106 protein-coding genes, 2 tRNA genes and 1 pseudogene (2 of these 109 only partly in view) are annotated in these 114385 nt (G+C 61.8%); 51 read left to right on the top strand and 58 right to left on the bottom strand.

Going from position 1 to position 114385, the window contains the following annotated elements; translation table 11 throughout:
* The 15 genes from AC54AF_RS07790 to eutC form a co-directional block, all read left to right on the top strand.
* Window positions 1-352 carry the final stretch of a metal-dependent hydrolase gene (locus AC54AF_RS07790; protein ID WP_496636086.1) on the top strand. The gene continues 893 nt to the left of window position 1, outside the view, so 352 of the gene's 1245 nt are visible here — the last part of the coding sequence; its start codon lies off the left edge, out of view; the stop codon is at window positions 350-352.
* A gap of 137 nt (window positions 353-489) precedes the next feature.
* A complete protein-coding gene (locus AC54AF_RS07785) occupies window positions 490-2214 on the top strand; it encodes a cation:proton antiporter domain-containing protein (protein ID WP_496636085.1) in 1725 nt (574 codons plus the stop codon).
* Between the two features lie 69 nt (window positions 2215-2283).
* Complete coding sequence (locus AC54AF_RS07780; RefSeq protein WP_496636084.1) at window positions 2284-3192, top strand: ion transporter; 909 nt, start codon at window positions 2284-2286, stop codon at window positions 3190-3192.
* A gap of 39 nt (window positions 3193-3231) precedes the next feature.
* Window positions 3232-4212 carry a 3-oxoacyl-[acyl-carrier-protein] synthase III C-terminal domain-containing protein gene (locus tag AC54AF_RS07775; RefSeq protein ID WP_131685418.1) on the top strand — a complete coding sequence of 327 codons (981 nt, stop codon included), beginning with the start codon at window positions 3232-3234 and terminating at the stop codon, window positions 4210-4212.
* Between the two features lie 10 nt (window positions 4213-4222).
* Window positions 4223-5260: an NAD-dependent epimerase/dehydratase family protein gene (locus AC54AF_RS07770; RefSeq protein ID WP_496636083.1), complete on the top strand. Its 1038-nt coding sequence runs from the start codon at window positions 4223-4225 to the stop codon at window positions 5258-5260.
* The gene (locus AC54AF_RS07765; RefSeq protein ID WP_496636082.1) at window positions 5253-6083 is read left to right on the top strand and encodes an MBL fold metallo-hydrolase; all 831 of its coding nucleotides are present in this window, start codon (window positions 5253-5255) and stop codon (window positions 6081-6083) included. Before AC54AF_RS07770 ends, AC54AF_RS07765 begins: the two co-directional genes overlap by 8 nt.
* Window positions 6080-7375, top strand: a complete 1296-nt coding sequence (locus AC54AF_RS07760; RefSeq protein WP_496636081.1) for a F390 synthetase-related protein — start codon at window positions 6080-6082, stop codon at window positions 7373-7375. Before AC54AF_RS07765 ends, AC54AF_RS07760 begins: the two co-directional genes overlap by 4 nt.
* Entirely contained in the window at window positions 7372-8013 is a 642-nt protein-coding gene (locus AC54AF_RS07755; protein ID WP_496636080.1) for a phosphatase PAP2 family protein, read from the top strand. Before AC54AF_RS07760 ends, AC54AF_RS07755 begins: the two co-directional genes overlap by 4 nt.
* Window positions 8010-9122 (top strand): sterol desaturase family protein, encoded by a 1113-nt coding sequence (locus AC54AF_RS07750; protein WP_496636079.1) that lies wholly within the window; start codon window positions 8010-8012, stop codon window positions 9120-9122. The genes AC54AF_RS07755 and AC54AF_RS07750 overlap by 4 nt, the downstream gene beginning before the upstream one ends.
* Complete coding sequence (locus AC54AF_RS07745; protein ID WP_496636078.1) at window positions 9119-10234, top strand: fatty acid desaturase family protein; 1116 nt, start codon at window positions 9119-9121, stop codon at window positions 10232-10234. Before AC54AF_RS07750 ends, AC54AF_RS07745 begins: the two co-directional genes overlap by 4 nt.
* Window positions 10235-10301: 67 nt before the next feature.
* A complete protein-coding gene (locus AC54AF_RS07740) occupies window positions 10302-10856 on the top strand; it encodes a GbsR/MarR family transcriptional regulator (RefSeq protein ID WP_496636077.1) in 555 nt (184 codons plus the stop codon).
* Window positions 10853-11497, top strand: a complete 645-nt coding sequence (locus tag AC54AF_RS07735) for a DUF4166 domain-containing protein (protein ID WP_496636076.1) — start codon at window positions 10853-10855, stop codon at window positions 11495-11497. The genes AC54AF_RS07740 and AC54AF_RS07735 overlap by 4 nt, the downstream gene beginning before the upstream one ends.
* On the top strand, window positions 11494-12957 hold the full coding sequence (locus AC54AF_RS07730) for a TIGR01777 family oxidoreductase (protein ID WP_496636075.1): 1464 nt from the start codon (window positions 11494-11496) through the stop codon (window positions 12955-12957). Before AC54AF_RS07735 ends, AC54AF_RS07730 begins: the two co-directional genes overlap by 4 nt.
* Window positions 12958-12991: 34 nt before the next feature.
* Window positions 12992-14380, top strand: a complete 1389-nt coding sequence (locus tag AC54AF_RS07725; RefSeq protein ID WP_496636074.1) for an ethanolamine ammonia-lyase subunit EutB — start codon at window positions 12992-12994, stop codon at window positions 14378-14380.
* Between the two features lie 9 nt (window positions 14381-14389).
* Window positions 14390-15163: an ethanolamine ammonia-lyase subunit EutC gene (gene eutC / locus AC54AF_RS07720; RefSeq protein WP_496636073.1), complete on the top strand. Its 774-nt coding sequence runs from the start codon at window positions 14390-14392 to the stop codon at window positions 15161-15163.
* On the opposite strand, the gene tsaD is transcribed toward eutC, so the two are convergent.
* Window positions 15164-16204 (bottom strand): tRNA (adenosine(37)-N6)-threonylcarbamoyltransferase complex transferase subunit TsaD, encoded by a 1041-nt coding sequence (tsaD, locus tag AC54AF_RS07715; RefSeq protein ID WP_034779881.1) that lies wholly within the window; start codon window positions 16202-16204, stop codon window positions 15164-15166.
* A 209-nt stretch (window positions 16205-16413) separates the two neighbouring features.
* On the opposite strand from tsaD, the gene AC54AF_RS07710 reads away from it, so the two are divergent.
* Window positions 16414-16821 (top strand): nitrite reductase (NAD(P)H) small subunit, encoded by a 408-nt coding sequence (locus AC54AF_RS07710; protein ID WP_496636072.1) that lies wholly within the window; start codon window positions 16414-16416, stop codon window positions 16819-16821.
* Window positions 16822-16947: 126 nt separating this feature from the next.
* Here the strand turns inward: AC54AF_RS07710 and AC54AF_RS07705 are convergent, their stop codons facing one another.
* Both AC54AF_RS07705 and AC54AF_RS07700 read right to left on the bottom strand, forming a co-directional pair.
* The gene (locus tag AC54AF_RS07705) at window positions 16948-18009 is read right to left on the bottom strand and encodes a 3-deoxy-7-phosphoheptulonate synthase (protein WP_496636071.1); all 1062 of its coding nucleotides are present in this window, start codon (window positions 18007-18009) and stop codon (window positions 16948-16950) included.
* Complete coding sequence (locus tag AC54AF_RS07700) at window positions 18006-18716, bottom strand: hypothetical protein (protein WP_496636070.1); 711 nt, start codon at window positions 18714-18716, stop codon at window positions 18006-18008. The genes AC54AF_RS07705 and AC54AF_RS07700 overlap by 4 nt, the downstream gene beginning before the upstream one ends.
* Window positions 18717-18874: 158 nt before the next feature.
* On the opposite strand from AC54AF_RS07700, the gene ybiB reads away from it, so the two are divergent.
* The 8 genes from ybiB (at window position 18875) to AC54AF_RS07660 (ending at window position 27451) form a co-directional block, all read left to right on the top strand.
* Window positions 18875-19867 (top strand): DNA-binding protein YbiB, encoded by a 993-nt coding sequence (gene ybiB, locus AC54AF_RS07695; protein WP_496636069.1) that lies wholly within the window; start codon window positions 18875-18877, stop codon window positions 19865-19867.
* A 56-nt stretch (window positions 19868-19923) separates the two neighbouring features.
* Window positions 19924-21138 carry a BaiN/RdsA family NAD(P)/FAD-dependent oxidoreductase gene (locus tag AC54AF_RS07690; RefSeq protein ID WP_496636068.1) on the top strand — a complete coding sequence of 405 codons (1215 nt, stop codon included), beginning with the start codon at window positions 19924-19926 and terminating at the stop codon, window positions 21136-21138.
* A 183-nt stretch (window positions 21139-21321) separates the two neighbouring features.
* A complete protein-coding gene (gene rpsU, locus AC54AF_RS07685) occupies window positions 21322-21534 on the top strand; it encodes a 30S ribosomal protein S21 (RefSeq protein ID WP_008451879.1) in 213 nt (70 codons plus the stop codon).
* 211 nt (window positions 21535-21745) lie between these two features.
* Window positions 21746-22198: a GatB/YqeY domain-containing protein gene (locus AC54AF_RS07680; protein WP_034746974.1), complete on the top strand. Its 453-nt coding sequence runs from the start codon at window positions 21746-21748 to the stop codon at window positions 22196-22198.
* A gap of 129 nt (window positions 22199-22327) precedes the next feature.
* On the top strand, window positions 22328-24124 hold the full coding sequence (gene dnaG, locus AC54AF_RS07675; protein WP_131685402.1) for a DNA primase: 1797 nt from the start codon (window positions 22328-22330) through the stop codon (window positions 24122-24124).
* Window positions 24125-24588: 464 nt separating this feature from the next.
* Window positions 24589-26829, top strand: a complete 2241-nt coding sequence (rpoD, locus tag AC54AF_RS07670) for an RNA polymerase sigma factor RpoD (RefSeq protein ID WP_496636067.1) — start codon at window positions 24589-24591, stop codon at window positions 26827-26829.
* A 108-nt stretch (window positions 26830-26937) separates the two neighbouring features.
* A tRNA-Ile gene (locus AC54AF_RS07665) sits at window positions 26938-27016 on the top strand.
* Window positions 27017-27115: 99 nt separating this feature from the next.
* Window positions 27116-27451: an FKBP-type peptidyl-prolyl cis-trans isomerase gene (locus AC54AF_RS07660; protein WP_496636066.1), complete on the top strand. Its 336-nt coding sequence runs from the start codon at window positions 27116-27118 to the stop codon at window positions 27449-27451.
* A 15-nt stretch (window positions 27452-27466) separates the two neighbouring features.
* Here the strand turns inward: AC54AF_RS07660 and AC54AF_RS07655 are convergent, their stop codons facing one another.
* The 5 genes from AC54AF_RS07655 to AC54AF_RS07635 all read right to left on the bottom strand — a co-directional run bounded on the left by AC54AF_RS07655 (window position 27467) and on the right by AC54AF_RS07635 (window position 29849).
* Window positions 27467-27766, bottom strand: a complete 300-nt coding sequence (locus AC54AF_RS07655; RefSeq protein ID WP_496636065.1) for a DUF2726 domain-containing protein — start codon at window positions 27764-27766, stop codon at window positions 27467-27469.
* Window positions 27767-27783: 17 nt separating this feature from the next.
* A complete protein-coding gene (locus tag AC54AF_RS07650) occupies window positions 27784-27942 on the bottom strand; it encodes a hypothetical protein (protein WP_496636064.1) in 159 nt (52 codons plus the stop codon).
* 97 nt (window positions 27943-28039) lie between these two features.
* Window positions 28040-28753, bottom strand: coding sequence for a YjjG family noncanonical pyrimidine nucleotidase (locus AC54AF_RS07645; RefSeq protein ID WP_496636063.1), 714 nt, complete (start codon window positions 28751-28753; stop codon window positions 28040-28042).
* 160 nt (window positions 28754-28913) lie between these two features.
* Entirely contained in the window at window positions 28914-29309 is a 396-nt protein-coding gene (locus AC54AF_RS07640) for an STY0301 family protein (RefSeq protein WP_496636062.1), read from the bottom strand.
* Between the two features lie 48 nt (window positions 29310-29357).
* Window positions 29358-29849: a DUF4265 domain-containing protein gene (locus AC54AF_RS07635; protein ID WP_496636061.1), complete on the bottom strand. Its 492-nt coding sequence runs from the start codon at window positions 29847-29849 to the stop codon at window positions 29358-29360.
* A 125-nt stretch (window positions 29850-29974) separates the two neighbouring features.
* Here AC54AF_RS07635 and AC54AF_RS07630 point away from each other — a divergent pair, with 125 nt between their 5' ends.
* Window positions 29975-30391 (top strand): GFA family protein, encoded by a 417-nt coding sequence (locus tag AC54AF_RS07630; RefSeq protein WP_496636060.1) that lies wholly within the window; start codon window positions 29975-29977, stop codon window positions 30389-30391.
* Window positions 30392-30401: 10 nt separating this feature from the next.
* Here AC54AF_RS07630 and AC54AF_RS07625 read toward each other — a convergent pair whose 3' ends face one another.
* A complete protein-coding gene (locus AC54AF_RS07625) occupies window positions 30402-31007 on the bottom strand; it encodes a glutathione S-transferase (RefSeq protein WP_496636059.1) in 606 nt (201 codons plus the stop codon).
* A gap of 68 nt (window positions 31008-31075) precedes the next feature.
* Complete coding sequence (locus tag AC54AF_RS07620; RefSeq protein ID WP_035828139.1) at window positions 31076-31795, bottom strand: Crp/Fnr family transcriptional regulator; 720 nt, start codon at window positions 31793-31795, stop codon at window positions 31076-31078.
* A gap of 561 nt (window positions 31796-32356) precedes the next feature.
* Between AC54AF_RS07620 and AC54AF_RS07615 the strand changes: the two genes are divergently transcribed.
* The gene (locus tag AC54AF_RS07615) at window positions 32357-34045 is read left to right on the top strand and encodes a methyl-accepting chemotaxis protein (protein ID WP_496636058.1); all 1689 of its coding nucleotides are present in this window, start codon (window positions 32357-32359) and stop codon (window positions 34043-34045) included.
* 10 nt (window positions 34046-34055) lie between these two features.
* Here the strand turns inward: AC54AF_RS07615 and AC54AF_RS07610 are convergent, their stop codons facing one another.
* Complete coding sequence (locus AC54AF_RS07610; RefSeq protein ID WP_496636057.1) at window positions 34056-34319, bottom strand: oxidoreductase-like domain-containing protein; 264 nt, start codon at window positions 34317-34319, stop codon at window positions 34056-34058.
* 318 nt (window positions 34320-34637) lie between these two features.
* Here AC54AF_RS07610 and AC54AF_RS07605 point away from each other — a divergent pair, with 318 nt between their 5' ends.
* A complete protein-coding gene (locus AC54AF_RS07605) occupies window positions 34638-36191 on the top strand; it encodes a DEAD/DEAH box helicase (protein ID WP_496636056.1) in 1554 nt (517 codons plus the stop codon).
* 268 nt (window positions 36192-36459) lie between these two features.
* Here AC54AF_RS07605 and AC54AF_RS07600 read toward each other — a convergent pair whose 3' ends face one another.
* From AC54AF_RS07600 to AC54AF_RS07520, 17 genes are all read right to left on the bottom strand, one after another.
* The gene (locus AC54AF_RS07600; protein WP_496636055.1) at window positions 36460-37698 is read right to left on the bottom strand and encodes a lipopolysaccharide biosynthesis protein; all 1239 of its coding nucleotides are present in this window, start codon (window positions 37696-37698) and stop codon (window positions 36460-36462) included.
* Window positions 37699-38098: 400 nt separating this feature from the next.
* Window positions 38099-40045, bottom strand: a complete 1947-nt coding sequence (locus AC54AF_RS07595; RefSeq protein ID WP_496636054.1) for a polysaccharide biosynthesis protein — start codon at window positions 40043-40045, stop codon at window positions 38099-38101.
* 100 nt (window positions 40046-40145) lie between these two features.
* On the bottom strand, window positions 40146-40706 hold the full coding sequence (locus AC54AF_RS07590; RefSeq protein ID WP_496636053.1) for a sugar transferase: 561 nt from the start codon (window positions 40704-40706) through the stop codon (window positions 40146-40148).
* Between the two features lie 10 nt (window positions 40707-40716).
* Window positions 40717-41694, bottom strand: coding sequence for a UDP-glucose 4-epimerase family protein (locus AC54AF_RS07585; protein ID WP_496636052.1), 978 nt, complete (start codon window positions 41692-41694; stop codon window positions 40717-40719).
* The gene (locus tag AC54AF_RS07580) at window positions 41678-42751 is read right to left on the bottom strand and encodes a DUF1972 domain-containing protein (protein ID WP_496636051.1); all 1074 of its coding nucleotides are present in this window, start codon (window positions 42749-42751) and stop codon (window positions 41678-41680) included. The genes AC54AF_RS07585 and AC54AF_RS07580 overlap by 17 nt, the downstream gene beginning before the upstream one ends.
* Window position 42752: 1 nt before the next feature.
* On the bottom strand, window positions 42753-43964 hold the full coding sequence (locus AC54AF_RS07575) for an O-antigen ligase family protein (RefSeq protein WP_496636050.1): 1212 nt from the start codon (window positions 43962-43964) through the stop codon (window positions 42753-42755).
* Between the two features lie 62 nt (window positions 43965-44026).
* Complete coding sequence (locus AC54AF_RS07570; RefSeq protein ID WP_496636049.1) at window positions 44027-45166, bottom strand: glycosyltransferase family 4 protein; 1140 nt, start codon at window positions 45164-45166, stop codon at window positions 44027-44029.
* The gene (locus tag AC54AF_RS07565) at window positions 45163-45855 is read right to left on the bottom strand and encodes an acyltransferase (RefSeq protein WP_496636048.1); all 693 of its coding nucleotides are present in this window, start codon (window positions 45853-45855) and stop codon (window positions 45163-45165) included. Before AC54AF_RS07565 ends, AC54AF_RS07570 begins: the two co-directional genes overlap by 4 nt.
* Entirely contained in the window at window positions 45848-47110 is a 1263-nt protein-coding gene (locus tag AC54AF_RS07560) for a glycosyltransferase family 4 protein (protein ID WP_496636047.1), read from the bottom strand. The genes AC54AF_RS07565 and AC54AF_RS07560 overlap by 8 nt, the downstream gene beginning before the upstream one ends.
* Before the next feature lie 45 nt (window positions 47111-47155).
* Entirely contained in the window at window positions 47156-48190 is a 1035-nt protein-coding gene (locus AC54AF_RS07555) for a glycosyltransferase family 2 protein (RefSeq protein ID WP_496636046.1), read from the bottom strand.
* 3 nt (window positions 48191-48193) lie between these two features.
* Window positions 48194-49570 (bottom strand): O-unit flippase-like protein, encoded by a 1377-nt coding sequence (gene wzx, locus AC54AF_RS07550; protein WP_496636045.1) that lies wholly within the window; start codon window positions 49568-49570, stop codon window positions 48194-48196.
* Window positions 49567-50484 carry an NAD-dependent epimerase/dehydratase family protein gene (locus AC54AF_RS07545; RefSeq protein WP_496636044.1) on the bottom strand — a complete coding sequence of 306 codons (918 nt, stop codon included), beginning with the start codon at window positions 50482-50484 and terminating at the stop codon, window positions 49567-49569. The genes wzx and AC54AF_RS07545 overlap by 4 nt, the downstream gene beginning before the upstream one ends.
* 13 nt (window positions 50485-50497) lie before the next feature.
* Window positions 50498-51031: a dTDP-4-dehydrorhamnose 3,5-epimerase family protein gene (locus AC54AF_RS07540; protein WP_496636043.1), complete on the bottom strand. Its 534-nt coding sequence runs from the start codon at window positions 51029-51031 to the stop codon at window positions 50498-50500.
* A gap of 8 nt (window positions 51032-51039) precedes the next feature.
* Complete coding sequence (gene rfbH, locus AC54AF_RS07535; protein ID WP_496636042.1) at window positions 51040-52365, bottom strand: lipopolysaccharide biosynthesis protein RfbH; 1326 nt, start codon at window positions 52363-52365, stop codon at window positions 51040-51042.
* Window positions 52366-52395: 30 nt separating this feature from the next.
* Window positions 52396-53463: a CDP-glucose 4,6-dehydratase gene (gene rfbG / locus AC54AF_RS07530; RefSeq protein ID WP_496636121.1), complete on the bottom strand. Its 1068-nt coding sequence runs from the start codon at window positions 53461-53463 to the stop codon at window positions 52396-52398.
* The gene (rfbF, locus tag AC54AF_RS07525; protein ID WP_496636041.1) at window positions 53463-54233 is read right to left on the bottom strand and encodes a glucose-1-phosphate cytidylyltransferase; all 771 of its coding nucleotides are present in this window, start codon (window positions 54231-54233) and stop codon (window positions 53463-53465) included. The genes rfbG and rfbF overlap by 1 nt, the downstream gene beginning before the upstream one ends.
* A gap of 958 nt (window positions 54234-55191) precedes the next feature.
* Window positions 55192-56091 (bottom strand): sulfurtransferase, encoded by a 900-nt coding sequence (locus AC54AF_RS07520; protein WP_496636040.1) that lies wholly within the window; start codon window positions 56089-56091, stop codon window positions 55192-55194.
* Between the two features lie 137 nt (window positions 56092-56228).
* On the opposite strand from AC54AF_RS07520, the gene dnaE reads away from it, so the two are divergent.
* Window positions 56229-59768: a DNA polymerase III subunit alpha gene (dnaE, locus tag AC54AF_RS07515; protein WP_496636039.1), complete on the top strand. Its 3540-nt coding sequence runs from the start codon at window positions 56229-56231 to the stop codon at window positions 59766-59768.
* 63 nt (window positions 59769-59831) lie between these two features.
* On the opposite strand, the gene AC54AF_RS07510 is transcribed toward dnaE, so the two are convergent.
* The 3 genes from AC54AF_RS07510 to AC54AF_RS07500 form a co-directional block, all read right to left on the bottom strand.
* Entirely contained in the window at window positions 59832-60062 is a 231-nt protein-coding gene (locus AC54AF_RS07510; RefSeq protein ID WP_131685369.1) for a DUF6139 family protein, read from the bottom strand.
* A gap of 117 nt (window positions 60063-60179) precedes the next feature.
* Window positions 60180-60329, bottom strand: coding sequence for a hypothetical protein (locus AC54AF_RS07505; protein WP_496636038.1), 150 nt, complete (start codon window positions 60327-60329; stop codon window positions 60180-60182).
* Window positions 60330-60387: 58 nt separating this feature from the next.
* Window positions 60388-61209, bottom strand: a complete 822-nt coding sequence (locus tag AC54AF_RS07500; RefSeq protein ID WP_496636037.1) for a MipA/OmpV family protein — start codon at window positions 61207-61209, stop codon at window positions 60388-60390.
* 157 nt (window positions 61210-61366) lie between these two features.
* Between AC54AF_RS07500 and AC54AF_RS07495 the strand changes: the two genes are divergently transcribed.
* From AC54AF_RS07495 to AC54AF_RS07485, 3 genes are read left to right on the top strand one after another with little or no spacing between them, the layout of a single operon-like run.
* Complete coding sequence (locus tag AC54AF_RS07495) at window positions 61367-62053, top strand: response regulator (protein ID WP_152250475.1); 687 nt, start codon at window positions 61367-61369, stop codon at window positions 62051-62053.
* Window positions 62050-63438 (top strand): ATP-binding protein, encoded by a 1389-nt coding sequence (locus AC54AF_RS07490; protein WP_496636036.1) that lies wholly within the window; start codon window positions 62050-62052, stop codon window positions 63436-63438. The genes AC54AF_RS07495 and AC54AF_RS07490 overlap by 4 nt, the downstream gene beginning before the upstream one ends.
* 43 nt (window positions 63439-63481) lie before the next feature.
* Window positions 63482-63814: a hypothetical protein gene (locus AC54AF_RS07485; protein ID WP_496636035.1), complete on the top strand. Its 333-nt coding sequence runs from the start codon at window positions 63482-63484 to the stop codon at window positions 63812-63814.
* Here AC54AF_RS07485 and AC54AF_RS07480 read toward each other — a convergent pair.
* From AC54AF_RS07480 to AC54AF_RS07465, 4 genes and pseudogenes are all read right to left on the bottom strand, one after another.
* Window positions 63811-64911, bottom strand: coding sequence for a glycosyltransferase family 9 protein (locus AC54AF_RS07480; RefSeq protein WP_496636034.1), 1101 nt, complete (start codon window positions 64909-64911; stop codon window positions 63811-63813). The genes AC54AF_RS07485 and AC54AF_RS07480 overlap by 4 nt on opposite strands.
* Before the next feature lie 35 nt (window positions 64912-64946).
* Window positions 64947-66680, bottom strand: a complete 1734-nt coding sequence (gene msbA / locus AC54AF_RS07475) for a lipid A export permease/ATP-binding protein MsbA (protein ID WP_496636033.1) — start codon at window positions 66678-66680, stop codon at window positions 64947-64949.
* Window positions 66681-66731: 51 nt separating this feature from the next.
* On the bottom strand, window positions 66732-67943 hold the full coding sequence (locus AC54AF_RS07470) for an O-antigen ligase family protein (protein ID WP_496636032.1): 1212 nt from the start codon (window positions 67941-67943) through the stop codon (window positions 66732-66734).
* A gap of 254 nt (window positions 67944-68197) precedes the next feature.
* Window positions 68198-69436 (bottom strand): annotated as a pseudogene (locus AC54AF_RS07465) (malic enzyme-like NAD(P)-binding protein); the annotation flags it as partial.
* A 207-nt stretch (window positions 69437-69643) separates the two neighbouring features.
* Here AC54AF_RS07465 and AC54AF_RS07460 point away from each other — a divergent pair.
* Window positions 69644-70669 (top strand): LacI family DNA-binding transcriptional regulator, encoded by a 1026-nt coding sequence (locus AC54AF_RS07460; protein ID WP_496636031.1) that lies wholly within the window; start codon window positions 69644-69646, stop codon window positions 70667-70669.
* Window positions 70670-70742: 73 nt separating this feature from the next.
* Window positions 70743-71282, top strand: coding sequence for a hypothetical protein (locus AC54AF_RS07455; protein WP_496636030.1), 540 nt, complete (start codon window positions 70743-70745; stop codon window positions 71280-71282).
* Here the strand turns inward: AC54AF_RS07455 and AC54AF_RS07450 are convergent.
* The 14 genes from AC54AF_RS07450 to AC54AF_RS07385 form a co-directional block, all read right to left on the bottom strand.
* A complete protein-coding gene (locus tag AC54AF_RS07450; RefSeq protein ID WP_496636029.1) occupies window positions 71258-71884 on the bottom strand; it encodes a LysE family translocator in 627 nt (208 codons plus the stop codon). The two genes, AC54AF_RS07455 and AC54AF_RS07450, sit on opposite strands and share 25 nt — an antisense overlap.
* 79 nt (window positions 71885-71963) lie before the next feature.
* The gene (locus AC54AF_RS07445) at window positions 71964-72752 is read right to left on the bottom strand and encodes an AraC family transcriptional regulator (RefSeq protein WP_496636028.1); all 789 of its coding nucleotides are present in this window, start codon (window positions 72750-72752) and stop codon (window positions 71964-71966) included.
* A 2-nt stretch (window positions 72753-72754) separates the two neighbouring features.
* Window positions 72755-74218, bottom strand: coding sequence for a ribonuclease G (rng, locus tag AC54AF_RS07440; protein WP_034747098.1), 1464 nt, complete (start codon window positions 74216-74218; stop codon window positions 72755-72757).
* A 43-nt stretch (window positions 74219-74261) separates the two neighbouring features.
* Entirely contained in the window at window positions 74262-74882 is a 621-nt protein-coding gene (locus AC54AF_RS07435) for a Maf family protein (RefSeq protein WP_496636027.1), read from the bottom strand.
* A gap of 8 nt (window positions 74883-74890) precedes the next feature.
* The gene (gene rlmH, locus AC54AF_RS07430) at window positions 74891-75361 is read right to left on the bottom strand and encodes a 23S rRNA (pseudouridine(1915)-N(3))-methyltransferase RlmH (protein WP_034747108.1); all 471 of its coding nucleotides are present in this window, start codon (window positions 75359-75361) and stop codon (window positions 74891-74893) included.
* 6 nt (window positions 75362-75367) lie between these two features.
* On the bottom strand, window positions 75368-76057 hold the full coding sequence (rsfS, locus tag AC54AF_RS07425) for a ribosome silencing factor (RefSeq protein WP_131685356.1): 690 nt from the start codon (window positions 76055-76057) through the stop codon (window positions 75368-75370).
* On the bottom strand, window positions 76058-76741 hold the full coding sequence (locus AC54AF_RS07420; protein ID WP_496636026.1) for a nicotinate-nucleotide adenylyltransferase: 684 nt from the start codon (window positions 76739-76741) through the stop codon (window positions 76058-76060). It abuts the gene before it with no gap.
* Complete coding sequence (gene hemF / locus AC54AF_RS07415; RefSeq protein WP_496636025.1) at window positions 76738-77652, bottom strand: oxygen-dependent coproporphyrinogen oxidase; 915 nt, start codon at window positions 77650-77652, stop codon at window positions 76738-76740. Before hemF ends, AC54AF_RS07420 begins: the two co-directional genes overlap by 4 nt.
* 101 nt (window positions 77653-77753) lie before the next feature.
* The gene (locus AC54AF_RS07410) at window positions 77754-78557 is read right to left on the bottom strand and encodes a hypothetical protein (RefSeq protein ID WP_496636024.1); all 804 of its coding nucleotides are present in this window, start codon (window positions 78555-78557) and stop codon (window positions 77754-77756) included.
* Window positions 78554-79201: a hypothetical protein gene (locus tag AC54AF_RS07405; RefSeq protein ID WP_496636023.1), complete on the bottom strand. Its 648-nt coding sequence runs from the start codon at window positions 79199-79201 to the stop codon at window positions 78554-78556. The genes AC54AF_RS07410 and AC54AF_RS07405 overlap by 4 nt, the downstream gene beginning before the upstream one ends.
* Window positions 79202-79205: 4 nt before the next feature.
* Window positions 79206-79343, bottom strand: a complete 138-nt coding sequence (locus AC54AF_RS07400; protein WP_496636022.1) for a hypothetical protein — start codon at window positions 79341-79343, stop codon at window positions 79206-79208.
* 82 nt (window positions 79344-79425) lie between these two features.
* Window positions 79426-79614: a hypothetical protein gene (locus AC54AF_RS07395; RefSeq protein WP_496636021.1), complete on the bottom strand. Its 189-nt coding sequence runs from the start codon at window positions 79612-79614 to the stop codon at window positions 79426-79428.
* 102 nt (window positions 79615-79716) lie between these two features.
* Window positions 79717-80985: a phosphoribosylamine--glycine ligase gene (gene purD, locus AC54AF_RS07390; protein ID WP_496636020.1), complete on the bottom strand. Its 1269-nt coding sequence runs from the start codon at window positions 80983-80985 to the stop codon at window positions 79717-79719.
* Window positions 80986-81055: 70 nt separating this feature from the next.
* Window positions 81056-81781, bottom strand: a complete 726-nt coding sequence (locus tag AC54AF_RS07385) for a YebC/PmpR family DNA-binding transcriptional regulator (RefSeq protein WP_077408206.1) — start codon at window positions 81779-81781, stop codon at window positions 81056-81058.
* Between the two features lie 143 nt (window positions 81782-81924).
* On the opposite strand from AC54AF_RS07385, the gene AC54AF_RS07380 reads away from it, so the two are divergent.
* The 4 genes from AC54AF_RS07380 to AC54AF_RS07365 all read left to right on the top strand — a co-directional run bounded on the left by AC54AF_RS07380 (window position 81925) and on the right by AC54AF_RS07365 (window position 86879).
* On the top strand, window positions 81925-84408 hold the full coding sequence (locus tag AC54AF_RS07380) for an alkaline phosphatase D family protein (protein WP_496636019.1): 2484 nt from the start codon (window positions 81925-81927) through the stop codon (window positions 84406-84408).
* Window positions 84409-84526: 118 nt separating this feature from the next.
* Window positions 84527-85447, top strand: a complete 921-nt coding sequence (locus AC54AF_RS07375; RefSeq protein ID WP_496636018.1) for a DMT family transporter — start codon at window positions 84527-84529, stop codon at window positions 85445-85447.
* Between the two features lie 29 nt (window positions 85448-85476).
* Window positions 85477-85866 (top strand): methylglyoxal synthase, encoded by a 390-nt coding sequence (locus tag AC54AF_RS07370; protein ID WP_141170563.1) that lies wholly within the window; start codon window positions 85477-85479, stop codon window positions 85864-85866.
* A gap of 23 nt (window positions 85867-85889) precedes the next feature.
* Window positions 85890-86879 (top strand): quinone oxidoreductase family protein, encoded by a 990-nt coding sequence (locus AC54AF_RS07365; RefSeq protein ID WP_496636017.1) that lies wholly within the window; start codon window positions 85890-85892, stop codon window positions 86877-86879.
* Between the two features lie 174 nt (window positions 86880-87053).
* Here AC54AF_RS07365 and AC54AF_RS07360 read toward each other — a convergent pair whose 3' ends face one another.
* Window positions 87054-87683, bottom strand: coding sequence for a DUF4136 domain-containing protein (locus AC54AF_RS07360; RefSeq protein ID WP_496636016.1), 630 nt, complete (start codon window positions 87681-87683; stop codon window positions 87054-87056).
* A gap of 197 nt (window positions 87684-87880) precedes the next feature.
* Here AC54AF_RS07360 and pepN point away from each other — a divergent pair, with 197 nt between their 5' ends.
* The 3 genes from pepN to AC54AF_RS07345 all read left to right on the top strand — a co-directional run bounded on the left by pepN (window position 87881) and on the right by AC54AF_RS07345 (window position 91873).
* A complete protein-coding gene (gene pepN / locus AC54AF_RS07355; protein ID WP_496636015.1) occupies window positions 87881-90535 on the top strand; it encodes an aminopeptidase N in 2655 nt (884 codons plus the stop codon).
* 143 nt (window positions 90536-90678) lie between these two features.
* Complete coding sequence (locus AC54AF_RS07350) at window positions 90679-91680, top strand: class 1 fructose-bisphosphatase (RefSeq protein ID WP_131685345.1); 1002 nt, start codon at window positions 90679-90681, stop codon at window positions 91678-91680.
* Window positions 91681-91797: 117 nt separating this feature from the next.
* Window positions 91798-91873: transfer RNA gene (locus tag AC54AF_RS07345), tRNA-Thr, on the top strand.
* A 69-nt stretch (window positions 91874-91942) separates the two neighbouring features.
* Here the strand turns inward: AC54AF_RS07345 and AC54AF_RS07340 are convergent.
* The 4 genes from AC54AF_RS07340 to AC54AF_RS07325 form a co-directional block, all read right to left on the bottom strand.
* A complete protein-coding gene (locus AC54AF_RS07340) occupies window positions 91943-92356 on the bottom strand; it encodes a cupin domain-containing protein (RefSeq protein ID WP_496636014.1) in 414 nt (137 codons plus the stop codon).
* 77 nt (window positions 92357-92433) lie between these two features.
* Entirely contained in the window at window positions 92434-93261 is an 828-nt protein-coding gene (locus tag AC54AF_RS07335; protein WP_496636013.1) for an AraC family transcriptional regulator, read from the bottom strand.
* A gap of 98 nt (window positions 93262-93359) precedes the next feature.
* Window positions 93360-94469: a porin gene (locus tag AC54AF_RS07330; protein WP_496636012.1), complete on the bottom strand. Its 1110-nt coding sequence runs from the start codon at window positions 94467-94469 to the stop codon at window positions 93360-93362.
* Complete coding sequence (locus AC54AF_RS07325) at window positions 94459-96333, bottom strand: amidohydrolase (protein WP_496636011.1); 1875 nt, start codon at window positions 96331-96333, stop codon at window positions 94459-94461. The genes AC54AF_RS07330 and AC54AF_RS07325 overlap by 11 nt, the downstream gene beginning before the upstream one ends.
* Window positions 96334-96568: 235 nt before the next feature.
* On the opposite strand from AC54AF_RS07325, the gene AC54AF_RS07320 reads away from it, so the two are divergent.
* Window positions 96569-97267 carry a YoaK family protein gene (locus AC54AF_RS07320; RefSeq protein ID WP_496636010.1) on the top strand — a complete coding sequence of 233 codons (699 nt, stop codon included), beginning with the start codon at window positions 96569-96571 and terminating at the stop codon, window positions 97265-97267.
* A gap of 8 nt (window positions 97268-97275) precedes the next feature.
* Window positions 97276-100350 carry a sensor histidine kinase gene (locus AC54AF_RS07315; protein ID WP_496636009.1) on the top strand — a complete coding sequence of 1025 codons (3075 nt, stop codon included), beginning with the start codon at window positions 97276-97278 and terminating at the stop codon, window positions 100348-100350.
* Here AC54AF_RS07315 and AC54AF_RS07310 read toward each other — a convergent pair.
* Window positions 100324-100956: a response regulator gene (locus tag AC54AF_RS07310; protein ID WP_496636008.1), complete on the bottom strand. Its 633-nt coding sequence runs from the start codon at window positions 100954-100956 to the stop codon at window positions 100324-100326. The two genes, AC54AF_RS07315 and AC54AF_RS07310, sit on opposite strands and share 27 nt — an antisense overlap.
* Window positions 100957-101154: 198 nt before the next feature.
* On the opposite strand from AC54AF_RS07310, the gene AC54AF_RS07305 reads away from it, so the two are divergent.
* Both AC54AF_RS07305 and AC54AF_RS07300 read left to right on the top strand, forming a co-directional pair.
* A complete protein-coding gene (locus AC54AF_RS07305) occupies window positions 101155-101841 on the top strand; it encodes a hydrolase (RefSeq protein WP_496636007.1) in 687 nt (228 codons plus the stop codon).
* A 73-nt stretch (window positions 101842-101914) separates the two neighbouring features.
* Entirely contained in the window at window positions 101915-102196 is a 282-nt protein-coding gene (locus AC54AF_RS07300) for a XapX domain-containing protein (RefSeq protein WP_496636006.1), read from the top strand.
* Between the two features lie 24 nt (window positions 102197-102220).
* Here the strand turns inward: AC54AF_RS07300 and AC54AF_RS07295 are convergent, their stop codons facing one another.
* The 3 genes from AC54AF_RS07295 to AC54AF_RS07285 all read right to left on the bottom strand — a co-directional run bounded on the left by AC54AF_RS07295 (window position 102221) and on the right by AC54AF_RS07285 (window position 104740).
* Window positions 102221-102868, bottom strand: coding sequence for a response regulator (locus tag AC54AF_RS07295; RefSeq protein ID WP_496636005.1), 648 nt, complete (start codon window positions 102866-102868; stop codon window positions 102221-102223).
* Window positions 102869-102876: 8 nt separating this feature from the next.
* A complete protein-coding gene (locus tag AC54AF_RS07290; RefSeq protein ID WP_496636004.1) occupies window positions 102877-103605 on the bottom strand; it encodes a sensor histidine kinase in 729 nt (242 codons plus the stop codon).
* 160 nt (window positions 103606-103765) lie between these two features.
* Window positions 103766-104740: an alpha/beta fold hydrolase gene (locus AC54AF_RS07285; RefSeq protein ID WP_496636003.1), complete on the bottom strand. Its 975-nt coding sequence runs from the start codon at window positions 104738-104740 to the stop codon at window positions 103766-103768.
* A 164-nt stretch (window positions 104741-104904) separates the two neighbouring features.
* On the opposite strand from AC54AF_RS07285, the gene AC54AF_RS07280 reads away from it, so the two are divergent.
* The 7 genes from AC54AF_RS07280 to AC54AF_RS07250 all read left to right on the top strand — a co-directional run.
* Complete coding sequence (locus AC54AF_RS07280) at window positions 104905-105072, top strand: hypothetical protein (protein WP_496636002.1); 168 nt, start codon at window positions 104905-104907, stop codon at window positions 105070-105072.
* Between the two features lie 264 nt (window positions 105073-105336).
* The gene (locus AC54AF_RS07275) at window positions 105337-105690 is read left to right on the top strand and encodes an ElaB/YgaM/YqjD family protein (protein ID WP_496636001.1); all 354 of its coding nucleotides are present in this window, start codon (window positions 105337-105339) and stop codon (window positions 105688-105690) included.
* Between the two features lie 241 nt (window positions 105691-105931).
* Window positions 105932-108343, top strand: coding sequence for a catalase (locus tag AC54AF_RS07270; protein ID WP_496636000.1), 2412 nt, complete (start codon window positions 105932-105934; stop codon window positions 108341-108343).
* 208 nt (window positions 108344-108551) lie between these two features.
* Window positions 108552-110246, top strand: a complete 1695-nt coding sequence (locus AC54AF_RS07265) for an MFS transporter (RefSeq protein WP_496635999.1) — start codon at window positions 108552-108554, stop codon at window positions 110244-110246.
* Window positions 110233-111396: an HlyD family secretion protein gene (locus AC54AF_RS07260; RefSeq protein WP_496635998.1), complete on the top strand. Its 1164-nt coding sequence runs from the start codon at window positions 110233-110235 to the stop codon at window positions 111394-111396. The genes AC54AF_RS07265 and AC54AF_RS07260 overlap by 14 nt, the downstream gene beginning before the upstream one ends.
* Entirely contained in the window at window positions 111393-112793 is a 1401-nt protein-coding gene (locus AC54AF_RS07255; RefSeq protein ID WP_496635997.1) for an efflux transporter outer membrane subunit, read from the top strand. The genes AC54AF_RS07260 and AC54AF_RS07255 overlap by 4 nt, the downstream gene beginning before the upstream one ends.
* A gap of 899 nt (window positions 112794-113692) precedes the next feature.
* Window positions 113693-114385, top strand: partial view of an SdrD B-like domain-containing protein gene (locus tag AC54AF_RS07250; RefSeq protein ID WP_496635996.1) — the beginning only. 7926 nt of this gene lie beyond the right edge of the window; only the first 693 of its 8619 coding nucleotides appear in the window; it begins with the start codon at window positions 113693-113695; its stop codon lies beyond the right edge, outside the window.

Raw genomic sequence — 114385 nt, 5'->3', positions numbered from 1 at the left:
ATTGAGCTTGCTTCCCGCATCGCTGGCGCCGGCCGCCTGCCCGGCCGGGCTGGCCGAAACGGGCAAGCGGGGACAGCAGCTGGCGCCCGGCATCGCCGTCTCCACCCAGGCGGCGGGCAGCCTGGCCGCCTTGCGCGCGCTGCAACAGGACAATTGCTATGTCGATGCCTGGTTCCGCTTTGCCCGCATGCCCAGGCTGAAGGCGGACAAGCTGACCGACGTGCGTTTCAATCCCGGCATGTTGCCCAACTTTACAACGGTGGAACTGCAGCAGTTCCGCAGCCGGCCGTGTCCCGCCTACGTGCCGGGCTGGGACCGTCCCCGTGCCGACCTGCTGGCGCCGCCGAAATAGAGAACGGATGTGTTGCTCTTAGGTAAAAAATATCGCGTGTGGGCCTGCTTCGCCGTGGCCCCGCATGCGACACTACCAATTCAGCAAGAATGATATTAGTTAGGACTATTTTGGAAGAGCAGCACGCCTTACCTTACTTGCGAGAAACCCTGCTGTTTCTCGCCCTGGCCGGGATTTTTATCCCGCTATTGCAACGCCTGAAGGTCAACCAGGTGCTCGGCTTCCTGGCCGTGGGCGCCCTGTTCGGCCCCTTCGGCTTCGGCCTGTGGGCCGGCGACTTCACGTGGCTGACGTATTTCTCGTTCGTGCGTGCCGAGCAGGTTAGCGGCCTGGCCGAGCTGGGCGTGATGTTTTTGATGTTCATGATCGGCCTGGAACTGTCGACGGAGCGGCTGTGGGCGCTGCGGCGCTGGGTATTCGGCGCGGGCGTGGGGCAGGTGGCTGTCAGCGCCTGCCTGATCGGCGGCGTCGCGTATTACTTTGGCCTGTCGCTGGAAGCATCCATCGTGCTGGGGCTGGTGCTGTCGCTGTCGTCCACGGCCGTGGTGATGCAGTTGCTGACCGATCAGCGCTCCCTGCAAACCCCGGCCGGCCAGGCGGGCTTTTCCATTTTGATGTTCCAGGATCTGATGGTGGTGCCGCTGTTCATCCTGATCGACGTGTTCGCCAGCGGGCGCAGCGACGACCTCGCGTATCTGCTCAGCTTTGCTGCCGTGAAATCGGCCGGCGCCATTTTGCTCATCTATCTGCTGGGACGCAGGGTCATCCGCCCCCTGTTCCAGTTCTTCGTCAAGAAACGCCAGCCCGACGTGTTCATGGCATTGACCCTGCTCAGCACCCTGGGCATCGCGGGCCTGACCTACCTGGCGGGCCTGTCGATGGCGCTGGGCGCCTTGCTGGCCGGCCTGCTGCTGGCGGAAACGGAATTCCGTCACGAAGTGGAAGTGACGATCGAGCCCTTCAAGGGTTTGCTGATGGGCTTGTTCTTCATGTCGGTGGGCATGCAGATCGACGTGCGCGAAATCCTCAAGTCGCCGGTCTTGATTCCGCTGGCCGTGCTGAGCCTGTTTGCCTTGAAAACCCTCGTCATCAGCGTGATTTTCCGCATCGGCGGCTTTCACTGGGGCCGTGCCGTGGAAACGGGCGTGCTGCTGGGGCAGGGCGGCGAATTTGCCTTCATCGTCGTCGCGTATGCACTGGGCACGAAACTGATCGGCCCGCAGGTGGCGCAGTTCGTCATGCTGGTGGTGGGCTTGAGTCTGTTCGCCACGCCCGCGCTGGCCAAGGCGGCGCGCGCTTTCGGCAACTGGTGGGAACAGCGCCACCACCATCAGCTGGCCGACCTGGCGCACGGCGCCCCGCCGCCACAGGGCAGCACCGTCATCATCGCCGGTTTCGGCCGGGTGGGGCAGTTGCTGGCCAAGGTGCTGACGGAGCAGGATATCGCGTACGTGGCGATTGAAAATGATGCACGGCTGGTGACGACGCTGCATCCGCGCGGTTTCCCCGTGTATTTCGGCGATGCGTCGCGCGCGGAGCTGTTGCAAAAGGTCAATGCGGACCGGGCTGCCGCCGTGGTGCTGACCATGGACCACGCGGCCTCCGTGCTGCACGCCGTCAAATCGATCCGCCGCGAATATCCGCAGCTGCCCGTGTATGCGCGCGCGCGCGACGAGGCGCATGCAGTGGCCCTGATACAGGCGGGCGCTACCCTGGTCGTGCCCGAGGCGCTGGAATCGGCGCTGCAGCTGACGGCCACGGTGCTGCACACGGTGGGCCTCTCGGAGGCGCGCACGACGGACATCGTGCAAGCCGAGCGCGACCGGCGCAATGCCGTGTTGCTGGCGAAAAAGCTGTCGTAGTGCAGCCGTGCGTGTCGCCGTGCCTGGTCAATTATCTATACAATAATAGTATATGAGAATACTACCCACATGAAAGCCGCGACGAAGAGCGGCGCTGCGCCCCTGACGCCGCAGCAACTGGCGGCGCAGGAAACGCAGCAAAAATTTGGCAAGCCCGAGCGGGGCTGGCGCGAGCAGGTGTACACCGTCATTTTCGAGGCGGAAACGCGCACGGGCCGCGCCTTCGATTTGCTGCTGATCGCTGCCATCCTGATCAGCGTGACGGTGGTCGTGCTCAGCAGTGTCGCCTCCGTGGCCGAGCGCTATGGCACCTGGCTGACGGCGCTGGAGTGGTTTTTCACCATTTTATTTACCATCGAATATTGCGCCCGCCTGTCGTGCCTGCAGCATCCGGTGCGCTACGCCAAGAGTTTTTTCGGCATCATCGACTTGCTGGCCATCGTGCCGACCTACATCGGCTTGCTGCTGCCGGGCGCGCACGTGCTGATCGACGTGCGTATTTTGCGCCTGCTGCGCATGTTCCGCATCCTCAAGCTGACGTCGTATGTACACGAATACACGGTGCTGGGGCGGGCGCTGCTGGCCAGCCGGCGCAAGATCCTCATTTTCTTGTCTTTCGTCATGATGGTGGTCTTTCTGTTAGGTACTGTGATGTATGTCGTGGAAGGGCCGGAAAACGGTTTCAGCAGTATCCCCACGTCGATATACTGGGCCATCAGCACCATGACCACCGTGGGTTTCGGCGATATCACGCCGAAGACCGACATCGGGCGCACCATCGCTTCGCTGATGATGCTGCTCGGCTGGGGCATCCTGGCAGTGCCTACCGGCATTATCAGCGCGGAAATGACGGTACAGCGCAGTTCCAAGCTGGTCACCACGCGTACCTGCCCCACGTGCCTGAAAGAAGGGCTCGATGACGATGCCAATTTCTGCAAGAACTGCGGTGTCGATCTGCCGCCCCTGGCACGCGATTAATTTCTAGACCGTATTTACTTTACTTTCTTTAAGGCCAACATGATTCCAGTTCGCCTGATCGCGACGGGCAAAGCCGTGCCGTCGCATAGTGTGACTTCCGCCAGCCTGGACCAGAAACTGGGCCATCCGGCCGGCTACACCCTGCGCAAGAGCGGGGTGCTGTCGCGCTTTGTCGCCGCACCCGATGAATCGCAAAGCCAGCTGGGCGCCGCGGCCCTGCTCGACGCGCTGAAGAACGCCAGCCTGCGTCCGGCCGACATCGACCTGCTGATCTGCGCCTGTGGCGTGCCCGAGCAAGCCTTGCCGAATACGGCCTGCTTCGTTGCCGAACATGCGGGCTTGCCGCCAGGCACGCAAAGCTTCGACGTCAACGCCAGCTGCCTCAGTTTCATGGCCGCCTTCCGCGTGGCCGCGTCCATGCTGGCCGGCGGTGCCTACCGGCGCATCGCCATCGTCTCGTCCGACCTCGCCTCGCGCGGGGTTGACTGGAGCGAGCCGGAAGCGTCGATGATCTTTGGCGACGGCGCCGCCGCCGTCATTGTCGAGCGGGGCGACGGCAGCGCCGGCATCCGCGCCTACAAGATGGGCACGTATCCGGAAGGGCGGCGCTACTGCGAAATTCGCGGCGGCGGCACCGAGCGCAACCCGCGCAACGGCTGCGCACCGGGCGACTATCTGTTCCGCATGGATGGCAAGGCCGTGTTCCGCCTGGCCGTCAAGGTGATGCCGGATTTCCTCGCGGAACTCATGCAGGAATCGGGCGCGGGCCTGGATAAAGTCGACGTGGTCGTGCCGCACCAGGCCAGCCCGCTGGGGCTTGCGCATGCGGCGCGCATCCTTGACGTTCCCGATGCTAAAATCATCAAGATCTTTGAAACGCACGGCAACCAGGTGGCCGCGTCCTTGCCCACCGCCCTGCACGAGGCGGTGATGACGGGGCGGGCCGTGGCGGGCCAGCGTTTGCTGATGATGGGCACGGCCGCAGGCCTGACCATCGGCGGCATGATTCTTGACCTGTGAAGGTGGTGTGATGAGGCGGATACTGGTCACGGGAGCGACGGGCGGCTTGGGGCGCAATGCCGTGCGCACCCTGCTGGCGCAGGGCGTGGAAGTGCGCGCCACGGGCCGCAACGCCGCCGTCGGGCGCGAACTTGAACGCATGGGCGCGCAATTCGTCGCGCTTGACCTGGCGCAGGCGTCGCCGCGCCAGGTCGACGAGCTGGTGCGCGGCATGGACACCGTCTGGCACTGCGCCGCGCTGTCGTCGCCGTGGGGCGCGGAGCGCGACTTCATCGCCGCCAACGTCACGGCCACGGCCCAATTGCTGCGCGCGGCCGCCAGCCTGCATGTGGCGCGCTTCGTGCACATCTCCACGCCGGCCATCTATTTCGATTACCGCAACCGCTACGAGGTGCCGGAAACCTTCCGTCCCGATTCTTTTGTCAACGCGTATGCGCGCAGCAAGGCGATGGCGGAAAAACTCGTGCAGGATTGCGTCGACCGCCATCGCGGCATGACGTGCGTGATCCTGCGCCCGCGCGCCATCTTCGGCCCGCACGACCAGGTGCTGATCCCGCGCCTGGCGCGCGTGCTGGAACAGCGCGGCGGCAAGCTGCCGCTGCCCAGGGGCGGCGCGGTCACCATCGATGTCACCTATGTCGACAATGTCGTGCATGCGATGTGGCTGGCCACCGTGCACAAGACCATCGCTTCGGGCGCCGCCTTCAACATCACGAATGGCGAGCCGGCGCGCCTGTGCGACATTTTGCGCGCCCTGTTTTGCGAGCATTTGCAGCAGCCGTTCGAGATTGTCAGCGTGCCGTACCGCGTGCTGGCGCTGGTGGCGCGCCTGATGCAGTTCGCCTCGCGTTTCACGCGCCGCGAACCGGCGCTCACGCCCTACAGCATCGGCGCGCTCAGTTTCGACATGACGCTCGATAACGCCAAGGCGCGCAAGGTGCTCGGCTACCGCCCCATCGTCAGCCTGCAGGAAGGCATCGCCCGCACGGCGCAGTGGATGCGCCAGGAAGCGGCGGCGCACAAGGTGGGCAAGGAGCGCAATGGCTAGCATCACCGCGTTTCGCGTCGGCCACTGCACCCACCCTTCCTGCATGGTCTTGAAAGGCAGCGGGCTGGCCAGCCGCTGCTTCCCTTCGCGCGCCTACCTGATAGCGACGCGCGCGGGCCTGTACCTGTGGGATACCGGTTACGCCGAACACTTCCGCGCCGCCACGTCGAAAGGCGTGTACCGCATGTACGCGTGGGTGACGCCGATTTCGTTTGACGAGAATGAATCCCTGCAGGGCCAGCTGCGCGCGCATGGCGTGTCGCCCGGCGACATCCACACCTTGCTGCTGTCGCACTTCCACGCCGACCATATCGCCGGCCTGCGCGACTTTCCCGGCGCGCGGCTGATGGCGTCAAAAACCGGCTGGGACGCCGTGCGCGGACTGTCCGGCGTGGCCGCCGTGCGCCAGGCCTTCGTGCCCGAGCTGCTGCCGCCCGATATTGCCGACCGCCTGGCTTTTGTCGACAGCGTGCCCGAGACAGCCTTGCCGGCCGCCCTGCTGCCGTTTACGCACGGGCGCGACGTCAGCGGCACGGGCGAAATCTACATCGTCGACCTGCCCGGCCACGCGATCGGCCATCTGGGCGCCTTCGTGCTGCAGGACGAAGGCTGGACCTTGCTGGCGTCGGACGCGGCCTGGGTGCCGGAAAGTTTCCAGCAGCTGCGCGGACCTTCCGAACTGTCGTTCATCATCCAGCACAAGCGCGCGCCGTACTACGCCACCCTGAACCGGCTGCACCAGTTGCACCAGTCGGGCAATGCGCAGATCCGCATCACGCATGAAGATACGCTCGATTATTTGCCTGTGGCGGGCCGCCCGTGAAGCGTATTGTCTGGCTGTTGCTGTCGTACTGGCGCACGCGCCGTCTGCGTTTCGCAAGCCGCGCGCAGCTGGATGCCTATCAGCAGCGGCAACTGGCGCGTTTCATCGACACGCTGTGCGCGCGCAGCCGCTATTTCGCGCCCTATCGCGCGCTGCCCCTGGCGCGGTGGCCGACCATGAACAAGGCGCTGATGCTCGAGCATTTCGACGCCATGAATACCGAAGGGGTGACGTTGGCGCGGGCGATGGACGCGGCCATGGCGGCCGAGCATAGCCGCGACTTCACGCCGGCCGTGGGCGACATCACGGTGGGCCTGTCGTCGGGCACCTCGTCGCGGCGCGCCGTGTTTACCGTCAGCCCACGCGAAAAGGCCCAATGGGCGGGCGTGATGCTGGCCAAGGCACTGCCCGAAGGCCTGTTTTCCGGCGAACGGGTGGCGCTGTTCCTGCGCGCGAACAGCAATCTGTACACCGCCGTGCGCTCGCCGTGGCTGACCTTTGCGTTCTACGATTTGTTCGAGCCGTTCGACAGCCTGTGCGCGCAGCTGGCGCGATATCGCCCCACCGTCATCGTCGCGCCGGCCCAGGTGCTGCGCCAGCTGGCCTTGCGCGTCATCGACGGCAGCCTGGCGCTGGCGCCGAAAAAAGTCATCTCGGTGGCCGAAGTGCTGGAAGCGCAGGACCGCGCGCTGATCGTGCAGGCGTTCGGCGCCGTGCATGAAATCTACCAGGCCACCGAGGGTTTTCTTGCCAGCAGCTGCGAGCACGGCGTGCTGCACCTGAACGAAGAGTACGTGCATATCGAGCCGCAGTGGCTCGATGGGGAACAGCGGCGCTTCGTGCCCGTGATTACGGACTTTACGCGCATCACGCAGCCTATCGTGCGCTACCGCCTCGACGATATCCTGCTCGCGCGCGCCACGCCATGCCCGTGCGGCCGCGCCACGCGCGCCATCGACGGCATCGAAGGGCGCTGCGACGACATGCTGTTCTTGCCATCGGCGAACGGCGGCGCCCCCGTCGCCGTGTTTGCCGACGTGCTGACGCGGGCCTTCGCGCAAGCCTTGCCGCCGGACGCCGATTATCGCCTGGTGCAGTCGGGCGATTGCTCCTTGCAGCTGCACGCGGCCCTGGACGATGCCGGCCTGGCCGCCCTGCGCGCGCACCTGGCAACGGTGCTGCAGGGCCTCGGCGTGGCCGTCGACGGCCTGGCCTGGACGGTGAGCGGCGAACTGCCTCCCTTTGACCCCACCATGAAACGGCGCCGCATCCGGCGCCTTGCCAGCGCATGAACCCTTCTTCCATGAACGTACGCGGCCGCCTGCTGCACCTGCTGGCCGGCTGGGGCAGCGTCGGCCTCGTGTATTTTTCCAGCGATGTGCTGCAAGGGCAGGGCGTGCTGCTGCCCGAGACGGCCATCGACCGCGCCATTCCCTACAGCGACGCCGCCATCTGGCTGTACCTGTCCTTTTTCATCCTGATCCCGTACGCTTACCTGGCGGCCGAGGCGGCGAGGGTGCGCTGGCTGGCGCGCGCCATGGCGCTTGCTGCTCTGGTCTGCGGCGTGGTCTTCCTGCTGTATCCGACCACGCTCGCGTATCCGCCCGTCGGTGAAGGCAGTGCCTGGAGCACGCAGGCGCTGCGCCTGCTGCAGTCGTTTGACTCCGCGCAAAACTGCCTGCCTTCGCTGCATGGCGCCCTGACCTTGCTGTGCGTGTGGGCCTTGTGCGACAAACGCCACCTGGCGCGCTCCGCGCTGGCCGTAGTGCTGGGCGTGGCCATCTGCTACGCCATCATCGCGCTGCGCCGGCACGTGAGCATCGACCTGGCTGCCGGCCTGTTTGTTGGCATCGCCGGCGGCATGCTGGCGAAAATGCAGGTATCCTTGGCTGCCCGCCGCGCCGTTTCCTTGAAAACCGCACCACGATGAATCCTTTTGCCCTGTCGTTCTTGATCATGCTGGCCTTCGTGCTGGCCGAACTGCTGATCCTCAAATGGGTACGCAAGACACCCGTGCCGTGGAAGGACGTGATCTTCAACCTCAATTCGGGCCATATCCTGATGTGGGTGTTCCGCGGCGTGGAAGTGGCGGCTTTTGCCCTGCTGCTGCGCCATGTGAACCTGCACCTCGTCGACCAGTGGCCGGTGGCGGCGCAATGGGTCTTCGCCTTTTTTGCCTGGGATTTGTGCTTTTACTGGATGCACCGGCTGCACCATAAAATCCCCTTGCTGTGGGCCGTGCACGTGGTGCACCACCAGGGCGAGCATTTCAACCTGTCGCTGGGCGTGCGCAACTCCTGGTATTCGTCGCTGACGAATTTCCCCTTCATCGCCATCCTGGCCGTGCTGGGCGTGCCGCTGGAAATCTTCCTCGTCGTCTCGTCCCTGCATTACACGGTGCAGTTCTATAACCACAATGCGCTGGTGAACAAGTCCGGCATCCTGGATCGTTTCATGGTCACGCCCTCGCACCACCGCGTGCACCACGGCACGGATAAACGCTACATCAACCGCAATTTCGGCGGCACCCTGCTGCTGTGGGACCGGCTGTTCGGCAGCTTCCAGCCTGAACTCGAGGGCGTGGAAATGCGCTATGGCGTGAAGGGCATGACACCGACGCACAACCCCCTGCTGGCCAGCAACGGCAAGCTGTTCACATGGCTGCGCGCGCGCTTTCCCCACTGGCAGTCGCGCGGCACGTTCGAAGTGCCCGAACTGTTCATCGGCAGCGGCGGCGTGATCCTGTTTGGCCTGGTGATCTATTACGTCAACCACGAAGCGGTGCTGGCTGGCTCGCAGCAAGCCATCCTGTTCGCGCTGATCTTTGGCGGCACCCTGGCGCTGGGCGGCCTGTCCGATGCGCGACGTTGGGGCGCCATCGCCTGGGTCGCCATCGCCGTGGCCATGCCGCTGCTGTTCCTGGGCTGGTATGGCGCGCGCGATGCGTGGGGCATGGTGTTTTTGGCCGCGCTGCTGGCGCACGGCCTCGACGGCGCGCGCCGCCTGTGGTGGCCGGCCGCGGCGGGGACGCGCGCGTGACGCCTGTGCCACCTCTGCCGCCGCTGCGCTTCCAGCCTGCCCGTGATTCCGCCTTCCGCCGCGAATTGCGCGCGCGCGCCGACGCCTACCTGGCCAGCGAAGGAAAACACCGCTTCGGCGACCTGCGCATGCAGGCGAAAGCCGTGTTCCTGGCCGCGCTGACGGCGGGGCTGTATGCGCTGGCCTTGAATGCCGGCAGCACCTGGCCGTTTGTCGCCAGCTATGTCGCTTGTCTGGTCGCGGCCATGGCGCTAGCCATGAATACCCTGCACGACGCGGCTCATAGCGCCGTCTTCCGCCAGGGAGCCTGGAACCGCGTGCTGATCCGCCTGGTGGGCTTGCCCGTCGGCGTGGACACGGATTTCTGGACCATCCGCCACGTGCACTTCCATCACACGTATGCCAACGTGGAAGGCTATGACCTCGACACGGAACCGAATCCCTTCCTGCGCCAGACACCGTTCCAACGCTGGTCGCCGCAGTACCGCTATCAATACCTGTACTGGCCCGTGGTGGCGGCCCTGTCGCTGCCGTATTTGAACTGGTATGGCGACTGGCTGGACCGCTTCGGCAAGACGCCCGTGGCCGCGCACAGCCGCCTGCAGGGTTGGCGCGGCTGGCTGTCGTTCCTGGGCTGGAAGCTGGGCCACGTGGCGCTGGTGCTGGCGCTGCCCATGTGGGTGCTGTCGCAGCACGGTATCGGCTGGGGCGTGGTGCTGGGCGCGTATTTGTTGGGGCAGATGATCGCCTCGTGCGCGCTGGTGGCGCTGATCCTCGGCACGCACTGGGCCGAAGTGGCGTTTTTCCAGCCGGGCGCAGACGGCACCCTGCCGCACGACTGGTACCAGCACACGTTTTATACGGCCTGCGACTGGACGCCGAGGCCGCGCGCCCTGCGCTGGCTCGGTTACTGGCTCGGCGGCTTGAATCTGCACCTGACGCACCATTTGTTCCCCACCTGGAATCACCGCCACTATCCGGCGCTGGCGCGCATCCTGGCCGAACTGGCGCCACGCCACGGCCTCGTGTACCGCGAACTCGGTTACGGCCAGCTGCACGCCTCACAGCAGCAATTCCTGCGCGCCATGGGCCAGCCGCCCACAAAGTCCTGACGAATCGCGCTTGACTCGGTTTCCTTTCCGTCTTACATTTCTGTAACGACAGAAATAAGAGAACGCCATGGAATTAAGCCCAACTACCCAAAAGTACATCCTCCACTGGGGCGAAATGGGCACCCGCTGGGGCGTCAACCGCACGGTGGCGCAGATCCACGCGCTGCTGTTCCTGGCCAACGAGCCGCTGACGGCGGAAGATATCGCGGCCAGTCTGAACGTGGCCCGCTCGAATGTCAGCAACAGCCTGAAAGAATTGCAAAGCTGGGGCCTGGCGCGCGTTACGCACGTGATGGGGGATCGGCGCGACCATTTCGTGGCCCTGCAGGATGTGTGGGAAATCTTCCGCGTCATCATGGAAGAGCGCAAGCGCCGCGAGATCGATCCCACCCTGACGGTGCTGCGCGAATGCGCGATCGAGGGTGAGCACGATGCGGCGATACCGCCAGAGACGCTGGCGCGCATGGGCGACGTGCTGGCCTTCCTGGAAATGCTCAGCAGCACCTACAGCGACTACAAGAACCTGCCGCCGGCGACCCTGCAGCGCATGCTGTCGATGGGCGGCAAGGTGGCCAAGTTCCTCAGCCCGGAAGACAAACCGGGCAAGCGGGGGAAATCATGAACGGCCCCTCGGAAGGAGAACTGTTCAAGAAGGTCATGGGCGGGCAGTGGCTTACCCTGCACCCGGATATCCGCCGCCGCTTCGAGAAAAATCCCGCGCCGGGCCAGCCCCTGTACTACCGGGGCGAACTGCATGAGCTCACCAGTTCGCGCCTGGGCAAGGTGCTGGGCTGGCTGACGCGGCCCTTCATCGATGGGGCCCTGATTCCGTATGACGACCACGACTTCCCCGTGGATATCGAAGTCTATTCGCGCCCCGACTGCCGCTACATCTTCAAGCAGCGCACCTATCGCCTGCATGGTCGCGCGCCGATCCGCTTCACGTCCTACATGGCCGAAAGCGAAAAAGGCGAAGTGCTCGAATACGTGGGCATGGGGCTAGGCATGAAGCTGCTGCTCCATGTCGAAGATGGCAACCTGCACTTCACCAGCGACGGTTATTTTTGGGACCTTTTCGGCTGGCGCATGCCGTTGCCCGGCGTGCTCACGCCCGGCAAGACCTATCTGTGCCACCGCAACGACACGCCGCAGCAATTCAATATCCGCATCGAGATCCGTCACGCCCTGTTCGGCACCACGTTCACCCAGGTCGGCGTGTTCCGCGAAAGCGCGGCGCCCGCCCTACACAAGGACATACCATGAATACGCATCTGCTGGCCCTGCAACTGATGGCGGCGCAAGGCTGCCTGGGCGCCTTCGACACCATCTATCACCATGAAATCACGGAGGCGCTGCCGCAGAAGGCGTCGGCGCGCCTGGAGTTGACGATCCATGCGACGCGCGCCCTGATTTACAGCCTGTTGTTCGTCGGCCTGGCGGCCTGGGAGTGGCATGGCGCCTGGGCCTGGGTGCTGGTCATCGTGTTTGGCGTGGAAATCGTGCTGACCCTGTGGGATTTCGTCGTGGAAGACCAGACCCGCCTCTTGCCCGCCACGGAGCGGGTCACGCACACGGTGCTGGCGATCAATGCGGGCGCCTTCATCGCGCTGCTGGCACTGAACAGCAGCCAGTGGGCGACGTTGCCGACGGCGCTCGTGTGGCAGCCGTATGGCTGGCTCAGCGTCTTTCTCGCCCTGTGCGGCGTGGGCGTGGGCCTGTCCGGCCTGCGCGACGCGTACGCCGTGTGGCAACTGGGGCGACGCAAGGTGCAAGAGACAGCGGAGCAAGAAGAGCACCTGAGCTTTGCCGCCGCGCCGCAGTCCGTGCTGGTGACGGGCGCCACGGGTTTCATCGGCCAGCAGTTGGTCAGCGCCTTGCTGGCCGACGGCCATGCGGTGACGGTGCTGACGCGCCAGCCGAAACAGGCTGCATGGACATTCGGCGGCCAGGTGCGCTGCATCGAGGCGCTGGACGCATTGTCGGATGCGCAGCGCATCGACATGGTGGTCAACCTGGCCGGCGCGCGCATCGTCGGGCGCCGCTGGACGGATGCGCGCAAGGCGGCCTTGCGCCGCAGCCGGGTCGCGCTGACGCAGGAACTGGTGGCGTGGATCGCCCGCGCGCAGCACAAACCGCGCGTGCTGCTGTCGGCGTCGGCCATCGGCTATTACGGCGTGCAGCCGCAGGGCGATTCGACGGAATTGGCTGAAGACAGCGCGCCGCAAGCCATCTTCATGTCGCAGCTGTGCCAGGAGTGGGAAGCGGCCGCGCGCCAGGCGGAGCGCTACGGCGTGCAGGTGGGCTGCATGCGCTTTGGCCTCGTCTTCGGCCATCAGGGTTCGCTGCCGCAGATGCTGCTTCCTGTCCGCTTCGGCGTGGGCGGCCCGCTGGGCAGCGGCAAGCAGTGGGTCACGTGGGTGCATGTGCGCGACGTGATCCGCGGCATCGCTCATCTGGCGCGCCGCAGCGAAGAAGGTGCGGTGAGCGGCGCGTATAACTTCTGCGCGCCCGAAGCCATCGAGCAGCGCCGCTTCGCCCGGGTGGCGGGCGCGGTGCTGCACCGGCCTTCCTTCGTGCCCACGCCGGCCTTCGTCATGCGCGCCTTGCTGGGCGAGCAGGCGGACTTGCTGGTGGAAGGTCAGCGGGTGGCGCCGCGCCGCTTGCTGGCCGACGGTTTTGTCTTCCGCTATCCGCAACTGGGAGGGGCGCTGCGCAGTTTATAAGTTGGCGTAAGATGGGGATTGGAGGAACCGAACCATGCCCCGCTTCAGCCACACGATAGACCGCCATGTTTACCAGTTCGCCAGCCTGAAGGAGCTGCTGGCGAAGGCCACGCCGCTGCGCTCGGGTGACGTGCTGGCCGGCGTGGCGGCCGCCAGCGCGCGCGAGCGGGTGGCGGCGCAGCTGGCACTGGCCGAGGTGCCGCTGTCGCTGTTCCTCAATGAGGCGCTGGTGCCGTACGAAGACGATGAAGTCACGCGCCTGATCATCGATAGCCACGAGCGCGCCGCGTTTTCCCCCATCGCGCACCTGTGCGTGGGCGATTTCCGCGACTGGCTGCTCGACGACGCGACGGACACGGCGGTGCTGTCCCATGTCGCCGCTGGCATCACGCCGGAAATGGCGGCCGCCGTCTCGAAATTGATGCGCTTGCAGGATCTGGTGCTGGTGGCCCGCAAGTGCAAGGCCGTCACGGTCTTTCGCAATACCCTGGGCCTCGAAAACCGTCTATCCACGCGCTTGCAGCCGAACCACCCGACGGACGACGCCACGGGCATCGCGGCGTCGATGCTCGATGGCCTGCTGCTGGGCAGCGGCGACGCCGTGATCGGCATCAATCCGGCCACCGACAATGTGGCGCAGGTGGTCTCGCTGCTGCACCTGCTCGACGCCGTCATTGATCAATATCAGATTCCCACCCAGTCGTGCGTGCTCACGCACATCACCAATACCCTCGAGGCGATACGCCGCGGTGCGCCCGTCGACCTGGTGTTCCAGTCGGTGGCGGGCACGCAGGCGGCCAACCGCAGCTTCGGCATCGACTTGTCCCTGCTGGCCGAGGGCCAGGCGGCGGCCCTGTCGCTGGGGCGCGGCACGGTGGGCAACAACGTCATGTATTTCGAGACGGGGCAGGGCAGCGCCCTGTCGGCCGGCGCGCACTACGGCATGGACCAGCAGACGTGCGAAGCGCGCGCGTATGCGGTGGCGCGCGCGTATCAGCCGCTGCTGGTCAATTCGGTGGTGGGCTTCATCGGCCCGGAATATCTGTACGACGGCAAGCAGATCATGCGCGCTGGGCTGGAAGACCATTTCTGCGCCAAGTTATTGGGTTTGCCCATGGGCTGCGACGTGTGCTACACCAACCATGCGGAGGCGGACCAGGACGACATGGACGCCTTGCTGACCATGCTGGGCGTGGCTGGCTGCAATTTCATCATGGGCGTGCCGGGCGCGGACGACATCATGCTCGGCTACCAGAGCACCTCGTTCCACGACGCGCTGTATGCGCGCCGCGTGCTGGGCCTGCGCCCCGCGCCCGAATTCGAGGCATGGCTGGCGCGCATGCAGATCATGGATGCGCAGGGCCTTTTGCACACAGCGCTGGCGCCAGCCTTCCAGGCGGCCCTGCTGCGCCTGGAAGGCTAGGGAGGACACATGGACGAGAAAAGCCCGTGGCAGGCGCTGCGCGCGCATACGGCGGCGCGCATCGCGCTGGGTCGCCGCGGCGTGAGCGTGCCGACCAAGGCGCAACTGGCGTTCCAGCTGGCCCACGCGCAGGCGCGCGACGCCGTGCACCAGGCGCTCGATGGCGAGGCTCTGGCGCGCGCCTTGGCCACGCAAGGACAGGACTGCGTGCAGCTGCACAGCGCCGCCGCCACGCGCGCCGAGTACTTGCAGCGGCCGGACCTGGGGCGCCGGCTCGACGACGCTTCACGCGCGCGGCTGTCGGCCGTGCCGCAAGGCGTGGACCTGGCGCTGGTGGCGGCCGACGGCCTGTCGGCGCTGGCCGTGCAGCGCCATGCGGCGCCGTTTCTGGCCGCCCTGCGCGAACGGCTGGCGCTGGAGGCGTGGACGCTGTCGCCGCTACACATCGTGGCGCAGGGACGGGTGGCGGTGGGAGACGAGGTGGGGCAATTGCTGCAAGCGAAGGTTGTGCTGGTGCTGATCGGCGAGCGGCCTGGCTTGAGTTCACCGGACAGCCTGGGCCTGTACCTGACGTGGGCGCCAAAAGTGGGGTTGCTGGACGAGCGCCGCAACTGCATCTCGAACGTGCGCCCCGAGGGGCTGGCGTATGCGCAAGCGGCGTACCGGCTGCACTACCTGCTGTCGCAGGCGTTCAGCCGGCAACTGTCGGGCGTGGACTTGAAGGATGAAACGGTGGGAGAGGGCGCGGCCCTGGCGGGCGCGCGCAACTTCCTGCTGGAGTGATCAGACTTCGCGGATCTCGTCCAGCGGCCAGCGCGGGCGCACGTTGAACGAGTAATCGTGCTTGGCGGCGTCGGGATTGATTTGCAGGCGCATGGCGCCAGCGAAGGCGATCATGGCGCCGTTATCGGTACAGAATTCCAGCTCCGGGTAATACACTTTAAAGCGCTTCTTGGCGGCGGCCGCGTTGAGCGAGGCGCGCAGCTGCGCGTTCGCGCCCACGCCGCCGGCGATCACCAGGCGCTTCAAGCCCGTGTGCTTGAGGGCCGACACGCATTTGGCCGTCAGCACGTCGACGATGGCGTCGACGAAGCCGCGCGCGATATTCGCCTTGTCCTGCTCGCAGATATTGGCGATGACTTTTTCTTCATGGTTCTTCACCACTGTCAGCACGGCCGTCTTCAGGCCGGAAAAGCTGAAATTGAAATCCTTCGAGTGCAGCATGGGGCGCGGCAGTTTATACGCGAGCGGGTCGCCGAATTCGGCCAGGCGCGAAATGGCAGGGCCGCCCGGATAACCGAGGCCCAGCAGCTTGGCCGACTTGTCGAATGCTTCGCCGGCCGCATCATCGAGCGTTTCGCCCAGCATCGTGTACTGGCCCACGCCATCGACGCGCATCAGCTGCGTGTGGCCACCCGACACCAGCAGGGCGATGAAGGGGAATTCCGGCGGCTCGGACGCCAGCAAGGGGGAGAGCAGATGGCCTTCCAGGTGGTGGATGCCCAGCACCGGTTTGTTGATGGCCAGGCCCAGGCTGCAGGCAACGGAGGAACCTACGAGCAGCGCGCCGGCCAGGCCCGGACCTTGGGTGTAGGCGATGGCGTCGATCTCGGGCAGGGTGATGCCAGCCTTGGCCAGGGTTTCTTCGAGCAGCGGGATGGCGCGGCGGATATGGTCGCGCGACGCCAGTTCCGGCACCACGCCGCCATATTGCTCGTGCATGGCTACTTGCGAATAGAGGGCGTGCGAAAGCAGGCCGCGTTGCGTGTCGTACAAGGCCAGGCCGGTTTCGTCACAGGAGGATTCGACGCCAAGAACAATCATGAAGGTGCTAAATAGGGAGGAGTAATCCGCCATTGTAAAGGAAAGCCGGGCATTCCACCGTGCGGCCGGCGCACCATTTCGGCGGCAGTGTGCACTTGCGCAGTGCGGCGTGGGCCGGTCTTGCCCGGGATTCTGGCCGCTTTGCGCCCGTGCGGCACTGGCACTGCTCTTGCTTATGCAAGCGTGTGCCTTTCTCAAGGGAGCTAGCGATGCCGGAACAATGGAAAATGATTTGCCGCCTGAAGGACATGCCGCTGGCGGGCGCGCGCATGGTGCAGCGGGGCCTGGCGTGGCAGGACTTGCCGGGCGTGGCGCTGTTTCGCGCGGCTGACGATACGGTGTACGCGCTGCTCGACACCGTGCCTTGCCTGGGCGGTCCGCTGGCGCACGGGGTGCTGATGGAGAAAAATTTGATGGGACCGAAGAACAGCTGGATCATCGAGCTCGATTCGGGCCGCCTGGTGGCGCCCGTGCAGGGCATGGCGCGTATGTACGCCGTGCGCCTCATGGACGGGCGCATCTACCTGGACGTCAATGAGCTCAATATCCCGGCCAGCAAGGCGGAACAGGCGCTGGCGGGATCGTTCGCCGTGCTGCCGCATGTGCAGATGGCTTGATATGCCACGTGGTGGTGTCGGCTTACGCGCTGCGCGCTAAGCCGACCTACGCATTGACGCGGCCGTCGGGTAGGTCGGATTAGGCCCACAGGGCCGTAATCCGACAACATTGTTGGTCGTAATATTTTACGCCGGGCGATTGAGCAAATGCGCATGCGCGTCGCGCAGCATCGTGGCCGTCGTGTCCCAGTCGATGCAGCCGTCGGTGACGGAGCAGCCGTAGGTCAGTTGCGACAGGTCTTGCGGGATCTTCTGGTTGCCGCTGACGATGTTCGATTCGATCATCACGCCGACCAGCGAGCGGTTGCCCTGGCGGATCTGGTTGACTACGTCGGCCATTACCAGCGGCTGCAGTTCCGGCTTTTTATAGCTGTTCGCGTGCGAGCAGTCGACCACCAGGTTGGCCGGCAGCTTGGCCTTGGCCAGCGCCTGTTCGGCGATGGCGATCGAGACCGAGTCGTAGTTCGGACGGCCGTCGCCGCCGCGCAGCACCACGTGGCCATACGCGTTGCCGCGCGTGCGCACGATGGCCACATTGCCTTCGGCATTGATGCCCAGGAAGGAGTGCGGGTGGGCCGACGACAGGATGGCGTTGACGGCGATGCTGATGTCGCCATCGGTGCCGTTCTTGAAGCCGACGGGCGTCGACAGGCCGGACGACATTTCGCGGTGCGTCTGCGATTCCGTGGTGCGCGCGCCGATGGCCGTCCAGGCGATCAGGTCGCCCAGGTATTGCGGCGAGATGGGGTCCAGCGCTTCGGTGGCGGTGGGCAGGCCCAGTTCGCACACGTCGAGCAGGAACTGGCGCGCCTTTTCCATGCCTTCGTTGACCTTGAAGGAATCGTCCATGTACGGATCGTTGATATAGCCTTTCCAGCCCGTGGTGGTACGCGGTTTTTCGAAATACACGCGCATCACCAGCAGCATCGTGTCCTTGACTTCCTCTTGCAGCGCTTTCAGGCGGCGCGCGTAATCGAGGCCGGCGACGGGGTCGTGGATCGAGCACGGACCGACGACGACGAACAGGCGCTGGTCCTTGCGGTCGATGATGTTGCGCAGCGCTTCGCGGCCGCGGCTGACGGTGTCGAAGGCGCTTTCCGACAGGGGCAGTTTGGCGTGCAGTTCGGCCGGTGTCGGCATGGGCGCGAAAGAGGTGACGTTGATATTTTCGATGTCTGGCGTATTCATGATTCTGGCTCGGCTTTCGCTATTGCGTTCTTTAAGAGGCAATAGTGTAGCGGAAATGCGGCCTGGCGGCGGGAGCGGGACAAAAACGGGAATGGATTGGTTGTTTTTATGGTATGGCCGGCACGCCGCACATGTTCGAGTATCGCTGCTTCGTGCTGGCGTATCGGTGCGTCCAGGCAGGCGATTTGCGGGCATAGCAGGGCGTGCAGCGCATGCTGGCCGGCCCGCAGATACGCATCGAGGCGCGCCGATTCCTGCTGGCGCACGCCCTCCATGGCGTGCAGGCGGCGCAGCCACAGGCGCAGTTCCACGTAGGCGGGCGAGGGCGGCGTCCAGCGCGCGGGGTGATTGTTCTCGCAGTAGTTGGCCAGTACCACGGCGCTGTGCGCCGCATCCTCGGGCAAGCTCAGGCCGCGTAGATAGTCTTTCAGCTGCGCCGGCTGGGCATCGCAGACCAGCATGCCCATGTCAGCCAACGCGCGGGCCGGCGCCTGGCTGTACGGCATATCGAGGCGCATGCAGACGCGCAAGCCCATGACAGGCACGTCGTTCCTTTGCAGCCAGCTGCGCAACCAGCGGTAGCCGGCCACGTCGTTTTCCAGCACCTTGCACAGTACGCCGCCGCCCGAGCGCAGCACGGCTTTCAGCAGCAGCTTGCTCGTTTCGATGCCGACGAAGGCGCTTTCCCCTTTGCTTGCGTGTTCCATGATGAGTCCCCCCTGTGCAGTCTTATACGCAGCGGGGCGCATTTGGATGCAGCCGCGATGCGCATTCATCCAGAAAATAGCTTGAAAGACTGTTGCATTGGCGCCTATTGGGTCTTTCAGCCCCTCTGCAAGGGGAAAAATCCGTGTAAGCTGGCGCCATGACGACTGTTTCCATCCCCCATACCGATGTGGCCGGTGAGCCATTTCCCGCTGCACGTTTTATCAAAGAAATAGGACGCGGCAAGAACGGCGCGCGCAGCATGACGCGTATTGATGCCCGCGCCCTGTATCGCGCCATGCTCGAGGGCCGCGTGTCGGACCTGGAACTGGGCGGCATTTTGTTATCGATGCGCATCAAGGGTGAATCGGTCGACGAGATCGCCGGCTTCCTCGACGCTGCCGAAGCATCGTTCGCCCCGCTGGCCGCGCCGACGGGCGAGTTCGCCCCGATCATCATTCCCAGCTACAACGGCGCGCGCAAGATGGCGAACCTGACGGCCTTGCTGGCGCTGCTGCTGGCGCGCGCGGGCGCCCCCGTGCTTGTGCATGGCGTGACGAGCGACCCGGGTCGCATCACCACGGCCGAAGTGCTGGCCGCGCTGGGCGTGCCGGCTTCGGCTGACCATGCGCAGGCCGAGGCCGCCATGGCGCGCGGGGAAGCCGCCTTCCTGCCCATTGAAGCGCTGGCGCCGCGCCTGGCGCAGATGCTGTCGCTGCGGCGTGTGCTGGGCGTGCGCAATTCCACGCATACCCTGGTGAAAATCATGCAGCCGTTCGCCGGGCCTGCCCTGCGCCTGGTGTCGTACACGCATCCCGAATATCTGGAAATGCTCGGTGAATATTTCCTGACCGCCTCAGATCCCGCGCGCGGCCACGCTTTCCTGATGCGCGGCACGGAGGGAGAAACGGTGGCCAACGCCAACAAGGCGCAGCAGATCGACTGGTTTCACGGGAGCGAACGCACGCTGCTGGTGGAAAAACAGTTGCTGGTGGAAGAGTTGCCGCATTTGCCGGCCGAGCGCGATGCGGCCACCACGGCGGCCTGGATCGGGGCCGTGCTGCGCGGCGAGGTGCCTGTGCCGCCATCGATCGCCGGGCAGGTGGAGCAATGCCTGATGGCATCGCGACAGATTGCAGCACGCCCGCGCTAGCCGCGTCGCCGCAGTTTACAATGGCGTCTTTGTAATCAGCGGTGAGCGGAATTCTTATGGCAAAACAATTTGATGTGGCAGTGATCGGCGCGGGCGCGGCCGGCATGATGTGTGCGGCTGTTGCTGCCCAGCAAGGCAAGCGCGTGGTGCTGATCGATCACGCGGCCAAGCTGGCCGAAAAGATCCGCATCTCGGGTGGTGGACGGTGCAATTTCACCAATATTAACGCCACCCCGCAAAATTTCCTCTCGGAAAACCCGCATTTCTGCAAGAGCGCGCTGTCGCGCTACACGCCGCAGGATTTCCTCGCGCTGGTGAAAAAATACCGGATCGGCTACCACGAGAAGCACAAGGGCCAGCAATTCTGCAATGAATCGGCCGAGCAGATCATCGACATGCTCAAGGACGAGTGCGCCGCTGGCGGCGTGCACTGGCGCATGCCATGCAAGATCGACAATGTTGCCCAGCAAGACGACGGCGGCTTCGTGCTGCAGACGGACAGCGGCGACATCGAGGCGGCCAGCATCGTCATCGCCACGGGCGGCCTGTCGATCCCGAAGATCGGCGCCACCGACTTTGCCTACCGTATCGCCAAGCAATTCGATTTGATGATGGTCGAGCCGCGTCCGGCCCTGGTGCCGCTGACGTTCGATGCGGCCAGCTGGGCGCCGTTCGCGGAATTGTCCGGCATCGCCCTGGAAGTGGATGTGGAAACGGGCAGCCTGAAAGGCCGCAAGGCGACGGGCGCTCGTTTCCGCGAAGATTTGCTGTTCACGCACCGTGGTCTGTCGGGTCCGGCGATTTTGCAGATTTCCAGCTACTGGCTGCCGGGCGAGCCCATCGTCATCAATCTGTTGCCGGAAGCGGACGTGGCGCAGACCTTGATCGAAGGCAAGGGCACCCTGAAGAAGCAACTGGGCAATATCGTCGCGCAATGGCTGCCGCAGCGTCTGGCCGACTGCCTGCTGGCCGTCAACGGCCTGGCGCCGGACGCGCGCATCGCCGACATGCCCGACGCGCAGTTGCGCAAGCTGGGCCAGGCCATCAATGCCTGGTCCATCGTGCCGAACGGTTCCGAAGGCTACCGCAAGGCGGAAGTGACGCGCGGCGGCATCGATACGCGCGAACTGTCGCAGCAGACCATGATGGCCAATAAAGTGCCGGGCCTGTATTTCATCGGCGAAGCGGTCGACGTGACGGGCTGGCTGGGCGGCTACAATTTCCAGTGGGCCTGGGCTTCCGGCGTGGCGGCAGGTATTGCCTTGCAGTAAGCAAGTCTGTAGGATGGGGTTCTGGCGCCCGGTGCGCCGACCCCGGTGCGTGGTTTACGCCACATTCCGGCAGCGACCGCAGGCTGCATGCCGCACGCAAGTGGGGGAGGGGCTTCCCTTTCCGAATAAAAGCTGCTACTATCTATCTCTTCCTATACACCACCTCAACGGTTTGAATTTTACATGACCACTATTCGCCTTAAAGAAAACGAGCCGTTCGAAGTCGCAATGCGTCGCTTCAAACGCACCATCGAAAAAACGGGTCTGCTGACCGAATTGCGCGCACGCGAATTCTACGAAAAGCCAACGGCTGAGCGCAAGCGCAAGCTGGCAGCTGCTGTAAAGCGTCATTACAAACGCATCCGCAGCCAACAACTGCCGAAAAAATTATTCTAAGACTGTTCAGTCAGAACCAACCCGGGTAGTTCGGCGCATTGTTCGCCACGGGTTTTGTTTTGATTCGCCTGGAGTGATACTTCAGATGAGTCGCATACCCGCTCCGGTTCGCCGCAGCGGGTTTTCGCTTTTGTGGCCGTCTGCTTGGAATGTACACGCGAGCGCCGAGCCACACGAGCATCGAGCCCCACTTACCAACACGAGGATTGCCATGAGCTTGAAAGAACAAATTACCGAAGACATGAAAAACGCCATGCGCGCCAAGGAAGCGGGCAAGCTGGGCACGATTCGCCTGTTGCTGGCGGAAATCAAGCGCAAGGAAGTCGACGAGCGCATCGAATTGACGGACGCCCACGTGACGGCCATCGTGGAAAAGATGATCAAGCAGCGCAAGGATTCGATCACCCAGTTCGAAGCCGGTGGCCGCGCCGACCTGGCCGACATCGAAAAAGCCGAGCTGGTGCACCTGACGGGCTATATGCCTGCCGGCCTGTCGGACGAGGAAGTGGCGGCCGAAGTGGCTGCCGCCGTAGCCGCCTCGGGCGCCGCCGGTCCGCAAGACATGGGCAAGGTCATGGCCATCGTCAAGCCGAAGCTGGCTGGCCGCGCCGACATGACGGTGGTGTCCGCGCTGGTCAAGAAAGCCTTGACGCCGGCAGCGTAAGCATACAATAGTAGCAAGGGCTGCCGCCGTCGCGCTGGCAGCCTGTTAACAGCCCACACGTTGACCTGGCTCAACCTCAGGCCACGTGCGGTAGTATAGTCTGACCTATAACAAGACCCGCCCTAGCCAGTGATACCTCAATCCTTCATTTCCGATTTGCTCAACCGCGTCGATATCGTCGATGTCGTGGGCCGCTATGTGCAACTGAAAAAAGGTGGCGCCAATTTCATGGGCTTGTGCCCGTTCCACAGTGAAAAATCGCCCAGCTTTACCGTCAGCCCCACCAAGCAGTTCTATCACTGCTTCGGCTGTGGCGCGCATGGCACCTCGATCGGCTTTTTGATTGAGTACTCGGGCATGGGCTTTGTCGATGCCGTCAAGGACCTGGCGCAGAATGTGGGCATGGTCGTGCCGGAAGCGGACGACAAGATCCCGCCGGCCCAGCGCGCGCAGATCCAGGCGCAAAGCATGGCCTTGTCCGACGCCATGACGCAGGCGTGCGATTATTACCGCGGGCAACTGCGCCACGCGCCGGAAGCTATCGCCTACCTCAAAAACCGGGGCTTGACGGGCGAAGTGGCCGCTCGCTTCGGCATGGGCTTTGCGCCCGGCGGCTGGGACAATTTACGTTCCGTCTTCCCCGATTACGACGTGGTGGCCCTGGCCGAGGCCGGTCTCGTGATCGACAAGGTCGATGAAGAGGGCAACAACCGCAAGCGCTACGACCGTTTCCGCGAACGCATCATGTTCCCGATCCGCAATACCAAGGGGCAAGTCATCGCCTTTGGCGGCCGCGTGCTCGACCATGGCGAACCGAAATACCTGAACTCGCCGGAAACCCCCTTGTTTTCCAAGGGTTTCGAACTATATGGCTTGTTCGAGGCGCGCCAGGCCATCCGCGACGCCGGCTACGTGCTGGTGACGGAGGGTTACATGGACGTGGTGGCGCTGGCGCAGATGGGTTTCCCGCAGGCGGTGGCGACCCTGGGCACGGCGTGCACGCCCACCCACGTGCAAAAACTGCTGCGCCAGACGGACAACGTGATTTTCAGCTTCGACGGCGACAAGGCTGGCCGCCGCGCCGCCCGCCGCGCGCTCGAAGCGAGCCTGGCCCATGTGTCGGACAATAAAACCATCAAATTCCTGTTCTTGCCGTCGGAACACGATCCAGACAGCTATATCCGCGAGTTCGGCGCCGAAGGTTTTGAGCAGCAAGTGCATGAAGCGATGCCGCTGTCGCAATTTTTGCTGAAAGAAGTGTCGGGCGAGCATGATTTGTCGGAGCCGGAAGGGCGCGCCCGCGTGCAGTTCGACGCCAAGCCCCTGCTGCAGCTGATGGCGCCGTCCTCCCTGCGCCTGCAGATCGTGCGCGGCCTGGCGCAACTGACACAGTCCACGCCGGCCGAGATCGAAGCCCTGTTCGAGCTGGCGAAACCCGTTGCCGTGGCGCGCCGCGCGCCGCCGAAATCGGGCCGTCCCGTGCCTGTCGGCCTGGAATTGAAGATCATGCGCATGCTGGTGGCGCATCCACCTCTGACCATGCGCATCGACGAGGCCGCCCTGACCGCCTTCCAGCACCTGGGGCCCGATGCCGCCCACAGCCTGGGGCAGTTGGTGGCCGTGGGCCAGGCGCTGGGCGAGCATGGCAGTTTCGCCGCCTTGGCGCAGCAGTTGAAGGAGCTGGGCAGCGAATACGACGAGATCATCGGCGAGATCGCGGCCGGCACGGAATCCGATTACGACAGCGAATTGTCGTGGCTGGTGAGCACCATCCGCGAGATCAAATTGAATGCCTTGAAGGCGGAATTGCAGCAATTGTTTGCGTCGGGTTTGCCATCCGAGAAAATTGGTGTACGCTACCGCGAAATCATGCAGGAGCAAGGCGAGCTGGAGCGCGAGCGCGACGCCGAGTTGGTTAATCGATAACCTTGCTCTGAGGGTATGTCGCGCACTGGAAAAACATTTTTCGCGTGCTATAATTAAATGCTAAGTATTGTGTGCTTTGGCAAGCTAGTTCTGTTTCGTAAATAGTATTTGTTTTCAGTAAGTTAGGCTCTTGATCGGCGCGGTGGATCGTGTCGGCAGCCAGGGCCAACTGGCGTTTTCGGCGTTGCGGGCATGGCTTGCAGACGCTGGCAAGCCGCGCCAGGCTCTCGCTCCCAACGCGGTCGATGCAGGAATTTTTGCCGAGGCGGCTGGCAACAGCCGGTGGACAGGAATTGCTGCGCTTCCCGCGGATCGTGGCCGATGAGGTGTAAGTAACGTAACAGTGTCGAATTTGCGTAGTCGGCAGGTTCGAAGATGGTGGTTCCCGCAGGTAGACAGGGAACTGGCAGCAAACTTTATCCTAATCCACCGTAAAGCAAGTCGTTGTGTAATCGAAAGCGCCTGTGCCAATCAAGAAACCCGAATCCAAAGCGGCTGCAAAGCCTACTAAAGTTACCACGAAAGCCGAAAAGGCGCTCGACCGGCCAGAAGCGCGCGTGACCAGCGCGCCCGTGGTCAGCCAGACTACCGACGCTGCCACCCTGGCGGCCATCGATACGTCCGGGTATGTCTTGCCATCGGTAAAAGTGCCGGGCCGCCGCGGCCGCAAGCCCAAAGAATTCCAGCCAGAAAATGATGAAGTCGCCGCCCTGAACGCTGTCGAGCGGGCCGAACTGAAGGCCGTCGACAAGGCCAAGGCCAAGGACCGCAAGGCGAAAGAGCGCGCGCTGTTGAAGGACGCGTTCTCGTCCGACACGGAAGCGAGCGAGGAAGAACTCGAGCGCCGGCGCCAGAAACTCAAGACCCTGATCAAGTTCGGCAAGGAACGCGGTTTCCTGACCTACGCGGAAATCAACGATCACTTGCCCGAAAACATCGTCGATCCGGAAGCCATCGAAGGCATCATCGGTACCTTCAATGACATGGGTATCGCCGTCTACGAACATGCGCCCGATGCGGAAACGTTGTTGCTGTCCGATAACGTTGCCGTCGTCACCAGTGATGACGAGGCGGAAGCTGCGGCCGAGGCCGCATTGTCGACCGTCGATTCCGATTTCGGCCGCACCACCGACCCCGTGCGCATGTACATGCGTGAGATGGGTTCGGTCGAGCTGCTGACGCGCGAAGGCGAGATCGAGATTGCCAAGCGCATTGAAGATGGCTTGAAAGACATGATCCAGGCCATTTCTGCCTGTCCCGTGACGATCGCCGAGATCATCGCCGCCGCCGACCGCATTTCCAACGAAGAGATCAAGATCGACGAAATCGTCGACGGTCTCGTCGATGAAAACGAACCGGTCGCCGCCGCTCCTGTCGTCGCTGCTCCCGTCGAAGAAGACGAGGAAGAAGGCGAAGCGGAAGAAGAGGAAGTCGAAGAAGAGGAAGAGGCGAGCGCTTCCGGCGCGGCCGGCTTCTCGGCCGAGCAGCTGGAAACCCTGAAACGCACGGCGCTGGAAAAATTTGCCGTCATTTCGCAGCAGTTCGACAAGATGCGCCGCGCCTTCGAGAAAGAAGGCTACAACTCCAAGCCCTACGCCAAGGCGCAGGAAGCCATTTCGCAAGAGTTGCTGGGCATCCGCTTCACGGCCAAGGTCGTGGAAAAGCTGTGCGACACCCTGCGCGGCCAGGTCGACGAAGTGCGCCATATTGAGAAGCAGATTCTCGACGTGGCCGTGAACCGCTGCGGCATGCCGCGCGCCCACTTCATCAAGGTCTTCCCGGGCAATGAAACCAACCTCGACTGGGTCGATGGCGAAGTCAATGCAGGACACGCCTACAGCGCCATCCTGGGCCGCAACATTCCGACCGTCAAGGAACTGCAGCAGCGTCTGATCGACCTGCAGGCGCGCGTCGTCTTGCCGCTGCCGGACTTGCGCAACATCAACCGCCAGATGGCGGCCGGTGAAATGAAGGCGCGCAAGGCCAAGCGCGAAATGACGGAGGCCAACTTGCGCCTGGTCATCTCGATCGCCAAGAAATACACGAACCGCGGCCTGCAATTTCTCGACCTGATCCAGGAAGGCAATATCGGCCTGATGAAGGCCGTCGACAAGTTCGAGTACCGCCGCGGCTACAAGTTCTCGACGTATGCGACCTGGTGGATCCGCCAGGCCATCACGCGCTCGATCGCCGACCAGGCGCGCACGATCCGTATTCCCGTGCACATGATCGAGACGATCAACAAGATGAACCGGATTTCCCGCCAGATCCTGCAGGAAACGGGCGCGGAACCCGATCCGGCCACCCTGGCGATCAAGATGGAAATGCCCGAGGACAAGATCCGCAAGATCATGAAAATCGCCAAGGAACCGATCTCGATGGAAACGCCGATCGGCGACGACGACGATTCCCACCTGGGCGACTTCATCGAGGACAACAACACCCTGGCGCCGGCCGACGCGGCCCTGCACGCGTCCATGCGCGGCGTGGTCAAGGACGTGCTCGACTCCCTGACGCCACGCGAAGCGAAAGTGCTGCGCATGCGTTTCGGCATCGAGATGTCCACCGACCACACCTTGGAAGAAGTGGGCAAGCAATTTGACGTGACGCGCGAGCGCATCCGCCAGATCGAAGCGAAGGCGCTGCGCAAGCTGCGCCACCCATCGCGCTCCGACAAGCTGAAAAGCTTCTTGGAAGGCAACTAGAAGCCAATAGGGCTTGACGTGCGCCCCTGATACCCCTATCCTCGCGTGTCCGTTTCCAAAACGGCCGCGCGAGGCGGGCATCAACAGCGCCGCCACGCCGCAGTCCCCGGGCCTCTAGCTCATGCTTGGTTAGAGCAGCGGACTCATAATCCGTTGGTGCCGTGTTCGACTCACGGGAGGCCCACCAGAATTTGCAGCAATAGACGAGCCCCGGCGGGTGACTGCCGGGGCTTTTTTCGTGCTGTCGTACAATCGCGGCTTGGCGATTGATGAAGGATGAAACGAGATGACGGCTGAAGTGAAGATGGACGATATCGTGGTGGGCGATGGCAAGGCGGCTGCGCGCGGTGCGCTGGTGACGGCCCATTACCGTGGCTGGCTGGAAGATGGCATGGAATTCGACTCGTCGCACAAGCGGGGCGAGCCTTTCCGCTGTGTGTTGAGCAATAACAAGGTGATCCAGGGCTGGATTTTGGGTTTGCACGGCATGCAGGTCGGTGGCAAGCGCAAGCTGTGGGTGCCGGCGGCGCTGGCGTATGGCGAGCGGCAGGTGGGCTTGATCCCGCCAAACTCCAATTTGGTCTTCGAGATTGAGTTGCTGGAAGTGCTGACGCGCGATTGACACGCGATGGTGCAATCAGGCTGGAACGACGTCGCCGCTTTGCAGCAACAGTTGCTCGACATCGGCGCGCAGCGCCTGCTGCGTGGGGAAGGTGGTATAGCGCAAGGTCACATAGCCGGCCAGCCTGAGCATGGCGTCGCGCTCCTTGTCCTGGCGTTCGCGGCCGGCGTGGCTGCGGTCGTCGAGCTCGATGACGGCGATGACGTACAGTTGCTGGCTGCACAGGACAAAATCGGCCACCTTGCGGTCGAAACGGTTTCTGTTGGCCCATCCCTTCGCCGTCACCAGCGCAGAAAACGCCACTTGCGCCAGCACCGTGCATTCCGGTAGCGCTACTTGCAGCAGGTGTACATTTGCTGTTCGCGCGCCGTCATGACAGGTTTTCTGTGCAGCCGCAGCGTCCTGCGGGATTTGGCCGCCTGGCGCGTGGCCAGCATTGCAAAGAACAGGATCAAGGCCGCGATGGCGAGCAGGACGGTGTAGGAAGACATGCGCTGGCACCTGAATGGACGAGTCCTGATGGTACGCTATGGGCGGCGTGTTTTCGTGCCGCTGCCAGCGTATTTCAGGTGGTGCGCTTGTGGAAGATCAAGCCTGTTTCAGCTTGACTTGCATCATGTCCAGCATTGGCACGATGTCATGCAGGCTGGCCACTTCGCAGGTGGGGATGGCGGCCGAGGTATTGGCCATGCTGTCCGGATTGAACCAACAACTGTCGATGCCGTAGCGGTTGGCGCCCAGGATGTCGGCATCCAGCCGGTCGCCGATGATGACGGTCGCATCCTTGCGGAATGCGCGCGCCATGTTGGCGGCATATTCGAAGAAGCGCACGTCCGGCTTGGCGTGGCCGCACGCTTCGGAGGTGGCGACGAAGGAAAGGTAGTCGCTCAGGCCGGAGGCGGCGATACGGCGGTTCTGGATGGATTCGACGCCGTTGGTGATGATGCCCACTTCGCCGATGCGCGACAGCGTTTCGCACACTTGCTTGGCACCATCGATGAGCACGACCGTGTCCGGCAGCGAGTCCAGATACAAACGGCTGGCCAGTTCCGGGTCGATGGCGATACCGTTCAGCGCAAACGTCTTGCGGAAGCGCTCCACCTTCAGGAAATCCTTGCTCACGTCGCCCGTTTCGAAACGTTTCCACAGGTCGATGTTGATCGCCTGGTATTGGGAAAACAAGCCGTCGATGCCGTCGCGCAAGCCCAGTTCATGCATGGTGTGCAGGAACGAGCGTTTCTCGGACGCCCTGAAATCGAGCAGGGTATCGTCGAGGTCAAACAGGAATAGCTGGTAGGTCATGGTATGTATTGAAAGCGTGGAACTTGTCTTGCATCGTAGCACGTAGTGCTGAGTTCGGTTGGCCGTGTCCTGTGCGGGCGATCCGCTGCCATCGCGGCCAAACTTGTCGCACGCACTCCGTTTTTCCCATGAGCATGCATGAGAAATTCCGCCGAGCACACTATTTGCACTGAAACCTGACTGTTTTCGTTCGCTGTTTAACGGCGGCGACGCACTGTTTGATGCCTGGCAAAGCCATGCGCACGTAGCGCTCGGTACCGGCATACAGGCAGTTCACCTGAAACAGATATTGGGGCGCATCAAAATTGATGTCCCAGTGTTGATACAAGGTGCCGGCGCGTGTCCATTCCCTGACCGGGGCCAGGATGGGCAAGGCTTCACCGTCTGCCGGCGGCTGATCCGCCGGGTAGGACAGCACGCGCACGCTGTCGAGCCTGGCGGTTGGCAGGTTCCAGTTCGATGGGGCTGCGTGCGGGCAAGAAACGGGGGCAATGGGGGCAGCGGCAGCGATGAACAATGCCAGCGGTGCGAGCGGGCTTGATGTGTACCAGAGCAATACGGAGCATTGACACGTGTCATGGCCCTGTCTGGCGCGCGGGCATGCTTACCTATCTACCCACCAGTTGAGCAAGGTTTCATCATCGTCGTCATCGAGGTTGGCGTAGATATTGGCGAAGTACCATTCCACGCCCGTCGCTGTGCGGAAGGCGTCGAAGGGGCCATTGACGCTGTAGATGCCGTGGTGCCCCGGCACGCTGAAGGCGAGGTTGCCCTTGTATTGGCCGTCGAGCGTGCCTCCCAATTGCTCCTGCACGTCACGCTCGAGCTGGTCGACGGCTGCCTGGTCGATGGCATCGGCGTAGATCTGGATGCAGAAGTTGCCGCCGCGCTTGAGAACTTCGGCAGGGGCCAGCGGGTCGGCGATGCTGACGATGTCGCCGCGCGCCAGGTTCAGGGTCAGGCCTGGCGAGGCCAGCAGTTCGTAGACGTGCTCGTCAATCTGACGCGCCGGCAGGGTTTCATACACGGGGCCGTTGGTGTTTTCGCCTGCCAGTACGCGGATGTGCGGCAAGCCTTCGCAATTGATGTCTTCCATTCGTTCTTTCATAGTGCCGACGCGATGCGATGCGCTGCGGGCCGCGCCAGGGTGGGGTTGTGGCAATATTGTACCGGGTACGTGCCAGCTGGCAGGGTACGCAACGGTGCAAACGAGGAGAGGCAATGGAGAATGGGGCGCGGGCAGGCGGCTGTTTATGTGGCGCTGTGCGCTTTGAAGTGACGGGCGAGGGCAGCAATCCGCACAGCTGTTCCTGCCGTAATTGCCAGCAGCACACGGGCGCGCCGACTGTGGCGTGGGTGGAGTTTGCGCGCGATCAAGTACGCTGGACGGGTGCGGCCGGCGTGCCAGCCACCTACCGTTCGTCCGACTATTCCAGCCGGGCCTTTTGCTCCGCTTGCGGCAGTTCCATCGGCGCCATCGACGATGCGCCGACGGTGGCCTTGCTGGTGGGCAGTTTTGATGATCCTGCCCAGGCGGCCTTTGCGCCCGCATACCACTCGTTTGACGATGCCAGACCGGGCTGGTGGCACTTCGATCCGGCCGCTGCTGCACCAGATTCGGTCAGCGCTGGCAAGTAGTCCCGGCGCGTCAGACTTGCGGCGTGGCCAGGAAGGCGGGCAGGGTTTCCGCCGAACGCGCGTAGGCGTGCACGGCCGGGTAGTCGGCCGGCTTGACGATATCGGGCGTTTCCAGTTGGGCGAAGCTCCAGCCGACGGCGATGGTCACGCCCGTCTGGTCGATACTGCCTGTTTCGCCAGGCAGGGGCAGGTGCGCGCATTCCTGTTCCAGCGCGTTCCAGGCGGCATGCAGCTGCATGCTGACCCGTTCCAGCCACGGCGCGTGTTGTTTGTCGAGTGGACGCAGCTTGCGTTCGTAGACGATCTGCACGGCTTTTTCATAGGCGGCCAAGGCTAGGCCCGTCAGGCGCAGTGTGCGCACGCTGTCGGCGAGAAGGCGGTCGGACGTGTCGGGGCGCAGCAGCGACAGATATTGCAGGATCAAGGTGGAATCCATCAGCACTTGCCCATCGTCCAGGACCAGCGTCGGCACCTTGATGACGGGATTGATCTCGCGCACGGCATCCATGTTGCGGAACACGGACAGCGGCAAGTGCTCGTAGCGAATACCCTGCAATTGCAAACAGATGGCGACCCTGCGCACATAGGGCGAGTCGAGCATGCCGATCAGTTTCATGGCCAGTCTCCGGGGTAGTCAGGATTTCCTACGATACCCGATTGCCTGCCCGCTGGCCAGCGTGGTGCTCAATTGTGTGCGCTGATGCCGCTGCGGAACTGTTCAAAACCGGCGCGCGCTGCCTTGTAGCAATTGCCGGCGGCCGCTTCCAGGCCTTCGCGGTCCAGCACTTCGACCGTGCCGCGGCGGTACTGGATCAAGCCTTCGTCCTGCAGCTTGCGCGCCGTGACGGTGACGCTTTCGCGGCGCACGCCGAGCATGTTGGCCATGGTGTCTTGCGTCACCTTCAACTCGTTCGACAGCGAACGGTCGAGGCGGTCCAGCAGCCAGCGGCACAGTTTCTGTTCGATGCTGCAATGACGGCCGCCCACCACGTTCTGTGCCATTTGCGCAAACATGGCGCTGGTATAGCGCATCAGCAATTGCGCCAGCGCGCCGCCTTCGTTGAACACTTCGCGCAGGAAGGCCGTTTTCAGGCGGTAGCCGTAGCCGGCCGTTTGCACGATGGCGGTGCAGGTGGCGCGCTCGGCTTCGTACAGTACCACGCCGGCCACGCCTTCGCGGCCGATGACGGCGATCTCGGTGGTGGCGCCGTCTTCCATCACATACAGCAGGGAAACGATGGCGTTGGTGGGGAAGTAGGTGTATTCAATCTTGCCGCCGCAATCGAACAGGTGCTTGCCGGCAGGCAAAGCGACCAGTTCCAACTGGCAAAACAGGCGCTCCAGATCGGCGCGCGACAAGGCGCGCAGCAATTCGTTCTGTTGCGCGCCCGTGATGCTGATCATGGGTGTGGCGGGAGCGGCTTGCCAGTTGTGCTGGGCGGCGGCGTGGCTATTCGTTGCTGGGGTCAGGTTGCTATAAGCTTTGTACATGGTAGGGCCTCGTCTTTTGATTTTGTGGGATGGCGCTGCTTTTCTGGCTTGCTAGCGTTGTGCTGAATCTTGCATCCACTATAGAACCTGGGACTGCGGGAGGGCATCGGATGAGCCGACGCGCTTATGTAGGCTAGGAACATTGCCTCGTGTCATCCGACTCCTACGCCTGCTGCAACGCCTGCTGCAGCATTTTTCCCTGTGGAAACAACCGTGCTGGGGCAAAAATCCGCCACGCTGTCTGCTGCCCGCGAACTTTGGCCGCATGCAGTGATCAAACCACTCTGCGCTGTTGTACGACGGTGATAAAATGTTGCACTGCGGAAATTTGATTTGTGTATCGGAATGAGCTGCTGTTCTTGCTCTCCATCGCCGCTCACTTCCGCCGCAGCCTGCCCTCACTGCCCGCGCCGTGCATTTGCTGGCGCGCGGCCATCTTGTCCCGTTTACACGTTTAATGAAGGAAAGCAACGCATGAAATGGTTTTTTGATTTGAAAATTGCCACCAAGCTGATCTTGTCGTTTGGCGCCGTGCTGCTGTTGACGGCGGCGCTGGGCGTGTCGGCGATCTTTTCCATGGCGCGCATCAACACCGCGTCGACGGATCTGTCCGACAACTGGATGCCCAGCGTGCTGGCGGCCATGTCCATACGCAGCGATGTCAGCGATTTCCGCCGCTGGGAACTGGCGCACATGTTGGCCGCGCAGGATGCCGACATGGCGCTGAACGAAACGCGCATGGCGGAAACCCAGGCCAAGCTGAAGGCCGATGGCGACAACTACCGCCGCCTGATTTCCGAGCCGGGCGAGCAGGAAGTGTTCGAGCGCTTCCTGGCGCTCAACGATGAATTCATGCGCCTGCACGCAACCATGCTGGGCCTGTCGCGCGAGATGAAAAAGGAAGAGGCGCGCGCGCTGGCCGTGGGGCCTTCCGCCAAGGTCATGACGGACATGATGCTGGCCCTGGATAAACTGGTGTCGATTAACACGGATGGCGGCGTGCGCTCGAGCGCCAGCGCCGATGCAACCTATGCGGCCTCGCGTGCCAGCCTGATCGGCTTGCTGGTGGGTACCGTCGCTATCGGCATGCTGCTGGCGCTGTGGGTGGCGCGCAGCGTGGCGCGTCCGCTGATCGCGGCCGTCGGCGTGGCGCGCCAGGTGGCGGCCGGCGACTTGACGGCGCATATCGTTGTGCAATCGCAAGACGAAACGGGGCAATTGATGCAGGCCCTGAAAGACATGAATGCCAGCCTGCAGAAACTGGTGGGCCAGGTGCGCAGCGGCACCGATACCATCGCCACGGCGTCGAGCCAGATCGCGGCCGGCAACCAGGATTTGTCGTCGCGCACGGAAGAGCAGGCCAGTTCGCTGGAAGAAACTGCCTCGTCAATGGAAGAGCTGACCTCGACCGTGAAGCAAAATGCGGACAATGCGCGCCAGGCCAACACCATGGCGCTGACCTCGTCGAGCATCGCCATCGAGGGCGGCAAGGTCGTCGGCGAAGTGGTGGGCACGATGGCCTCGATCAATGCATCGTCGCGCAAGATCGTCGACATCATCGCCGTCATCGACGGCATTGCTTTCCAGACCAATATCCTGGCCCTGAATGCGGCCGTCGAGGCCGCGCGCGCAGGCGAGCAGGGACGCGGTTTTGCCGTCGTGGCCACGGAAGTGCGCAACCTGGCGCAACGCTCGGCTGCGGCGGCCAAGGATATCAAGGTCCTGATCGGCGATTCGGTCGAGAAAGTCGAGGCGGGATCGAAACTGGTGGACCAGGCAGGCCGCACAATGGATGACATCGTTGCCAGCATCACCCGCGTGACGGACATCATGAGCGAGATCACGGCCGCCAGCAGCGAGCAGAGCGCCGGTATCGAGCAGGTTAACCAGGCCATCGCCCAGATGGATCAGGTGACGCAGCAAAATGCGGCCTTGGTGGAAGAGGCGGCGGCAGCGGCCGAATCGATGCAGGAGCAGGCCGTCAGCCTGAGCGAAGTGGTCAGCATCTTCAAACTCGATGTGGCCAGTGTCGCCGCGCCCCGGCCGCGCGTGCCCGTCACCGTCAAGGCGCCGGCAGCCGTGACGCCGGCCGCGGCCCCGCGTCAACTGGTCAGCACGGCGCGCCGCGCGGCGGCGCCAATTGATGAGTGGGAAAGCTTTTGATTGAATGAAGTTAAGCGCGCTTGCGCGCCTTCTTGATGCCTGGGGGAGTGGGTGCGGCAGCGGCTTGCTGGCGCTGTTGCCACGCCCTCAGGGCCTCTTCGTAGGCGGCCAGGTCTTCCTGGTACATTTCCAGCACGCAAAAAGTGCAACCGCTGTGGCAGCACTCGTCATTGCCCGGTTTGCTGGGCGCTTGCGGTGGCGGATCGTGGAGTAAAGGCGGCGTGGGCATGGTGCGGGCAGGGAGCGGCGGAGGAGGCATCGAAGTTGGCATCATACGGTATCCCGGCGTGCCGTTGCTGGAACGCTTTTTGCTCAAAAATCACGGTTTCCGTGTACAGTTGCGGTGAATTAGGGTATCGTTTACAGCACTGATATTGTATCTTCTGCGCGCGATGTTCCGCCGGCGCGATCTCCGCCGCCATCGCAGCACATCTCTTCGACGCTCCCGCATACGCCATACAGCATGTCCCGGAGCACGGAGGTGCCGCAAGAACAATGATCCATGGCTTGCAAGACGGAGCTGCCTGTGCCCCGAAATGTTGTTTATTGAGAAAGCATGGCTTCCGCAGTGCGGAGGCACACCAGAAAATTTATGTCTGAAACCGAATCGACTCCTACGCCCAGCCCGGCGATTGCCCCTGAGGCGGCGCCCGTCGCCGCTGCGCCTGCACCAGCACCTGCCGCATCCGCTGCTCCCAGCCTGACCTTTGCCGACTTTGGCCTCGCGCCTGAAATCCAGCGCGCACTGACCGATCAAGGCTACACCCATCCGACACCGATCCAGGAACAAGCGATTCCCGTGGTGCTGCAAGGCCGCGATGTGATGGGTGCCGCGCAAACGGGCACCGGCAAGACGGCCGGTTTTTCCTTGCCGATCATCCAGTTGCTGATGGCGCATGCCAGCAGCAGCATGTCGCCGGCACGCCACCCGGTGCGCGCGCTGATCCTGACGCCGACCCGTGAACTGGCGGTGCAAGTAGCCGAAAACGTCAAGGCCTACGCCAAGCACACGCCGCTGCGTTCGACCGTTGTCTTCGGCGGCATGGACATGAAGCCGCAAACCGTCATCCTGCGTGGTGGTGTGGAAATCGTCATCGCCACGCCGGGCCGCTTGCTCGACCATATCGAGCAAAAGAACATCAGCCTGAGCCAGGTACAGATGCTGGTCATGGATGAGGCCGACCGCATGCTGGACATGGGCTTCCTGCCGGACTTGCAGCGCATCATCAACTTGCTGCCGAAGCAGCGCCAGAACCTGATGTTCTCGGCCACGTTCTCGCCAGAAATCAAGAAGCTGGCCGCCACTTTCCTCAACGATCCGCTGACGATCGAAGTAGCGCGCAGTAACCAGACGGCCGACAAGGTCACGCAGGTGGTGTACAAGGTAACGGAAGACCAGAAGCATGCCCTGGTAGCCCATCTGTTGCGCCAGCGCGACCTGAAGCAGGTTATCGTATTCTCGAATACCAAGATCGGCGCCTCGCGCCTGGCCCGCGTGCTGGAGCAGGAAGGCATGAGCGCCACCGCGATTCATGGCGACAAGAGCCAGCAGGAGCGCATGGCGGCGCTGGAAGCGTTCAAGAAGGGCGAGATCGATGTGCTGGTGGCCACCGACGTGGCGGCGCGCGGCCTGGACATTTCCGACCTGCCTTGCGTCATCAACTTCGACTTGCCGTACAACGCGGAAGACTATGTCCACCGCATCGGCCGCACGGGCCGCGCCGGCGCCTCGGGCGACGCCATCTCGATCTACTCGGACAAAGACGAGCGCTTGCTGGCCGATATCGAGAAACTCATCAAGCAAAGCATCAAGCGCGGTGAATTGACGGGCTTCAATCCCGCTCCAGCCCGCAGCAGCGACAGCGAGCGCCGTCCACCGCGCCGTACCGAAGGTGGCGAGGCGCGTCCCGCGCGCGCCCCGGAGAGCCGCCATGCCGGCGACAGCAGCCGCGACAGCCGCTCCGCCGAGCGCGGTGCGCGTCCCGCCTTCGGTCCCGGCGCCCGCCGCGAAAAGGCCGATCCCTGGTTCCTGAAGCCATATGAGCCCGCCAAGGCAGCAGCCCCGGCTGCGGCCAGCATGGCGCCTGTCGCGGCCAAGCCGAAGCAGAAGGTGGCCGCGTTGCTGGGTGGGTTGTTGAAAAGCTGATGCTTTTTGTTGCGACTGACTGCTACCCGTTGTTGTTCGGGTAGTAACAGTGCCAGAATTGATGAATGAAACCCACAAAGTTCAATGTGCACTTTTTGGGTTTTTTTTATGATGAAGAGGCGGAGAAGCTCCCACCGCTATGATATGGTCGTGACAGTCGGGCGCTAGGAAATTGAGATGCAGTGAGCCGACACTGGCCGGATCTGACAGCCGGATATGCACGGCTGTCGAACCAGGTGGCGCCAGCCCGTGTGTTGTACTATCGCAATCAGCCTTGCAGCTGTTGACGGTTATTCTGCCACCAACGACGCCCCAGCACGAAAAAGATGGAGATGCCCAAGCCTGCCAGCAGGCTGCCTAACAGGGCAACTGACGTGCGGGTGGTCCGATTCTTGGGCAAGCTGGGACCGGCAATAAACCGTGTTTTTTCCAGATAGAGACTAATGGCCGAACTATTGTCGACACTGATCTTGTTATAGACTTCCTTGATCGTTTCGTCTTCCATATCCTTGTTGCTAAAAACCGTGTTCTTGATTGGTTCCAGTCCTCGCAGAATGGCTTCGCCAGATTTTGTGCTCTCAGCCAATGCTTTTGCACGATCATAATACTCGGCGAGTATCATATACTGTTTCTGTTCCCGCTTTGCCTTGTAGATGGCTTCATTCGCTTCAGTAATCTCGACTTCGCTAGTCATCAGTTGGCTCATCGGCGACAGGTAGCGTGCCGTATCTTCGGTTATTGATACAAGCTGGCGGGAAGCCTGGCTGGCAGCGTCCGGATAGCGCGTAACGATTTGCTTGAGCTTGACGCCCTTGCGCTGATACGAGTCGATTTTTTCCTTGTTTTCAATGATTTTATTATCCAGCTTGGTAATGGCAGCGGAAATTTCGGAATTCTTAAAGCGTAAAATATCCGTATAAATCATGTAGACAATGGTGTCGACTGTATACCGGCCAAGCAAGCTCACCGCTTGTTGCGCGCTTTCCGGTGTCTTGGCCGCGTAGCTGATGGAAACGGCGATGACATTGTTGTCGGCATCCTTGGTGCCGCTCATCAATTCTTTGGCATCAAGCTTGGTGAACGGAAAGATCGGTTCGATCACCTTGGCAATCCCCCCGCGCGCGGCAAATGTCTGGCTCAACGCGATGACAGTAGGGTCATTTTCGAGATTGTTTTGCCTGATAAATTCATTAAAGCGTTCGCTGGTGTTTAATGGCGATGAAAAGCGCTTGTAGTCAGCCAAAGCGATACCGGGCGCCTGTTCTTTGACTTCCTTGCCATCTTTCTCTACTTTTTTCTCGGGAATAGCGCCGCCGAATTGTAAAAAACCTTCACTTTGGTATTTGCCAAGGAATAAGGCACTCGAAGTGCCGAGTATCGCCACCAAGGCCGTTCCCGCCAGAATAACGCCACGCGATTTCCATAAGATGGTGAGGAAATTTGTCAAATTGAAGTCATCATCTTCAACGTAAACTTCCGATTCATTCAATTCGTGATGCTTTTCCATAAGTTCTCTTTTTTAATTTTCCAGCTCGCCATTTCAACATAGGAATGGCGAGGATGTTTCAAAGGGCTAGTCTGCCATATCGCTCAGTCCTGTCTGGGGATGCCGGGCGAATATGATTTCGCGATATGTATTACCTGAAGGGGATGAGTTCTCTACGGTTACTCTTGATGAAAAATTTGATTGCTATTGAGTGAAAAAATGTGCCAAGGACAATAGTCGATGTTGATTTTTATATTGCGAGCTTCATTTTTTCGGAGAGCAGATTTTTTCAAAAAATATTATAGGGGAATAATGGGAGACGTGAAAATAGGTATTTGTTACAATTTGTTAGCTTTCTTGTCTCGTTATCCATATACTCCCCCTATTTTTATTTGAGGCAGGCTTCAGTCGGTCATTCGGATCATGTTAAAAAATTACTATCCTTGAGCGGTGGCGATTTATCTTCTGCAGTAGCCTGTTGACGCCTCTGCTCTGTCCATATCAGGTCTTCGATACCACATTGCGGTACATATTCGTGAACTGCCCGTAGCAGCAGATTACGTAGCGCCTCGAAATTGAAGTCATTGCATGCAAGATCCATATCCGCCAAGATCTTTTTCAAATCTTGCCAAGGCACTTCCGATTCCTCTGCCCGCATGATGAGGGGATGCTCGGTGCCTTCAACATTGCCCCCAATTAATAGCTCTTCATAGAGCTTTTCTCCGGGGCGCAGACCCACATGCTGTATTTCAATACCGTCCGGTGCCGACTTGCTCTTCACTTCCAGGCCACTCAAATGGATCATGCGTTCAGCCAGATCCATGATCTTCACGGGTTCGCCCATGTCAAGAACGAATACGTCGCCGCCAGTTCCCATGGCGCCGGCTTGCAGGACAAGTTGGGCGGCCTCAGGAATGGTCATGAAATAGCGTGTGATTTCCGGATGTGTCAGGGTGATGGGGCCACCGGCCTCGATCTGCCGACGGAATAGGGGAACGACCGAACCAGACGAACCCAGGACATTACCAAAACGTACCATGCAAAAGCGCGTGTGGCTCTGTTCGCGTGTAAATGCCTGCAAAATGAGTTCCGCGAGGCGCTTGGTTGTGCCCATCACATTGGTTGGGCGTACCGCCTTGTCCGTGGAAATCAGGACAAAATATTTGACATGGGCCGCCATCGCCGCCTTGGCAATGCTGAGCGTGCCGAAGACATTGTTGCGGACCCCCTCGATGGGGTTATGTTCCACCAACGGCACGTGTTTATAGGCTGCCGCATGATACAGCGTTTCCACTGAGAAGGACTGCAAGATACGCTGACATTTATCAGTATCGAGCACGCTACCGAGGAAGGGCAGTATCTCGACGCCTAACTCATATCCTTCATTAATGCCTCTTAACTCCTGCTTGATGGAATATAGAGCAAATTCGGACATGTCCAGCAAGACGAGGCGCGCAGGTTTCAATCGGATGATCTGGCGACACAGTTCGGAACCGATCGAGCCACCAGCGCCCGTGACCATGACGGATTTGCCGACAATGCAACTGGATATCAGCGACAGATCGGGCGATACCTGGTCACGGCCCAGCAAATCTTCAATTTCGATGTCGCGGACATCTTGCACGCGTAACTCACCACTGACCAGGCTTTCCACCGGCGGGGTAACCTTGATCTTTACTTTCAGGTGTTCAAGGCTATTGAGAATTTTTTTCTGTTCTGCCTTGTTCAGGGCAGGCATGGCCAGCAGTATCTCGTTCACCCCATATTTCTCGATCACATCGGCCAGCGCATTGGATGGATGGACTTTAATGCCAGAAATAGTTGCATCACGCAATTCTTTCATATCATCGATGAACGCCACCGGCATGTACTCGCGGCCGGCACGCAAGGCACTGGCCAGTTGCACGCCAGCTTTGCCCGCGCCATAGATGGCGACGCGAGTATAGCGACGTCCCATCTGGTGGAGTAGTACTCCCCGTGCGAGAAAGCGGCTGGCCACTACATAGGTCAAGGCACTCACCCAATAAATGCCGAATACGCCGCGTGAGAGTCCTGCCATATGCGTCAATAGCCCCGCCAGTGCCAGTAAAACAGCGACCGACAGGGTGACACCGAAGAGGACCACATACACGATTTTCTGATCGATGAAGCGGATGACGGCGCGGTACAGGCCAATTTTGATAAAGATGGGAATGGCGACGATGGGGGCCGCAACAATGATCCAAAAATAGCTGAGGAACAAGTTCAGGTTAACGACATCGTAGCGCAAAATAATCGCCAGACAAAAGGTCAACGGCAAGAATATCAAATCAGCAGTAACAGCAATGAGCTGTTTCTTGAATCGTGATAAATCAATAATTAATTTCATTTTGACGAATAATTACTTTAGAAAGGATAAGAGCAGCGATGGTTTCGCTGCAAACCGTTGGGATATTGTAAAAACAATACTGTTTCCAATGTAAAACTCATCAATGCGTGACGCCATCGCGGCGTACTACCTTGAGTGCCGTCAGGAGGATAATTTTTAAGTCGAAGAAGAACGATTGCTGCTGCATATAGGTCAGATCGAGTTTGACCTTTTCCGGAATCGGCAATTCATCGCGGCCATTGATCTGTGCCCAGCCGGTCAGACCTGGCAGTATGCGGTCGATGCCGTATTCTGTCCTTAGTGCGATCAAATCCTGCTGGTTGAACAGGGCGGGACGGGGGCCGACAAAGCTCATGTCGCCGCTCAGGATGCTCCACAATTGCGGTAACTCGTCAAGGCTGGACTTGCGCAGGAAGGAACCTATCGGCGTGAGAAACTGCCCGGGATTAGTGAGCAAGTGCGTTGCCACGGCTGGTGTGTCTATACGCATCGTACGGAACTTTGGCATGCGGAAAATCTTGTTGCGCACCCCGACCCTGTCCGACCAGTAAATGGCAGGCCCTGGTGAGGTGAGCTTGACAAGTAGGGCGACGATGAGAATCGGGATGGCAAAGACGAGCAGCAATACGGAAGAAAGGGCGAAATCAAATAATCTTTTCATTGGAGTATTTTTATTGTTTTGAAGTAAAAGAAGTCACGGTCTTGTTGATGGCGTCCTGCATCGCATGGGCGGGCTGCCAGTTCAGCATACGTTTGGTCTCGCTAATATCAACCTGCAATGAGTCAAGTAAGCGGCTCGCATCCATCGATTTTCCTGCCAGGCGCGCCAACGCCACAAGCAGGCCGGGAGGAACGGGTATGAGCCAAATATGTTTCTTCATGCCGCTTGCCAACATGCGCAGTAACTGTGCAATGCTGACATCGTGGTCATCTGACACAAGGAATATTTTTCCTGGTGCTTGTGCATGCCATGTACTGAGCGCAATCAAATCAACAAAATTCTCCAGTGCAACCATACTGCGGACATTGTGTACGGCGCCGAATGGTAATGGTACACCGCGCTGTACCAAACGCATCAATCTTTCAAAATTGGCGCGTACGCCAGGTCCATAGATCAACGGTGGGCGCAGGATAACGATTTCCATGCCCGTTTCGCGTCCAATGGCCAGCAGCGCCTGTTCGGCTTCGTGTTTGGACATGCCGTAGGGGTCTTGTGGATTCGCCGCATCACTGGCCTGGAACGGGCGACCAGGAAGCGTCTGCTCGCCATTCACCTTTAACGAACTGATGAAGATGAATCTGCGGATGCCGGAAGCCGCTGCCTGGCGCGCCAGATTGATGCTACCTTGCACGTTGATACGACGAAATTCGTCCATAGGAGACGCTGCCGTATCTCGCATGACGTGGACCCTGGCCGCAAGATGAATGACCACCTCCACACCATTGAGCGCCGCGCGCCAATCCTGTGTTTCGAGCGCATCGTTGCATTGGAAGAACGTCATGTTGGGTGCTGCGCATGGGATGTGGCTACGCGCGGCGCACACCACGCGCGCCCCGGCCTGGACGCCAAGACGCTGTGTCAGCCCCCGGCCGACAAAGCCCGAGGCGCCCGTCACGAGAAAACTATGGGGATTAAAAGATGTGTGCATAGCCGCTCGAAATTCTGTCCCATGTGTACAATTGATCCGCCAATTGTTTCATCTGATGTCCCAAGAGCGTCAGCTTGGCCTCGGTCAGGCTGTTCAGCAATTCAGTTAATTCTGCAGACGTGTCAAAAAAATACGCCTGCTGGTTGGTCGTTTCGCGGTTGAAGATGCAGCCATAGGCAAGCACTGGCAAGCCCAGGCTCATCGCTTCGACCAGTGAAGGATTGGTTCCGCCAGCGCTGTGGCCGTGGACATACACTTGGCAGGCAGCGCGTAGCTGATTCAGGATAGTGTGATCGTAGATTGGGTCGAGCAAATGCAAATGGGAAATTCCCGCATATTTTTGCCTTAATTGCTTGCCATATTCGCTATTATCCCAGTTGCCCACGATGACAAGATCCATCGTGGGCGCGCTGGCGAATGCCTCGATAATCATGTCGATATTGTTTTCAGGCTCGATGCGGCATACTTTAAATGCGTATTTCACGCGATCGAGTTCATATTTTGCCAATATGACATCATCCCGTTGTGGACGTACAGCATGGTCGCCCCCATAGGCGATCAGTGCGCTATCGCGTCCATATTGCGTTTTGACATAGTCCTGGATTGCTTTGTTGTCTGTCACGACCTGGTCGGCATAGCGTACGGCGGCCGATTCCGATAGTTTCAGGAACCATTTGGCAAAGCCACTCCATTTGGCCCGGCGCCACTCGAGGCCATCAATATTGATGACAAATTTTTTGCGCGATATGAGCTTCAGCACAGGCATGAAGATACAACCGGACACCCCCAAGACCACGATCGTATCGGCATAACGGATGGCTTTCAACATCGACCACAGATCATAGATGATGCTTTGCATGCCATTGGCATCGAGGTTGATGTAGACCAGCTTGGCGCCATTATAGGTTGCCAGTTTCTCCGGGTATTTTTCAGCGCAGCAATATACGGTGAAATCGAAGGAAGTGGACAAGTGCGTCGTCAGGTGGTCGACAAGTGTTTCCCATCCTCCATATTTGGCTGGCAATCCGACGGAACCTACGATAGCGATTTTTTTCATATTAATGTGAACCTGTTTTTTTTATTGCAAGAAAACTTGAGAAATAACCTAACACGATGTAACAAAATACGGATTCATTGCTGAAGATGCCGCAGATGACCATGTTGGACAGTAACAGTCCCGCGATGCTGCCAAGTATCATCATCCTGCCATGGGGGGACGTGCAGTGTTTGGCACGCATGAACATTTTCAGCAAAAAAATGAAATAACACAGCAGGCCAGCCAGTCCGGTCTTGACGAGAATGTACAGATAGCCGTTGTGCATCCATGGAATTTCCGAATATTCAGCACCGCCCAATGGGACTGGAAAATCGAGATGGACTAATGCGCCGAATCCACCACCAAAAATCTCGTTAAGGACTGGATAGTTCTTGAATTCGCGAAATGACGCAAAAATTTCGTAGGCGCGATAGCTGGTGCCGATGTCCTCCTGAGTCCACTCTTCATTAAAATGCAGTTCTGAGATTGCCTTATGCAGTGTTTCATCTATCAAATCATACAAACCAAAAGCGCCGGCAACGGCAGCGGCAAGAATGAAAAGGGCCAAGGCGCGCCACATTATTTTGGCGTCGATGATTTTTCTGCCGGAGAGAAGAAAAAAAGCCGCCAGGATGAGAACATAGGTACGCGAAAACTGAGCGAGAAAAACGGCATGTACGGCAACAAACCACGGGTTGTGTAATACTTGTTTCCAGGATTTTCGCTTTTCATACAGTATTACAATGCAGTAAACCAGCAGGAAGCTGCCGGGGCTGACAAAGTCACGTATTTGCAGTACCCCGATAAAACCCATTTCAAACCAGAAGAAACACAGCAGTAGAAAAAATATGACGCAATATATTCTCGAATAACCAAAAATCAGATGGCGGATATCCCCACCTTGCTTGAAAAATCGTTTCCCCGCCAGGAAGTAAATGTATGGAATCAAAAAGAATAGAATGTCCCGAACTGTATCAGCCAGCTGGTTTTTCCATGCAAAGAGCAGGCCCATGATGCATGGTAGCAACAAGTAGAGTTCCAGCTTCTCACCGCGATAGCGCCATACTTTTTTTACCGGTAGCGCGATATACAGCGCCGTCAAAAACAGGCTGCCCAGTTTGAGATAGTTGGAACTGAAAAAGAGACCAAGTACAGATAGCAGGAGGCCCCAGAATAGTAATTGCGAAGGGGCACCGACCTGGCGTGGCGTGTGGATTATTTTACCGATTAACAAACTATTTCCCGTGTTATTGGATGGGGCACGTATTTACAGTGAAAGCAGGTGGATTGGCTGCATCATCGCAGCATTCCCACGAGCCCCCTGAGCGCCTGGGAAAACTTCTCTTGTGAAAAGTTGTCGGCCCTGGCGCGTGCCGCTTTCGACATGGAATGGCACAGGGCGGTATCGTCTGCAAGGGTCAGTGTTCTTCGTTTTAACAGTGTAAAGTCACGTGAGTCGACCAGAAATCCTTCCTGCATGTCGTTTACCAGCTCTGCCGGCCCGCCCATTGGTGGTACAAGTACGGGTATGCCAAAAGCCATGCCTTCCAGCACTGTAAGTCCGAAGGTTTCAATCCAGCTATCCACGCGCGAGAGGTTGAGCAGCACGCCAGCGCGCTGATAAAACATGGCAGGATTATCGGTGCGAGGATACACGCGCAGGTTGGGCGTTAGCGGCATATGGGCAAAATATTGCGTGATGGCCGCCTGATCGTCGTTGACCACCAATTCAAATTGCACATCTTTGCGGTCGATAAGCGCGGCGGCCAGTGCCACCATTTCCGGCACACCCTTGTAATCGCGCAGCGATGCCAGCATCAGTATCGTAAAGATACCATCGTGACGCGGTTGATAGCTGGCTTGAGCCGCGACAGCCGTGAAGTCCGCGTCGAGCGTATTGTAGATTTGCACGGCTGGCACGCCGGTGATAGGCAAGGCTTCCGCGTGCGACTTCGACACATAAATATTGTAGGCCGAGCACATGCGCGCGATCGTGCAGAGCAACAGACGCAAGGGCTTGGGTTCTATGGATATTTCATGGACATGATAGATGACCTTGCGCCCGGTGAGCTTGCCATATAGTGCGCCACCGAAAGGCAGCAGAGTATTCACATAAATCACTGCATCCTTGGCGATGTTGCGTTGGCAGAGTAAGGCGAACAGCAGAAATATCTGGCTGAGTAGCAGATTGCAGAGAGTAATGATACGCAACCGTGAACGGTGGTACCAATATCGGCTGAGGGGAATGCCGCACGTTTCCAAGACGCCACGGCCCTGGGAGCCAACAAAGAGCATCGCGCGAGCGGGATCGTCAACCAATGCCTTGATGGTACCTCGCAGTACCCGCGGACTGCCGGATGCGTCATTAAGCAAATGGCAGAAGACCAGGTCGATTTTTACGGACTCCGTTGAGGAGACGAGAGGTATGTGCGTCATGCGATAAGTGATTTTAATTTACGTGCCGGAATGCCGCCATATACGGCGTTTCCTTCATACTTCCCCGCAGTGACAACCGCACCGGCGGCAATCACGGTATTGTCGCCTATCTCGGCACCGTCCAGGATGGTGGCCTTGGCGCCGATCCAGCAGTTGTTCCCTATGCGTATACCTTGCTGAGTGACTCCTTGCAGACGGATGGGGATGCCGCCGTCCTCAAAATTGTGATTTTCAGAATGCATGCTGACAAAATTGCCCAGTATGGTGTCATCACCGATGCTGATACCGCCCGCACAACCAAGAAAACTGAAGGACCCAATGCCTACATTATTTCCTGCCGAGAAACCCTTGCCCAAGGTTGCCAGCGATCCTGTGCATTCAATGGAGGCACCACGTCCCAGGGAAAAATTATTCCCCAGACGAATTCCATCGCGCGACAGGGCATCTACATAGCATTCGGACGAAAATTTGATGAAGCGGCCGCTATGGATTTTCGAGGCACACAGAATCTCTGTCTTTTTGCCGACAAAAATGCGCGCGTTCAGGCGTCGAAACACGAGAATTCCGCGCAAGAGGTCAATGACTTTGCCAGAGAAAAAACGCAGCAAATAGGCCTTGGGAACGTCCGGATCGATGGCGAATTTCTCTTTTCTTGCGCGTGATGCCAGCGTTGAAAAAAAATCACTCATGCGTCACCTTTTCATAAATGTCGCGCACCTGACGTATTGTCACATCCCAGTGCAGTTCCGCCTGGCGCTGCAGGACATTGGTTTTCATGTGGTCGAGCGCTGCATGATTGTTCAGACAAAATGCCATGTAGTCCGCCATCTGCTCAATGATGCCCTCCACCGTGTTGAGCGTTACCTTGAAGCCAGTATCTGCTGTTATCAGGTCACGTGCGCCATACTGGTCGAGCGCGATACTGGGTAAGCCCATTTCAAACGCTTCCAGTAATACGGTGGGATTGCTGTCCATCATTGACGGCATGACGTGGACGTCGGCTTCACGCATGATGTCGAGCACCTGCTCGCGCGGTACTTGTCCATGCCACATGATCCGCTCATCGAGTTTCAGCGCCGTGGATTGGGCCTGCAGCACCGCTTTGCACGGTCCATCACCGATGACGTGCAAACGCCAGTCCTGCCGTCCGGACAAATGCTCCAAGGCGCTCAGCACGAGGTTCAGAGCCTTGAGTTCGTCGATTCGGCCAGCCCAGACAAATTGCACCTCGGCACCTGTCGGCTTGATCGTCTCCCGTAGATTCAAGAGCGAATTTTCACGAATGATCTGGCAATCCACATGCAGAAAATGCTGGAGATTATCGCGATCAGCCGAGGTGGCCGAAAAAATTGCTTTTGCGGCCATTGCCGCATTTTTGACGCGTGCCGAGTATTGCAGGAAGTAGCTATTTGTCCAGTTTCTCAACTTGTGCCGAAGAAAGTTTCCTTTTCCTAATATAGGGAAAAATATATCGTTCAAGTTCGAACTTCCACCGACCGGCCCCCAGACAAAGGGGAGATCGAGTTTCCACAAAAAACCCGGATGCCGAAATCCTATCGTGTTCAATTGATGCACCAGGCTGTAATTTTCATTTGCCTGCATTTTTCTTGCGGTGGCTAGTACTTGGCGTTGCCACAACATGTAAGAAAATGAAAAGAACAGGGGAGTGATCGAACGGTTCATCCAGTCGAACAAACGCACTAGCCTGTTTGGCTCGACATACACATAGTTGACGCCATCATCTGGATTGCTTTGGCGATATTGAAGCATCGTTTCATGATTTCCCATGCAGACACCGGACGTTCCGTACAGCACGGTAATGTCATAAAACGCGCTCAGCTTGGAAACGAAATTCCAACCTACGCCAAATTCAGAGCCTGAATACGGTGAGATGGCGTAAGCGGCAATGAGTATTTTCTTCTTCGGTGTATTTTTTTTTGTCATAAAAATATTATTGAATAATATTGTTGAATTCGAATTAAAATTCGATTATTTTTTCCGAGAAAAGAGAAAGCACAGGCGCAATACAAGTCTGCTTAGGTGAAAAAATGGCTTGGCTGGCAGTTCGCTCAAGCCATGTTCCCGGCGCAGACGGGGGAGATCAAGTTCTATATTCCAGAAACTTTTATATTGTTTTATCGTGACCAATGCATAGAACTGAGCATAATGACGTAACAGTGATGGTGGTATATTGACGTGTTTTTCCAGCGCTCTACGCAATTGTATATTTTTGGCAATAAATCCTTCGCCGGTGGCTGGATTGGCGGTTTCATTTTCATGAATGCGATAATACGCCAAAGTCTTGTTCAGCCTGCTTGCTCCGAAATTCAGGAAATACATTGTGAAAAATACATAGTCTGAACTGGGAAAGGCAGACGCCTTGTAGCCACCAATTTGCATGGCGTGACTACGTTTAAAAATCAGGCCAAGGGCGCTCGATGGCGCATCCATATAGACGTGGGAAATCGGGATTCGGCTCAAATGCGGCAAAAACCATGTATTCTTGATATTTTTCAGGCCTTGTTTGATTCTTTTTTTGAGCTGCTGGTTAAGACTACCACGGGCATCCATAAAGATGGAGCGGCAGTATAGCAGACTGATCGAAGGATCTTTTTTCAACACCGAGAACATTTCAGCGACAAAATCTGGATGCAATAAATCATCATCATTCAAAATGGAAATCCATTCACTGCGCGCTAGTTCAATACAGCGGTTCCAATTGCCGAACATCCCCAGATTTTCGCTGTTGCGGAACAGGCGCAGGCGATCATCTGCAAATTGACGAATCAGTTCGTCAATTTGTTCGCTCATCGAATGGTCGTTATCCACGACGACGATTTCGAAGTCAATATCGCTTGCCTGGGCCAGCACCGAGCGAATCGCCTGCGCCAGCATGTCCGGGCGGCGATAGGTCGGGATCATGATGGACAGTGTCGGCATGAGACGCTTACCACCATCAATGATGAGTGACGAAGGACGATCTGCACAAATGGCAAACTGGTCTTCAATATCGAGAATGTTCAAACGTTACACTTTCACTTGATGGGGCGAGGAGGTGGTAGGCGACGCTTTATTGCGATACAGTTCGAGCCAGACCATGTATGGCCATTTCCAATTGTTATAGAGGAGTTGTACTGTAAATTGACTTGCGATGAGCCATGTCAGGCCCATCCCTCCCCAACGCAGACCTAGCCATGAGAGCGCGACAATAGCCAGTCCAGAAAAGAGCGCTGGTTTGACAAATGGCACACGGTTACCTGTGACAATGACGCTGGCGGCCAGCGAGTGGTTCAATTCCAGCAGGACCATGATCCCGACCCAAATCAGTAGTGGCAATGCCAGCAGCCCGGTTTGACCGCCTATCCATTTGATCATGGTCGGGCCAAAACACACCAGGATGATCGCGCCACAGAGAAAGATCCCGAGTGCACAGCCGATGCCGAGCTGTATGGTATGGCGCAGGCGCCCTGATTCATTCGCAACACGGTATTGCGCAAGTTTAGGTTGTTGGATATTAAACAGAACCATCGACATGTTTTGCAAGACGGAATAGACTTGCAGCGTCAGTGCATACGCGGCGGTGGTGGCCAGGCCCAGATAGGCTGAAGACAGTAGCGTATTGGCCCTCAGTATCAGGAAGGCACCGATGACCCCCAAGCCCATGCGCCAGGCGTTATGCCAGAGAATGCCGAAAATATCCTGCGTGGAGATATTGGACGGCGGCGCTTGACGCAGGGAGGTCTCGAAAGGCTGGTCGTGAAAATAATACCAGCTGAGCCAGCGACCAATCAGCGCCGAAACAAGGTAACCCAAGGCCACCGCCAGTAAGGTCAGTCCGCATTGCAAAAGTATGGCCGTGACAATCACGAAACCGAGATTGGACAGGGCACTCGATTTGTAGAAGGCTGCATACAGGCCGCGTCCTTGCAGCAACGGCGTATAGTATTTGTAATACAGATTGATGACAGTGGCAACAACGAACACGCCCCAGGCAAGCAACACTTCTTGCGTGGCGATCTGACCTTGCGATACATGCACGATGTACCAGCTTCCCAGAGTGGCGAGCAGCAGGAAGGCGCAGCTGGCCAAGACCATGAAGATGCGCCGCGCTGCGTGCATGATGGCATTGAACAGGCTGTAGTCGACAGCGGATGGGGTGTTCAGGACCTCGAAGCCGTCCTTGAGTAGGCGTTTCGCACCACCCAGGACATAACTGACATTGCGTGCGAGGGTAGGTGTGAAGCCAAGGTCGAGCATCGTCACCAAAGCCGATATCGTCATGAAGACATACCAAATGCCTAGCTCGGCACTACTCAGTTTCCTCAGTAATAAAGGCAGGACCAGCAAAGCTGCCCCGTACTGCAAAAACTGGGACAGATAGCCCCAGAGCATATCTTTTTTCATTCACTTTGCCCAACCAGCAAACCGTCGAGCAGCGTGTCGGCTTCCATGCGCGCGATCCCTTGCTGCAATGTAATATTTGGTTTCCAACCTGGCAGACGAGGTTGACGTGTACTCGGTTGCATGGTTTCGCGTGGACGGTAGGGAAGGCCACCCCATTCGATCTGCAGATTTTTGCCTACGATGGCGCCATAGACCTGCACCAAATCTTTCAAGGTCAGACGATCGGGGGTGCTGACGGCATAGCATTCGGCTGCGCCAATTGAGGGGAGGCGGTGCATGGCCAAGAGGTAGGCATCGAGTACGTCATCGATGTACACGAGGTCGAGCAGTTGCTCTCCCGGCGACATGCGCAGGTTGACGCCGCTGCGGGCTGTCTTGCGCAACAAGCTGAACAGTTTTGCACGAGTATCGCCGGGGCCGTAAGTGTCGAACAGCTTCAGTGTGATGACTTGAAAACCGTGCGCGGATACATAGTAGGCCAGTAAGTCCTCAAATGCTTGCTTGGTGGCCGCATACAGGTTAACGGGATTGTATGCCGCGTCCTCGAAGTGCTGCCAGGACGTGCCGGTATTAATCAGGCGACGCAAGCCCAACTGTTGCATAGCCTCAAGCAACTGTGTCGGCATGCCGAGATTTGACTCGATCAGGCGGTTCACATCTTCCGGCTTGTGCTGTGCCAAGAACAAGGAGGCAACGTGGCACACGACGTCTGGTCGAGTTTGCTCCAGTGCCGCATATACCGAGGGATAGCTGCCATCATGGATATGCACGCTAATCTTTGGTAAGGCATCATGCAATACGCTGAGATCGGAGTGCTGACGTACCAGGATTGCAACCTCATGATTGTCGGCGAGCAGACGTTTGACTAGCTGACTGCCTATAAAGCCGGTAGCACCAGTAAGAAATACTTTCATGGAATATATCCTACTAAAACGGAGAAACGAAATCGGCAAAGACGCCGTGCTGCACATCGCGCGCCGACATGATCGGTGCCGTCACTTGCCAATCGAATCCGAAGCTGTCCCAGCGTATGCCGCAGTCGGCAGACGGCGTGTGCACCGTGCTGGTCTTGTACAGCATCAACGCTTCATCTGTCAGCGCAACAAAACCATGAGCTATACCCTTTGGAATAAAGACCATCAGACCATTTTCTCCAGATAGGTCGACGGATGCCACTTTGCCATAGCCTGGTCCTTTTCTCAGGTCTAACAGTACATCTCGGACGGCGCCGCGGGTGCAGTAAACCAGCTTGTCATGATCGTGCGGCGGCAACTGAAAGTGCATGCCGCGAATGACGTCCTTGCGTGAAATAGAATAGAACTCCTCTTGGATATCCAGATTGGCGCCTAAACTTTTGCAGATGCCTTCATGATAGGTTTTAACAAAGGTGCCTCGTGCATCTTCAAAGTGGCTAGGCTCAAGCAAAAAACTGGCGGGAAGGAGTTCTTTAAGTAGTTTCATAATATGATTTAGAAATTCACACCAAAGAATTCTTCAATCTTGCTGATCGAGAAGTCCATCATCTCCTTGGTCAAGCCAGGGAACACGCCGATCCACAGCGTGTCGTGCATGATGCGGTCGGTATTCGTCAGCTCGCCCGAGACGCGGTAGTTACGCCCGATCATGTATGGCTGGCGTGTCAGGTTACCGGCGAACAGCAGACGTGTGCCGATCTTGTTTTGATCCAGGAAGGTCAACAGGCTGACACGGTCCACATTGGCTTCCGGACGCAGGGTGATCGGGAAACCGAACCACGATGGATCCGAGTTCGGCGTCGCTTCCGGCAGGATCAGGAACTCCGCACAGCTTTGCAGGCCGTTTTTCATGTAGTTGAAATTGTCCTTGCGCGCCTGCACGAAACCGGCCGCGCGATCCATCTGCGCCAGGCCGCAAGCGGCCTGCATGTCCGTGATCTTCAGGTTGTAGCCCAGGTGGCTGTAGGTGTACTTGTGGTCGTAGCCATCCGGCAGCGTGCCGAGCTTGCAGCAGAAGCGCTGGCCGCAGGTATTGTCCTTGCCCGGTGCGCAATAGCAGTCACGGCCCCAGTCGCGGAACGATTCGGCGATCGCTTTCAGTTCCGGATTGTTGGTGAAGACGGCGCCGCCCTCGCCCATGGTGATGTGGTGCGCAGGGTAGAAACTCATGGTGCCGATATCGCCGAAGGTGCCGCACATCTGGCCGTTGTAGGTGGCGCCCAGGGCATCACAGCAATCTTCGATCAACCACAGATTGTATTTCTTACACAGTGCAACGATGACGTCCAGATTGAACGGGTTACCCAAGGTATGGGCCAGCATGATGGCCTTGGTCTTGTCCGTGATGGCCGCTTCGATCTTGCTGGCGTCAATATTGTACGTTCCCAGTTCAACGTCGACGAACACGGGCACTGCGCCATATTGCAAAATCGGATTGACGGTGGTCGGGAAGCCCGCTGCCACGCCGATGACTTCGTCACCAGGCTGAATGGCGCGCGCACCCAGTTTTGGCGAAGTCAGGGCCGAAAAAGCGACCAGGTTGGCGGACGAACCGGAGTTCACCGTGATCAGAAATTCGACGCCGATGAACTTGGCCAGGCGTTTTTCAAATTCGTCATTAAAACGACCCGTGGTCAGCCAGGCGTCCAGCGACGCTTCGACCATCAGGCCCATTTCAGGAGCGCCTACCACTTTGCCCGCAGGCGGAATTACGGTCACGCCCGGTTCGAACGGTTTCGGCACGCTGGCCAGTGCGCCATATTGGGCCACCAGGGCAGCGATCTGGTCGCGGATTTGTTGTTGTGTCAGTTGTTCGCTCATGATACAGCCTTCAATTTGTTAGGTAATTTATTAGGTATTTTGATAGGTGGCGATTTGCGCCAACGTGAATGCGCGCATGTCGGCACCCTGGTCGCAGGCTTTATGCCATTCAACGATTTTGGCGATCGTCTGACCGATGTCCCAGCGCGGATGCCAGCCCAGCTGGCCGCGCGCCTTGGAACAATCGAGCTTCAGATACGTCGCTTCGTGCGGATGGTCCTGACCATCGAGCGACCAGGATGCACCGGCGCCCCACTCCTGCGTCATGCGTTCGATGATCCATTCGACGGGTTTGGCATCGATATCATGCGGGCCGAAATTCCAGCCCTCGGCATGCAAGGGGCCCTCCGTGTACAGTTTTTCCGCCAGGGTCAGATAGCCACTCAGCGGCTCGAGCACATGCTGCCACGGGCGGATCGCATGGGGATTGCGGATCATGACGGGTTCACCGGCGCCGATGGCGCGCAGCATATCCGGGATCAGGCGATCCAGCGCCCAGTCGCCACCGCCGATGACATTGCCGGCGCGGCCGCTACCCAGGGCCACGCCATGCTCAGCGTATTTGTCAGCATGGAAGAAGGAACTGCGATAGCCGGCCGTCACCAGTTCGGCGCAGCCCTTGCTGTTGCTATAGGGGTCGTAACCGCCCATCGCTTCGTTTTCGCGATAGCCCCAGGGCCATTCGCGGTTTTCGTAGCACTTGTCGCTGGTGACGTTGACCACCGCGCGCACGCCTGGTGTCGCGCGCACGGCTTCGAGCAGGTTGACTACACCCATGACGTTGGTGGTATACGTTTCCACCGGATTCACGTAGGAATATCGCACCAGTGGCTGGGCCGCCATATGAATCACGATGTCCGGGCGCGCGGCGGCCATGGCGCGCTTGACGGCGTCGCCATCGCGTACGTCGCCAATGACCGACTGCATGCCGTGCGCCACATTGGCCACCTCAAACAGGCTGGGGGTGGTGGGCGCCTCCAGCGCGTAGCCGGTCACGTCGGCGCCAAGCTGCTGCAGCCACAGGCTCAGCCAGCCGCCTTTGAAGCCGGTATGGCCGGTGAGGAAAACACGTTTTCCTTGCCAGAATGCGGGATTCATCAAGCCGCCTTCCAGGGCGCCTTGCCCGATTGCCACAGCTCTTCCAGGTGTACCTTGTCGCGCAGGGTATCCATTGGTTGCCAGAAACCGCGATGGAAAAAGGCGTCCAGCTGACCTTCGGCGGCCAGGCGTTCCAGCGGCTGCTTTTCCCAGGTGGTGCTGTCGTCCGCGATGTAATCGATGACCTTCGGCGACAAGACAAAATAGCCGCCGTTGATCCACGCGCCATCGCCTTGCGGCTTTTCCTGGAAGCTATTGATTTTCTGGCCGTCCAAGATCAGCGCGCCGAAACGGCCCGGGGGCTGGGTCGCGGTCAGCGTCGCCAACTTGCCATGCGCCTTGTGGAAGGCGATCGATTCAGCAATGTTGACATCGCTCACGCCGTCGCCGTAGGTAAAACAGAACGCCTCTTCGCCGTCCAGGTAGGGCTGAACACGTTTCAGGCGCCCGCCGGTCATGGTGTCGTCACCGGTGTCGACCAGCGTGACTTTCCACGGTTCGGCATTGCGCGCGTGAACTTCCATCTGATTATTCTGCATGTCGAATGTCACGTCCGACGTGTGCAGGAAGTAATTGGCGAAGTATTCCTTGATGACATAGCCTTTGTAGCCGCAACAGATGATGAAATCATTGACACCATGTGCAGAATAGGACTTCATGATATGCCAGAGGATCGGTTTTCCACCAATTTCAATCATGGGTTTGGGTTTGGTGTGGGTCTCTTCGGAGATCCGGGTGCCAAGGCCACCCGCAAGAATGACTGCTTTCATTTTTATTATTCCTATTGAACGAAGTAAATTTGCCTGCCTAATCGGTTTGCAGGCTGCGTCCATACAACTGACAGACCAGCGCAATGTCCGGTGGCAAAAGTGTAAGTTTGGTGTACAAGGCAGACAAGACGCCGCCATGCCCGCTCTTACCCCTGCCTCTCCGCATCGCTCCGTTGATTCTTAGTGCTTGCCATCATCCTGCAATTGGGAGGCGCGGCATCCCTGATGGCGTCGCGATGACAGGTGCGCTGTCTGCGCCTGCCGGGGGAGTTCCAGCGCCTAGCTATGTGTTCTTGTACTGGAGCGCTCTGGCCCGCAGCTTGCTTGAGTCGTCTTGCTCTTTGCGGTGGAAATTTTGACAACGCGAGGCATCAAAACCGGTTGGCGCGTAGCCAAGTTGACTGTCTGCCTGTTGCACAAATTTTCCGGGAATCGCACCTATCGCATCAGTTACAAGTTCATTGCCCTGAGCAAGCCGATTCAGTATGAGATTATGAAATAATAAACTTCGGTTCACCAGTTACTATAGTCATCTAAAATTTTCCATGCAAAAAAATACAATTAGCTCCTGATTATAATTCAGAATACATGGAATTGCCATGTTTGCATCGCTTCAACGAGTGTTGCCCGAGTACAGGTTGCTCGCAAAGAATATGAAATAAAACACGCAATAATGCATCATATTAAAAGTGTCCAAACGGCAATCACTATTTTGACGAAGAATAGTGTTTATTAAATGCCCAAGCAAATCCAATGTTGTTACATTTGCTTGCGTTTGGAGGCGGACAGAATGAGTAGCTGGCGAAATGGTCAATGATGCTGTAAAAGCACTGTGCATTTGTTGCGTATCTGCATTTTCAAGGTGCTCATTGCAATGTCTTGGCGCGCCAAGGTAAATTTGCGGTGCGATGTGTGGCCATTCAGCTACGAATCCCTTCGCGCTGTTGTTTGTCCGACGTTACTCGCTGGTTTTCTTGCCGTAGCAATGCGGGCAAGAAACCTCATACACATATTCCGGCGCCAGTTGCTGGCGCGGCGTGACGACGGCGCGGCAGACGAAACATTGCACGGTTTCCGTCGGTTCCAGTTTCGGGTTCAGTGCCGTGCGGTAGTCGAACACGAAGCAGTCGCCCGTGTAGTGCTCGCCGCCGACCTCTTCGAAGTATTTCAGGATGCCGCCGTCGAGCTGGTACACGCTGTCGTAACCGATTTCCTTCATGTGGATGGCGGCCTTTTCGCAGCGGATGCCGCCCGTGCAGAAGGTGACGACGGTCTTGCCTTCCAGTTCATCCTTGTGCGCGGCAGCCACGGCCGGGAATTCCGTGAACTTGTCGATACGGTAGTCGAGCGTGTTGTTGAACGTGCCCACGTCCACTTCAAAGGCGTTGCGTGTTTCCATCATGACCACCGGTTTGCCCGCATCATCGACGCCGGCGTCGAGCCAGCGCTTGAGCGTATGCGCGTCGACGGACGGGGCGCGGCCCAGTTCCGGCTTGATCAGCGGCATGCGCATGGTGATGATTTCCTTTTTCAGCTTGACCAGCATGCGCTTGTGCGATTGCTCGTTCGACAAGCTTTCCTTCCATTCCAGATCGGCCAGACGTTCGTCGCTGCGGACCCAGGCGAGGAAGCTGTCGATATGCTCGCGCGTGCCGGACAGGAACATATTGATGCCTTCCGGCGTCAGCAGGATCGTGCCTTTCAGGCTCAGCGTCAGGCATTGCTCCTGATACAAGGGGCGCATGGCTTCCGTATCGGCTAGCGTGATGAATTTATACGCGGCGATATTGACAAACGTGGCGGCGGGCGGGCTGACGGCTTCGGAAACGGCGGGTGTTGCTGGGGTGATGGCTTGCATGATGGCGATCGGCTTAGACTGAACAGCCGATATTATAAGCCCGACAGGCCAGGCAGGATACCCGGTCAGCACCCGCGACGCGGTAGAATAGACCCCATTGAATTTTGCACGAAACGGTACACAGGATGGAAATGGTAATGCAAGAGGCCGGCGCTCCGGCAGGTTCACAGCAAGCGATGCAGCCCGGTCCTGCCTTCGTCCACTTGCGCGTGCACTCGGAGTACTCGATCGTCGATGGCCTGGTGCGCATCGATGACGTGGTCAAGGCGGCGGCGAAGGACAAGCAGGTGGCGCTGGCCGTCACCGACCTGTCGAACCTGTTTGGCATGGTCAAGTTCTACAAGGAAGCGCGCGGCAAGGGCATCAAGCCCATCGTCGGCGTCGACGTGTGGATCACGAATGACGACAACCGCGAAAAGCCGTCGCGTTTGCTGTTGCTGGCGAAGAACCGCATGGGCTATCTGCAACTGTGCGAACTGCTGTCGATGGCCTGGCTGACGAACCAGTACAAGGGCCGCGCCGAGCTGCGCATCGAGTGGCTGCAGGCGCTGGCGACGAATACCTACGACCTGTACCCGGGCGAAAGCGCGGCGAATGGCTTGATCGTGCTGTCCGGCGCGCACTTCGGCGATGTCGGAATTGCTATCGAGAATGGTAACCTGGCCCTGGCCGAGCGCAACGCCCAGCGCTGGGCCGAGATTTTCCCTGGCCATTTCTATGTTGAAATCCAGCGCGGCGGCCAGGCCAACCAGGAAGCGCAGGTGCGCCACGCGGTGGCGCTGGCTGCCAAGCTGGGTTTGCCCGTGGTGGCCACGCATCCCGTGCAATTCATTTCCCCCGAAGAATTCATTGCCCACGAAGCCAGGACCTGTATCGCCGAAGGCGAAATGCTGGCCAACGCCAAGCGCGTGAAACGTTTCAATGACAGCCAGCGCTTCCTGTCGCAGGCCGACATGGCGGAATTGTTCGCCGACTTGCCGGCCGCGCTGGCCAATTCCGTGGAAATCGCCAAGCGTTGCAACCTGACCTTGACCCTGGGCAAGCCGCAACTGCCGAACTTCCCCACGCCGGACGGCATGACGATCGACCAGTTCCTCGTCGCCGAATCGCAGGCGGGCCTGGAAAAGCGCCTGATCCAGCTGTATCCCGATCCCGAGCGCCGTGAAGAGGAGCGCCCGCGCTACGAATCGCGCTTGAAATTCGAGACGGACACGATTTGCAACATGAAGTTCCCCGGCTACTTCCTGATCGTGGCCGAGTTTATCCAGTGGGCCAAGGAAAACGGCGTGCCCGTCGGCCCGGGCCGCGGTTCGGGCGCCGGTTCGCTGGTGGCGTATTCGCTGCTCATTACCGACCTCGATCCATTGCAGTACAACCTGCTGTTCGAGCGTTTCCTGAATCCAGAACGCGTCTCGATGCCCGACTTCGATATCGACTTTTGCCAGGAAGGGCGCGACCGCGTCATCCAGCACGTCAAGGATTTGTATGGCAAGGAGGCCGTCTCGCAGATCGCCACCTTCGGTACCATGGCGGCCAAGGGCGCGATCCGCGACGTCGGCCGCGTGATGGACTTCGGCTACAACTTCTGCGACGGCATCTCCAAGCTGATCCCGTTCAAGCCGGGCAAGCCCGTGTCGATCGCCGACGCCATCGAGGAAGAGCCGTTGCTCAAGGAGCGCCTGGAAAACGAGGAAGAGGTCAAGCAGTTGCTGGAGCTGGCGCAGCAAGTCGAAGGCATCACGCGCAATATCGGCATGCACGCGGGGGGCGTCCTGATTGCACCGGGCAAGCTGACGGATTTCTGCCCGCTGTACACGCAGGGCGGCGATTCCGGCGTCGTCTCGCAGTACGACAAGGATGACGTGGAAGCCGTCGGCCTCGTGAAGTTCGACTTCTTGGGTCTGACCACGCTGACCATCCTTGACCGCGCCGTGCGATATATCAAGCAGCTCGATCCGGCGCAGGCGGACTTTGACCTGGCAACCTTGCCGCTGAACGACAAGCCGTCGTACGACTTGCTGACCAAGGCCAAGACCGTGGCCGTGTTCCAGCTCGAGTCGCGCGGCATGCAGGGCATGCTGAAAGACGCGCGTCCCGACCGCTTCGAAGACATTATCGCGCTGGTGGCCTTGTACCGTCCGGGCCCGATGGACCTGATTCCCGATTTCTGCAAGCGCAAGCACGGCGAGCGCTTCGATTATCCCGATCCGCGCACGGAATCGATTCTGTCCGAAACCTACGGCATCATGGTGTACCAGGAGCAGGTGATGCAGATGGCGCAGATCGTCGGCGGCTACTCGCTGGGCGGCGCCGACATGCTGCGCCGCGCCATGGGTAAAAAGAAAGCCGAAGAGATGGCCGAGCACCGCGAGATCTTCCGCGCCGGTGCGGCGAAAGACGGCTTGACGGCGGAAAAGGCTGACGAGATCTTCGACTTGATGGAAAAGTTCGCCGGCTACGGTTTCAACAAATCGCACGCCGCCGCCTACGCTCTGCTGTCGTATCACACGGCCTACCTGAAGGCGCACCACACGGCCGCCTTCATGGCCGCCAACTTGTCGCTGGCCATGGACGACACGGACAAGATCAAGATCCTGGTGGAAGACTCGCTGGAAATCTGCAAGCTGACCTTGTTGCCGCCGGATATCAACGAATCGGATTACCGCTTCACGCCAAGCGGCGCGGCGCCGTCCGTGAGCGGCAAGAAAGTCACGCAGATCCGCTATGGCCTGGGTGCCGTCAAGGGTTCCGGCCAGAACGCCATCGAAGCCATCATCGCCGCGCGCGAGGCGGGCGGGCCATTCACCAGCCTGTTCGATTTCTGCAAGCGCGTGGACAAGAAGCAGATCAACCGCCGCACCATCGAGTCGCTGATCCGCAGCGGCGCCTTCGATTGCCTGAAGGTTGACCGCGCCATCCTGCTCGCTTCCGTGGCGTTCGCCATGGAATGCGCCGACCAGGCCGCCAAGGCGGCGAACCAGGTGAGCCTGTTCGGCGGCGACGACAGCGACATGGTGGCGCCGCCCGAGTACGTCAAGGTACCCGTGTGGACGGATAAACAGCGCCTGACGGAAGAAAAGATCGCGCTGGGCTTTTATCTGTCCGGCCACCTGTTCGACTCGTATGCGCCCGAGGCGCGCCGCTTTGCGCGCACGAAATTGTCGGAACTGTCGCCGTCGCGCGAGCCGCGCATGATGGCCGGCGTCATCACGGGCTTGCGCACGCAGATGACGCAGCGCGGCAAGATCCTCATCGTCACCCTGGACGACAAGAGCGGCACGGTGGAAGTGACGGTGTATGGTGAATTGTTTGACGCCAACCGGAAAATCTTCAAGGAAGATGAATTCCTGGCCGTCGTTGGCAAGGTGTCGGAAGACCGTTTTTCGGGCGGCTTGCGCATCACCGCCGAGAGCGCCTTCGACATCATCGCCGCGCGCGTGCAGTATGGCCGCCAGCTGGGCCTGACCTTGCCGGCCACCCTGGACGCCAAGCGCATCCGTGACGTGATCCTGCCGCACCGCGCCGAGACGGGCTTGCCAATTGCCGCGCGGGTCAGCCCGCAAGGCGTCAGCTGCGTGCTGCAGTTTGGCGACGAGTGGAAAGTGGCGCCATCGGATGAATTGCAGATGGCGCTGGAGCAAATGCTGGGTGCGCAAGAAGTGGCGGTCGAATACTGACCGGCACCGCCCGGCGCGTAAAACAAAGCCAAACCGCAGACATGCTGGTTTGGCTTTTTTCGTTTACATGTCTTTCAGGCCTGTGATCGCATAGCCCTTGGCGGCGATTTGCTGGTGCGGCTGTTCGATATGGTAGTCGGGCAAGATCTCGGCATCGTCGGCCACTTCGCTGGCGCGTACTTCCAGCTGCCAGTCAGTATTGGTCACTTCTTCCGGAATGAGCTTTCCTTCCGGCACGGCGAGGTAGGAAAAAATGCCGTCGTGCTCGGCCCGGCGGTAGATGTCTACGCGCATGAATGCCTCCTAGTAAGCGTTGGGGGAACCGGCGCACCGTAATGCGTACCGATAGCGCTAGCGTAACAGGATTGGGCCGCGCATGGGTTGAAGCGTGTGCTGCAGGAGGGGCGGCGCTCAGGCGGTAGCGGAAGCGTAGTCTTCGTCGTCCAGATCGGCCGCTTGCCGTGCCTCGTTGGCGGCTGCCGCAGTGCCTGCCGTGGCGCAAGGCGCGATGCATGCATGGAAGGGATGGCCAGGGCCGGAAAACCAGGTCATGTTCTCCATGCCATCCCCCTGTAAATTGGCGAAACGGCGTACGGCTTCCCCTTACGCCGCCCCGATTTTAGTAGCGGTAGGTGACATACACGGCGCCGACCGGCGATGTCTTGCGCTGCACGATGGGGCTCTTGGCCGCGTCGCCCATGCGGTGCTCGACGCCGACCAGGGTATTGATGCCCCAGCGCGCATCGAAGCGGTGCTCCCAGTTGATAGTGGCCTGCGCTTCATAGAAACCGCCCTTGGGCGTATATTGTTTGAATGAGGTGTTCGCGGCCTGGGCGGCCGTCACGCCATACATGGTCTGCACGTACTTGCGCTCGCCCCAGCCCAGCTGGCCACCGATGGTCACGCTGTCCTGCTGCATGCCCTTGGCATCGGACCTGCCGTAGACCTGGCCTGTCGCTTCGAAATGCACATTCGTGCCATTTTCGCGGTTCGACAGGGGAATGTCGCTCGACACGCTCAGCGACAGGCCCGGCAATGGCGAATAGCCCACGCTGAGCAGGGCGCTGGCATTGCCCTTGACTTCGCCCATGCCCTTCAGGTAATCGCTGCCACCCCAGCCATTGGCGCCATTGCGCTTGTGGTCTTCGCGGTTGCCGCGGTAGCCCAATGCAGCGCTGTAGCTGAAGGGGCCTGCCTCGCCGCCATAGCCGATACCGCGCGAAGTGCTGATGAACAGGCCATTGGCCATCGCGTAGTCGAGGATGATCAGGGGGGAGGCCGACACCTTGTCGGCGCCCGAATAGCTGGACTCGGCGGCGACGCCGCCACCGATGGTGAAGACATTTTCCGTGGCGGGTTCGGCCGCGGCTGCGGCCAGCGGGTTGAGGATCATGCCGCTGGCGAGTGCCAGCGAGGTCAGCAGGGTTGTGGGTGCGTGCATGGAGTTTTCCGTCAGGTGGAGAACCGAGTCCGGAGTGGCTCGATTGACTGCCGACAGTATCCATTCTTGCCATGAAGGGAAAGTGAGTCTTTTATTAAGATTGCATGAAGAGCGCTTCTTTACCCATTCTTCAGCTTGTGGTGGTTTAATACTCACCATGAAGATACTGTTGATTGAAGACGATATGGACCTGGGCAATGGCGTGCGCATCGCCCTGCGCGACCAGGGCATGCAAGTGGTCTGGGTGCGCAGTCTGGAGGATGCGGCACGCAGCATCGAGCACGACAGTTGCGAGCTGGTGCTGCTGGACCTGGGCTTGCCCGATGGCGATGGCCTCGATTTGCTGGCCCGGCTGCGCGCGGCCCGTTTGCCGGTGCTGATCCTCAGCGCCCGCGATACGCTGGAACAGCGCTTGCGGGGCCTCGATGGCGGCGCCGACGATTACCTGGTGAAACCGTTCGTGCTGGCCGAGCTGCTGTCGCGCGTGCGCGCCCTGGCGCGCCGCAGCTATGGCTTCGATGGCGACACCATCGAGTTGCGCGGCCTGCTGCTGCAGGTGCCCACGCGCCGTGTCAGCGTGCACGGCCGGCCGGTGGAGCTCACGGCCAGTGAATATGCCCTGCTGAAGACCTTGCTGATGCGCGCCAACCGGGTCATCACGCGCCGCGTGCTGGAAGAACATATTCTGCCCGGTGGGCTGGCCAATGCCAGCAATACCCTGGATGTGCATATGGGCAACCTGCGCCGCAAGATAGGCGAGGGTTATATCCGCACCGTGCGTGGCGTCGGCTATGTCATCGATCAGCAGGGCGAGACATCCACTGCGTCGCGTGCTGGCGCATGATGGGCCGCCTCTGGGCCATGCTGCGCCGGCCCACCCTGGTGCGCCGCCTGATGATGGCGCAAATGCTGATGCTGACCATGGTGTGGAGCCTGGCCGTGGCGTATGTGCTGGTCGAGGGAGCCGATGAAGCGAGCACGGTGAGCCGCGGCGTCCTGCACGCCATTATCAGCGTGGCCGACAACCTGGCCGAGCAGCCGCAGCGCCAGGAACAAAGCTTGCGCGCCATCGACGAAGCCTTGCGCGAGGAGTTTGAAACGGGGCAGGTGCCGGAGCTGGCGCCGCGCATCCTGGTCTGGCGCGAAGGCAAGCTGGTGTACAAGTCGCCCGATGCGCCCAGCGGTATCCGCAGCGCCGGCCCGGAACAGATGGAAGTGGTGTATATCAAGGGCCAGGCCTGGCGCAGCCGCAGCCTGGCCGAGGGCAACACGCGCGTGACGGTGCTGGAAGCGGGAGGCGCATGGCAATTGTTTATCACGATCAATTCACGCGGTTACTACCTGCTGCCGCTGCTGATCAGCCTGCCATTCCTGCTGGTGCCGGCCTGGTTGTCGATCCGCCTTGCCATGCGTCCGTGGCGCAAGCTGGCGCAGGAGGTGGCGGCGCGCGGGCCGCAGGACTTGCGTCCGCTGGCCTTCAAGCCGCCGCATGGCGAACTGGCGGCACTGGTCGACAATATCAATGCCCTGCTGCAGCGGGTCGACGCCAGTGCCTCGCGCGAACGCAGCTTCATCGCCGATGCCACGCATGAGCTGCGCACGCCACTGGCGGCCATGCGCGTGAATGTCGAGGCATTGCAGGGGCAGGCGCATGATGCGCGCCAGCAAGAGCTGCTGGATGGTATTTTAAATAGTGGAAACCGCGCCGCGCGCCTGGTGGGCCAGCTGCTGCAGCTGACGCGCAGCGAAGTGCAGGCTGGCGGTGGCGAGTTGCCGCGGCGGCAGGCGCTCGATACCTTGCTGCAAGACCGCCTGGCAGCCTTGTCCGGCCTGGCCCAGGCGGGAGATATCGAGCTCGAATTGCAAGCCAGCGTCTCGCTCAGCGTACCCGGACAGCGCGAGAGCCTGGTCTCGCTGATCGACAACCTGGTGGAAAACGCCATCAAGTACAGCCCGCGCGGCAGCAGCGTGACGGTGTCGCTGCATGCGGAGCGGGGCCAGGCCGTGCTGCATGTGGCCGATCAGGGGCCGGGCATTGCACCGGCGCTGTATGAACGCGTGTTTGACCGCTTTTTCCGCGCGCCGCAGCAGGCGCAGCCGGGCAGCGGCCTGGGCTTGTCCATCGTCGCTTCGGTCGTGCGCCAGCACGGCGGCACGATTCAGTTGCATAGAGGCAATGGCGGCCTGGGCTTGCTGGTGGAGGTGCGCTTGCCGTTGGCCGAGGCCTGATTCGGCCTGTCGGCCTTGCGCTATTGCATGAAGATTGTTGCACGTGCCTGTAACGCAAGATGGCGTGGCGCTGACCTTGCTCTGTCCGGCGCCGCCGTCGCCGCTGGCCGTCAGCGACGACCAGGAGAGTATGGTGGCCAGTAATTTGACGGTGTTTATCGTCGATGACGATCCCGCCGTGCGCGATGCACCGGGTTTGCTGTTGCCCATCATCATTTTCACTGGACACGACGACGTCGCCCCGGCACTGGGCATTTCCATGCGCACGGCAGAAGTGCGCAAGGCGCGCCTGATGGACAAGCTGGGTGTCGATCATGTGGCCGACCCGGCGCGCATCAGCATGCTGGGCGCCGGCTTACCGTCAAAGAATCACTAGGCGATGGTCTGCAATACCTGATCGACCGAGATCGCCTTGACCCAGTCGCTGCGCCGCGCCACCGTGATGACGGTGCTGTTGGCGCTATCGAACGGCGCCCATTCCGGATTCTTCTTGCGCATCAACGCCACCACTGGCACATGCACGGCGTTCGCCAGGTGCATGATCGACGTTTCCACCGAAATAATCAGGTCGCATTGCGCCAGCATGGCCGGCAGCTGGAAAAAGTTGTCGACTGCACTGAAGGCTTGCGTGCGCGGCAAGCCACGCGCCTGTACGACGGCAGTGACCTTGGCCAGTTCCTGCGGCATGGCATTGATCAGAAAACAGGCATTTTCCCATTTCGGCATCGCCTGCATGCGCGCGATCAGCTCGGCGATGCGCTCCAGCGGCCAGCCGCGCTTGTGCGACTTGGCAAACGGGTTCAGCAGGACGAGCGGCCCCTGGCGCGGGGCAAAGCCCCAGGTGGCCAGCTGCGCCTGCGCCTGCTGCAGCGCGTGCTCGGGGATGTGCACGAAGGGATAGCGTTCGGCCACGGGAATGTCGAGTCCCGTCAATTGATGGAACCAGTCCGCATACACGCTGCTGATATGGTGCTCGCCCGCATCCTGTCCCGCGTACGAGGCCAGCACGGCATCGATCTTGCGGTAGGCCAAGTAGTGCCAGGGGCGCAGCGGGCTGAATGGCTTGCGCGTGCCGATCACCAGCCCGTTCGGGCTGATCGCGCGGGCAAGGTCTGCGTACTGCTGTGGCCGTACGTGGGCCAGCGACACGACGACAGGATAGTGTTCCGCCTTGGCTTCGCGCAGTGACTCTTCGTATAGCGCCGGGCTGTAGGTCTTGCGGTACACCTTGGCGAACAGGCCTGATTGCTCGACCCAGTCGTACAGCGAATAGGTGCGCAAGCTTTCCCATTGCTTCGCGTCGGACGTGCGACGGACTTCGTCGACCCATAAATGGATCTGAATATGGGGATAAGCCGCGGCAAAGGCGCGGAAACCGTTTTGCAGGTAGGTAAAGTCTCCCAGCGCCAGATGGGCGATGAAAAGAATTTTGTCCGACTTTTGTAGAAGTTCGGCGGGAATCAAAGGCGTCATGTATCAGTACGATTTCAGGTATTCGTTCGATGGTGTCAAACCACTTGCTGGGAAAACTGCAGGCGATGCAGATTGGCATAGGCGCCATTGGCATCCAATAATTGCTGGTGATTGCCGGTTTCCATTATTTTCCCATGTGACAATACCACGATACGGTCCGCACGTTCAATTGTTGATAGCCGATGCGCAATAACGAGGGTGGTTTTACCTTGCATCAGGTGTTCCAGCGCCGCTTGCACGGCCCGTTCCGCCTCCGTATCCAGTGCCGAGGTGGCTTCATCGAGGATCAGGATGGGCGCATCCTTGTAGATCGCGCGGGCGATGGCCACGCGCTGGCGCTGGCCGCCGGACAGGCGCGAGCCGTTGTCGCCCAAGCGCGTTTCCAGGCCGTCGGGCAAGCCGTCGATGACGTCCGACAGGAAGGCGGCGGCGGCGGCCGCTTCGATGCGTTGCCGGTCCGGCGCCGCATCGCCATACGCGATATTGGCGGCCAGGGTATCGTCGAACAACACCACCTGCTGGCTGACCATGGCGATCTGGCTGCGCAGGCTGGTCAGCGAGATGGCATCGATATTCTGCCCGTCGAGCAAGATCTCGCCGCTGCTGGCCGAGTAAAAGCCGGGCAGCAGACTGACCAGGGTCGATTTGCCGCCGCCGGACATGCCGACAAAGGCGACCGTTTGTCCAGGCGCGATGCGCAGGTCGATGTGTTGCAGGGCCGGTTCCGGATGGCCAGGGTAGGCAAAGCTCACGTCCTTGAACTCGATGTGGCCTTTGCTGCGGCCAGCGAGCGGCTTGCCGCCCGTGCGTTCCGGCGTCTTGTCGATCAGCTGGAAGACTTCCTCGGCGGCGGCCATGCCGCGCTGCAGGGGGCCGTTGACTTCGGCCAGTTGCTTCAAGGGCGTCAACAGCATCAGCATGGCCGTGATGAAGGATACAAAGCCGCCGACCGTGATTTGGCCCTGCTCCGACTGGAACAGGGCCATCACGATGACCAGGGCCACGGCGGCGGCCGTGATCACCTGGGTGATGGGCACGGTGGCGGAAAAAGTGGTGGTCATGCGCATGCTGTAGCGGCGCAATTGCTCGGCACGCTCTTCGAAGCGCGACTTTTCGTAGTCCTGGCCGCCGAAGATCTTGATCACTTGCTGGGCGCGCGTGGTTTCCTCGATGACCTGGGTCAGTTCGGCATTCACGGCCAGCGAGTCGCGGTTGAGTTTTTTCAGGCGCTTGCCCGTGGTGCGCACGACGATGGTCAGCAGGGGCAGCAGCACCAGGGTCACCAGGGTCAGCGCCCAGTTCAGGTAGAGCAGCCATGCCAGCAGGCCCAGCACGGTCAGCGAGGAGCGCACGATCGAGGTAAACACCTTGGTCACCATCTCGATGATCTGCTGCACTTCGAACATGATGGAGTTGATGACTTTGCCCACCGTGTGCGTGTTGTAGAAGTCGATGGGCAAGTTCAGCATGCTGGCAAACATCCGGCGCCGCAACTCGTTGAGGATGCGCGTGGAGACATAGCTCATCAGGTAACTGCTGGCAAAGGTCGACGCGCCGCGCATGGCAAAGATGCCGATGACGATCAGCGGCACCAGCCAGAAGGAAAAATCCACCTTGCCGCCAAAACCATTGTCGAGCAGCAGCTTGAGCGCATACGGCAGCAGCGGTTCCGTGGCCGCCGTGACGACCATCGCCAGCAGGGCCAGGGCCAGGTGTTTCTTGTAGGGCGCGTGCAGTGCGGTGAGGCGTTTCAGGTCGGGCGTGAGCATCAGTATGGTTCCTTGCAGGGGACAGCAAAAACGGTCAGGCGAAAAACGAGTTCAGGCAATGCGTTCTTGCTGGCGCAGCATGGCCCACAGTATCACCATCGGGAAGACCAGCATGATGATGCCGATATTGAGGGTGAGCGAGCTCGTCGTCAGGCCAAAAATCATGTAGCAGGTGCATAGCACCACGCCGGCCAGCGCGAAAGGTTGGGCGCTTGCGGGGCCGTGACGCAGTGCCTTCGTGAACAGAGTCAGCGGTGCCAGGAATAGCAGTAGCAGGGCCAGCAAGCCGAAGATGCCACGCTTGACCAGGGAGTCGATGTAATCGTTGTGCGCATTGGTGTAATGCAACACAATTTCGCTCATTTTTCCTTCCGCCGACAGCTCCTTCTTCGCATCCAAATAGCCATTACGTCCCATGCCGAGCCATATATGGTCATCGGATAAAGTTAGTGCGGTACGCCACATTTCCAGCCTTTGGCCGACGGACGTGCTGACGTTGTCGCTGTTTTCAAATTTTTTCAAATCTTCTACGGCATCTGTGGCTCGCTCAAGTACGGGGGAATTGGGCACTACGGAGGACAGTACCGCCACGGTCAGTAGCGCCGCCAGCAAGCCAGTCATATAGTGCTTGCCGCGTGTTCTCGCATTGTGGACGACAAATATGCATCCGCAGACGGGCAGTGCCAGCCAGCCACCGCGGCTACCACTGATAATGGAGCCGAAAATTCCGATGAGGCCGCCGGCCAGCAGCAATGTGCTCCAGGCGATTCGGTGGCGCTGTTTGATGGCCCATTCGAGTCCACATAACGCTAACATGCCAAACAGCATGCTGACATTGCCATAGTGAATAGCATTGCTGGTGGCGGCCTGTGGCCGGAAGTGGCTACTCGGAATATATTGTGAGGCCGCTAAGACGGCGCCCGCGATAGCACCGATTGCCAAACCGCCCCACCAGGCTCCCGGCCGCGGCGGGTAAGCGAGCAGCAGCAGCAGCACGGGTGCGGCCAGCAGTGCCCGCAGCGGCATGTCGAGTTCGCGCGCCGGATCGCCGTGGTACAACATATTGGCCGTAAAAATGAAGAAGTACAGCAGCAGCGTACCGAGCATCAGATAATCGCGGCGCTGCAGATGCAGGCGGGGGCGTTTCCAAAGCAGCCAGCTGCTGGCCAGCAGCAGCACCAGCGCGCCAAGGGAATATCCGCTGTTGACAGCCAGCGCCAATGCCGAAAAGAGAAAAACACAAACAGAGGTCAGGCCGAGCATGAATATCCTTGGTAACGCACGACGTCGCCATGATGGCAACTGTAGCAACATAAAGTAGGCGTCATTGTAATCGAAGGGGGCAGCAAAATCGCCTCCCGGGAATTTGCTCTTCGATAACTATATGGGCTGTCTCAAGGGGAAAATGAAAAAAACCATGGTTTTTAGTCATGGTTTTTTTGTAAGCAATGGTAACTTGCTGTTATTTTGCTAAGGCAAGGAAGTCCTTGCCATGTGCATCAGGCAGTCGCCGGCACGCGGGTGGCGACGCCGGTGGCGATGGCCGCCTGCGACACGGCAGGCGCGACCCAGCTGCGCAGGCGCTCGTCGAACGGCGACGGTATCAGTTGCAGCGGCGTCAGGGCGCTGCTCTCGTGACCCGGTAACGGCTCCTTGGCCAGCGCGGCGATGGCGCGCACGCAGGCCAGCTTCATTTCTTCGTTGATGGTGGTGGCGCCCACGTCGAGCGCGCCACGGAAGATGTACGGGAAGCACAGCACGTTGTTGATCTGGTTCGGGTAGTCCGAGCGGCCCGTGGCAACGATGGCGTCGTCGCGCACGGCATGGACTTTTTCCGGGGCGATTTCCGGATGCGGATTGGCCAGGGCGAAGATCAGCGGCTTGGCTGCCATCGATTCGACCATCTGCGCGCTGACCACGCCGCCCTTCGAAACGCCGATGAAGATGTCGGCGCCGACCATGGCGTCGGCCAGGTCGCGGTCGCTCGTGTCGTTCGCGTAGCGCGCCTTGTTCTCTTCCATGCTGGCATCGCGGCCCGGGTAGATCACGCCCTGGCTGTCGCATACTTTCAGCAGCGACTTGTTCAGGCCCAGCGAGACGAGCAGGTCCAGGCAGGCGATCGACGCGGCGCCGGCGCCCGAGACGGCCACTTTCACTTTGCCGATGTCCTTGCCCACCAGTTCCAGGCCGTTCAGGATGCCGGCCGCGACGATGATGGCCGTGCCATGCTGGTCGTCGTGGAAGACGGGAATGTTCATGCGCTTGCGCAATTGCTGTTCGATGTAGAAACAATCGGGCGCCTTGATGTCTTCCAGGTTGATGCCGCCGAAGGTCGGCTCCATGCGCACCACGGTGTCGATGAACAGGTCGGGATCGTTCTCGGCCAGTTCGATGTCGAACACATCGACGTCGGCAAATTGCTTGAACAGGCAAGCCTTGCCTTCCATCACCGGTTTGCTGGCCAGCGGGCCGATATCGCCCAGGCCCAGCACGGCCGTGCCATTCGTGATCACGGCCACCAGGTTGCTGCGCGAGGTGTAGATGCCGGCCGTGCGCGGATCTTCCACGATGGCTTCGCAGGCGAAGGCCACGCCCGGCGAGTACGCCAGGGTCAGGGCGCGGGCGTCGCCCAGCGGTTTGGTGGGCGTCACGGAAATCTTGCCTGCGCGGGGTTCCGCGTGATAGGCGAGGGCGGCTTCTTTCAGGTTGAAGGTTTCGCCGTTCTGTTCGGCGTGCTTGCTGTGGGAAGTAGACATAAGAATTCTGGGAAGGGCATATTGGGCCCGAGTGGTCAATCCGGGCCATGGTATGCAAGCGTTTGCACGCTGTCAAGGCTGGATTGTGCTTAAGTCTGCCAAAACCGCTTTGGATACCGGTATTATTTCAATGCAAGCGTTTGCTCGGTTTTTGACGGAATGGGGAATTTTTACGATAAAATCACGGTATTGCGATCCGGGAAGCCCATGACAAACAAGAACCCCACCTTAAGCGACGTTGCGCGGGCCAGCGGCGTGCACTTTTCCACCGTCTCGCGCGTGATGAATCCGGCAACGCGGCAAATGGTCAGCGCCGAGGTGGCCGCGCGCGTGCTGGCCGAAGCGGGCCGGCTCGGCTACCGGCCCAACCGCGCCGCCTCCACCCTCGTCACGCGCAAGTCGCGCATCATCGGCGTGGTCTTGCCCGACATTACCAACGCGGTCTTTCCGCCTATCCTGCTGGGCATCGAGGAAGGCTTGCGCAAGCATGGCTATCTGGCCATCGTCGCCAATGTGGGCGCCGACGAGGAAGAGCAGCTGTTCGTCATCAACCGCCTGCTGGGGCAGCAGGTCGATGGCCTGATTTTGGCCACGGCGCGCCGCGACGATCCCGTCATCAAGATGTGCATCGACCAGAACGTGCCCGTCGTCACCGTCAACCGCAGCGACGAGACGGGCGTCGCTTCCTGCGTCGTCAGCGACGACGTGGTCGGCATGCGCCTTGCCGTGGAGCACTTGCTGGCGCTGGGACACCGCCATATCGCGCACATTGCCGGCCCGGAAAACCTGTCCACGGGCCACGTGCGCCGCCTCGGTTTCCTGGCCGCCATCCAGGCCAGCGAACTCGATCCCTCGCAGGCGTTCGTATTTGAAAGCAGCGGCTATTCGCGCGAATGCGGCAAGGCGGCCCTGCTGGAACTGCTGCGCCAGTCGCCGCGGACGACGGCCGTGGTGACGGGCAGCGACCTGGTGGCCCTCGGCTGCTACGACGCCATCCGCGAACTGGGCTTGAGCTGCCCCGAAGATATTTCCGTGGTGGGCCACAACGACATGCCGTACATGGACATGATCCGGCCGCCTCTCACCACCATCCGCATCCGCCACCACGGCATCGGCACGGAAGCGGCCCGGCTGATCCTGCAAACCATCGCCTTGCCCGATTCCCCGGTGCTCGATGTGCGCCTGAAACCCGAACTGGTGGTGCGCGAATCGACGGCCGCTCCCAGGGGCTGAAGCCGCGCCTGGGGCCGCGCCGCTGCAAGGTGGTACACTGGCGCCCCTCAACGTATTTTGCCCCTCTATCGCCATGACCAAAACCAACACGCCTTCCCCGAAACGCCGCGAAGAGGGCGTCGCCAAGCTGACCGTCAATCCATTCCTCGACGCCGAGTTTTACGCGCGCATGCGCGACTACACGGAGCGCGATGCGGCCATCATCAAGGAATTGAAGGCGATCGCCGAGATCCGCGCCGGCAACAAGCAGCCCGATCCCCGCCTGGCGCCGTCGCTGGCCGCCCTGCGAGACACCGTCAAGAAAGGCTTGAGCTTCGGCGAGATGCTGGACCGCATGGCCGCCGGCAAGGAAAAAGGCTTGTGGGAACCGTGGATGACGACCTTCGGCATTGAAATTCGCGCCGTCAACTACGGCGCCGGCCCGCGCAACGCCTGCCTGGTGCTGGACCTGGCAGCGAATGCCCCCGCGCACGCGATGTTCGCCAAGGCCGGCATCCAGAACTGGCGCAGCCTGGCCGCCGACGATTGCTCCGTCGTGCGCTCGGAAAAAGCCACGGAAACCACGCCCTTGAAAGTGTATGCCTTGTTTTACCTGGACCCGTTGCCAGCCTGATCCGCCAGCAGCACCACCGCCAGCACGATCAGCATCACGCCCGACAGCCGTTCCAGTGACGGCAGCGCGCGCGCAAAGCGCTGCCGCAGGGCGCTGCTGCCAATGGCCAGCGCTACCGCCATATCCCACGTCAGCACGGCAAAGACCATCCACGCGCCATACGCCGCCATCACAGCGGGACTCGTCTGCGTGTCGGCCAGCACGGTGGCCAGGCTGACATAGAACAGCGCATTCTTCGGATTCAGGATGGCGGAGACGAAGCCCGTCACGATACCGCCGCGCCAGCGTGCCTTGCCGTCGGCGGGCTTTGCATCCAGGCTGCTCTTGCCCGCATGGCGCAAGAATAGCCAGCCCAGGTACAGCAGATAGGCACATCCCGCCAGCCGCACCAGCATGAATGCCGTGCTGCCCGCCCGCAGCACCGACAGGCCGGCAAATGCCGCCACGATAAACACCGCATTGGCCACCGTAATGCCCACGCATGTGCCGGCAGCGCCGCGCCAGCCGTGGGCCAGCGAGGTGCGCGCGATCAGGAAAAAATCGGGACCGGGCGACAGCAGGGAAAGAAAATGGGCGGCGGCGATGAAGAGGAAATCCTGCATGGAGTTCGGCTCCGGCAATGGCGATGCGCGAGTATGCAGGGGCTGGCGACAGCCCGTATTGAAGAAAATTGCAGGTGCCTTAGCCGCCCTGGCCGCGATAGCGCCCCGGTGTGATGCCCGCATGCGCCTTGAAGACGCGCTGCAGATGGCTCTGGTCGGCAAACCCCAGCTCATGTGCCAGCTGCGCCAGTGCCGTCCCTGCCTGCAAGCGGCTGCGCGCGCGGTTGACGTGCATATTCAGCTGGTAGGCGTGCGGCGTCAGGCCCGTGGCGGCGCGGAAGGCGCGGATCAATTGATACGGGCTCAGGCCTGCCGCTTGCGCCAGTTGCCGCAGGCTGGCCGAGGGCTGCGCCTGCAACGCTTCGAGCACGGGCGCCAGCCGCCGCGGCACCGGCTTGCGTTCCGAAGGCAGCAGGTCGGTACGGGCGCTGGCGCAAGCGCCCAGAAACGCCAGCAGCGCCGCATCCTTCTCGGATGCGCTGGCCGTTGAAAACAGCAGCGCATTCATGGCGCAAAACTGCGCATACAGGACGGGGCAATGCAACACCGCCGCCGTGTCGCCATCGAGCGCCGGCGCGTGTGCTTGCAGCCACTGTGCATCGAGATGCAGCATCTGGTAGCTCCAGAGGGCGTCAGGCAGGGGATTGCAGGCGTGTACGCAGCCGGCCGGCACCAGCACCAGGCTGCCATTGCCGAGGGCAACCTTGCCGTCTTTGCTGCCCGTAAAGATGCTGCCGCCTGCATCGACGGCGCCGATGGAAAAGGTGGGATGGCTGTGCGGCTTGTAGCACGCCCGGCTGTGGCAGGCGCGCCGGCTTTCCACGTGGGGCAGGAGCGGGTCGCGCCAGAAGGCGGTGGTGCCGGGCATGGCTACATCAGGATGACGTCGTACTGCTCCTGGTGGTAGGCGTTCTCCACCTGCAGCGAGATTTTCTTGCCGATGAAGTCGCCCAGCATGGCCAGGTGCTGCGATTCTTCTTCCAGGAACAAGTCCACGACTTCCTGCGAGGCGAGGATGCGGAATTCGCGCGGATTGAACTGTTTTGCCTCGCGCAGCAGTTCGCGCAGGATTTCATAGCAGATCGTGCGCGACGTCTTGACTTGGCCCTTGCCGGCGCAGGCGGGGCACGGTTCGCACAGGATGTGGGCCAGCGATTCGCGCGTGCGCTTGCGCGTCATTTCCACCAGGCCCAGTGGCGAGAAGTTGCTCACCGAAACCTTGGTGCGGTCGCGCGACAGGGTGCGTTTCAGCTCGGCCAGCACGGCATTGCGGTGCTCGGCGTTGTCCATGTCGATGAAGTCGAGGATGATGATGCCGCCCAGGTTGCGCAGGCGCAGCTGGCGCGCGATGGCATGCGCCGCTTCCAGGTTGGTCTTGAAAATCGTGTCGGCGAAATTGCGCCCGCCGACAAAGCCGCCCGTGTTGACGTCGATGGTGGTCATCGCTTCCGTCTGGTCGACGATCAGGTAGCCGCCCGATTTCAGGTCGACCCGGCGGCCCAGCGCGCGCAGGATCTCTTCTTCCACGCCGTACAGGTCGAACAGGGGGCGCTCGCCCGTGTAGTGCTGCAAGCGCGTCAGTTCGCTGGGCGTGTAGATTTCCGCGAATTCGCGCAATTTGACGTAGTTCTCGCGCGAATCGACCTGGATGGTGGCCGTTTCATCGCCGACGAAGTCGCGCAGCACGCGCTGCGCCAGGCTCAAGTCCTGGTGCAGCAGGCTGGTGGCGGGACGCGTGCGCGCGCCGTGCGTGATGGTGCTCCAGGTTTTTCTCAGGTAGTCGACGTCCGCCTTCAGGTCCGCGTCGGACGCGTCCTCGGCCATGGTGCGCACGATGTAGCCGCCCTTTTCATCGGGCGGCAGCAGGCTTTGCAGGCGCACGCGCAACTGCTCGCGTTCCGCTTCCTTCTCGATTTTCTGCGAAATGCCGATGTGCTTGTCTTGCGGCAGGTAGACCAGCATGCGTCCGGCGATGGAAATCTGCGTCGACAGGCGCGCCCCCTTGGTGCCGATCGGATCCTTGATCACCTGCACCGTCAGCACCTGGCCGTCGAAGAGGATTTTCTCGATCGGCGCCGGTGTCGCGTTCTGACCGTCGTGGCCGCGCGCTTCCCAGATGTCGGCCACGTGCAGGAAGGCGGCGCGTTCCAGGCCGATGTCGATGAAGGCCGACTGCATGCCCGGCAATACCCGCACCACCTTGCCGGAATACACGTTGCCGGCCAGGCCGCGCGTGAGCGTGCGCTCGATGTGCAATTCCTGCACGGCGCCCTGCAGGATGAGGGCGACGCGCGTTTCTTGCGGCGTGATATTGATCAGGATGTCTTCGTTCATGGAGGCGGGGAAGTGGAGGCGACGAATGACATCATACCCGGGATCAGGGCAGGGGCAAACCTGCTTCACGCAGCAATTGCGCCGTCTCGTACAGGGGCAGGCCCATGATGCCGGAATGGCTGCCTTCGATATGCTCGACGAACAGGGCGGCGCTGCCCTGTATGCCGTAGCCGCCGGCCTTGTCGTAGGGCTCGGGCGTGGCGCAATAGGCGGCGATGGAGGCGGGCGAGAGCACGCCGAAGCGCACTTGCGACACCTGCGTGCGCTGTTCCGCGAAATCCTTGTAGTGCACGGCGATCGAGGTGAGCACTTCGTGCGTGCGGCCCGACAGCTGCTGCAGCATCGCCACGGCCTCAAGGCGGTCGGCCGGCTTGCCGAGGATGACGCCATCGATGGTGACGGTGGTGTCGGCCGCCAGCACGGGGCGCGGGGTCAGGTGGCGGCGGCGCACGAGGTCCCAGGCGAAGGCGGCTTTTTCATTCGACACGCGGGCGACATAGTCGAGCGCTGACTCGCCGGGGAGGACTTCCTCGGTGACGTCGGCGCCGCGCGGGCCGTCGCTGCGCAGCAGCAGCAATTCGAAATCGACGCCGATCTGGCGCAGCAGTTCGCGCCGGCGCGGGCTTTTGGAAGCGAGGTAGATCTTGTGATCAGCCGTTTTCATGGGGGAGTTCAGACGCGGTGATAGGGGTGGTTTTGCGTGATCGACCAGGCACGGTAGAGCTGCTCGGCGAGGATCACGCGCACCACGCCGTGCGGCAGGGTCATGCTGGAAATGCGCAGCATGCCTTCGGCACGTGCCTTGAGTTGCGGATCGAGGCCGTCGGCGCCGCCGATCAGGAAGGCGGTGTCGCGGCCATCCTGCTGCCACGCCATCAATTGCTGCGACAGGCCGACACTGGTCAGGTCCTTGCCGCGTTCGTCGAGAGCGATGATGCGCACGCCCTTGGGCAGGACGGCTTCGATGCGTTCGCGTTCCAGCGCCATCGCCGTGGCTGCGGTCTTGCTGCCGGAACGCTCCACCGGCTTGATTTCTTTCAGCACGATGCGCAATTCCGGCGGCATGCGCTTCGCGTATTCCGCGAAGCCCGTCTCTATCCAGGCCGGCATTTTATGGCCGACCGCAGCGATGATGAGCTGCATCGAGGCTTACGCTTCGACTTTTTTGATACGCTTGATCACGGTTTTTGCCGGTGCAGCATCGGCTGCCGGCTTGGCCGCGCGTGGGGCGCGCACTTTTTTCTCCGGCAGCGCCTTCAAGGCTTTCACGGCGGCCGCTTCGGTCTTGGTTGGCGCGACTTTCACGGTCTTACCGACGGCTTTGGAGGCGGTGGCTTTCTTCGCCGGGGCTTTCTTGGCGGCGGTGGCTGCCGTGGCTTTCTTGGCCGGTGTCTTTTTCTCGATCACGGGCGTCGCTTCCACATTGGCCTTGCTCGCCGCCAGATGGCCGCTGACCTTCTTCGGCTCGTCGCCGGCCGCTTTCTTCGGCGCGCGCTTGGCGGCGCCCAGCTTGACCGGGGTGTCGCCCCAGATTTCTTCCAGGCGGTAGTAGGCGCGGATAGGCGCTTGCATGATGTGGACGATCATGTCGCCCAGATCAACCAGCACCCATTCGCCGGTCTCCTCGCCTTCCATGCCGATGATGTCGCCGCCGGCGTCCTTGACCTTGTTGCGCACCGAGGCGGCCAGCGCCTTGGTTTGACGGTTCGAGGTGCCGGAGACGATCGCGATGCGGTCGAACAGGCTGGTCAGGTGACTCGTTTCGAAGACGGCGATGTCTTGGCCTTTGACGTCTTCAAGGGCGTCAACGACGAGGGTTTGCAGTTTTTTGATGTCCATTTAGCTTTTGTATAAATTATGTTGTTCAATATAGTCTAGCACTAGCGGGGAAACAAGCGAGTTTGCCCGATTCCCCCGTTGTAATGCCGCACGTATTTCGGTGGCGGAGATATCCACCGCGAAGTCCTGTGCCAGATAAGTCAGACCGTGCGGCGTGTTGCGGATGCTTTCCAGTGACCCCAGGCGGCGCGAAAATTCTTCGGCGACCACTTGCGGCACTGCGGTGTCATTCAGCGCGAAGCCGGGGCGGGCCGCGACGCAGATATGCGCGTATTCAAATAATTGCTGCCATTCGCGCCAGGTCGCGAGCCGCTGCAGCTGGTCGGCGCCCATCAGGAAAACGATGGAGGCGCGCGCTCCCAGCTCGGCGCGTACCTGGCGCAAGGTATCGATGGTGTAGCTGGCCTGGCCATGTTCGCTGCGCTCGATTTCCTGGCGGTCGATCACGACCGGCAGGGGCAGGCCGGCAAACGCCAGGCTGGCCATCTCGGCGCGCTGCTGGCCGGTGGCGCCCAGGTGACTCTTTTGCCAGGGCGCGCCGGCCGGAATCACGCGCAGTTCATCGGCGTGCAGCAGGCTGGAAAAATGCGTGCCCAGCGCGACATGGCCTCGATGCACGGGATCGTAGCTGCCACCGAGCAGCGCCACGCATGCCGTACCGTTCGCCGTACCACTTTCCTTCACGCCTGCAGCCAGTCGCGATGCACGAGGAAGTCAGTATACAACGCCGCTTCGGGACTGCCCGCTTCCGGGTGCCAGTCGTAGCGCCACTTGACCACGGGCGGCATCGACATCAGGATCGCCTCGGTGCGGCCGCCCGACTGCAGGCCGAACAGGGTGCCGCGGTCGAACACCAGGTTGAACTCGACATAGCGTCCGCGCCGGTAGCACTGGAAATCGCGTTCGCGTTCGCCGTAGGGCGTGTCCTTGCGGCGCGCCAGGATCGGCACATAGGCGTCAATGAAAGCGTCGCCTGCGCTGCGCAGCATGGCGAAACTGTCGTCAAAGCCCAGGGCATTGAAATCGTCGAAGAAAATACCACCGGCGCCGCGCGCTTCGCGCCGGTGCTTCAGGTAGAAATACTCGTCGCACCACTGCTTGAACTTCGGATGCAGCTCGTCGCCAAACGGCGCCAGCGCATCATGGCACACCTGGTGAAAGTGCTTCACGTCGCCCGCGTCGCCATAATACGGCGTCAGGTCCATGCCGCCGCCGAACCACCATACGGGTTCGCCCTCGGTATTCACGGTGCTGAAAAACCGCACGTTCATGTGCACCGTGGGCGCATACGGATTATGCGGATGCAGCACCAGCGACACGCCCATCGCTTCCCACGCCTTGCCACCGAGCTCAGGGCGCGCGGCCGCGGCCGATGGCGGCAATGCGGCGCCGGTGACGTGCGAAAAATTCACGCCGCCCCGCTCGAATACATTGCCTTCCTCGATCAGCCGCGAAATGCCGCCGCCGCCCTCGGGGCGCTGCCAGGCATCGGTCAGGAAGGGCTTGCCGTCCTGCGCTTCGAGCGCCTGCACGATACGGTTTTGCAAATCGAGCAAATAGGCCTTGACGGCCGAAGGAGAGGGAGTTGACGACATCGCGCGGGCCGACGAGGCCGAAATAAAAAAGTAAGGACGGATTGTACCCTGTAACGGATTTTTGTGATAGCAAAACCGGCGATGCCGTTGCCGGCCCTGCTTTACCGAGGCGGCTTGTCCTGCACCACATGGACATCATATTGCACGCTGTCGCGGCCCGGTTGGCCGGCGGCGTCGACTGCTTGCGCCGCGCGCTGCCGCAGGTCGTCGCGTTCCACCGTGCCGACTGGCTGCGCCAGCGGTGCCACCGGCGTTGGCTGCTCGCGCTTGAGCCACAACGGTCCCACAATCGCCACGAGCATCAGCATCGCCAGCATCAGCACGATCATCAGGACGTTGAACGGGCGCGCGGCGCGCCGGCCATACCGGGCCGGCGCTTTGCCGGCGGCATCGACGATCACGCGCGCCAGTGGCGAGCCGTTCGCGCGCGTGCGCGCTTGCAGCTCCTTGTATTGCAGCGGCGATAGCGTGCCCTGTTTCAGCATATGGCGCAAGGCCGCGACGGGCGTGGCGGCCAGGTGCTCGGCTGGCAGGCTGTCGTGGGCGGCGTCGCGCTGCCACGGGTTGATCAGGTTCTGCTCGTACAGCGCATCGACCGCCTGCCGGTTCACCTGCTGCAGCGCGGCGCTGGCCAGTTGCCGGCGTGGTTCATCAGCGGGCAGCTTGCGCAGCATCTTGAAAAAACGCTCTTCGGGCACCAGTTCGGCGCTCAGCAGCCAGGCCAGCGTCCTGATCTGGTCGGCATTCATCGCCAGTTCCGGCACATCAATGTCTTCGGCGGCATTGTGCGCGCGCTGCAGCTCGATGATCTCCAGCTCGGCCAGCGTATCGTCGTATTCGTCGCTGGTGATCAGGCCGAGGCGCAGCAATTCTGCCAGCGGCAGCAGGCGTGGATCGGTGCTCATGGCTGCAGGCCTCCGGTCAGCCAGCCGTACACGACGGACATCACCAGGATCAGCCCCAGCACGATCAGCGCGCCTTTCCAGGCCGGTGGCCGCTTGTACGGGATGCAGTCGTGACCATGGCGCAGCCTGGACGCTTCCATGATGTCGCGCGCCAGTTCGCTGCCATGGGCACGCACGCGCACTGCCAGCGCCTCGAACTGCGCCGTCGGCAGGATGTCGTTGACTACCAGCCAGCGCATGGCGATCCAGGGCGTATAAAACATGCGGTCGGCTGGCGCCGCCGCGTGTGCCGCATCGCGCTGGAACTGGTTCAGCAAATCGAGCTCGTACAAGGCGTCGACCTCGCGGCGGTTGTAGTGCCGCACCCCCTCTGCTGCCAGCGCCTGTTGCCGGGGTGGCAGTTTGGCCACGCGCTGGCCGAAGTCATTCTTGGGCAGCAGATCGGTCAGCAGCAGCCAGCCCAGGGTGCTGACCAGATCGGCGTCCTGCGCCAGTTCCGGCATGTCGACCGGATCCTCGGGCGGGTGCAGGCGCTCATGGGCGGCGACATCGCGTTCCGAGTTGGCCTCGTCCAGTTCCTGCGCGGTGATCAGGCCAAGCTGGTGCAGCTGGCACAGCGATGCGTGGGGCGGTTCGATATGCATGGACTCACTCTTTTACTGTGGCCTGGCGCGGTGCGCCGGCAATTTGCGGCGTCATCGACCAGCCATTGCCGGCCGCGTCGCGCTGGCGGCGCGTGAGCCGCTTCAGTGCATGCAGCGCCTCGCCGGAAGTATGCGTGGACACAGGTAGATTGCTTGTCATCGGAGTGGGTTTATCAAGAATCAAGATGGTAAATTTTACAATGCAATCTCGTTTCCCCAGCGTACTATTGAAGTTGGGCCTGATCCAGTTCTATCCTGAACTGCGGTGTTGCTGACCAGTTCTTGCCCTCCTTGCTGCGCTGGAAAGTAAAGTCGCCTTGCTGCAGCACCGACACTGCCAGCACCTTTGTTGCGGCAGCGGGCGCAAGGTCGTTACGGGCCAGCAGCTGGCGGCACGAAACCACGTCAGGCAATACTGCCTTGTCATGGCGAGGAATGGGGGACGATCAAAATGCAAACGGGGCCGGGGCGGATGCATTCCGCGCCGGCCCCGCCGTTTTTCGCCAGGGGCGTGCTTAGTGCTTCAGGCCGCGCCAGCCGATGTCGCGGCGGTACTGCGCGCCGTCGAAATGGATTTTTTCCACGGTTTCATACGCCTGCTTCTGCGCCATCTTGATGCTGTCGCCCAGACCCACCACGCACAGCACGCGGCCGCCGTTGGTGACCAGGCGTTCGCCTTCGATGCGGGTGCCCGCATGGAAGGTGACGGAGTCAGGCGTTTCGGCCGGGATGTCGCCGATGGACGTGCCCTTGACGGGATCGTCCGGGTAGCCGGCGGCGGCCATCACGACGCCAACGGCCGTGCGGCGGTCCCATTCCAGTTCCACGGCGTCGAGCGTGCCGTTGACGGCATGTTCCATGACGGTCACCAGGTCGGTTTTCAGGCGCGCCATGATCGGCTGCGTTTCCGGGTCGCCCATGCGGCAGTTGAATTCCAAGGTCCTCGGCGTGCCCTTCTCGTCGATCATCAGGCCTGCGTACAGGAAGCCCGTGAACGTGATGCCATCCTTGGCCATGCCCTGGATGGTCGGCACGATGATCTCGCGCATGACGCGCGCATGCATGGCCGGCGTGACGATGGGCGCCGGCGAGTACGCGCCCATGCCGCCCGTGTTCGGGCCCTGGTCGTGGTCCTTCAGGCGTTTGTGGTCCTGGCTGGTGGCCAGCGGCAGGATATTCTTGCCGTCGCACATGACGATGAAGCTCGCTTCTTCGCCGGCGAGGAATTCCTCGATGACGATGCGCGCGCCGGCGTCGCCGAACTGGTTGTCAGCCAGCATCATGTCGACCGCCTGGTGCGCTTCTTCCAGCGTCATGGCAACGACCACGCCCTTGCCGGCGGCCAGGCCGTCGGCCTTGATGACGATGGGCGCGCCCAGGGCGTCGATGTAGGCGTGCGCGGGGGCCACGTCGGAGAAGGTCTGGTAGGCGGCCGTCGGGATGCCGTGGCGCTGCATGAAGGCCTTGGCGAAGTCTTTCGACGATTCCAGCTGCGCCGCTTCTTTCGTCGGGCCGAAGATTTTCAGGCCACGCGAGCGGAACAGGTTGACGATGCCCGCCGCCAGAGGTACTTCCGGGCCGACGACGGTCAGGCCGATGTGTTCCTGCTGAACGAAATCGGCCAGCAATTGCGGGTCGCTGATGTCGAGATTGACCAGGCGCGCATCGCGCGCGGTGCCGCCGTTGCCCGGCGCGACATACACCATCTGTATGCGTTCGGACTGGGCCAGTTTCCAGGCCAGGGCGTGTTCGCGGCCGCCAGAGCCGACTACCAGAATTTTCATAGGGACCGTTCGTTCAGTGTGGGTTGCAGGGCGGCGGCGCCGCCCTTGAGGTGTATAGCTTATTTTTTGCTTAGTTCTCGATTAAGGCGTTCGTAAACACTTCCTGCACGTCGTCCAGCAGCTCCAGCGCATCGATCAGCTTTTGCATCTTGATGGCGTCGTCGCCCGTGTAGACGGTTTCCGTCGCCGGCTTCATGATGACTTCGGCCACTTCGGCCTTGAAACCGGCCGCTTCCAGCGCTTCCTTGACGGCGGCGAAATCATGCACGGGAGTGACTACTTCGAAGCCGCCTTCCTCATCGGCGATGACGTCGTCGGCGCCCGCTTCCAGCGCCGCTTCCATCAGCTTGTCTTCATCGGTACCCGGCGCGAACAGCAGCTGGCCGCAATGCTGGAACATGAAGGCGACCGAGCCTTCGTTGCCCATGTTGCCGCCGTTCTTGTTGAAGGCATTGCGCACCTCGGCCACCGTGCGCACCTTGTTGTCGGTCATGCATTCGACGATGACGGCTGCGCCGCCCACGCCGTAGCCTTCGTAGCGCACTTCTTCATAGTTGGCGCCGTCGACGCCGCCGCTGCCGCGGTTGATCGCACGCTGGACGTTGTCTTTTGGCATGTTCGCATCGGCCGCCTTGTCGACGGCCAGACGCAGGCGCGGATTGGTGATGGCGTCGGCGCCGCCCATGCGGGCCGCGACCGTGATTTCCTTGATCAGGCGCGTCCAGATTTTGCCGCGCTTGGCATCGGTGGCAGCCTTTTTATGCTTGATATTGGCCCATTTGCTATGTCCTGCCATGTCGAATCTTCCTTAGACGGGTGTTCAATTGTGGCCGACATTTTAGCATATCGGCCCCCTGCCAAGCGGCTTGGCCCCGTCATCAGGATGACACAATCTGTTGCTAAAGTGACGCGCTTTCACCATATCGAGGGCGCGACATCATGGCAAGTCAAATGGACAGGCGGCAATTTCTGAAATTGGGCGGCTTCATTACCGTCTCCGTGGCCACCGTCGGCCTCGCCGCCTGCGGCAGCACCGATTACAGCGATCCCGGCGTGCCGCTCGCGTCGGGCAGCGACTGGAAATTCCCGCAAAGCGTGGCGTCGGGCGACCCGCGCGCCGACAGCGCCATGCTGTGGACGCGCGTCGTGCCCGCCAGTTTCGACGCCGTCGCGCCCGCCGTGGCCGGCAAGTCCGACGTCGCCGTGCGCCTGATCGTCAGCGCCAGCGACAACAAGGCTGCCCTGGGCGGCAACACGGCCCTGGTGGGCACGCCCATCGTCGACGCCAAGCTGCCCCTGAAAGCCGATTTCGACAACACCCTGCGCCACAAGGTGACGGGCTTGCAGCCGGGCCAGGTGTATTTTTACCAGTTCATCGCCGGCGACGTGCGCTCGAACGTGGGCCGCTTCAAGACGGCGCCCGCCGCCACGGCTGACGTATCGCAGCTGCAGTTCGCCTACCTGACGTGCCAGGACTGGAGCATCAACCACTGGGGCGCGCTGTCGCACATCGCCGTCAATGAAAGCCTGGATTTCATCGTCCACCTGGGCGATTACATCTACGAAACGGTGGGCGAGGCCTTCCAGAGCGGCGCCGTGGAAAGCCGTCACGACCAGCTGAAACTACCGGACGGCACGTATAAAAGCGGCACGTCCGGCGCGAAATACGCCACCACGGTGGCCGATTACCGCTACCTGTACAAGAAATACCGCACCGATGCGCGCCTGCAAGCCGTGCACGAGCGCTTCGCCTTCATCGCCATCTGGGACGACCACGAATTCACGGACGACGCCTGGCAGGATGCGTCCACCTATGAAGGCATCGTGGCCGCCGACGGCAGCGATCTGCATCAACCGGCCCGCCGCCGCAGCGCCAACCAGGCGTGGTTCGAATACATGCCGGCCGACGTCACGTTCGACGCTGCCGCGACGACGTTCCAGAACATCCAGATCTACCGCGATTTCCAGTTCGGCAAACTGATGCAGCTGGTCATGACGGACGAGCGCCTGTACCGCGCCGACCATGCGATTGCCGAGTCGACCATCAACCCGGCCACGGGCAAGCCGCTGGGCAGCATCGGCAGCCGCTACCTGGTGCCGCAAGCGCTGTTCGACAGCGTGGAAGGGCAGAAAATGGCCGCCGCCACCAAGGCCGGCGCCGACCCGCTGGCCGCCGTGGGCATGCTGGGCACGACCCAGCGCGACTGGTGGAAAAGCAAGATGAAGGCGGCCACGTCCACCTGGAAGCTGTGGGGCAATGAAGTGTCATTGCTGCGCATGGGCTTGAATGGCACGGATGCGATTGCCACCTTGCTGGCCCTGAGCGCCATGGCGAACGTGGGCAAGGCCATCGCCAGCACCTTGCCTCTGGTGGGCGGCAGCGTGCCGCTGGCCTCGGCCATCGTGGCCGCTTCCACGGCGGGCGCATCGACGACCCTGGCGCAAGCGGCGGCCATGGCGATCGCCGGCGCGGCAGCCAACGCCGGCGCGCAGGGCGCCGCCGCCGTGGGCGCCGGCTTGAGCGCGGCCCAGGCCGGCATCACGGTGGCCGCCTACAACAGCGCCTCGCCGGCCGCCGCCGCGCAAGTGATCGCCTTCGGCTGGATCAAGCCCGACGTGCAGGCCAAGGGCGCCGCGTCAAGCTTTGTCGCCGCTTCGGGACAGCAGGCGGCGCTGGCGCCATTCTTCACGCGCTTTTTGCTCAATTGCGACCAGTGGGATGGCTACAACAGCGAGCGCAAGCACCTGATGGCGCACCTGAAAAACAATGCCATCGGCAACGTGGTGGCGCTCACGGGCGATATCCACTCGTTCTTTGCCGGCACCGTCAGCGATGATTTTGACGCGGCCGGCGGCGGCACGCCCGTCATGGTGGACCTGGTGTCGGCCGGCGTGAGTTCCGATTCCTTCTTCAGCTACCTGAAGTCGGCCGCCGGCAGCATGGGCGATATCGGCACCCTCGTCAGCTATCCGCTGGCCATTCCCGTCACGGGTCTGGGCACGGTCAATCTCGACATCAACCTGCTCGACTACACCATGGGCAAGGCCGCGCCCACCATCGACAGCCTGCTGGAGCAATTGCGCGTGCAGCTGCGCGGCTCCCTGGCCGCCAAGGGCGTGCCGGAAGCGCAACTGGACGCGACGGTCGCTGCCGTGCAGATGGGCTTGAAAGCGAGCACTGACTTCACTGTGACCCTGCTGGGCCTGGCGCAGCAATTGTCCGGGCTGGGCAACAACCCGTGGATCAAACATTTGAACACGGACGCGCAGGGCTACACGGTGGTCACCTTGACGCCGGGCAAGCTGGTGGCGCAGTTCAAGCAGGTGAATAAACTGATCGGCACGGCGGCGCCAAGCAACGTGATTGCGCGCGTGACGACGGCGACGGTCAATGCAGGGGCGGCGGCGGTGGTGGTTTCTTAAACTTGTTTCTTGAAAGTTAACCCCAAGGCAAGGGCTGGGGTCGGACCCTCAGGGTCCGACCCCAGTATTTGCCGTTGGAGTTATCAGCCGCCTTTGGCTTTTGCCTTACAATCTGGGCATGAGCTCCAGTTCCCCGCAAGCCACCCCATCTTCGCTTCCCCGTTCCGTCTACCTCGGTGGCCTGGCCATCGCCGTGGGCGGGGCGGTGCTGTTTTCCACCAAGGCCATCGTCGCCAAGCTGCTGTACCGCTACCAGATCGACGCCGTCACCCTGATCGCCTTCAGGATGATTTTCTCGCTGCCTGTGTTCGCCGTCATCGCCTGGTGGAAGATGCGCACGGAGCCGCCGCTGTCGACCAGTGACCGCTGGCGCCTGGTCGGGCTGGGCGTTGTCGGCTACTACCTGTCCAGCTATCTGGATTTCCTGGGCCTGCAATATATTTCCGTGGGGCTGGAGCGGCTGATCCTGTTTCTCACGCCCACCTTCGTGCTCCTGATTACCACCGTGTACTTCAAGCAGAGCATCAGCCGCTTGCAGTGGCTGGCCTTGCTCACCTCGTATTGCGGCATCGTGCTGGTGTTCGTGCACGACTTGCAGGGCGGCGCCAGCAATGTGGCGCTGGGGTCGACTCTCGTGCTGGGCTCGGCCTGTTCGTATGCCGTGTATCTGCTGGGCTCGGGCGAACTGGTGAAACGCATCGGCTCGATGCGGCTCGTTTCCTACGCGATGTGCGTGGCCAGCTTTGCCTGCATTGCCCAGTTTTTCATTTTGCGCCCCGTCGAGCTGCTGATCCAGCCCATGCCCGTGTATGGCTTGTCTTTGCTGAACGGCATTTTTTGCACGGTGATGCCCGTCTTCATGACGATGATCGCCGTCGAGCGCATCGGCGCGCCCGTCGCCTCGCAGGCGGGCATGATCGGCCCCGTCTCGACCCTGTTCCTGGGCGCGATGATCCTCGATGAACCGATCACCAACTGGCAACTGGCTGGCACCAGCCTGGTCTTGGCCGGCATTTACTTGCTGTCGAAAAAGAAATAATTCCTCCACCCACTGAAATGGTCCTCATCATGAAAACACGCATCGCCCTGATTGCCCACGACAAGAAAAAAGATGACATGATTACCCTGGCGGGCGAATACCTGGATTTTTTGAAGGGTTGCGAACTGTCGGCCACGGGCACCACGGGCGGCCGCCTGATCAACGAGCTGGGCTTGCAAGTGGAACGCAAGCATTCCGGCCCGTTCGGCGGCGACTTGCAGATCGGCTCGCTGCTGGTGGAAGGCTTGATCGATTGCGTGATCTTCCTGCGCGACCCGATGACGCCGCAGCCGCACGAGCCGGACATCAACGCCCTGGTGCGCGCCTGCGACGTGCACAACGTGGCGTGCGCGACGAATCTGTCATCGGCGCACCTGGTGCTGTCGCAGTTGCAGGCGCTGGCCGTTGCTGCCGCCTGATTCACCGAGATGAGGAGATGAGCATGAGCGCAACGATTACCACCAAAGCCATCCGCGTACAGCGCGTGGGCGGCCCGGACGTGATGGAATATGTGGATGTGGAACTGGCGCCGCCCGGTCCCGGCGAGGCGCGCGTCAAGCATGAAGCCATCGGCCTCAATTTCATCGACGTGTATTTCCGCTCGGGTTTATATCCGCAGCCGCTGCCCAATGGCCTCGGCGTCGAGGGCGCGGGCATCGTCGAGGCGGTGGGCGAGGGCGTCACGGAAGTCAAGGTCGGCGACCGGGTGGCATATGCGGCGCGCATCAATGGCGCGTATGCGCAGCAGCGCAACTTGCCGGCGGCCCTGCTGCTGGTGCTGCCCGAGCGCATCGGCTTCGATACGGCCGCCGCCATGATGCTGCAAGGCTTGACGGTGCAATACCTGTTCCACCGCACGGTGGCCCTGAAGGCGGGCGACACCATCCTGTTCCACGCGGCGGCGGGCGGCGTGGGCCTGATCGCCTGCCAGTGGGCGAAAGTGCTGGGCGTAAACCTGATCGGCACGGCTGGCTCCGATGAAAAGGCGGCGCTGGCCAAGGCGCATGGCGCGGCCCACGTCATCAACTACAACACGGAAAACTTCGTCGAGCGCGTGCGCGAGATCACGGGCGGCAAGGGCGTCTCCGTCGTCTACGATTCCATCGGCAAGGATACGTTTACGGGCTCGCTCGACTGCCTGGCGCCGCTGGGCATGATGGTCAGCTTCGGCAACGCTTCCGGCCCCGTGCCGGCGTTTACCTTGTCCGAGCTGGCCTCGCGCGGCTCGCTGTTCCTCACGCGCCCGGCCCTGTTCAGCTATGCCTCCAACCGCGCGAACCTGGAAGAGATGGCGGCCTCGCTGTTCGGCGTCGTCAGCAGCGGCGAAGTGCAGATCGAGATCAACCAGCGCTACAATCTGGCCCATATCGCCCAGGCGCACACGGATCTGGAAGGGCGCAAGACCACCGGCTCAACCATCATCGTGCCATGAGCGGCGGCAGCGACAGAGACGGCGCGCCGAAGTTCGGCCGCCTGCTGATTGTGCTGGCATTGGCCGTGGCCCTGATCGGCGCGCTCACCTTTGCCGCCGAGGCGTATTATTCTTGAGTGAAAAAAAACCGGCTTGCGCAGCGCTGCGCAAGCCGGTTTTTTGAGCGTTAGTGACTTATTCCACTTTGACTTCGACCTTGCGCGGCACGCCGCTCTGGCCGGGGAAGTCGGCAAAGGCGCTGGCCACCATGGCCGGCATCACTTGCGACGTGGCGCGCTTGTTGCTGGTCGATTGCACGGTCACGTCGTACAGTTTCTTGCCATTGCGGTCATTGATCGTCACGCGCAATTCGCGTTCGTATTTATGGCGCACGCTTTCTTCCACGTCCATCGGGCCATACCAGTAGGGGTTATAGCCAAAGCGGCCATAGCCTGGCCACGCGCCGTAACGATAGCCATAGCGGCCAGGCCAGTAGCCCGGGCCATACCAGAACGGATCGGATGCCTGCAGCACGCGCTCAGGATAGTCGACGGTGGAAAACTGCATCGCCACGCGCAAATTGGCTGCCGCCGGGCCGGAAGCTTCGCCGAAGCCGTGCTTGGCCAGTTCGGCGCGCACCAGGTTCTGGTAGCTGCGGTACTCCAGCGTGTCGTTTTCCGCCGCCGGCGCTTCAAACGCATACGATTTGTCCTGCAATTGCGCAGGCCACTCGTGGAAGACGGTCACGTCATTGCGTATGGTGGTGGCGCATCCGGTCAGCAACACGGTCAATGCGGCCATCATGATGGTGAGATATCGTTTCATTGCATGATCTCCTGATAGTAGACGCAATTTATCGCTTATTATTGTAAGAATAGTTCCATTTATTTCCATTCATTATTACAGAATGTTACCTGACATGTCGGCGTGTAAGGGAATCCAACATTCCTGAGCTGAATCGCGACTATCGGGGGGCTGGTGTTGGTAAAATAGGCTTTTGCCTCCGCTCCCACCCATTCCCTATGCGCACAGACAGCCCTCAGACGATTTACCGCAAAGATTACACGCCGCCCAGCTTCCTGGTCGACAGCGTCGAACTTGGTTTCGATCTCGATCCCGCCCGCACAGTGGTGGCGAGCCGGATCCGCATGCGCCACAACCCGGCCGGCACCAGCCGCAGCATCGAATTGCACGGCGAACACATCGAACTGGTGATGGTGCGCCTGAACGGCAAGGTATTGAAGCCGTCGCAGTACAAGCTGACGGCCGGCATGCTGACCATCCCGAAGGCACCGGACGATGTTACGCTCGATATCGAAACCGTGCTGGCGCCGCAGGACAATACCTCGCTGTCCGGCCTGTACGTGTCGAACCATAATTTCTTCACGCAGTGCGAAGCGGAGGGCTTCCGCCGCATCACCTTCTTCCCGGACCGTCCGGACGTGATGGCCAAGTACACGGTCATGCTGCGCGCCGACAAGGAACACTATCCGGTGCTGCTATCGAACGGCAACCTGATCGAAGAGGGCGACCTCGGTGACGGCCGCCATTACGCCAAGTGGGAAGACCCGTTCAAGAAACCGTCCTACCTGTTCGCCCTGGTGGCGGCGCGCCTGGTGTGCCAGGAAGAACGCTATACCCTGAAATCGGGCCGCGAAGTGCTGCTGCAGGTGTGGGTGGAAGACGGCAACCTCGATAAAACCGACTACGCCATGCAGTCGCTGAAAAACTCGATCCGCTGGGACGAGGAGCGCTTCGGCCTGGAGCTGGACCTGGACCGCTTCATGATCGTCGCCGTGGGCGACTTCAACATGGGCGCGATGGAAAACAAGGGGCTGAACATCTTCAATACCAAGTATGTGCTGGCCAACTCGCGCGTGGCGACCGACGTCGACTACGCGGGCATCGAAGCGGTGGTGGGCCATGAATACTTCCATAACTGGACCGGCAACCGCGTGACGTGCCGCGACTGGTTCCAGCTGTCGCTGAAAGAAGGCTTGACGGTGTTCCGCGACCAGGAGTTTTCGGCCGACATGATCGGCACGGACACGGGCCGCGCCGTCACGCGCATCGACCAGGTGCGCACCCTGCGCCAGGCGCAGTTCCCCGAAGACGCCGGTCCGATGGCGCATCCCGTGCGTCCCGACTCCTTCGTCGAAATCAATAATTTTTACACGGTCACCATCTACGAAAAAGGCGCCGAAGTGGTGCGCATGTACCAGACCCTCGTGGGCCGCGACGGATTCCGCAAGGGCATGGACCTGTACTTCGAGCGCCACGATGGCCAGGCCGTCCAGTGCGACGACTTCCGTGCCGCCATGGCGGACGCGAATGGCCGCGACTTCAGCCAGTTCGAGCGCTGGTACAGCCAGGCCGGCACGCCGGTGGTGGCCGCTTCCACGCGCTACGATGCTGCCAGCCAGACCTTCGAACTGACCCTGGCGCAAAGCTGCCCCGCCACGCCGGGCCAGCCGAAGAAACTGCCGTTCCACATTCCCGTCACCGTCGGCTTGCTGGCAGCGGACGGCCGCGACCTGCCGCTGCACGTCGACGGCGTGGCATCGAACGGCGCTGCCAGTGTCGTGCTGGAATTGACGCAAGCGTCGCAGACCTTCCGCTTCACGAACGTGACGGAAGCCCCCGTGCCGTCGCTGCTGCGCGACTTTTCCGCGCCCGTGGTGCTGGAATACGATTACACCGACGCCGAGCTGCTGCACCTGTTCCGCCATGACAGCGACCCGGTGAACCGCTGGGAAGCGGGCCAGCGCCTGGCCATGGAGCGCCTGCTGAAACTGACCGGCGCCGTCGCCGCCGGAGAGGCTCTGGCGCTGGACGACACCTTCATCGCAGCGCAGCGCGCCTTGCTGGTCGACGCAACGCTCGATCCCGCCTTCCGCGAACTGGCCCTGATCCTGCCGTCGGAAACCATCATCGCCGAGCGCATGGCGCAAGTCGACCCGCAAGCGATCCATGCGGCGCGCCAGTTCATGCGCCGCACCATCGCGGCCGCCCTGAAGCCTGAACTGCTGGCGCAATACCACGCCAACCAGACGCCGGGCGAGTACAGCCCTGACGCCCTGTCGGCCGGCAAGCGCGCGCTGAAAAACCTGGCCCTGTCGTATCTGCTGATCGCGCCCGAAGCGGCGGAGCTGGACCTGGCGCGGCTGCAGTTCGACAATGCCGGCAACATGACCGACCGCGCCGCGGCGCTGGCGGCGCTGATTCATTCCGGCTCGCAGCCGCATGCGCAGGCGGCCCTTGCCAGCTTCTATGTCGACTTCGAGAACGAAGCGCTGGTGGTCGACAAGTGGTTCGCCATGCAGGCAGCTGCGCCAACGACCGACGTGCAAGCCGTGCGCCAGCTGATGACGCATCCGGCCTTCACCTTGAAAAACCCGAACCGCGCGCGCAGCCTGATCTTCAATTTCACCAATGGCAATCCGTCGCAATTCCATGCGCAAGACGGCAGCGGCTACGCCTTCTGGGCCGAGCAAGTCATCGCGCTCGACGCCCTGAACCCGCAAGTGGCGGCGCGCCTGGCGCGCTCCATGGATCGCTGGCGCCGTTACGTGCCCGCGCTGCAGAACCACATGCGCGACGCGCTGGAAAAAGTCGCCGGCCAGGCCAGCCTGTCGAATGACGTGATGGAAGTCGTCAGCAAGGCATTGGCCAATTGATGGCATGTCGGATTACGCCCTGCGGGCTAATCCGACCTACGCGGCGTCATGATTTCGTAGGTCGGCTGAGCGCCAACGGCGCGCAGGCCGACAATCACCGCACGCGACACTTAAAATAACGACATAACCAACAAAGGGAATTCATGAAACGCATCAGTCTTACGCAATACCTGGTTGAAGAGCAGCGCTCGAACAACAGCATTCCGGCCGAACTGCGCCTGCTGATCGAAGTCGTCGCGCGCGCGTGCAAAACCATCAGCCACGCCGTCGGCAAGGGCGCCCTGGGTGAAGTGCTGGGCACGGCCGACACGGAAAACGTGCAGGGCGAAGTGCAGAAAAAACTCGACATCATCTCCAACGAGATACTGCTCGAAGCGAACGAATGGGGTGGCCACCTGGCGGCCATGGCGTCGGAAGAGATGGAATCGATCCACCCGATTCCGAACCGCTATCCGAAGGGCGAATACATGCTGCTGTTCGACCCGCTGGACGGCTCGTCGAACATCGACGTCAACGTCTCCATCGGCACCATCTTTTCGGTGCTGAAGGCGCCGGAAGGCATGGGGCAGCCGACCGAACAGGACTTCATGCAGGCGGGCAGCAAGCAAGTGGCGGCCGGTTACGCCGTGTACGGCCCGCAAACCATGCTGGTGCTGACCTTCGGCAATGGCGTGAACTGCTTCACCCTGGACCGCGAAATGGGTTCGTGGGTCCTCACGCAAAGCAATATGCAGATTCCGCCGACGACGAAGGAATTCGCCATCAACATGTCGAACGCGCGCCACTGGCATCCGCCCGTGAAGCGCTATGTCGACGAACTGCTGGCCGGCGACACGGGTCCGCGCGGCACCAACTTCAACATGCGCTGGATCGCCTCGATGGTGGCCGACGTGCACCGCATCCTGAACCGCGGCGGCATCTTCATGTACCCGGCCGACCTGCGCGACACGTCAATGCCGGGCAAGCTGCGCCTGATGTACGAAGCGAACCCGATGGCTTTCATCGTTGAGCAAGCGGGCGGCGCGGCCACCGACGGCCAGCAGCGCATCATGGACATCGCCCCGCACAAGCTGCACCAGCGCGTGCCCGTCTTCCTCGGCTCGAAAGACGAAGTGGCCCGCGTCACGGCCTACCACGCGGAGTAAAAAAGCCGCACTTTTCCACGATTTTCAGCGGCCCGCAGCCGGGCCGCTGAAAAAATGCAAAAAAGTTCGCGTTGACACTAGCAAATTTTGTGCATTGTTTGTAGAATGTGGGTCTTCGCCGTTGTAGCTCAGTTGGTAGAGCAGCACATTCGTAATGTGAAGGTCGCCAGTTCGATTCCGGCCAACGGCACCAAGTTTCATCAGAAGACCCGCTGACTTGCAAAAGTCAGCGGGTTTTTTGTTGTCTGTCACATTCCCCGGCTCAGATCCACTGATCGTTTTCCACCGTGCGCTCGCCCGCGTCGCCGTCGCCCGTGTTGACCACGCCGCGCGGCTCGATCAGCAGCAGCCTGGTTTCGGCGGGGGCGCACGGTTTATGTTCGATCCCCTTGGCTACCACCGCCATCTGGCCGGCACGCAGCACGATGGCGTGTCCTTCCGCGTAGCCAGGACCGCGCAGGGCGATGCGCAATTGCCCTTCCAGCACGATGAAGGTTTCGTCCGTATCGGCATGCCGGTGCCACTGGAATTCGCCCAGTACCTTGACGACCTTGAATTGGTAGTCATTCATTTCGGCGATGACGCGCGGCTGCCAGTGCCCGTCGATCAGGGCGACCTTGCGCGCCAGGTCGATGGATTGGCCCTGGCCGCGCGTGGTGATGGTGATGGTGGACATGCTGTGCTCCGTTCAAGTGGCGATGCAGCCAGAATACGCATGCACTTGCGAGCAGTATTGAACGATCGTGGGTGTTTTCAGCTCTTGGTGCTACCGCCGGCGTAGCGCAGCCAGCGGCCAGGCGTCAGTCCATGGGTTTTCAGGAAATGCCGCGTCATGTGGCTCTGGTCGGCGAAGCCCGCGGCCATGGCGGCCGAGGCGAGCGTGGCGCCAGCCAGCAGCAGGCGCCGCACCATTTCCAGGCGCCGCATCGTCAGATAGCGGTACGGGCTGGTGCCATAGAACACGCGAAAGTCGTGCGACAGGCTCCAGCGGTCGCGTCCCGTTGCCGCTTCAAGTTCCGCCAGGGTGACGGCCTGCGTGCAGTGCGCCTGCAAGTAGTCGCGCGCGCGGCGCGCCGCCAGGAAGTCGCCTCGCAAGCGCTGTGCCGGCGTGCCGGCCACCGCCGCCAGCGCATGCGCCAGCTCGGCCAGCGCCTCGCTCTGTTCCAGCGCTTCGAGCGGGTGGCCGTCGTGCGGCAGCAAGGCGGAGGTGGCGGCTGCCAGGCGGGGATCGGTCGACACGCCGCCTTCGATGAAGGGCAGCGCGCGTCCGCCCAGCACGTCCTGGAACAGCGCCGGTTCGATATACAGCATGCGGTAACGGAAGCCTGCGTCGGTACCCGCCTGGCCATCGTGCGCCTCGTCGGGATGCAGGATCATGGTATTGCCGGGCAGGCTGTCGCGCTGCCCGCGACGGTAGCTGAAACGCTGCACGCCCGCCAGCGTGCGGCCGATGGCATAGGTGTCGTGGCGGTGCATGGCATAGGCCTTGCCCTTGAACCATGCCTCGATGCGTTCGACCCCTTGTACCGGTTCGGCGCACTTGACCCAGTCGCTGCGCGCCGGCGCTGATGCTCGCTTCATGATGTTTGTCCGTGGATGCCCGCCCTGGTTGCCGATTGCTGACTGTACCCGCCGCGCGCGGGGCTGTCCACGAAAACCGCCGTATCAGAAATCGTGCCTCAGAAATTGTGCCGGATTCCCAGCGCCACGCCCGACATGGTGGCGCCCTTTGTTGCTGCATCGCGTCCCAGGCTGTTGATGGCAAAGTCGGCGACGCCGTGGCCGCCGTTGGCCAGGCGCGTGTAGTAGGCATACAGGCTGCTGCGTTTCGACAGCTGGTAGTCGTAGCCGGCGGTGGCGTGGGTGGCGCCCGTACCGGCTCCCGCGCGCACCGTGCCGATGGTTTCCAGCGCGCCGCCGCTGGCGCTTTGGGCATGCGCCAGGCCGAAACGCAAGCCATGGCGGCCGAACTGGCGCGTGGCGGAGACATACACCGTGCGGCGGCGCAGCTCGCCCGTGGCAGTGTCGTAGCGCAGGCTTTCCAGCGCCAGCGCCAGCTGCGTGGCGCTATCGACACGCCAGGCCAGGGCCAGCTTGCTGCCACGGTCCGTGAGTCCGCGTCCCTGGTAGCCGTGGTGCTCTTCCTGCGCCAGGGTAGCGTACAGGGTGCCGCCATCGTAGATCAATGCGGCCGACGTCAGTGCCGGATGCGCGCCGTTGGCGGGCCGTTCTTCCCCCATGCCGCGCGCCACGCGCAGCGACCAGCCCTGCCACTGCGGCGTCCAGTAATGCACGCTGTTCTGCTGGCGCCGGTCGAAGGAATACGTGTTGCTGGTATTGCTTTCGCTGGCGCCGGCGCCGTTGCCCATCAGGCTCATGTAGCCGGCCGTGGTGGGGTAGAACGGGTCGAGCGCGGACGTGGCGCTGTTGTAGGGCAGGGCCCAGTTCCCGCCAAACAGCGTGCCCCACGGGCCGGCAATGCCGACGCGTGTGTCGCGCGCGGCGATGGACCCCGCGCCCGTGTCGGGCGCCAAGGTGCCCTCGACCTGGAACAGCGCCTGCCAGCCGCCGCCCAGGTCTTCGCTGCCGCGAAAACCGAGCACCGAGCGGTTGTTGGAGACGCGCTGCACGCTCTCGCCGCTGCCTGACGAATGCAGCGCTTCGAGCGCCACGTTCAGGCGGCCGTACAGCTGCACATTCTGTTGTGCCGCGGCGGGCAGGGCCGCCGCCAGCGCCAGCGCGCCGGCCGCCAGCAAAGGCAATCGCGTCAGCAGGGCATCAGAATGCAAAGCAGCTGCACCCCAGCGCGCCCCAGAAGCCGGAATGGCTGGAGACGGGCACGGAACTCTTGCGCGCCACGTCGTGGGCGTGGGCGTGCACGCCGCAGGCGCCCTGGCACTGGTGCTGTTGCATGACGCTGCTCTTTTGCGGCGGCGCGGCACGGTAATGGCCAGCCACGTTTTTCACGGGCGACCAGTCCGGCAATACCGGGATGGGAGGCGGCGCCAGTGGCGTGAATTCCGCCTGGCCGTAGACGATCTTGCCGCCGACGATGGTGAGCACCGATTCGATGGACTTGATCGCCTCTTCAGCTATGCTGAAAAAATCCGCGCTCAGCACGGCCAGGTCGGCCAGCATGCCTTCCTGGATGCGGCCCTTCTTGCCTTGTTCGCTGGAGAACCAGGCGCTGCCCGCCGTCCACAGTTCCAGCGCCGTATCGCGCGACAAGCGGCTGCCCGCGTCGTACAGGCGCAAGCCGCCCACGGTGCGGCCCGATACCAGCCAGTACAGCGCCGTCCACGGGTTATAGCTGGCGACCCTGGTGGCGTCGGTGCCGCCGCCCACCGGCACGCCCGAGGCAAGCATGCGCGCGATCGGCGGCGTGGCCTTGGCCGCTTCCGCGCCGTAGCGGTCGACAAAATATTCGCCCTGGAAGGCCATGCGGTGCTGGATGGCGATGCCGCCGCCCAGCGCCTTGACCCGGTCGATGTTTTTCGGCGTGATGGTCTCGCAATGGTCGAACATCCAGTGCAGGCCGTCGAACGCGATATCGCGGTTGACCTTTTCAAAGACCGTCAGCATGCGGTCGATCGATTCGTCATAGGTGGCGTGCAGGCGGAAGGGCCAGCGTTTGGACACCAGGTGGCGCACGACCTTTTCCAGTTCGTCGTCCATGCCGGGCGCCAGGTCCGGGCGCGGCTCGAGGAAGTCTTCGAAGTCGGCGGCGGAAAACACCAGCATTTCGCCGGCGCCGTTATGGCGATAGTAATCGTCGCCCTGGTCCGGCGTCACCATCTGCGTCCATTTTTCGAAATCCTCCAGTTCGCGGCCCTTGTTTTGCGTGAACAGGTTGTAGGCGATGCGGATGGTCAGCTGCTCTTTTTGCGCCAGTTCCTCGACCACCGCGTAGTCTTCCGGATAATTCTGGAAGCCGCCGCCCGCGTCGATGGCGCTGGTCAGGCCGAGGCGATTGAGTTCGCGCATGAACTGGCGCGTGGAATTGACTTGCAATTCTCGCGGGAGGGTCGGACCCTTGGCCAGGGTCGCATATAAAATCATGGCGTTCGGGCGCGCGATCAGCATGCCGGTCGGGTTGCCGGCAGCGTCGCGCACGATTTCGCCGCCGGGCGGGTTCGGCGTGTTCTTGTCGTAGCCGACCACGCGCAAGGCCGCGCGGTTGAGCAGGGCGCGGTCGTACAGGTGCAGGATGAAAACGGGGGTGTCGGGCGCCGCCGCGTTGATTTCATCGAGGGTCGGCATGCGCTTTTCGGCGAACTGGAATTCGTTCCAGCCGCCCACCACGCGCACCCATTGCGGGTTCGGCGTGCGCAGCGCCTGTTCCCTGAGCATGCGCAGGGCGTCGGCCAGCGAAGGCACGCCTTCCCAGCGCAATTCCAGGTTGTAGTTCAAGCCGCCGCGGATCAGGTGCAGGTGCGAGTCGTTCAGGCCGGGAATCACGGTGCGGCCATTCAGGTCGATCACGCGGCTGTCGGGCGCGCGGTGGCGCATGACGTCTTCAAGATCGCCCACGGCGAGGAATTTGCCGTCGGCGATGGCCACCGCGCTCGCCTGTGGGCGCGACTTGTCGACGGTGTGGAAGCAGCCGTTGATCAGTATCAGCGGCGCGGCGGAGGAAAGGGACGGTTCGGTCATGATGCAGCTCCATGGTGGCAATGCGGGGGAGGCCGGGGCGCGGCCAGGATCTGCGGTCAGTGTAGCCCAGGGGCCGGGAGCGGACACGGGCCAAAAGATCAGGTATGGCGGCGCGCCGACTGGTCCAAGGGCGGGTGCGGCGGCGCGCGACATGGATTACCATGCCGGCAGTAGCGGCTGGGCATGCGTCCGGATGCATTTTTTATCGCGGTTTACCGCATCGCAGGGAGTCCTCATGGATCAAGCACCACACAGCCGTTTATACGGCACCAGCCTGGGCTTTTTGGCCGGGTATGTCGATACGCTGGGCTTTATCGCTCTGTTCGGCCTGTTTACCGCCCATGTCACGGGCAACTTCGTGCTGATCGGCGCCGCGCTGGCCGAACCGACGCGCATCCCCATCCTGCTGAAAATCCTCGCCTTTCCCGCCTTTATCGCGGGCATCGTCGTCACGCGCCTGATGGTGCTGGCCATCGAGCGCCGCGGCGGTCCGGCGTTGACGCTGGCCTTCCTGCTGCAATGGATCTTGTTGGCCGGTTTCATGGTGTTCGGCGTGCTGGCCGAGCCGGTCGGCAAGGAAGTGGGCACGCTGGCGATGCTCGCCGGCTTGCTGGGCACGGCCGCCATGGGCGTGCACGGCGCCACCAGCCGTCTGCTGCTGGCGCATCTGGCGCCGACCTCCATGATGACGGGGAACGTGACGCAGATCGTGCTCGACACCGTCGACGTGCTGCGCGGCGCGGCCGATGCCGCCACCCATGCGCGCTGCGGCAAGTTCTTCTGGCCGCTGCTGGCCTTTGCGCTGGGCGCCATCGCTGCCGGCTTTGGCTACCTGGTCTTCGGTTTCGCGGCGCTGGCCGTGCCGTTGGTGCTGCTGGGCGGGCTGATCGTGGTGGAGCAGCGTAGCGGACGGACCGCCGTGCCCGTGTCCTGACAGCCGCCATGCGCGCCTTCCTGCTGTGGCTGATGTTCATGCTGACCAGTCCTTGCGGGCTGGCCATCGATGCCGCACGCGGCATCCATCAGCTGCAGCACACGCGCTGGACGGCCAGTGAGGGCGCGCCCGACGATATCATCGTCATGGCACAGGGGAATGACGGTTTCCTGTGGCTGGGCACGCATGCGGGCGTGCGCCGTTTCGACGGCTTGCGCTTCGAGCCCGTGCGCGCGCGCCAGGGCAGCTTTCCCGACACGGTGGCGCTGGCGCTCAAGCGCGCCGCCGACGGCGGCATGTGGATAGGCTGGCAAGTGGGCGGCATCAGCCACGTCAAGGATGGCGTGGTGCGCAATTACGCCGAGCCGCAGGGCGTGCAGGCGGGGGCCATCTGGGGCTTTGCCATCGGCGGCGACGGCGCCGTGTGGGCGGCCGGCGTGTCCGGCATCTCGCGCTTCGATGGCCGGCGCTGGCAGGCGATGGGACCGGCGCAGGGCTACACGGCGCAAAAGGCGTCCGCCGTATTTGCCGACCGCGATGGCCGCATCGCCGTGTTCAGTGAAAACGGCCTGTTCATGTGGCAGGCGACGCAGTCGCGCTTCGCGCCGCCCATCGGCCGGCTTGACCTGCGCGCGCCGCCGCAGCAGGGACCCGACGGCCGCATCTATTTGCTGGAGATGCGCGGCATCCGCATCATCGAGTCGCTGGAACGCTACGAGCAGCTCGATCATCGGTGGATTTACCGCGATACCAGCGGCACCAGCGGCAGCATGCTGGTCGACCGCGCCGGCACCTTGTGGTTCGACAGCCAGTACGGCTTGCACCGCACGCGCAGTGGCGGCGCGCTGGCGCCGGGACAGCTGGGCATCAGCAGCGACACGGAATCGTTCCTGCCGCGCGATGGCTTGAGCAATGTCCTCGTCGCCTCCATGTGCGACGACAATGAAGGCAATGTCTGGGTTGCCACGTACGGCGGCCTGGACCGTTTCCGCCAGGCCGCGCCCGTGGTCCTGCGCACGCGTGCCGCGCCCGGCGTGGCCGAAGTGTTCCGTACCCAGGAAATGCTGACCGGAACGGCAGGCGCGATGTGGCTGTCGCGCGATGACGTCCTGGGGCCGCTGCTGCTGGCGCGGGCCGACGGCACGGTGCTGCGCGCGCCGCGCCTGGGCCCCATCAGCGCCATCCTGGAAGCGCCGGGCGGCCTGTGGGTGGCGGCGCGCGCCGGTCTGCAGCAGCTGGCCGGCGAGGATGGGCACGTACTGCGCACGGTCGCCTATCCATCCGGCGCGGCCGCGGTCAAGCGCATGCGCGCCGGCGTGCTCGCGCCCGATGGCAGCATCTGGGGCGTGTTCAGCGGCGCCGGCGTTTTCCAGTACCGCGACGGGGCCTGGCGGCGCGAACCGCTGCTGCCCGATGGCGGCGCGAAAGTGCCGCTGGCGCTGCTGGCCGACGCGGCCGGGCGCCTGTGGCTATCGTATGCCGATGGCAGCGTCGCCATGCTGGAACGGGGGCGGCTGCACACCTTCGGTCCCGCGCAGGGCCTGGACCTGGGCAAGATTCCCATGCTGATCGAATACCGAGGGCAGGTGTGGGCGGGCGGGCAGCGTGGCGTGGCGCTGTGGCGCGGCGGCCGCTTCGTCACCCTGCGCGGCGAGCCGGCCAGCGCCACCGAGGGCGTGGTGGGCCTGCTGCGCGCGCGCGACGGCAGCCTGTGGCTCAATCACGGCAGCGGCGCCGCGCACATTCCCGCCGCGGAAGTGGACCTGGCGCTGCGCGACGCCGCCCATGCCATGCGCGCCACCTCGTACGACGCCGTCGATGGCTTGAACGGCAGCATCGGCATGCTGCACAACCGCTCGGTGGCCGAAGCGGACGATGGCAAGATCTGGTTTTCGCGCCAGAGCGCGACGTTCTGGATCGATCCGCGCCAGGCGCTTGCGGCCTTGCCGGCGCCACGCGTTGAAATCGGCGCGCTGCTGGCAGACGGCCGGCGCGTCGATCCGCCCGCAAGCGCCGGCCTGCAGCTGGCGGCAGGCACGCGCGACGTGCAATTCCATTACAACGCCGCCAGTCTGGGCACGCCGGAGCGTTTGCAGTTCCGCTACCGGCTCGACGGCTACGATACACAGTGGCAGCAGGCGGGCGGCCGGCGCCTGGCGCAGTACACGGGCCTGGGTCCGGGCAGCTACCGCTTCGAAGTCATCGCGGCGAATGGCGACGGCGTGGCCAGCACCGTGGCGCAATTGCCGTTCCGCGTGCTGCCCGCCTTCTACCAGACATGGTGGTTCCGCAGCCTGTGCGCGGCGCTGCTGTTGGCCGCCGTGTACGGCGCCTGCCGCTGGCGGCTGCGCCAGCACGCCGCGCGCCTGCAGGCGCGGATGGAGGCGCAGCAGGCAGAGCGCGAACGCATCGCGCGCGAGCTGCACGATACCCTGCTGCAGGGCACGCAGGCGATGATCCTGCACTTTCACAATGCCAGCATGGCGCTCGCCGAGGATGATCCCGCGCGCGCCGCCATGCTGCGCGCGCTCGACGACGCCGATCGCATGCTGGGCGAAGGGCGCGACCACGTGCACGACTTGCGCGCCGGGGACGATGCCGGCGCGCGCTGGAGCGCCATCCTGCAACGCGAAGGCGAGCGGCTGGCGGCGCAGCACGGCATCGTGTTCCGCTATGCGCAGGAAGGCGAGGCGCGCCCGCTGCATGCGCACGCCGCGCACGAAATCTACCGCATCGCCAGCGAAGCGCTGCGCAATGCCTTCCAGCATGCGCGCGCGCAGGTGGTCGAGGTGGCGGTGCGCTATGCGCGCGGCGGCATCGAACTGGCCGTGCGCGACGATGGCCAGGGCTTGCCGCCGGTGGTGGCGGCAAACGGGCAGATTCCCGGGCACTGGGGCATGCCCGGCATGCGCGAGCGCGCCGCCAGGCTCGGTGCGCGCCTGTCGGTGGGCGGGCGCGACGGGGGCGGCACGCAGTGGCGCCTGCGGGTGCCGGCGCGCCGCGCCTGGCCGGCGGAGCACGGTCCGCTGCGCCGCTGGTGGCAGCGCTGGCGCCGCTCAGGCGTCGAGGATGCCACGCCGTAGCGCGATGGTGACGGCGTGGGTGCGGTCCCTGGCGCCCAGCTTGGCCAGGATGGTGCTCATGTGCGCCTTGACGGTTTCTTCCTTGATCTGCAGCAGGGCGCCCGTTTCGCGGTTGGAATTGCCTTGCGCAACCTGCTTGAGCACGTCCAGTTCGCGGTTCGACAGCACGTCGCTGCAGGCATACAGCGCCAGCTCCGCCTCGATCTCGGGCGTGATGTGGCGCCGCCCCGCGTGCACGTTCTGTATCGCCGCCAGCAGTTCGTGGCGCAGCGCGCTTTTCAGCACATAGCCGCCCGCGCCCGCGCGGATGGCGCGCAGCACCTGGGTGTCGCCCTTGTAGGTGGTCAGCACGATGATGCGCGCCTGCGGATGGCGCGCGCGGATGGCGCCGATGGCGTCCAGGCCGCTCATGCGCGGCATCTGCAAATCCATCAGCGTGACATCGGGCAGCAGCGCGTCAAATTGCTGCACCGCCTGCTGGCCATCGGTGGCCTGGCCCACCAGCGCCACGCCGGGAAAGGCGCGCAGCAGGGCCGCGATGCCGTCGAGCAGCAACTGGTGGTCGTCGGCGATGAGCACGCGTATCGCTGCCGTATCGCTGTGCATGATATTGCCAGGCAAAGAGGAGTTATCGATCAAGAGTCGTCGGAGCAGGGTGAGCAAAAGGTATTTTACCGCAGCGCTCGCCAGCCTGCAGGGGGGGATGGCCCGGGGGAGCCTATATTTAGATAGTGGTGCGGGCGCGCCGCCAGGCATACGATGCACGGCAGTACCCACTCAACCCTACTCTGCATGGATGACATCATGACCAATCCGAAACTGGAAGTCCTTACCCCCGACAATTGCCAGATCATCTTCATCGACCAGCAGCCGCAAATGGCCTTCGGCGTGCAGTCGATGGACCGGCAAGCGCTGAAAAACAATACCGTGGGCCTGGCCAAGGCCGCCAAGGCGTTCAATATCCCCACCATCATCACCACGGTGGAAACGGAAAGCTTCTCCGGCCACACCTATCCGGAACTGCTCGACGTTTTCCCCGGCAAGGATATCCTCGAGCGCAGCTCGATGAATTCGTGGGATGACCAGAAGGTGCGCGACGCGCTGGCCGCCAACGGCAAGAAGAAGGTTGTCGTTTCGGGCCTGTGGACGGAAGTGTGCAACAACAGCTTCGCCCTGTGCGCGATGCTCGAAGGCGACTACGAAATCTACATGGTGGCCGACGCCTCGGGCGGCACTTCGAAGGAAGCGCACGACTACGCCATGCAGCGCATGATCCAGGCTGGCGTGGTGCCCGTGACGTGGCAGCAGGTGCTGCTGGAATGGCAGCGCGACTGGGCGCACAAGGCAACCTATGACGCCGTCATGGCCATCGTGCGCGAACACTCGGGCGCCTACGGCATGGGCGTCGACTACGCCTACACGATGGTGCACAAGGCGCCGCAGCGCATCCATGGCGAGCACGCCACGCTGGCGCCGGTGCCGGCCAAGTAAACCCCGCACGGTCGTGCCATGCGCCGCGCGCCTGACCGCGCGCGGCGTTTTTTTTCATCGAAAGGAATGCGCCATGAAGTTATATGTGATTTCGCTGGCCGTGGGCTTGCTGGTCGGCATCATTTACGCCGTCTTGCAGGTGCGCTCGCCGGCGCCGCCCGCGATAGCCCTGATCGGCCTGCTGGGCATGCTGATCGGCGAACAGATCGTCCCCAGCGTCAAGCGCCTGATGGCGGGCGAAGCCATCACGGTGTCGTGGCTGCGCAGCGAATGCGTGCCGAAGATCAGCGGCGTAGAAGCGAAGCCAACGCAGGCCAAGGCTGAGCCGCAGCCGAAGGATGACGGCGTCGCCTGAACCCTGCCTGCCGAGCAAGATGCGCTAGAACGCGCCCAGCAAGCCGCGCCGGGCGGCCACCGTGGCCGCCTCGGTGCGGCTTGATACGTTGAGCTTGGTCAAAATATTATTCACGTGAAATTTGACGGTGCCCACCTCGATGCCGGCGCTGCGCGCGATCATCTTGTTGCTCTTGCCCGCCGACAGATGCAGCAGGATGTCGTGCTCGCGTTTCGACAGGCGGTTCGCCTCGATGCGGCCGGCCTGCTGCGCCGCCAGTTCCGGCGGCAGGTAGTGCCTGCCGGCGGCCACCTGGCCGATGCACTGCGTCAGTTGCAGGAAGCCGGAATCCTTCAGCAGGTAGCCGCGCGCGCCGGCGCGCAGGGCGCGGTGCACGCTGTCCTCGCCCTGGTAGGTGGTGAGGATGACGATCTTCGCTTGCGCGTCGTCTGCGCAGATGCGCTCGATCGCCTCGACGCCATGCATTTCCGGCATGTTCAAATCCATCAGCACCACGTCGGGCCGCAATTGCCGGTACAGCTCCACGGCGGCGACGCCCGTGCCGGCCTGGCCCAGCAGGACTAAACCCGGCAGGGAGGCGATCAGCGAGGCCAGGCCGGCCAGGATCAGCGGGTGGTCGTCGGCGATCAGCAGCGAGACTGGGGGCGCGGCGTCGTCGCGGGGTGTGTGCATGGCTGTGCTCATGGTGCTGGCAGGGTGAAGTGGAAGACTGTGCCGTGGGGCGCACCGGGCGCATGCCACAGGCGGCCGCCATGCGCGTCGAGGATGCGGCGGCAGATGGCCAGGCCCATGCCCATGCCGTCCGGCTTGCTGGAATACAGGGCCTGGTACAGGCGCCCGGCCGCCTGCGGCGCGATGCCGGCGCCGTTGTCGGCGACGCTGAAATGCTGCGCGCCGCCCTCCAGGCGCGAGGACAGCAGCACCGTGCGCGGCCGGCCGCTGGTGCCCTGCAGGGCTTCGATGGCATTCATCAGCAGGTTCAGGAGGACTTGCCGGAATTGCACCGGGTCGGCGCGCAGCAGCGGGCGGCCTGGCGCCAGCTGCGTTTCCAGGTCGATGGCGTGGCGTTGCAGTGGCGCGCGCAGCAGCGGCAGCAAGTCTTGCACGGCGTCGTCGGCGACAAAATGAGCGTGGCTGCCCGGCGCGTTGCAGGCCAGGCCATGCACGCTGCGCAGCACGGCGCTGGCATGGCTGCCGGCGCTGGCGACCAGGGCCAGCGCCGCGCGCGCCTCGTCGAGGCGGGGCGGATCGTGATCGAGCCAGCGCAAGGCGGCATCGGCATTGAGCGCAATGGCCGCCAATGGCTGGCGCACTTCGTGCGCGACCGACGCGGCAAATTCGCCCATGCCGCCCATGCGCTGCGCGTGCGCGGTGTCTTGTTTCTGAGGAAAATGGTGCATGCTGGCCATCGCGGGACTCCTGTCGTTCGCTGCGGCTCATGCCGCGCTGCAACAAGTATGCACGGCTTGGCAAACAAGGCAGTTATACGAATGGGGGAGGCGGGCGGTTTTTTTGCGCGGCGGCGAGAAACACCGCCGGAGCGCCGGCGGTGCGGAAAGCGCAGAACGCTCAGGACTGGATAAAGGCCAGCAAGTCTTCGTTCAGGCGGTCCTTGTGGGTTGCTGGCAAGCCGTGCGGCGCGCCTTCATAGATGACCAGCTTGGCGTTCTTGATGAGCTTTGCCGCCGCCTTGCCCGAAGCGTCGATGGGCACGATCTGGTCGTCGCCGCCGTGCACCACCAGGGTCGGCACGGAAATTTTCTTCAGGTCGGCCGTGAAATCCGTCTCGGAAAACTGCTTGATGCAATCGTAGGCGTTCTTGATGCCGCACTGCATGCCCTGCAGCCAGAAGGTATCGCGCATGCCTTGCGAGACCTTGTTGCCGGGACGGTTGGCGCCAAAGAATGGCACCGTCAGGTCCTTGAAAAATTGCGAGCGGTCGGCCAGCACGCCGGCGCGGATGCCGTCGAAGACGGACATCGGCAAGCCGCCGGGATTGGTGTCCGACTTGACCATCTGCGGCGGCACGGCGCCCACCAGCACGGCCTTGGCCACGCGCTTTTCGCCATGGCGGCCGATGTAGCGCGCCACTTCGCCGCCGCCCGTCGAATGGCCGACCAGGGTCGCGCCCTTGATGTCGAGCGCGTCGAGCAGGGTGGCCAGGTCGTCGGCGTAGGTATCCATGTCATTGCCCTGCCATGGCTGGCTGGACAGGCCGTGGCCGCGGCGGTCGTGCGCGATCACGCGGTAGCCGTGGCTGGCCAGGAACATCATCTGGTCTTCCCAGGCGTCGCCCTGCAAGGGCCAGCCGTGGCTGAAGACGACGGGCGTGCCCGTGCCCCAGTCCTTGAAATGGATGACGGTGCCATCCTTGACGGTGATGCTGTTGACGCTGAGCTTGCCCGGCGCGGCGGCGGCGGCAGGCTTGGCGGCGGCGCTGGCGCCACCGGCGGCCAGCAGGCCCGCGCCGGCGGCGACACCGGCGACGCTGACGAGCAGCTTGCGGCGGGAGTTGACTTCTTCGGCTTCGATTTTCTTCGACATGATGCATTTCCTTCGGGGATGGGGGAGGGGCCGGTTACGGCCTGGGCCAGTGATGGCATCAGCGAGTCTAGCCCTTTGCGCGCGCCGGCGCCTCTGCCAAAAGACCAGCCTGGGCCGTGTCGTCACCCTGTACTGCGTCCTGTTCGCGGAAATCCTCTGCCCGCTTGGCCTGCCTGCCCTTGCTGTTCCTGCTGGGCGTGTCGATGCTGCGCGTCCACCCTGAGTGGCGTATCGTCGGCGGCCATTTCGGCTGGCTGCTGATCATCGTCTTCCGCGCCATCGCCATCCGCGGCGTGGGATGCCATACGCGCGATGCGCGGCTGCACGCCTAAATCACGAATTTTCGCCCGCCCCACCGGACCGTCGGGATTGCTATTTCCAGCAGGAATTTAAGTCTGGCCTCAAGGTGTGGCAGCGCACAGTGGCGGGTGACTGTCGCGGTTAAGGTAGTACCAACAGCTTGCTGCTGATCCACTGTTTGATATGGCTCAGCCCGGCAGCGTTTAGTCGCTTCTTTTTCTCCGAAGCGAGGAGAATCATGATTCGGTCACGGCATCGAGCATGGTTGAAATTATTCACTGTTAAAGGAAACCATCATGAACGCGATTGAAAAAACCAGCTCCGATATGAACGGCAACGTCCAGGATACCCGCCAGGACTTGCACCGCACCATCGACAAGGTGGCAAGCCAGGCCCAGCCCCTGGCCGACAAGGTCGCCACGCGCGCCCATGACGGCGTGGACCAGGTGGGCGAGCGCATCGGCCAGGTCAGCGACAGCGTCAACAAGGCTTCCGAACGCGTGATGGCGCGCGGCAAGCAATTGGGCGCCGCCTGCCAGCGCGCTGGCGAGACGGGCCGCGATTATGTGCGCGAGCGCCCGGCCATGTCCCTGCTGATTGCGGCAGCGGCCGGGTATGGTCTGTCGAAACTGCTCGGTTCGCGTAAATAAGTTCTGCGCCTTGCCGGAAGGTAGTTGTCGTGGGCGCTGTTCCCTACGCCGTCATGGCGGGCCGGTCCAGCGCCCACGCGCACAAGGCAGTGGCGGCAGTAAAGGAGAGTGATGATGCGCTCCATTTTGTTGTGGTTGATCGGCATACCTATTCCCATCATTATTTTGATTGCCCTGTTCGTGCGCTGAATGAGGGAGTTGTAGCGTTACTTCCCGGGGCAGACTACTCACAGGAGATGTAATGGCTAGCAACAAGAAAACGCCGTCCACGGACGGTGCGGGTTCCGTATTGAGCAGCATGTCCGGCCCATCCGACAGCAACGCGCCGCACAGCCTGGGCGCGGACAATGACGTGACCCGCGCGCTGCTGCAAAAGACGGCCGCCGGCCAGCAGCTGGCCGCCGCCATGGCCGCCAATCCCAAGGAGGACGGCCAGTATGGCGAGGCGGCGCGCACGCCGGTCGAAGGCGTGCATGTGGCAGCCGGCGAACCGCTGGCCACGGCCAGCACCACGGACGAAACGACAGCGTCTCCGAAGACGGGCGAAGGCCAGCCTGCGCTGGGCGAGAATGCGCTGAATAGCTCGCTGGATGGCGCCCGCAGCGACGATAGCGGCTGCGTGCTGACGACCAACCAGGGCGTGCCCGTGGGCGACAACCAGAATTCGCTGAAGGCGGGCTTGCGCGGCCCCACCCTGATGGAAGATTTTATCCTGCGCGAAAAGCTCACGCATTTCGACCATGAGCGCATCCCCGAGCGCGTAGTGCATGCGCGCGGTTCGGCCGCCCACGGTTACTTCGAATGCTACAAGGAGCAAGGCAAGCTGACGCGCGCCGCGCCGTTCGCCAAGGCGGGCAAGCGCACGCCCGTCTTCGTGCGTTTTTCCACGGTGGCCGGCGAACGCGGTTCGACCGATACGGCGCGCGACGTGCGCGGCTTCGCCGTGAAGTTTTATACGGACGAGGGCAACTGGGACCTGGTCGGCAATAACATTCCCGTCTTCTTCATCCAGGATGCGATGAAATTTCCCGACCTGGTGCACGCCGTCAAGCCCGAGCCGCACAATGGCATGCCACAGGCGGCCAGCGCGCACGACACCTTCTGGGACTTCGCCTCGCTGTCGCCGGAAATCACGCACATGCTGATGTGGGCCATGTCGGACCGCGCCATCCCGCGCAGCTATCGGATGATGCAGGGCTTCGGCGTGCATACCTTCCGCCTCGTGAATGCGAAGGGCCAGTCCGTGTTCTGCAAATTCCACTGGTCGCCGATGGCCGGCACGCACTCGCTCGTGTGGGACGAAGCCGTCAAGATCAGCGGTGCCGATTCCGACTTCCACCGGCGCGACCTGTGGGAAGCCATCGAATGCGGCGCGTATCCCGAATACGAGCTGTCCTTCCAGGTGTTCACGGAAGCGCAGGCGGAAGCGTTTCCGTTCGACGTGCTCGATCCGACCAAGCTGATCCCCGAAGAACTGGTGCCGCTGGTCCCCGTCGGCAAAATGGTCTTGAACCGCAATCCCGACAATTTTTTCGCCGAGACGGAGCAGGTGGCGTTCTGCACGGCGCACATCGTGCCTGGCATCGATTTTTCCAACGACCCGCTGCTGCAGGGGCGTATCCATTCCTATGTCGATACCCAGCTGACGCGCCTGGGCGGCGCCAACTTCCACGAGATTCCCATCAATGCGCCGCTGGCGCCCGTGCACAACAACCAGCGCGACGGCATCCACCGCCAGGCCATCAACCGGGGCCGGGTCGCGTATGAACCGAACTCGCTGGCGGGCGGCTGTCCGTTCCAGGCGGGCGCGAAGGGTTTCAACAGTTTCCCCGCCTCCGCCGAAGGCGACAAGGTGCGCGGCAAGCCCGAAAAGTTCGCCGAGCATTTCGGCCAGGCGCGCCTGTTCTGGATCAGCCAGACGCCGGTCGAGCAAGACCATATCGTGCATGCGTTCCGCTTTGAGCTGGGCAAGGTGCAGACGGTGGCGATCCGCCAGCGCATCGTCGCCATGCTGCGCAATGTCGACGAGACCCTGGCGCAGCGTCTGGCCGATGGCCTGGGCCTGGCGCTGCCGCCCGTCATGCCGCGCGCCTCCCTGCAGCCGTTGCCGGCGTATCCGCCATCGCCGGCCCTGTCGCTCTTTTTCCGCCCCGGCAAGACGGGCATCCATACCCTGCGCGTAGCCGTCCTGGTGGGGCCGGGCAGCGATGGCGCGCAGGTGCGCAATATCTATGCCTCGCTGCTGGCCGACGGCGCCGTGCCGCGCCTGGTGGGCAGCCACCTGGGCAAAGTCGACACCAGTGGCGGCGTGCCGCTCGACGTGGAAATCTCGCTCGAGGCGGGACCGTCCGTGCTGTTCGATGCCGTCGTGGTGGCGGACGGCCAGGGCGCCGCGCAGCAGCTGGGCAGCGACGCCAACGCGCTCGACTTCCTGCGCCTGCAATGCCGTCACTGCAAGCCGATGCTGGCCATCGGCGCCGGCAAGGACTTGCTGGACAAGGCTGGTGTGCCGGTGACACTGCCCGATGGCAAGCCGGATCCCGCCATCATCGTCGCGCCTTCCGGCGACGTGGTGAATGCCGTGGCCGCGTTCAAGAAGGCGCTGGCCGCGCACCGGGCGTTTGCGCGCGAAACGGACCCGCCGCGGGTGTGAGTGGCAGCATCGGCGCATGGACGGGACCCGCCGGTCCCGTTGCATATCCTGTTTTCCCTGCCTGCGCAACGCCATGCAACAATGTAAACAATAAAAACGTCCTGCGGTGATATGCTGCGCATGAGAACTGTTCATTTGCAACTATTTGCTTGAAAGAAGCAAAGCAGCAGCAAAGAACGGCTTCAGCAAACCGGATCGCGATTACCGCATGGACAAGTACACACCTCGCACCTGGGGGCCGGGCGAACGCCCGACCTTGCCCGGGTCGCCATCGATGCCCGAACATTCGACGCCCAAGCGTGTCGCGTATTTCATCGTCGGCCTGATCGTCGCGCTGACGGGGGGACTGGGCAACGGCCTGGTGACGGCCAATCTGCTGAACCTGCAAGGTTCGCTGGCCGCCTATGCCTACCAGATGCAGTGGCTGCCGGCCGCCTACGTGATGACCATCGTCTCGATGAATCTGCTGCTGGTGAAGTTCCGCCAGCAGTTCGGCTTGCGCCTGTTTACGGAAGCGTTCCTGGTGCTGTACGCGCTCGTCACCTTCGCCCACCTGTATGCGAATACCTTGCCGTCGGCGATCGCCGTGCGCGCCGCGCATGGCATGGTGGGCGGCGCGCTGGGCGTGCTGGGCCTGTACTACACCTTGCAGGCGTTTCCCGCGCGGCACCGCCTGAAAGGCGTGGTACTGGGCCTGGGCTTTGCCCAGCTGGCCTTGCCGCTGGCGCGCATCTTCACTTCCGAACTGCTGCAGATCGGCGAATGGCACGGCCTGTACCTGTTCGAGCTGGGGCTGGCCCTGCTGGCGCTCGGTTGCGTGCTGGCCCTGAAACTGCCTCCCGGCGACCGGGTGCAGACGTTCGAGCCGCTCGACTTCCTCACCTTCATCCTGTTCGCGCCCGGCGTGGCCCTGCTGTGCGCCGTGCTGGCGCAGGGGCGTACGGCGTGGTGGATGGAGTCCGAGTGGGTGGGCGTGTGCCTGGCAGGCTCCATCGTGCTGATCGCCGCCTCGCTGGCCATCGAGCATAACCGCGCGCGCCCCCTGCTCAACACGCGCTGGCTCACCACGGGCAAGATCGCCAAGCTGTTTTTGTCCGTGCTGCTGTTTCGCATCGTGCTGTCCGAGTCGACGGGGGCGGTCGGTTTCCTGCAGGCGCTGGGCCTGAACACGGACCAGATGCAGAACCTGTTCATCGTGGTGCTCCTGGGCAGCGTGGCCGGCCTGGTGGTCAGCGCGCTGACGATCAATCCGGCCACCCTGAACCGCTCGCTGATGTTCGCGCTGCTGCTGATCGCGGCCGGCGCCATGATCGACGCGCACGCCACCAGCCAGACGCGCCCCGTCAACATGTATGTCAGCCAGTTCCTGCTGGCCTTTGGCGGCACGTATTTCCTCGGTCCCACCATGGTGGCCGGCATGGGCGCCGTGATCGCCGAACCGCGCAACCTGGTGAGTTTTTCCGTGATGTTTACCATGACGCAGAACCTGGGCGGCTTGCTCGGGGCGGCCATCGTCGGCACCATCCAGACGGCGCGCGAAAAATACCATTCCAGCTACCTGGTCGAGCACCTGAGCATGCTCGACCCGCAAGTGGCCGCGCGCGTGCAGTCGGGCGCCGCAAGCTATGGCAGCGTGCTGACGGACCCCGCCTTGCGCAGCGCCCAGGGCGTGGCGCGCCTGGGCGCCATCGCCACGCGCGAAGCCAATGTGCTGGCCTACAACGACGTGTTCTTGATGATCGCCGGCGTCGCCATCGCCACCTTGATCTGGATGCTGCTCAGCCAGTCCTGGACCCGCATCACCACCGGCGCGCGCCGCCTGGCCGGCCCCGTGCGCGATGCGCAGACGGCCATGGCCATCGTCCCCATTACCAATTCGGAACCGAGCAATGACAGAAAATAACACCACGCCGCCAGCACCTCCCACCGAACCCGCAGCCCCTTCAACGGCGCAGCCGGACCGGCGCCACCAGTGGCTGTCCGCGCTGGCCTTTGCCTCTGTGGCCCTGGTGGGCGTGCTGATCGTGCTGTATGCGTGGCGTTTGCCGCCGTTCACCAGCCCCATCGTGACGACGGAAAACGCCACCGTGCGGGGGCAGGTGACGATCATCGGCACGCAGTTGTCGGGCTATGTGGTGGAGGTGACGGTGCAGGACTTCATGGACGTCAAGGAGGGGCAGCTGCTGGTGCGCATCGACGACCGCATCTACCAGCAGCGCTACGAGCAGGCGCAGGCCCAGCTGGCCGCGCAGCAGGCGGCCCTGTCGAACTGGGCGCAGCAGAAAGCCAGCGCGCAGGCGGGCATTTCCGTCAGCGAAGCTGCGCTGGCCAACGCGGAAGCGCAGGCGCGCAAGGCCAGCGCCGATTTGAATCGCGTGGAGCAGCTGGTGGCCGATGGTTCGTTGTCGCAGCGCGAACACGACCAGTCGCGCGCCACGCAGGCGCAGATGGCCGCCGCGCTGGCGCAGGCCCGCGCCAATCTCGACATCGCGCAGCAAAGCGTGCATAGCGTGGTGGTCAACAAGCAGGCTTTGGAAGCGGCCGTGGCGAACGCGCAGGCGGCCGTCAAGGCGGCGAAGATCGACCTCGATAACACGCGCATCGTGGCGCCGTCCGATGGCCAGCTGGGCCAGGTGACGGTGCGCCAGGGCGCGTACGTAAATTCGGGGGCGCAGCTGATGGCGCTGGTGCCGCGCCAGATGTGGGTGATCGCCAATTTCAAGGAAACGCAGATGAACGGCGTGCAGGAAGGGCAGAGCGCCACCTTCCACGTCGACGCGCTCGACGGCGCCGTGCTGACGGGCCAGGTGGAGCGCATTTCGCCGGCTACCGGTTCCGAATTTTCCGTGCTGCCGGCCGATAATGCGACGGGCAATTACCTCAAAATCGCCCAGCGCATTCCCGTGCGCATCCGCATCGATGCGGGCCAGGCGAATGCGCGCCGCCTCGTGCCGGGCATGTCGGTGGTGGTCAGCGTCGACACGTCGGCCGTGCTGAACGACTCGGCGGACAATCCCGCGCCACCGCCTGCGCCGAAGAAGGCCAGGCCATGAAGCGCCGTTTCCTGCTGATGGCCGGCGCGCTGGCGCTGGCCGGCTGCGCCGCCAAGGCGCCTTTGCAGCCGCCATCATCGCTGCAACTGCCGTCCGGCTGGCGCGCGCAAGGCGAGGGCGGCGCAGCGTCCGCGCATGGTACACAGGTGGAACAGCTGTGGTGGCATGCGTTCGGCGATCCCGTTTTAAGTGATCTGGTGGGCGAGGCGCTGGCGCGCAATGGCGACTTGCGCGTGGCGCGCGCCCGCGTGCAGGAATACCGCGCGCGCCTGGCGCAGGCCGACGCCAACCGCGCGCCCAACCTGGCTTTCGACGGTTCGCCCACGCGCACGCGCACCCTCGCGTCCAGCGGCAAGCCGTATGTGACGAATGTCTTCCAGGCGGAACTGCAGGCCAGCTATGAAATCGATGTGTGGGGCCGGCTGGCCAGTCTGAGCGATGCCGCCGGCGAGAGCTACCGTGCCGAGCAGGCCAGCCTCGACGCGGCGGCCCTGTCGATCGCCGCCAGCGTGGCGACGAGTTACCTGAATCTGCGGGGACTCGACGCGCAGCTGGCGCTGACGCAATCGACCCTGCAGCTGCGCGAACAGTCGCGCGATCTGGCGCGCAAGCAGTTCGAGGTGGGCTACAGTTCGCGCCTGGAATGGCTGCAGGCGCAGTCGGAGTACCATGCGGCTGCCGAGCAGGTGCCGCAGCTGCAGCGGCAGATCTTTGAGCAGGAAAACGCGCTGGCCGTCCTCGTTGGCGGCAATCCCGGCCCCATCGCGCGCGGCTTGCCCCTGGCCGAGCTGGCGGCGCCTGGCGTGCCGGCCGGCCTGCCGTCCGAATTGCTGCGCCGGCGCCCCGACATCGCGCGCGCGGAACACAAGCTGGCGGCCGCCAACGCCAGCCTGGCCGCCACGCGCGACCAGCTGCTGCCTTCGTTCAAGCTGACGGCGGCGGGTGGCGGGCAGGCCACAACCCTCACCGATTTCCTGCATGCGCCGACGGCCCTGTGGCGCCTGACGGCGCTGGCGGCCGGCCCCCTGTTCGATGGCGGCCGCGTGCAGGCGCAGACGGATGCGGCCGGCGCGCAGCGCGACCAGCTCGTGTACGCGTATGAAAACGTGGTGCGCAATGCCTTCGCCGAAACGGAAAACAGCCTGGGCGCCATCTACCGGCTGCGGCAGCAAGCCGTGGAAAATGATGCGCGCCGCGCCACGGCGTTTGATACCCTGCGCATCGCGCACAACCGCTACCGCAATGGCTACGCTTCGTACCTGGAAGAACTCGATGCCCAGCGTACCCTGTACAGCGCCGACGTGGGGCTGCTGCAGCTGAAGACACGCATCCTCGTCGCCTCGGTCGACTTGTACCGTGCCATGGGCGGCGGCTGGTCGGCGGCTGCCCACCCTTAGAGCCTGTCCCGGCAGTGGATGGATTCATCTGCTGGGCCACCTTCCTCATTGCTGTTACGGTCGGCAGCTTGCCGCTGCCTGCCTGTTGCCCGTGGCATCCGGTTTTTCCGGGGTGCTTGCTGTATCAGTACACTCTTGCCTCCTCTCTCTGCAAACATCGCCCTGCCCATGACGGCGCGCCGCCGATTATTTTCAGTTGTATTTATACAACATCATTTTCAATCTGATACGCACAAAAAATTTCCACATAGAATTATTGTGTGATTCTCAATGCGTATCGTTTGTGATACCAATAAATGTTGCCTTAAGGGAAATTGAGAGTGTCATATTAAAAACATTTCATCTTCTTTTATGTACGGTAGCGTACATAGCGACACATTGCGCGACATTGCTATCTTTAGCGCTCTTTTCTGCCTTGCCCGGGCATCAGGCCACGGAATCGATCTCAATACCAATTTTGAAAAATAACAAAATAGACACATTTGTTATCTTGGGCGCAAGTGCTTCTAGGAAATTTTTGTATTTTCTTGCAAATTTTCATTTTATTAATTATTTGATATTATCGTTGCTTGTAATGCATCAAAAAATACACGAGAATGTCGCAAATCATCAATGTTGTGAAAATCACACATTGAATATTTGTTGACTTTCGTGCCGCCTTGCCATGCCAGGAAGGTGAAAAAACAGGCTGTTCGCTATTTTTTCTGGGCCGGAAGTGCCGTTGCAGCACACCGCACAACCTCCTGACGACCGCCATGCCTATGTCCTCCTTTTTGCGAACTTTCTTGTCCTGTCTGAACTCCTGCAAGCGGGGAGGGCCGCGCGGTCTCCTGCAACGGCTGCTATGGCTGATCGTTTGCGTCTGTACCCTTGGCGGGTCGGGCGCGGCATCGGCCGCGATGGTTGATTTGTCCGTTTCCGCCTATCTGCAAACGCCGGACCCCGTGCCGCGCGGCGGCAAGGCCAGCTTTTCGGTGGTCGTGACGAACAATGAAGATCTGGTGGATGCCACGGGCACCGTGCGCCTGGCGGTGGAACTGCCTGTCAATGTGCATTTTGCATCGAGCACGGCGCCAAGCGGTTGTGCCTTCAATCTGGCGGCCAGTCCGCAACTGCTCAATTGCACGCGCAGCGGACTGAGCAAGACAGCGAATTGGACGGTAAATTTCAGCGGTACCGGGTCGACGGCTTCTGCCGTGGTGACCAAGGCCAGCGTGTCTCTCGCCAACGTGGACACGGACGGTAACAGCTTCAACAACGATTCGATCAAGACGGTCACCGTCATCAAGGGGGCGGACCTGAGCGTCGCCACCAGCGGCACGACCGGCTTGAGCGGTTGCCCTGCGGCCTGTACTGCACAGGCCGGCGCAACGGTGGCTTACCGGGTGGACGTGGCGAATGCCGGTCCCGACAGCGCCTCGCAATTCAAGGTGACGTATAACTTGCCGGCCAGCGCGGATTTTACCTATGCCTCGGCGTCAGGTACTGGCTGGACATGCGCCCGTTCGGGCACCGTGCTGACCTGTACCTACAGCGGCGCGGCCATCGGCGTCGGGCAACAGGCTCCTCCCATCACGATCGGCGGACGCATC

The organism is Janthinobacterium sp. JF4, from assembly GCF_059617925.1.
Note: the sequence above shows the minus strand (reverse complement) of the source record. Positions and strands in the feature narration are given on the sequence as shown.

Excerpts from the sequence above, each read along its gene's own strand:
- AC54AF_RS07780 (WP_496636084.1), top strand. The coding sequence starts at position 2,284 with ATGAAAGCCGCGACGAAGAGCGGCGCTGCGCCCCTGACGCCGCAGCAA.
- AC54AF_RS07775 (WP_131685418.1), top strand. The coding sequence starts at position 3,232 with ATGATTCCAGTTCGCCTGATCGCGACGGGCAAAGCCGTGCCGTCGCAT.
- AC54AF_RS07770 (WP_496636083.1), top strand. The coding sequence starts at position 4,223 with ATGAGGCGGATACTGGTCACGGGAGCGACGGGCGGCTTGGGGCGCAAT.
- AC54AF_RS07765 (WP_496636082.1), top strand. The coding sequence starts at position 5,253 with ATGGCTAGCATCACCGCGTTTCGCGTCGGCCACTGCACCCACCCTTCC.
- AC54AF_RS07755 (WP_496636080.1), top strand. The coding sequence starts at position 7,372 with ATGAACCCTTCTTCCATGAACGTACGCGGCCGCCTGCTGCACCTGCTG.
- AC54AF_RS07750 (WP_496636079.1), top strand. The coding sequence starts at position 8,010 with ATGAATCCTTTTGCCCTGTCGTTCTTGATCATGCTGGCCTTCGTGCTG.
- AC54AF_RS07740 (WP_496636077.1), top strand. The coding sequence starts at position 10,302 with ATGGAATTAAGCCCAACTACCCAAAAGTACATCCTCCACTGGGGCGAA.
- AC54AF_RS07735 (WP_496636076.1), top strand. The coding sequence starts at position 10,853 with ATGAACGGCCCCTCGGAAGGAGAACTGTTCAAGAAGGTCATGGGCGGG.
- AC54AF_RS07730 (WP_496636075.1), top strand. The coding sequence starts at position 11,494 with ATGAATACGCATCTGCTGGCCCTGCAACTGATGGCGGCGCAAGGCTGC.
- AC54AF_RS07725 (WP_496636074.1), top strand. The coding sequence starts at position 12,992 with ATGCCCCGCTTCAGCCACACGATAGACCGCCATGTTTACCAGTTCGCC.
- eutC (WP_496636073.1), top strand. The coding sequence starts at position 14,390 with ATGGACGAGAAAAGCCCGTGGCAGGCGCTGCGCGCGCATACGGCGGCG.
- tsaD (WP_034779881.1), bottom strand. The coding sequence starts at position 16,204 with ATGATTGTTCTTGGCGTCGAATCCTCCTGTGACGAAACCGGCCTGGCC.
- AC54AF_RS07710 (WP_496636072.1), top strand. The coding sequence starts at position 16,414 with ATGCCGGAACAATGGAAAATGATTTGCCGCCTGAAGGACATGCCGCTG.
- AC54AF_RS07705 (WP_496636071.1), bottom strand. The coding sequence starts at position 18,009 with ATGAATACGCCAGACATCGAAAATATCAACGTCACCTCTTTCGCGCCC.
- AC54AF_RS07700 (WP_496636070.1), bottom strand. The coding sequence starts at position 18,716 with ATGGAACACGCAAGCAAAGGGGAAAGCGCCTTCGTCGGCATCGAAACG.
- ybiB (WP_496636069.1), top strand. The coding sequence starts at position 18,875 with ATGACGACTGTTTCCATCCCCCATACCGATGTGGCCGGTGAGCCATTT.
- AC54AF_RS07690 (WP_496636068.1), top strand. The coding sequence starts at position 19,924 with ATGGCAAAACAATTTGATGTGGCAGTGATCGGCGCGGGCGCGGCCGGC.
- rpsU (WP_008451879.1), top strand. The coding sequence starts at position 21,322 with ATGACCACTATTCGCCTTAAAGAAAACGAGCCGTTCGAAGTCGCAATG.
- AC54AF_RS07680 (WP_034746974.1), top strand. The coding sequence starts at position 21,746 with ATGAGCTTGAAAGAACAAATTACCGAAGACATGAAAAACGCCATGCGC.
- AC54AF_RS07660 (WP_496636066.1), top strand. The coding sequence starts at position 27,116 with ATGACGGCTGAAGTGAAGATGGACGATATCGTGGTGGGCGATGGCAAG.
- AC54AF_RS07650 (WP_496636064.1), bottom strand. The coding sequence starts at position 27,942 with ATGTCTTCCTACACCGTCCTGCTCGCCATCGCGGCCTTGATCCTGTTC.
- AC54AF_RS07645 (WP_496636063.1), bottom strand. The coding sequence starts at position 28,753 with ATGACCTACCAGCTATTCCTGTTTGACCTCGACGATACCCTGCTCGAT.
- AC54AF_RS07635 (WP_496636061.1), bottom strand. The coding sequence starts at position 29,849 with ATGGAAGACATCAATTGCGAAGGCTTGCCGCACATCCGCGTACTGGCA.
- AC54AF_RS07630 (WP_496636060.1), top strand. The coding sequence starts at position 29,975 with ATGGAGAATGGGGCGCGGGCAGGCGGCTGTTTATGTGGCGCTGTGCGC.
- AC54AF_RS07625 (WP_496636059.1), bottom strand. The coding sequence starts at position 31,007 with ATGAAACTGATCGGCATGCTCGACTCGCCCTATGTGCGCAGGGTCGCC.
- AC54AF_RS07620 (WP_035828139.1), bottom strand. The coding sequence starts at position 31,795 with ATGATCAGCATCACGGGCGCGCAACAGAACGAATTGCTGCGCGCCTTG.
- AC54AF_RS07615 (WP_496636058.1), top strand. The coding sequence starts at position 32,357 with ATGAAATGGTTTTTTGATTTGAAAATTGCCACCAAGCTGATCTTGTCG.
- AC54AF_RS07610 (WP_496636057.1), bottom strand. The coding sequence starts at position 34,319 with ATGATGCCAACTTCGATGCCTCCTCCGCCGCTCCCTGCCCGCACCATG.
- AC54AF_RS07605 (WP_496636056.1), top strand. The coding sequence starts at position 34,638 with ATGTCTGAAACCGAATCGACTCCTACGCCCAGCCCGGCGATTGCCCCT.
- AC54AF_RS07600 (WP_496636055.1), bottom strand. The coding sequence starts at position 37,698 with ATGGAAAAGCATCACGAATTGAATGAATCGGAAGTTTACGTTGAAGAT.
- AC54AF_RS07595 (WP_496636054.1), bottom strand. The coding sequence starts at position 40,045 with ATGAAATTAATTATTGATTTATCACGATTCAAGAAACAGCTCATTGCT.
- AC54AF_RS07590 (WP_496636053.1), bottom strand. The coding sequence starts at position 40,706 with ATGAAAAGATTATTTGATTTCGCCCTTTCTTCCGTATTGCTGCTCGTC.
- AC54AF_RS07585 (WP_496636052.1), bottom strand. The coding sequence starts at position 41,694 with ATGCACACATCTTTTAATCCCCATAGTTTTCTCGTGACGGGCGCCTCG.
- AC54AF_RS07580 (WP_496636051.1), bottom strand. The coding sequence starts at position 42,751 with ATGAAAAAAATCGCTATCGTAGGTTCCGTCGGATTGCCAGCCAAATAT.
- AC54AF_RS07570 (WP_496636049.1), bottom strand. The coding sequence starts at position 45,166 with ATGACGCACATACCTCTCGTCTCCTCAACGGAGTCCGTAAAAATCGAC.
- AC54AF_RS07565 (WP_496636048.1), bottom strand. The coding sequence starts at position 45,855 with ATGAGTGATTTTTTTTCAACGCTGGCATCACGCGCAAGAAAAGAGAAA.
- AC54AF_RS07560 (WP_496636047.1), bottom strand. The coding sequence starts at position 47,110 with ATGACAAAAAAAAATACACCGAAGAAGAAAATACTCATTGCCGCTTAC.
- wzx (WP_496636045.1), bottom strand. The coding sequence starts at position 49,570 with ATGAAAAAAGATATGCTCTGGGGCTATCTGTCCCAGTTTTTGCAGTAC.
- AC54AF_RS07545 (WP_496636044.1), bottom strand. The coding sequence starts at position 50,484 with ATGAAAGTATTTCTTACTGGTGCTACCGGCTTTATAGGCAGTCAGCTA.
- AC54AF_RS07540 (WP_496636043.1), bottom strand. The coding sequence starts at position 51,031 with ATGAAACTACTTAAAGAACTCCTTCCCGCCAGTTTTTTGCTTGAGCCT.
- rfbH (WP_496636042.1), bottom strand. The coding sequence starts at position 52,365 with ATGAGCGAACAACTGACACAACAACAAATCCGCGACCAGATCGCTGCC.
- rfbG (WP_496636121.1), bottom strand. The coding sequence starts at position 53,463 with ATGAATCCCGCATTCTGGCAAGGAAAACGTGTTTTCCTCACCGGCCAT.
- rfbF (WP_496636041.1), bottom strand. The coding sequence starts at position 54,233 with ATGAAAGCAGTCATTCTTGCGGGTGGCCTTGGCACCCGGATCTCCGAA.
- AC54AF_RS07520 (WP_496636040.1), bottom strand. The coding sequence starts at position 56,091 with ATGCAAGCCATCACCCCAGCAACACCCGCCGTTTCCGAAGCCGTCAGC.
- dnaE (WP_496636039.1), top strand. The coding sequence starts at position 56,229 with ATGCAAGAGGCCGGCGCTCCGGCAGGTTCACAGCAAGCGATGCAGCCC.
- AC54AF_RS07510 (WP_131685369.1), bottom strand. The coding sequence starts at position 60,062 with ATGCGCGTAGACATCTACCGCCGGGCCGAGCACGACGGCATTTTTTCC.
- AC54AF_RS07505 (WP_496636038.1), bottom strand. The coding sequence starts at position 60,329 with ATGGAGAACATGACCTGGTTTTCCGGCCCTGGCCATCCCTTCCATGCA.
- AC54AF_RS07500 (WP_496636037.1), bottom strand. The coding sequence starts at position 61,209 with ATGCACGCACCCACAACCCTGCTGACCTCGCTGGCACTCGCCAGCGGC.
- AC54AF_RS07495 (WP_152250475.1), top strand. The coding sequence starts at position 61,367 with ATGAAGATACTGTTGATTGAAGACGATATGGACCTGGGCAATGGCGTG.
- AC54AF_RS07490 (WP_496636036.1), top strand. The coding sequence starts at position 62,050 with ATGATGGGCCGCCTCTGGGCCATGCTGCGCCGGCCCACCCTGGTGCGC.
- AC54AF_RS07480 (WP_496636034.1), bottom strand. The coding sequence starts at position 64,911 with ATGACGCCTTTGATTCCCGCCGAACTTCTACAAAAGTCGGACAAAATT.
- msbA (WP_496636033.1), bottom strand. The coding sequence starts at position 66,680 with ATGCTCACGCCCGACCTGAAACGCCTCACCGCACTGCACGCGCCCTAC.
- AC54AF_RS07470 (WP_496636032.1), bottom strand. The coding sequence starts at position 67,943 with ATGCTCGGCCTGACCTCTGTTTGTGTTTTTCTCTTTTCGGCATTGGCG.
- AC54AF_RS07460 (WP_496636031.1), top strand. The coding sequence starts at position 69,644 with ATGACAAACAAGAACCCCACCTTAAGCGACGTTGCGCGGGCCAGCGGC.
- AC54AF_RS07455 (WP_496636030.1), top strand. The coding sequence starts at position 70,743 with ATGACCAAAACCAACACGCCTTCCCCGAAACGCCGCGAAGAGGGCGTC.
- AC54AF_RS07450 (WP_496636029.1), bottom strand. The coding sequence starts at position 71,884 with ATGCAGGATTTCCTCTTCATCGCCGCCGCCCATTTTCTTTCCCTGCTG.
- AC54AF_RS07445 (WP_496636028.1), bottom strand. The coding sequence starts at position 72,752 with ATGCCCGGCACCACCGCCTTCTGGCGCGACCCGCTCCTGCCCCACGTG.
- rng (WP_034747098.1), bottom strand. The coding sequence starts at position 74,218 with ATGAACGAAGACATCCTGATCAATATCACGCCGCAAGAAACGCGCGTC.
- AC54AF_RS07435 (WP_496636027.1), bottom strand. The coding sequence starts at position 74,882 with ATGAAAACGGCTGATCACAAGATCTACCTCGCTTCCAAAAGCCCGCGC.
- rlmH (WP_034747108.1), bottom strand. The coding sequence starts at position 75,361 with ATGCAGCTCATCATCGCTGCGGTCGGCCATAAAATGCCGGCCTGGATA.
- rsfS (WP_131685356.1), bottom strand. The coding sequence starts at position 76,057 with ATGGACATCAAAAAACTGCAAACCCTCGTCGTTGACGCCCTTGAAGAC.
- hemF (WP_496636025.1), bottom strand. The coding sequence starts at position 77,652 with ATGTCGTCAACTCCCTCTCCTTCGGCCGTCAAGGCCTATTTGCTCGAT.
- AC54AF_RS07410 (WP_496636024.1), bottom strand. The coding sequence starts at position 78,557 with ATGAGCACCGATCCACGCCTGCTGCCGCTGGCAGAATTGCTGCGCCTC.
- AC54AF_RS07405 (WP_496636023.1), bottom strand. The coding sequence starts at position 79,201 with ATGCATATCGAACCGCCCCACGCATCGCTGTGCCAGCTGCACCAGCTT.
- purD (WP_496636020.1), bottom strand. The coding sequence starts at position 80,985 with ATGAAAATTCTGGTAGTCGGCTCTGGCGGCCGCGAACACGCCCTGGCC.
- AC54AF_RS07385 (WP_077408206.1), bottom strand. The coding sequence starts at position 81,781 with ATGGCAGGACATAGCAAATGGGCCAATATCAAGCATAAAAAGGCTGCC.
- AC54AF_RS07380 (WP_496636019.1), top strand. The coding sequence starts at position 81,925 with ATGGCAAGTCAAATGGACAGGCGGCAATTTCTGAAATTGGGCGGCTTC.
- AC54AF_RS07375 (WP_496636018.1), top strand. The coding sequence starts at position 84,527 with ATGAGCTCCAGTTCCCCGCAAGCCACCCCATCTTCGCTTCCCCGTTCC.
- AC54AF_RS07370 (WP_141170563.1), top strand. The coding sequence starts at position 85,477 with ATGAAAACACGCATCGCCCTGATTGCCCACGACAAGAAAAAAGATGAC.
- AC54AF_RS07365 (WP_496636017.1), top strand. The coding sequence starts at position 85,890 with ATGAGCGCAACGATTACCACCAAAGCCATCCGCGTACAGCGCGTGGGC.
- AC54AF_RS07360 (WP_496636016.1), bottom strand. The coding sequence starts at position 87,683 with ATGAAACGATATCTCACCATCATGATGGCCGCATTGACCGTGTTGCTG.
- pepN (WP_496636015.1), top strand. The coding sequence starts at position 87,881 with ATGCGCACAGACAGCCCTCAGACGATTTACCGCAAAGATTACACGCCG.
- AC54AF_RS07350 (WP_131685345.1), top strand. The coding sequence starts at position 90,679 with ATGAAACGCATCAGTCTTACGCAATACCTGGTTGAAGAGCAGCGCTCG.
- AC54AF_RS07340 (WP_496636014.1), bottom strand. The coding sequence starts at position 92,356 with ATGTCCACCATCACCATCACCACGCGCGGCCAGGGCCAATCCATCGAC.
- AC54AF_RS07335 (WP_496636013.1), bottom strand. The coding sequence starts at position 93,261 with ATGAAGCGAGCATCAGCGCCGGCGCGCAGCGACTGGGTCAAGTGCGCC.
- AC54AF_RS07325 (WP_496636011.1), bottom strand. The coding sequence starts at position 96,333 with ATGACCGAACCGTCCCTTTCCTCCGCCGCGCCGCTGATACTGATCAAC.
- AC54AF_RS07320 (WP_496636010.1), top strand. The coding sequence starts at position 96,569 with ATGGATCAAGCACCACACAGCCGTTTATACGGCACCAGCCTGGGCTTT.
- AC54AF_RS07315 (WP_496636009.1), top strand. The coding sequence starts at position 97,276 with ATGCGCGCCTTCCTGCTGTGGCTGATGTTCATGCTGACCAGTCCTTGC.
- AC54AF_RS07310 (WP_496636008.1), bottom strand. The coding sequence starts at position 100,956 with ATGCACAGCGATACGGCAGCGATACGCGTGCTCATCGCCGACGACCAC.
- AC54AF_RS07305 (WP_496636007.1), top strand. The coding sequence starts at position 101,155 with ATGACCAATCCGAAACTGGAAGTCCTTACCCCCGACAATTGCCAGATC.
- AC54AF_RS07300 (WP_496636006.1), top strand. The coding sequence starts at position 101,915 with ATGAAGTTATATGTGATTTCGCTGGCCGTGGGCTTGCTGGTCGGCATC.
- AC54AF_RS07295 (WP_496636005.1), bottom strand. The coding sequence starts at position 102,868 with ATGCACACACCCCGCGACGACGCCGCGCCCCCAGTCTCGCTGCTGATC.
- AC54AF_RS07290 (WP_496636004.1), bottom strand. The coding sequence starts at position 103,605 with ATGGCCAGCATGCACCATTTTCCTCAGAAACAAGACACCGCGCACGCG.
- AC54AF_RS07285 (WP_496636003.1), bottom strand. The coding sequence starts at position 104,740 with ATGTCGAAGAAAATCGAAGCCGAAGAAGTCAACTCCCGCCGCAAGCTG.
- AC54AF_RS07275 (WP_496636001.1), top strand. The coding sequence starts at position 105,337 with ATGAACGCGATTGAAAAAACCAGCTCCGATATGAACGGCAACGTCCAG.
- AC54AF_RS07270 (WP_496636000.1), top strand. The coding sequence starts at position 105,932 with ATGGCTAGCAACAAGAAAACGCCGTCCACGGACGGTGCGGGTTCCGTA.
- AC54AF_RS07265 (WP_496635999.1), top strand. The coding sequence starts at position 108,552 with ATGGACAAGTACACACCTCGCACCTGGGGGCCGGGCGAACGCCCGACC.
- AC54AF_RS07260 (WP_496635998.1), top strand. The coding sequence starts at position 110,233 with ATGACAGAAAATAACACCACGCCGCCAGCACCTCCCACCGAACCCGCA.
- AC54AF_RS07255 (WP_496635997.1), top strand. The coding sequence starts at position 111,393 with ATGAAGCGCCGTTTCCTGCTGATGGCCGGCGCGCTGGCGCTGGCCGGC.